The sequence below is a fragment of the Affinundibacterium danionis genome, assembly GCF_042432465.1.
Taxonomy (GTDB): Bacteria; Pseudomonadota; Gammaproteobacteria; order Burkholderiales; family Burkholderiaceae_D; genus Undibacterium; species Undibacterium danionis.
Genome location: NZ_JBHLXJ010000004.1, coordinates 57,672 through 173,014, shown reverse-complemented (window position 1 = coordinate 173,014; position 115,343 = coordinate 57,672). Strand labels below are relative to the sequence as shown.

Below are 115,343 nucleotides of genomic sequence, written 5' to 3'. Positions count from 1 at the left end.
AGCAGTGTGATGAAAGATTTGCCTGCCTCGGTGAGCGGTGGCATGGCGCCAGTGACGACTCCTTTGGGTGAAATCTTTATGTTCACCATAGAAGGGCCACTCAGTTTGATGGAAAAACGCACTTTATTGGATTGGACTATTCGTCCTCAATTGCGCAATATCACTGGCGTGGCTGATGTAAATACCTTGGGTGGTTTGGTAAAAAGTTTCGAGGTGATACCCGACCCCGTTGCTCTAGCTGCCCGCAAAGTGTCTTTGCAACAGTTGCAGGATGCCTTAGAAGCAAATAATCGGAATGATGGTGCTGGGCGTTTAAACAGTGGTGAAGAATCACTGTTAGTGCGCAGTGATGGCAGCATACGCAGCTTGGAAGATGTTAAGGCAACTGCGATACAGCATAGAGATGGGCAGGCAATTCGTATTGGCGACGTGGCCAATGTGCGGATTGGACAGATGACGCGTTATGGCATGGTGACTAAAGATGGCAATAACGAAGCGGTAGAAGGTCTGATCCTGAGTATGCGCGGTGCCAATGCACAAAAGGTGGTTGAACAAGTCAATGAACGTCTACAGCTGATAGAAAAATCTTTGCCCAAAGGGACTAGCATTAAGACTTTCTATGATCGCGGCAATTTGGTCGAACGTGCTGTGAGCACGGTGATTAAGGCCTTAGCCGAAGCCACGATTTTGGTGGTGATCTTGCTCTACTTATTTCTTGGTAATGTGCGCTCGGCTTTAGTTGTTGCTTGCATTTTGCCGCTGGCTTCGCTTGGTACTTTTGTGTTGATGAATAGCTTTGGTTTAACCGCCAACTTGATGTCTTTAGGCGGTTTGGCGATTGCGATTGGTATGCTGGTGGATGCGGCAGTGGTGGTGGTCGAAAACATCGAAGCGCATAGCGCTGATAAAGAAAGACCTAACTTCTCACAGCTGCACATTATTTATCGTGCAGTACGTGAGGTGGCGGTGCCTGTGACGGCGGGTATGTTAGTGATCATGATCGTGTTCTTGCCTCTACTTTCCTTGCAAGGATTGGAGGGAAAATTATTTGCCCCAGTCGCTTTAACTATTACGTTTGCGCTCGCCGCTTCTTTATTGCTGTCTTTGACGGTGATTCCCGTGTTGGCATCGTTCTTAATGCATGCGCATCATGGCGACACGCCTTGGTTAGTGCGCAAATTAGAAGCAACTTATAAGCGCGTTTTGACGCTCGCTTTGGCGAATGCAAAAAAAGTGATGATCGCTTCGGTCGCTACTTTACTGGTTACGATCATGATTTTTCCTTTCATAGGAAAATCATTTATGCCTAGTTTGGACGAGGGCGACATCATCATGCAAATTGAAAAACTGCCTTCCATTAATTTGCAAGAGTCGGCCAAATTAGATATGGCGGTACAGCGTCGTATTTTAGAAACGGTACCTGAGGTGCGCAGTGTCGTGGCTCGCGCTGGTTCAGATGAACTTGGACTCGATCCCATGGGTTTGAATGAGACTGATACGTTCTTGGTATTAAAACCGAAGGAGCAATGGCAGGCTGCAAGTAAAGAAGCCATTGTCGATAAACTACGTAAAGTAACTCACGAATTTCCTGGTATGAATTTTAGTTTTACTCAGCCCATAGAAATGCGTACTTCAGAAATGTTGTCTGGTGTGCGTGGCGATTTAGCGATCAAAGTGTTTGGTCCTAATAATCAAGTATTGAGCGAATTGGCAGAAAAAATCGTCAAGACGGTAGAAGGCATCTCAGGTAGCGAAGACGTATTGACGGTGAAAAATGCAGGCGTACAGTATCTGCAAGTCGATATTAATCAAGAAGCCGCCGGCCGTCTGGGATTAAGTGTGGATCAAATTCAAAACGATTTACGTACGATGGTGGAGGGACGCCAAACCGGTATCGTGATTCAAGATGGGCATCGTATTCCATTGCTATTGCGAGGTAGCGATTATCTGCAAATGTCGGCGGAACTATTTCAACAAATTCGTTTGCCTATCGCCGATGGCACTTCTATCGCCTTAAGTCAGGTTGCAGAGTTAAAAATGGTGGATGGCCCAGTCAAGGTGGAACGAGAAAATTCTTCGCGCTTGGTGGTGGTGCGTGCCAATGTGCGCGGTCGTGATTTGGTTGGTTTTGTTGACGAAGCCAAAGTGAAAGTGGCAGCACAAGTGCAACTGCCCGAGGGATATCGCTTAACTTGGGGCGGACAATTTGAGAATCAACAACGGGCTGCGGCGCGTTTGGGCGTGGTGGTGCCGATTTCATTGGCATTGATTTTCTTTCTCCTATTCGCCACTTTAGGTAGCGTGCGTCAGTCGGTTTTGGTCTTCGTCAATATTCCTTTTGCCATGGTTGGTGGGGTGATTGCACTGGCCGTGACCGGAGAATATTTATCTGTTCCCGCCTCAGTAGGATTTATTGCTTTGATGGGGATTGCGGTATTGAATGGCTTGGTGATGATTACTTATTTTAATCAGATGGTGGCGCGTGGTGTCGCCCTCGACGAAGTTGTATCGATCGGTGCATTACGACGTTTTCGGCCTGTCATGATGACGGCTAGTATTACTGCATTTGGCTTGATTCCTCTGCTACTGGCAACCGGGCCCGGATCGGAAATTCAACGTCCACTAGCAATCGTCGTGATCGGCGGACTCTTATCTGCTACCGCTTTAACTTTGATCTTGTTGCCGATTTTGTTTCAGCGTTTTGGTGTCGCTATGAATGAATCGACTCTTCAACTAAACAAAGAACTAAGCAAAGAACAAAATGAAAAACAAAATGAGGCACAGGCATGAGCGAATTACTTAATTACGACAGCATGTTGACTTTAGCCATGCCAGTCGCATTGGTTGATGAAGTTTCGGATTTTTTGTTACTCAATCCCCAGTGGGCAAGCGGCTTTTCCATGATCGATGCACAGGGCATGGGGCAGGGCGCTGCCTTAAGTTCTGCTATGGAAAAAGTACAAGGACGCTGCAAACGCAAGTTGATTTTGGTCGTTGGCGATCAACAAAATCTGCTTTTATTGTTGGAAGCATTAGGTGAAATTATTAGAAATAGTGGCGTCGCCTATTGGATCACGCCTGTCAGTCATTTTGGGAGATTTTGATGCTTAAGCCTACAGCAAAAAACGCGCGTAGTATCCTAACTAGTGTCGTGACTCGTATAGCGGCCAGCGCGGCTTTATTGTTTGCTCCTTATGCTGTGTTGGCGCAAGAAAGCGCATTTTCTGTTTTACCTAACGAAGCCGCGGTTAGAAAAGTTTTTGAAAATTTACCTCAATTACGTTCCGCAAAAATCGGTCTTGATTTGGCGGGCAATCAGCAAAAACGTTTGGATGCAGGGTACTATGAATGGACTGCCCGTATCGGCCTCAACCGTCGTAGCGATCAACTTGGCGAACGTTATCAAGAACAAGAGTTCAATTTGGAACGCCCCGTTCGTTGGTTCGGTAAGGCGGAAAAAGATAGAGCCTTGGGTGCCAAAGGTGTAGAAGTGGCTCAGTCTGGTTATGCGGATGTGTGGCACGAGACTAGCCGTAGCTTGATGAAAGAATGGTTTGATGCGGTCAAGGAGCGAGCGGCGGTGAACCTGCTACGCCAGCAAGTTGAATTGACTGAGCAACTGAATGCGATTGCCGAGAAGCGAGTAAAAGCAGGTGATGCAGCGCGTTACGAACAACTGTCTGCTCAGACTGAGTTACAGCGTGTTCGCTCTTTGCTTCAGCAGGCCGAACAGCGCGAAGAGCTAGCATTACAGATATTGAAGGCGAACTATCCGGGTTTGCCTTTGCCTGAAACAATAGTGTTACCTCAGCCTCAGTTAAATACGTGGAGTGGGGATGTTTGGATGCACAAGATCATGGATGATAATCATGAATTAGAACTAGCGCAGGCGGAAGCGGCCTACATGAGTTTGCAAGCCGCTCGCGTGGAAAGCGACAAAGTCCCAGACCCGACCCTTGGCATACGTTCAAGTCGTGAACGTAACGGTCAAGAGAAGATTTTTGGCTTTAGTATCTCCATACCTTTTCCTGGTGAAGCACGCAGCTTAGAACGTGGTTCGGCTCAATTACGCGCCAAAATGGCAAATGAAAAATTACAGCAAGTGCAGATGAAAGTCACTTTAGCAGCGCAAAAAGCGATTGCAGATAATCAGCGCCATTATGCTAATTGGCAAACTTTGCAAAGTTTGCGACAACAGAGTCAAGAGCAAGCACAGTTAATGCAAACTGCCTACAAATTAGGCGAGCTGGCAATCGGGGATGCTCTCAATGCCAGAAAGACCGCTTTAGACGCTGCGATGGCAGCCGATGCGGCGCAGATCGATGCTCTCGCGAGTTATGCCAGATTGCACTTAGACGCCCATTTGATATGGGCTTTGGATTAGTTTTGTGAAGATAGTAAAAGTGGTGTGTTGCACAGAGAGTCAACCATTACGCTATCATCCTCGTTGTTACAAATATCTCATTCAGAGGAGTATTACATCATGACTAATACAACAAAAAAATCACTACATCCTTTGATTGCAATCGCAGCTGGTTCCGTTATTTTAGTTAGTCTAGTCGGGGTTGCCGCTATGACTGGCATGCTGCCCAATTCAAATGGCGAGTCGAAAGCAGATAAACCCAATGCAAGCACAGCGCTAATTGAAAGCAGCAGTTCTACTAAAGCTAACAGTAAAGAGCTAGCAAAAAACGCTACGTCAAAAACTACCGAACATAGTAGTGCGCGGGATAGTTTCAAAGATAGTGGGAGAGACAGTGATAAAGAAAAATTAAATTCGGCACAGACTACAGAAAAGGCAGTCTGCCAATCATGTGGCGTGGTCACATCGGTTCGTAGTTACGAGCAAAAAGCAGAAAAAGGTAGTGGCGTCGGCGCAGTGGCTGGTGCAGTTTTAGGTGGCGTAATCGGTAATCAAGTGGGCGGTGGCAATGGTCGGAAAATCGCTACCGTAGCAGGCGCAGTTGGCGGTAGTTACGTAGGCAATGAAATTGAAAAAAGCCGCAATTCGCATACAGTCCATGAAGTGACAGTAAAAATGGAAAACGGTGAAACTCGAACTTTCAAACCAAGCAGCCGACCAGATTGGCGCTCAGGTGATCGCGTGCGATTGGTGGATGGTCGCTTAGTGAGCAATGAGTAAGTGATGAGTAAGTGATCAGTAAGCTTACTTTAGGGTAAAAACGCACCATAAAGTACAAAGCGGCGACTTGAATTTCAAGCCGCCGTTTTTATTTGCTCTCAGTCGGTGTCAATGTAAGCATGCTATGCGCCTCCAGATCCAAAGCAGGGCGCGCAATGCCTTGCTTATCGGTCCAAACCTTAGGGGTTAAAGCTCCCGATAGACTCAAACTGGCACCATCCTCTAAGTTCAATAAAGCCTCACGCACGACATCGTTAAAAGCGATCACATTACAAATAATGCCGTCACCATCATCAGTCATTGCTTTGACTTTACAAGTCACGTAGTTCGAGTTCCCGTGGCCAGTTCTTTGTTCCGCGATGCCATACAGGCGACCTGAAATTAATGCGTCGATCATAATTGCTTATTTTGTTGAGGAGAGTTGAGCCGAATTATAGTACCTAAGATGCTGATTATTATTAATCATGACAAGCAAGGTCGCGAAGTTGGCTGTGTGCGGTAACAGGATAAAAGTTGAGAAATAGCTAGTGCTTGAGATCAAAGGGTTGAAAATATAAGTCTTATGGATAGCTAATATTATTTAAAGGTGTAAATTTAGTAATTACATTGAATGATGCTGATTGATAGCAGATTCTAAGAAGATTATGGCTTCGGATAGTTGGTGTTTTTATTATTTGGTAATGTTTCCAGTAATAATAGATGTCGCTAGACACCTAAATAGTTGATTCGCCAATTCCACAAAACAACAAAAGTCAGCGTTTTTTCCTTTACTTTTCAAAGCGCTTTGAATTAAACTAAAAATTAATCCAAAGCGCTTTGAATTTGAGCCTTAAATGTTAAAAATTATTCGTTCAGCGCTTTTTAATTTTCCAAAATATGAGTAAGTCTATGAAACCAGCCTGTATTTTTGACTTAGATGGTGTGATCGTAGATACCGCGAAGTATCACTATCTGGCTTGGAAGCGTTTGGCGAATAGTTTGGATTTTGATTTTACGGAACACGATAATGAACAGCTCAAAGGTGTGAGTCGGATTGAATCTTTGAGATTGATTTTGCGTCTTGGTAATAAGCAGTTGGACGAAGTTGAGTTTGATGCAGCTTTAGTGCAAAAAAATGGCTGGTATTTGGAATACATACAGCAAATCGGACCAGAAGAAATCTTGCCAGGTGCAGCGGAATTTTTGCGTTCGGTACGTGCACAGGGTATCAAAGTGGCGCTGGGATCGGCGAGTAAAAATGCGGTTTTGATCTTGGAACGCATACAGTTGCTAGATCAGTTTGACGCGATTGTCGATGGTAATAAAGTGAGCAAGGCCAAACCCGATCCTGAAGTGTTTTTAAAAGCGGCGGAAGAATTAGCGGTTCCTGCCAGTAATTGCATTGTGTTTGAAGATGCAGTGGCAGGGGTGCAGGCGGCGCGGAATGCGGGAATGAAAGTAGTGGGTATCGGAAGCGCAGCGGTGTTGGATCAGGCGCATTTTGTGCTGCCGAATTTTGCCGGTTTTGGAATCGCAGATGTATTGGCGCGCTTTGCCTAATTCAAAAAATAGTAAACGAAATAAATCAAAGACGGACGAAACTGCAATGAGAGACTACATCAAAAAAGACCCGTGGAATATTATCGAAGAAAGCTTTGATCCTGCTTTGAATCGTATCTCCGAAAGCATCTTTTCTATCGGTAACGGCAAGATGGGACAGCGGGCGAATTTTGAAGAAAAATATAGCGGAAGTACGCTGCGGGGTAGCTATGTAGCGGGCGTTTATTATCCAGATAAAACGCGCGTCGGCTGGTGGAAAAATGGTTATCCCGAATATTTTGCTAAGGTACTCAATGCGACCAATTGGATAGGTATTCATGTCAATGTCGATGGCGAAGAACTCGATCTGGCAACTGCTAACGTCACGAATTTTAAGCGTGTGCTCAATATGCAAGAAGGTATCTTGCAACGTAGTTTCGTGGCTACGCTCTCATCGGGAAAACAAATCGAAGTGCAATCCACGCGCTTTATCAGCATAGTTGATACCGACAATGCAGTGATTCGTTATTCGGTCAAAGCTTTGAACTTTAGTGGCAAACTTAGGTTTACGCCTTTGCTTGATTTGAATGTAGTGAATCAAGATTCAAATTACGATGAGCAGTTTTGGACAGAAATTTCACGTAATGCTGCGCAGGGTACGGCAAGCATTACCGGCGAAACCAAGAAGACTGCGTTTCATGTCGCTTGTGCGTTTAAGTTAGGGATGGAATATGACGGTGATGATGCGCTCTATACTATCGCGCCATTTTCACAAGATAAGTTAGTCGGAAATACCGTCAACCTTACGATAGTAGAAAATCAGACAGTCAGCTTGATCAAATATGTTGCGGTGATTTCGTCCTTGTATGCAGATAAAGCCAACATCCAAGGGGTTGCAGAAGCAAGTGTGGCTGCCGCATACGCAAAAGGTTTTGCCGCGATGTTGACCGAGCAGCGCGCAGCGTGGGCGAAGAAATGGGCGGAATGCGATATCACCATAGAAGGTGATGTCGCTGCACAGCAAGCGATACGCTTCAATATTTTGCAAATGAATCAAACTTACACTGGCGAAGATGAGCGCTTAAATATCGGGCCGAAAGGCTTCACTGGTGAGAAATATGGCGGTGTGACTTATTGGGATACAGAAGCGTATTGCTTACCGTTTTATCTGAAAACGGCCGATCCCAAAGTAGCCCGTCAATTACTCGTGTACCGCTACAAGCATCTCGGTCGCGCCATTGAAAATGCAGCTAAGCTGGGTTTTAAACATGGCGCCGCTTTGTACCCTATGGTGACCATCAATGGCGAAGAATGTCATAACGAATGGGAAATTACGTTTGAAGAAATTCACCGCAATGGCGCGATGAGTTTTGCAATTTACAACTACATTAATCACACGGGTGATGTTGGCTACTTGGCGGAATACGGCTTAGAAGTCTTGATCGCAATTTCTCGTTTTTGGCGTCAACGTGTCCAATGGTCAGATCGTCGTAATGGCTACATCATGCTGGGCGTGACGGGACCGAATGAATACGAAAATAATGTCAATAACAATTGGTACACCAATTTATTGGCGCAGTGGACTTTGAATTACACGCGTGAATCTTTGGCGCAAGTTAAAGTAAATGATCCACAACGGTATGCTGAGATTGTCGCCAAAACACAGTTAGGTGCTCACGAAGATGAAGAGACAATCTGGGCTGATGTGGCAGCAAAAATTGTGTTGCCTATAGATGAAGCAACGGGTGTATTTATCCAACATGACGGTTTTATGGATAAGGAATTGCTACCCATGACAGCGATCCCTAAAGGCGAATATCCTATTCATAAACACTGGTCTTGGGACAGAATTTTGCGTTCTTGCTACATCAAGCAGGCTGATGTCTTACAGGGGATTTATAACTTTGAAGCGAACTACGATAAAGCGACATTGAAGAAGAATTTTGATTTCTACGAGCCGCTGACCGTGCATGAATCGTCGCTGTCGCCCTGCATACATTCTATCTTGGCGTCGTCGCTCGGTTATGAAGATTTGGCGTACAAATTCTATTTGCGTACCGCACGTTTGGATCTTGATGATTACAACCATGATACGGATGATGGTTTGCACATTACCTCGATGGCCGGAACTTGGATGTCGGTGGTAGAAGGCTTTGGTGGCGTGCGTGTGCAGCAGGGCGTATTGCATTTGAATCCGAGTTTACCTAAGCAATGGCAAGGCTATTCCTTCCGTATTACTTTCCGTGGCGCTTTATTAAAAGTAGCGGTGAAGGCCAATGCAATCATTATAGAAAATGAGTCCGATCAAAAGTTGTCTATGCAAGTTGCTGGCGTTGAGCAGCACTTAGCAGCAAGGCAGACTTTGAACTTGGCACGTTGAATTCAAGCTGAATTCGCGCTCAAACTAATGAATGCTCAGACCTAAAGTGAAGGCAAAGTGAAACAATTTGTGAATTAACTAATTTGGTAATTGATTTCTGAGGCATTGAGTGATAAGGTAAATATGGAAGCACGAGTTCGATTTAATCTACGCTTGTTATGAATAAATCCCGTGTTTTTCTCGCCGAAAGAGGGAAATAGGTAGCCCACCAAAAGCGATGAGTTGGAGTAATTGTTGATATCAGTGGTTGATACGTTTTGTATTGGATTTCTTGCTCACATCGGAGGGGTAATCAGCTCGGTGATGAGTTTCGGCTCCCTCCTTACGAGAGTAAGTGAGGGGCTTTTTTTGTCCTCCAATTTCTCTTCTCACTTTTTTCCAATATTGAACGAAGTCGCTTTCTACAGGTCTATACGGGTCTATCGTGTACCGAATCTAAGCGTGATAAAAGATGAAAAAAACAGTTCTGCATAATCCTGATTGGTGGCGTGAAGCTGTCATTTATCAAGTCTATCCACGTAGTTTTAAAGACAGTAATGGTGATGGTATTGGTGATCTTCCGGGTATCACGGAAAAACTAGAATACATCGCTAGTCTTGGTGTCGACATTGTATGGATTTCTCCTTTCTTTACCTCGCCCATGAAGGACTTTGGTTACGATGTCGCTGATTATTGCGATGTCGATCCTTTGTTCGGTACGCTTGCTGATTTTGATACTCTGATCGAACGTGCCCATGAGCTCGGTTTGAAGATCATCATAGATCAGGTTTTGTCGCATACCGCAGAGTCGCACCCTTGGTTTGTTGAAAGTCGCCGTAGTCGCGATAGCAGCACAAACCCAAAATCTGATTGGTATGTCTGGGCAGATCCTAATCCAGACGGAACTCCCCCGAATAACTGGTTATCGATTTTTGGCGGATCTGCTTGGCAATGGGATACGCGTCGATGCCAATACTATTTGCATAATTTTCTCACCAGCCAGCCGGATATGAATTTTCATCATCCTGAAGTGCAAAAAGCGCATCTGGAAAATATGCGATTTTGGTTAGAGCGTGGCGTAGATGGTTTCCGTATGGATGCCTGTATCTACCATTTTCATGATCAGCAATTGCGACATAATCCGGTTGCGGCGAAACAAAATACGGTGAATGTAGCCGCTTCAAATCCCTACGGCATGCAGGCGCATATTTATGATAATTCTCGACCTGAGAACTTAGCCTTTCTCGAAAAAGTAAGATGTTTGCTCGACGAGTATCAGGCTATTTCTATAGGTGAAATTGGTGCCGATGATGCCTTGGAAGTCATGGCGCAATACACAGAAGGTGGTAAGCGACTGCACATGGCATATAGTTTTAATTTGCTGACTACCGAGTATTCGGCTGCTCACATCCGTCGTCAAGTCGAGGCTTTTGAGGCTAGAGTGAAAGAGGGTGGTGCTTCTTGGTCGGTTGGCAATCATGATGTGGCACGAGTTATGACGCGTTGGGGCGGTCAAGCTGCTAGCGCAGAATTTGCCAAGATGATTTTAACTTTGCAACTCGCGCTAAAAGGCACGCCATGCTTGTATCAGGGAGATGAGTTAGGATTGACCGAAGCCGAAGTCGCCTATGAAGATTTGCGAGATCCGGTCGGAATTAATTTTTGGCCAGAATCAAAAGGACGTGATGGCTGTCGCACACCGCTACCATGGGATGGTGACGCCGCTTATGCCGGATTTTCTAACGAGAAGCCTTGGTTGCCTGTGCCCTCTGAGCATTTTGCCTTGGCTGTGAGTGAGCAGGAAAAGAATCCAGAATCGCCTTTGCATTTTGCCCGCCGAGTTTTACGTTGGAGAAAAAGCATCCCGCAATTATTGCGCGGGGATATTTCCTTTTACGATTTGCCTGAACCCGTGTTGGGGCTGAGCCGTGATTTACCTGGCGCACCAAGTATGTACGTGGCGTTTAATTTGAGTGGTGAGGCAATTACGGTGGAGTGGCCGCAAGTACAAGATGCGATTGCGCTTTCTGGTCATGGTTTGGCTGGACAGAAAGACGGCAGTCAATTGGTCTTGCCGGCGTATGGCGCTTGGTTTGGTGTTAAACGTCAAAGCTGAGTGGGATAGGTCTGCGTTAGCCCGACACTAAGCTCGCGCTCTGCAACCGTGCGCCTATGTTTGCCGTGCTGTTCACAATTTTGCTTTTCCGTTTATACTGCTTTTTCTAGCGCTACTTTTCAAGACTATTTTTACGGATAAAGAATATGCAAATTAGTAAAAGACGGTTTACCCAAATGCTCGCTGGCACTGGATTAGGCGTGTTGACGAATTCGGTATTTGCCAGTGTTGCTGCCCCCGAAGCTGGTGTGGAATATAAAGCCTTGCGTCAACCACAAGCGGTAGAGGCGAGTAAAAAAATTGAGGTCATCGAGTTTTTTGCTTATTACTGCCCACATTGTTATGCCTTAGAGCCGATTTTGGCTGAGTGGGTTAAAAAGCAGGGCGATAAAATTGCCTTTAAACGCATTCACGTTTTGAATCCAGGCGTAGAGGCACAGCAGAAATTATTTTTTGCCCTAGATGGGATGGGAAAAGCTGAAGAGTTTCATAATAAGATCTTTGAGGCTTATCACGTCAAACGTAATCGCTTAATGACGGATGAGCAGATTAGAGCTTTTATCGACACAACAACGATAGACAAGGCCGCTTTTTATAATGCCTATAAATCTTTTACCGTCACCACGAAACAAGGTCGCTCACCACGTGTGATGGCAGATTATGAAATTGAATCATGGCCTAGTGTAGTCGTCGATGGTCGTTTACAAACTTCACCGAGCATGGCGGTACGTGGCTTAGGGCGAGTCACTGAGCAACAACAAAATGAGGCTTTGTTACCAGTTCTAGATTTTCTGGTCAGTAAAGCGCAGAAAGAAAAGGCCGCTGCACCTAAGTAACTAACTAAGTAGCAAACTAAGCGAGCCAGTAATGAAGTAAGTATTGAAGGCTGTGAACATAAAAAATGCCAGGTCTTGTGAACCTGGCATTTTGGTATTTGCTTTTATGTTTTCTTGGTCGAACTTACTTCAGTGTTACTCTATTGCACAAATACTTTGTATTCCCAAGGCTTCAAGTCAAATTTAACTTTATCGCCCTGAGGTGCTTTCGCACCGCTGATAGCATCGCGTAATTTTCCTTTAGCCAAAGCCGTTTCAATTTCAGCAGTCTGTGCTTGATTGGATAGGTTGAATATAGCGACTACTTTGTTTCCTGATTTTTCTCGTGTGAAAGCAAATACCTGTTCATCGCTACCCGTGTGCAGACGTTGCATTTCGCCACCTTCCACGCCATTCCATAAAGCTTTATTGGTTTTCTTTAATTGGAATAATTTAGTGTACAAGGCTTTGAAAGGATGGGCTTTCCATGCTATAGGATCGCGGTCAAAGAAATTCAGTGCCTTGTTATTACCTGCTTCTTGCCCACTGTATATCAGAGGCATACCTTTCATGATATTTGAGAGTACCAAAAAGGCTTCTACACCGTCACCGAGGCGTTCAAACTCGGTACCTTCCCAGCTATTCAAATCATGATTTGTGATATGCAGCATGCGATAGGAATTTGGATGGTAGTGTTTTTCTTCACCATTCAAATACGCATCGAGGTCTTTGACGTTTTTCTTTTGTTTCGCAATATCATTGAATAAGTCTTTGTATTGCCAGCCATAGGTCATATCAAAGGCTTTTTCTTGCAGCTCAAATTCATGTGCTTCTGCCAGCATAAAAACTTTTTTTGTTTTATCTAATTCTTTACGCGCATCGTTCCAGAAATCGGTCGGCACCATCGCAGCGACATCGCAACGGAAACCATCGATGTTATATTCAGTCAGCCAAAAACGCATAGCGTCTATCATCTCTTTACGCACTTGCTGATTGTTGTAATCGAGTGAAATCACATCGGCCCAATCAGGTACAGGCGGTACGAATTTTCCATCTTTGTCCTTCTTGTAATAGTCAGGATGTTGCGTGGTCCAGGCATGATCCCAAGACGTATGATTAGCAACCCAGTCTATGATCACATACATACCTTGAGCATGTATCGCTTTTACCAAATTCTTGAAATCGACCGGCGTACCAAATTCTGGATTAACCGCTTTGTAATCACGTACGGCGTAATAGCTACCCAATTCACCTTTGCGATTTTTTTCGCCGATAGGATTGATGGGCATAATCCAGATGACTTTGACGCCCATTTTTTTTAACTCAGGAAGATACGCTTGAAATTTTTTAAAGCTGCCTTCTTTAGAATGCTGGCGAATATTCGCTTCGTAAATCGTTGCGTTTTTTGTCCAAGCAGGATGCACGACGTCCGACTGGGTTTGTGCCGATACGGGCATGCTGCTGAGGCAGATGCCAGCTCCGAGGAGGAGAGAGAAGAGTAAATGTTTCATGAAATAACCTTGTGTTTTCGGGGGGGGATTGTTTACAACTAATTTCAGCGTACTGACTATTTCACTTCCAAGATCAAGGCTGTTTTTGCGTCAATCTTGAGTTGGGCTGCAAGCGGCATAGTCTGTCCGCTCATCACATCACGCGCACTGTTAGCATTTTGCAGAAGCTCTTGGAAGCGCTGCATATCAAGCTCCGTGGCTAGCGCATTACGATTAATAATGACCATGATTTTGCGTGTCTCTTTTCCACTATCGAGCAGACGAAAATACACATAACAATTATTTTCTGGCAGGAAGTGAATTAACTTACCTTGATGAATGGCGATTTCTGTTTTGCGCCAATTAAAAAGTTTTCGTACAAAATCCTGCATATCTTTTTGTGCGGAACTGAGTTGCTCACCTGTGAATGCGTTGATCTTGTCGTCATTCCATCCACCCGGAAAATCGCCACGTACTTTGCCGTCATCACGTTGTGTCGGACTGGTCATTAGGATTTCCGAACCATAAAACATTTGTGGTATGCCACGCAGTGTCGCCAGCATCACCAACGCTAGTTTATTGAGTGCGATGTCTTGATTTAAGGCAGAAAAAATACGTGGCGTATCGTGATTACCTTCAAAAATCGTCAGATTTTCAGGGTGTGGATAGATGAAGTCATTGGCGATGGCGTCATACATACTCATCATGTCAGCGGGTTTGCCGTTGTCTCCGATTAAACTAGTGTGCAAAGCTTGATACACAGAAAAGTCCATCATGCTTGGCATGTAAGATCGATAGCCATCGTGGTTCAGTTTATCTCGCTGCCAATAGGCGACGATATTGGGATTCATGCTCCATTCTTCGCCGACGATATTTAAGTTAGGATATTCGTTAGTGATCCGCTGTGACCAACGTGCCAAAAATTCTTTGTCGGAATAAGAGTAAGTATCGACGCGCAAACCAGATAGATCGGCGTACTCTATCCACCATAAAGTATTTTGGATTAAGTAGTTCGCTAGGAAGGGATTGCCTTGATTCATATCAGGCATGGTTTTAACAAACCAGCCATCGGTGAATTTTTTCTTATCACTTTGCGCAGCATGGATGTCTTGCAAAGTGCTGCGTATATGATTGGTCTCGGTATATTTTTTGGGGAAATTTAACCAGTCATTACTGGGTAAATCCTTCATCCACCAATGATTTGAGCCTATATGATTTAAGACGATATCTTGAATCATGCCTACGCCTTTTTGTTTGGCAGAAGCTACTAATTCTTTATAGCTGGCATTAGTCCCAAAACGAGGATCGATCTTATAAAAATCGGTTGCTGCATAACCGTGATAAGAGTTGACCGCCATAGCGTTTTCCATCAACGGTGTTGGCCACAACATGGTAAAGCCCAAATTAGCGATGTAATCTATGTGTTGTTGTATACCTTGTATATCGCCACCATGGCGTCCACCTGCAACATCACGTGCGAGCTTATCGCTGTAATCGGGATGACTATCGTTACTGGAGTCACCGTTGGCGAAACGATCTGGTACGATTAAATAAATCGCATCACTAGGCGTAAAACTGGCTCTTGACGCTGAATGTGGACGGCGATTTTCTAAACTAAAATTGTGTGTCAGGATCGTCTTATCGCCGCTCTTAAAAACGATGTTGACTATGCCTGCTACCGTATTTTCTGCAATGTGCAGATCAATAAATAAGTAATTAGGATTGTCACTACGCTGCACCTTGCGAAGGCTGACGCCACGATAGTTGATGTGAGGTGTGAGTTCGCTGATGTTTTTACCATGCACCATCAGTTGCACTTCGGGATGTTTCATCCCTATCCACCATGAAGATGGTTCTAGATGCTGAATGCTCTGGGTACTCTTTTGTGTTGAGTTTTTTGTTGTAGCAGTTTCGATTTCGGATGCAGATGCTAGATTGGGTATTCCAGCTATTACTGCACTCATCATTACAGTTGCGCAAAAAAAAACAGCGCCGCCCGACAAACTACCTAGGGGATTCAGTAATTTGCGAAGTCTTGGGGAGAATAGACGGCGCTGCATAGGTTTAAGCTTCACTTTGTTCGATTGCAAAAGCGGCGCCGTTTAATGCGGCTAAGGTATCGGTAATAAGTGCAGTGGGAATTTGCTGCAAATACGGTTGCAGACGACCCTTAGCTTCAAATTTTTCACGGAAACGCGAGGCAAAAAAGTAGTCGCCAAAACGCGGGACGATACCGCCACCGATATAGACTCCACTACGAGCACCTACTGTTAGAGCGATAGAGCCGCAGAAGCTGCCAAGCAAGGCGCAAAACGTATCTAAAGTTTGACGACAGACCGCATCTTGATTTTGTAAGCCGCGTTCAACAATTAATTCGGTACTCAGTTCTTCGCTAGCCTGATTCATTGTATGTGCTACGGCACGGTAAAGTACCGGTAAGCCTATGCCAGACAATAGCCGTTCGGCCGAGACGTGAGTAAATTCTTGACGCACCCGGCTCAGTACCGCTGATTCGAAATCATCAGTCGCCGCCAAACTAGCATGACCACCTTCACCCGGAATCGCAATCCAGCCATGACGAGTTTCAATCACCGAGCCAACTCCTAAACCTGTACCGGGACCGACTACCGCCAAGGTACCGTGGTGCTTGGGCAAAGTGCCATGAGCGCGAATTTGTCCCGCCTGCAAGCGTGGCAATGACAAGGCCAATGCCTCAAAATCGTTAATCACCAGAAAGCGCTCAAGTTGCAGGGCGGCTTGCACATGGGCTTTGGAAAATCCCCAGTGACTATTGGTGAAGTTAATTTGATCCTGACCCGCCGCAGTGGCGACCGCAAAAGCGGCACAACGCGGCGCTTGATAGGCTGCACCAAGTTGTTCTTGCAAACGTGCCAAATAGTTTTCGCTAGCCGCAATCGGGGTGTCGAATTTGTTGACGGCTAATGTGTGTACGTGGCTAATAGCCTGATCTTTGTCAGCAACCCAGCCAAAGCGAGCATTGCTGCCGCCTATGTCTGCTACCAACCAAGGGTAGGGCGCGGTCGCTATCGAGCAAGAAGAAGTGGCGTCAGTCATCAGAGCTAAGTCCTGTAGTGCAAATCATACAAAATTAGGTAAGCAGTGCAATTTTTGCTGCAGCACTGTGTTCCTAGGCTTTATACAACTCGTGGTAATTAAGATTTTGTGTGACTATTTTTGAGTAAATGTAGCAAAACTACATAAATATCGCAACGCATTTGTTATTAAGTTTCATGATTTTTCTAGAACTGTGGTTTTCCAGAAAAATATTGATCAAAAGTTTATTGAAATACTCTTGTTCAGTTTTGTTTTATTTAGACAATGAGTAACGATACTTTTACGATACTTTTACGATACTTTTACGATACTTTTACGAGACTTTTACGAGACTTTTGACTAAAGACGGTAAACGCTGTGTGAACTTGATGTCTATTAATCAGTGGGTGATGAAAGTCAGCTTGACTACAGTTGATTTTGTAGTCTAGTTACAAATCTTGCTTTCTCAAGGGCATTAAGTTCATAATTCAGAAGTTGATTTTCGATAATTTGTAGTTAAACGCCTGATATATCCGAGGTGCATCTAGTCAGACTACAATGTTATTTTGCATTGTATGGTTTGCATCTTAAGGTATTGCATTTCGCCTTATCTAATTGCATTCAATAGAATTACATAGCATCAAATGGCATCAGATAAGCAAGCTCAAATCAGTACAATCAAATAAGCATTCTCAATTTGGAACCCTATGGAAAATCAGTCAATTTCACGTTCTGCCAATATAAATGCAGAATACGCCACACCGCACTTGCTGGCGGATATCGGTGGCACTTATGCTCGTTTTGCATTGGAATTGGGACGGGGTGATTTTCAGTATGTCACCTCTTTGCTATGCGCTGATTATGTTGATTTTTACGCCGCAATACGTGCTTATCTCAAGACTTTGCCCGCTGAACTTTTGATTGAACATGCTGCAGTTGCGATTGCGAATCCAGTTGATGGCGATAGGGTCAGCATGACCAATTATCACTGGCATTTTTCAATCGAAGAAATGCGCCAAAAATTGGGATTTGACACCTTATTAATCGTGAATGACTTTACCGCGTTGGCGATGGCCTTACCTCGGTTGGGGCCGAATGATGTACAACAAATTGGCGGCGGTAGTCCGCGTAAGCAGAGTGTGATTGGTTTATTGGGACCTGGGAGTGGTCTAGGGACATCGGGTTTGATTCCTGCGGGAGATGGATGGATTTCGCTAGGGTCGGAAGGTGGGCACACCAGCTTCGCTCCTAGGGATGAACGTGAGATTGTGGTTTTGCGTTACGTCTGGAAACATTTTGAACATGTCTCGTTTGAACGTCTGGTATCCGGGCCCGGTTTAGAATTAATTTATCGTGCGCTGGTTGAGCATGGTCACGGCATGATGCGTGAAGTAAATGCTCCCGAAATTACTCAAATGGCCTTGGATCGAAGCGATCCTTTCTGCGTTGAGGCGCTCGATGTATTTTGTTCTTTACTGGGCACAGCGGCGGCTAATCTGGCGGTGACTTTGGGGGCGATGGGGGGCATTTATATAGGCGGCGGTATCGTCCCGCGTCTAGGTGAATACTTTGAAAAATCGAGTTTCCGCGCGCGCTTTGAGCAAAAAGGGCGCTTTAGCCGCTATGTCGCGGCGATACCGACTTTTGTGATTACGGCTGAGCACGCGACTTTTATGGGTGCTTCAGCCATTTTAGAAGCGCAATTACGCACATTAAGTAGCGACCCCGGATCTGCAATCCTAGGACAGATTCGTCGTATTCGTAGTAATTTATCGCCCGCTGAATTACGCGTTGCCGAACATGTGTTAGCGCATGCTCGTGCTGTGGTGAATGACCCGATTGCCGAGATCGCTCGTGCTGCTGATGTCAGTCAGCCTACGGTGATTCGTTTTTGTCGCTCTCTCGGCTGTGAAGGCTTGTCTGATTTTAAATTGCGATTAGCCTCAGGTTTGACCGGCACTGTGCCAGTCACGCATATTCAAGTGACTGATGATGATTCTGCTTTGGAATTAGGGGCCAAAGTCTTGGGTAATACGGCATCCTCGATTTTGCAAGTACGTAGCCAATTAAATCGCGACATGATAGAGCGCGCGATTAGCTTAATTAATCGTGCCAGTCGGCTTGAATTTTATGCTATTGGTCATTACGGTGTCGTCGCGCAAGATGCGCAGTTCAAATTTTTGCGTTTAGGAATTCCCAGTATTGCGCACACCGATTCGCGTCTGCAGTTGTTGTCTGCCAGCGTCTTAAGTGAACAAGATGTCGTCGTGATCAGTAGTAGTAGTGGTCGTTTGCCTGAGTTATTAGAGGTCGCTGAAAAAGCTCGTGAACGCGGTGCCAAGGTGATCGCCATCGCTGCCAGTCATTCACCTTTGATTCGTAAAGCAGATGTGGCCTTGATTGTGGATCACGTAGAAGACGTCACGACGCACCTACCTATGGTGAGTCGTATTTTGCATTTGCTGGTGATCGACATGTTAGCGGTAGGGGTGGCAATGGGGCGTAATCAAGGTAGTGCGTCATTGATGCGCGGTGAGGCGGATGAACGCTTAGATGAAGCCACCATAGAAAACCCGGTGATGGTGAAAAAAGCTGGTGCACGTAATCAGGCGCCTGGTGTCAGCTTAGCCTCACCATTAGCAAAATTGACTTCGCATAGCCGCGAATAAGGCTAGCTTAACTTGCTCTTGCTCGTCGTATTCTATAAACCTTGAGTGTTTGTATAAGTAAGGAATTCGTAAAGAAAATCGTAAGATATTTATCAGACACTCAAACTATGGTTTTGTCTTAAATCCTCTTTAAAATCCCGCCTTAAATCCTAATGGTGTTCAGTTAAGCTCAATGAGATGAACTGTCGTTCCCGCGTAGGTGGGAACGACAAACTTTGAGCTTTTCCACTTGACTAAATGGCATTACACCTCAAGTTCGCTTGTGCTAGCTCGGTTCCTCTAGTCCGCTTCCTCAATTCGCACCGCCAATTCTTACTTGGTGCGCGCTTTTCGACATTTAAATCCTTACTTTTTGCAATTCGTCGCATAGCGGTGGTACTTGACTTTGGCTTTCGATAAAGTACACCCATCGACACACCAAACAAGAAGGAAGTCGATAAAAAACAAGTTCCATTTAATCGTAAATTAGTCATCCAATTAAGGAGAAATACCATGAAAACAATTACCGCTACCGCCATCGTTTCTGCAGCTTCTGCTTGCGTCACTTCATTGATTTTTGTTGGCATCGTCAACATCGCGACTAGCACTGATGTTGCAGCATCTGTAGCGCCGATTCAAACAGTTACTGTGAGTGCCAAACGCATGAGCGATGCTGAAAAACAAGCTTACGATATGCAATTAGCTCAATCTACGGTGACACAAGTGATAGAGATTCGCGCTAAACGTTTGACTGCTGCAGAAAAAGCGCAAATGGCTGATGAATAATAGTTGCTGAATAAGTGAGTGATAATTTTCTGATTGATTCAGGGCTGTAAATGCATCAAGTAGTTAAATAATGTCAAAATGGTTTAGCCCGATCGGCGGTTAAACCCAGTGCAGGTAATTACAGTTAAGCACTGATAAAGATTCAAAATTTCTTTTTGAGCCGATCTTCTCCCTTGCCTCGTATTTTCTGCATCATATCTTCTAGCAAGATCGTCCTAACAATATTTCCTAGTAAGATTGCCTACCTCATATTTTTGATTTCTTCTAAAAGAAATTAATTTTTCACTTGATTTTTCTCCGCATACATCTCAGGTGCGTTTGACGATCACCGTCTTGTTGACTTCAATTTTTAATGTAATTGATCACTAAAGAAAATTGCGAACTTTCGTAGGATGGTCTGTGCGCATCGTGTATGGATTTCTATCAAGGATGATCTTTGTCTGCGCATTGTTGTCCTATGTAAATCCTCAACATATCTTTTTTAGACAGAGCTTAATCATCACTTTTCGACGCTTGATTCCCGCCTTTCTGCATTTCGTCGCATACGCATAGCACTTGACTTTCGGCTTCGCTAAAGTACACACATCGAAACACAAATTGAAGCAAAAACTAAAGAGTGAAACCGTCAATTTAGTTATCCATTTAGTTACCTATTCAATAAAAATTTACCGAAAAACTTTAGGAGAAAATCATGAAAACAATTACCGCCACAGCCATCGTTTCTGCTGCATCTGCATGCGTAACATCTTTGATTTTTGTTGGTGTCGTTAATCTGGCTACGACATCCGAAGTCGGTGCAACAGCAGCGCCGATGCAAAAAATTACCGTCAGCGCTAACCGTATGACAGCAGAAGAAAAATTGGCCTATGATCTGGAATTATCACAATCGGCAAACCTCATGAATGCTACCAGCACACAAGTGGTCGTGATCCGCGCAAAACGTTTAAGCGCAGCAGAAAAAGCACAAATGGCAGATGAATAATTGGCAGATTATTGCGCTAAATGAGCATGCTGCCTTAGGGGGAAGTCATCAATGATATGAAGATGTACAGTGCGCAAGCACAAGCCTAAAGCACAAAAAAAGCACAACCCAGTACGATGCTTAGTGAAATAGAAGCTCAAAACATCTCAACAAAAATCTCGGCTTCTAGTCTCCAGCTCTCCCAATAAATGGGACAAATCGACTAAGCGCATCGCGATCAGGTGCCGCACATTTTGCTGACTCTGCCAGCGTCCATATACGCCAAGCAGCGATGCACCATAAATTTCTTTGCGAAATTGTTCAACTACATTTTGCCAGCAGATCACGTTGACATTGCCCGTCTCGTCTTCAATCGTTAGAAACAGCACGCCTTTTGCGGTCTGCGGTCGCTGTCTGACCGTGACAATGCCACATCCGCGTGCAAACATGCCGTCGGCACTGACTTGTAAAACACTGGAACGCAAAAAGCGCATTTTATTTAATCGTTCACGCAGCAATGCTAATGGATGTCGGCCCAGCGTTAAGCCAAGACTACGATAATCAGCAATGATGGCGTCTCCTTCGCTGGGAGCACTGAGTTCAATGTGTGCTTCATGTGCATTGGCATCGCGCAGCAATCCCTTATCAGGAATGCTGACGACAGATTGCCACATAGCTTGATGACGGTTACCCGCCAGAGATTCGAGCGCATTCGCGTTTGCCAGCGCTTGAATATCCTGTCTATCCAGCTTAGCTCTGCTTGATAGATCACTGATGCTAGTAAATTGCTGAATCGCCCTTGCTTCTTCTATGCGCCAAGCAGCGTCACGCTTGAGTCCATTGATATTATTCAGACCTAGCCTGACCGCAGGCTGTTGATTCGGTATCGGCTCCAGACAGGCATCCCAGTTACTGATACGGACATCGACAGGTCTTACGGTCAAACCATGACGTTGACTATCTTGGACTAAGGCTGATCTCGAATAAAAGCCCATAGGAAAACTGTTTAGCAAAGCACATAGAAATGCAGCTGGTTCATGACACTTCAACCAACTACTGGCATAGGCGAGTAAGGCGAAGCTGGCGGCATGACTTTCAGGAAAACCATATTCCGCAAAGCCACGTATTTGTCCAATAATAGCAATGGCAAATTCTGGCGCGTAGCCACGTTCTGCCATGCCTTCTTCGAGCTTTTTTTCGAACTGTTCTAAATTCCCTTTGCGCTTCCATGCGGCCATAGCGCGACGCAAGGCATCAGCTTCTCCTGCGCTAAAACCGGCTGCGACCATCGCAATTTGCATCACTTGTTCTTGAAAAATCGGTACGCCCAATGTTCTGGACAAAACTTTTTCCATATCTTTGCTGGGATAGCTGACCGGTTCTATGCCTTGCCTGCGTCTTAGGTAGGGCTGAATCATGCCTCCTTGAATTGGCCCTGGTCGAATAATCGCAACTTCAATGACCAGGTCGTAATAAGTCCGAGGTAGTAATCTCGGTAGCATAGACATTTGGGCCCTGCTCTCGATTTGAAAAACGCCTACGGTATCTGCTGCACAGATCATGTCGTAAGTTGCAGGGTCTTCAGCGGGGATATCAGACAATTCAAATCGTTCGCCTCTTTGCTCTGATACCAAATCAAGCGCACGTCGTATGCAACTCAGCATGCCTAGCGCTAGGATGTCAATTTTAAGCAGTCCAACTGCATCTAAATCATCCTTATCCCATTGAACAACACTGCGGTTTGCCATGGCGGCGTTTTCTATCGGTACGAGGCGAGATAGTTTTTCATGGGCGATGACGAAGCCGCCCGGATGCTGCGACATATGGCGTGGAAATTTCATCATTTTGTCGGCAATTTCTGACCATTTTTGTGCGATGGCAGAATCTGGATCTAAGCCACAGTCTTTCAGACGCTGCGCAAGATCAGCACTACCGCCCCAGCCATGGCGGGCTTTGGCCACTTTTTCTACGATGGATAAATCAATTCCGAGCGCCTTGCCGACATCTCGTAATACGCTCTTGGGGCGGTAAGAAATAATTACGCCTGTTAATGCGGCTCTCAAGCGTCCATATTTACGGTAAATGTACTGGATGACTTCTTCACGTCTTTGGTGTTCAAAGTCCACGTCGATGTCTGGTGGCTCATTGCGCTCTTTTGAGATAAAGCGCTCAAACAGCATGGTGCCGCGCGCCGGATCAACTTCTGTAATGCCTAAGCAGTAGCAAACCGTTGAATTGGCGGCACTGCCTCGTCCCTGACAAAGAATGTTCTGGCTGCGAGCAAAACGGACAATGTCATATACCGTCAAAAAATACGGCTCGTATTTAAGCTCTGCGATCAATGTCAACTCGTATTCAAGCTGCATTTGCACAGTCGCGGGAATGCCAGAAGGAAAACGCCAGTTCGCACCGATGTAGCTTTCTTTGCGTAAATAGCTCGTCACTGTTTCGCCTGCAGGGACGAATTCTTCTGGGTATTCGTATTGAAGTTCATCCAAGGAGAAGCGGCATAATTGGGCTATCCGCAAGGTTTCATCTAATGCTTCTCGGTTGTACAAATTAGCGATGCGTAGCCGAGAACGCAGATGTTGTTCTGCATTGGATGCCAGTTTATAGCCGCATTGTGAGATTGCTAGTCCATGCCTGATCGCGGTCATGGTGTCTTGCACTGGTTTGTAGGAGCGCACATGCATACATATGTCTCCGGTGGCAACCACAGGCAGGCCGTAATGCTCTGCAACGCTATAGATGACTTGCTTGTGCGATTCATCCTTGGAGCGGTTGTGCAGGCTTAGCGCAATGCGTGCTCGACCGGGACAGGTGTGCACCAGCCAGGCCGCTTGTAGTGCTAAGGTTTCTGGCGCAATGCCATAGGATGGCGCCAGTATTAACTGACAGTCTGGCATCCCTTTTAAATGTGAGAGATCGCCAGTCGGATGAGCTAGATCTTCTGGTCTGATCAGGTAGCTGCCTTTTTCTGCGCGGGTACGACCTACTGTGATGAGCTCACACAGATTGCCATAGCCATTTTTATTCATCGCAAGAATGATCAGATTAAAAGCGGGCGTATGATTTTCTGGAGTGATCAACATTTGACTACCGATGATCAGTTGTAAACCATATTTTTTTGCTTCCACATGCGCTTTGATAATGCCAGACACACTGCATTCATCGGTAATAGCGATGGCTTGGTAGTCTAGTTTGACGGCACGTTGAATTATGTCTTCTGGCGCAGACGCCCCGCGCAAAAAACTATAATGCGTGTAAGTTTGGAGTTCGGCATAAGCCGGCAGTAAAGAGTTCGTTAGCATGGCGATTAGGCAAATTAGGCAAACAAGCCATGTAAAAACCAGCGCGGGTCTGCAGAGCGCTCAAGATAAATCCAATAGCAGGTCGAGTCGCTTGCTTGAGCAATATAATAATCACGAGCAGCCATCGCATCATCAAACCAACCACTTTCTATACGTTCTGGCCCTTTTATTATTTTGAGTGTGGAGTTGTAAAAAGGACGATCATCTCGCATCATAAGTTGGATGGGATTTTCTAGAAGCCAGAATGGACGTTCCAAATCGGTGACGTCGATATTGTGCTTTGAAGCTTGTGAAGTTTTTGAAGCAGTAACTGACACCCAACAATTTGCAAGCTCAGGTCTATGATCTGGCACTGGTGCCAAGGTCAACACATTGTCTTTACCTAGTCTAGCGACAAGCAGCTCCAATAGACGATTGTGGTCTTCCGGCGAACCACCCGGTTCAGGAAATAAGGAGTCAGTGGGGGGCAACATTTCCAACAGTTGTAGCACTTCAAGACGTAGTGCAATGACTGGCGCGGTCAACTCAAGTCGTCCTAACCTTTCTCTGATAAGCCGAATGAGATGCTCTTCATGCCAAGCGGGTTCGGCTAAGGCAATTTCTAAACTGGTTGGCGCAACGGCGGTACGACCTCGTTCGTGTTCTAAATATAAAACAAAGCGGGAGGCCGCCTTTTGCAAAGAAACCAGCCAGCCGACCAATTGCAATAATAGACGTTTAACACCAAACAACAGTGCCTCAGCATGTTCGATGCGGTCATGCGTTTCCATGCGCGCTGAAAAACTTAATGGCGTCTTGATCCATTCAAATAATTCGGGTGCCATACCAAAGGCTTTATCCATAGCATCGAGCAAAGACTGATGGGTGCGACGTTGTAATCCGGCTCTAGGTAATTTGCGTAACTGACCAATGCTATCGCAGCCTATGCCCTGCAACCATTCAAAGTACGCTGGTGCATAAGGTAGCAATAAAACAGGCAAACGATTCAGCCGTCTTTCCATAGTCTTTGATTGGATAGTACGTCTAAGTTGGGAATACTTTTTACCGATTGGTGCTCTGGACAGTAAGTACGCGCCCATGGCCGTTGGCGCAGTTCCCATGGTCGCGGTAAATCCTAACATCCGCACACATTGCTTGATGTGTCGGCAGATGGAGAGAGGGCCGCGAAATAAATTCAAACTTGCAGTGACATCGAGCAGCACACAAAAATCATCGGCATACGTGACTTCTGGCGTGAAGCGTAATAGCGCCATTGTGATGGTATTGAACGCACTATCTTCCTTGTGTAGATCACGATCCAGCATGACGGCATCTGGCGCCACGGCGGCTACGCCACTGCGTCGCATCGCTAGTCGTACGCCAGCAGAGCGCGCCTCTTTAGTGGCAATCTGCACTCGGTCTTGCTCCATTAACACATAGCGGCCAGGTTCAGACCAGGATGGACGTAATGCTTCCAGTGGCAGATATCGCAGGTGCAGGCAGATCCACATGCGCATGATGGTGTTCCGATATGTTGAAGTGACTATTGAAGTGACGACTGGCAGGCATACCAGGCAAATGAACGAAATAAATATGCTCTGAATGTGGTCCTTGCCGCTTGATAATTTCTACGTTGATACCCGCGGGTGCCGGTCGTAAGGTTAAGCGTAGTGGGGCGGGGGAAGTATCTCTTTGTGCCGATATGGGACGCATAAGAAAAAAATACGTATCAGTCGTCTGTGCCGCCAAATTCAAGCGACGTAAAGCTTCTGCACGAACATTCGTTTGCCATAAAAGTACTGCACCACAACTGCCATTTTTGAGGATTTGCTCAGCGCCCCACAGCGCATCTGCAGCTTTCTTGGTTTTGAGCCAGATGAGTCGCTCTGCGGGCAGTTGCCAATTCTGACAAGTCAAGCCATTCGGTACATGGGGCGGTTGGATCAATGCGATCCGCTGTGATTTTGCGATAGCGGCCAAACTTGACTGCAAAAGTTGCATTTCACCAATCCCAGCTTGCTGCACTAATAATTCGATTAATGAAGAGCGAGGCCAACCACCATTGGGCAATTCAGCATCCAAATTCTGAAATCCACTCGCCAGCACCGATGTTTTATAAACAGCCATCTCACTAGCTCGCCAAATCGCGTGCGGCATACTACTAAGTACGCGCGACAGGTCGAGTAACACGGGAGAAGGGGAAGTCATAATGTGACGATCAGGCAATTTTTTAATCTAAAAATACTGTATTTATGTACAGTATAATCGCAAAAAAACGAAAAGTCATCTTCACTTTTAAAAGATGATTTATTTGAAATGGGACTGTGTGAGGGGCGGTTTTTGCAGCGCTTTATAGCTTTTGCTAATGTTGTATGTATATCTCTGAAAAATTTTTAAATTGATTATTGATTTGCTCAGTGGCTCCACCCATGACTCAACACCTCAGCCTGCTTCAAGCACAGCTCAATCGCTTCATCGGCTTTGTCTGGTGGGTACTTCCATTTTCTGAGGGCGCGGCGTACTAGGTTGCGTAGTTTGGCGCGGACGGCATCACGTACTTGCCAATCGACCGTGGTGGAGGCGCGTAGTTGTTCGGTGACGTATTTGGCGAGGTCGCGTAAGTTGTTGTCGCCTAGTTCGCGGACTGCGGCTTCGTTTTGAATTAGGGCGCGGTAGAAGGCGATTTCATCGGCATTCAAGCCAAGCCTAGCCGCTTGCTCTGCGTCTGCTGCCATATCCTTCGCCATCTGTATCATTTCTTCGATCACCTGTGCGGTTTCGATGGCGCGGTTGTGGTACTTGCGTAGAGTTTCTAGGATGCGATCTGAGTATTTTTTCTCGGAAACCACGTCTGTTTTCATACGTGCTTTGACTTCATCGCGCAATAGCTTTTCCAAGAGTTCGACGGCAAGGTTCTTTTGCGGTAGGTTGGCCACGTCATCTAAGAATTCGGGCGAAAGCAAACCGATGTTCGGTTTGTCTAAGCCCACCAATTTGAAAATATCATCCACGCCTTCCGCAATGATGGCGTTATCGATGATTTGTTTCATCGCGCTATTGCGTTCTTCATCGGTGCGGCGTTTGTCGATGGTGGTGAATTTGGTGATAGCGTGCTTCACTGCGCTTAAAAATGCCACTTCTTTTTTGACTGGGCCGACTTCATCCAAGGTGCTGCACAAGGTGTAGGCTTTACTCAAGGCTGCCATGACGTCTAGGAAGCGCTTCTTGCCATCAAGTTCGCCATTCGCGCCCTTGATGCTAAACAGATGGTTCATCGCACCAGGCAATAATTGCAAAGCTTTGGTTTCAAATTGGCTGTAGTCAAAACCATGAAACATGGCGTGAATGATCTCCAGCTTTTCTAGGAAGATGGCGTAGGCTTCGTGCGTGTCGAGCGTTGGTTTGCCTTTACCTTGCGAATTGGTGTACGTGTGCAAAGCTTTTTTCAGTTCACTGGCAATGCCAATATAGTCCACCACCAAACCGCCTGGTTTATCTTTAAAGACGCGGTTCACTCGTGCAATCGCTTGCATCAGGTTATGCCCCTTCATCGGCTTATCGATGTACATGGTGTGGCAATTCGGCGCATCAAAACCCGTAAGCCACATGTCACGCACAATCACCAAACGCAATGGGTCATTCACATCTTTAAAGCGTTTCTCAAACAGCTTCTTGGTTTCTTTGTTATAGATGTGCGCTTGCAGCTTTGTTTGATCAGAAGCCGAACCCGTCATCACAATTTTGATCGCGCCTTTATTCGGATCGGCATCGTGCCACTCTGGTCGCAATGCCGTGATGGCGTTGTACATATCCACGCAAATCTCGCGACTCATGCACACCAGCATGCCCTTGCCCGGCATACTCGCGGTTCTACTTTCAAAGTGGGCGACAAGGTCTGCCGCCACTTGTTGAATACGCGGGTCACTACCGACCAACTTCTCTAACGCAGCCCATTGCGATTTAGTGCTTTCGCGGGTAGCAACGTCTTCTTCATCTTCGATAATTTCTTCAATCTCTTCATTCAGGTCTTCGATACCCGCTTGATCGATATTCAATTTAGCGAGACGAGATTCGTAATAGATCGGCACCGTCGCGCCATCATCGACCGCATCTTGAATATCATAGATCGACACATAATCACCAAACACTGCTTTGGTATCTTTGTCGGCTGAATCAATCGGTGTTCCCGTAAAGCCAATGAAAGACGCTTGTGGCAATGCATCCCGCATATGCTTGGAATAGCCAAAGCTATACTGCCCCGTCTTAGTATTGAACTTGGCTTTGTCGCCATATTGGCTACGGTGCGCTTCGTCACTCACCACTACAATATTATGGCGCGTCGATAAGACTGGATGCGTCGTCTCCTCGCCCAACAAAGCAAACTTCTGCACCGTGGTAAAGATGATGCCGCCCGATTGGCGCGATGAGAGCAGTTCACGCAAGCTATCGCGGTCTTCCGCTTGCACTGGCGTTTGCTTTAATGACTCTTGCGCCATGCTGAAAGTGTTATACAACTGCCCGTCCAAATCATTGCGATCCGTGACGACCACAATGGTGGGGTTATTCATCTCCGGTTGCGCTAACAGCTTGGCCGCATAACACAACATCGAAATCGATTTACCGGAACCCTGCGTATGCCACACTACACCCGCCTTGCCTGAGCCCGGCACGACTTCATTCGCATAGTTAGCGCGTGGTTGCATGATGCTGCGTCCATCGGCACGCTGAGCGGCAATCACGGTGGCGCGAACCGCTTCGCGCACGGCATGAAACTGATGGTAGCCCGCAATTTTCTTAATCGTGGTATCGCCATCTTGCTCATACAAAATGAAGAAGCGAATGTAATCAAGAAAGAGCTCGGGCTTGAAGAAACCTTTGACCAGGGTCTCAAGCTGATATTCAAATTTGGGTTTATCGTTTTCATTCGCGACAGTGCGCCAAGGTAAAAAGCGCTCTTTGTTTGAAGTCAGCGAACCAACCCGCGCGACAATACCATCACTGACAACCACCGCTTCATTGAAAACAAATAACTCAGGGATTTCGTCTTTATAGGTTTGAATCTGTTGGAAGGCCTGCCAAATATCTGCATTCTGATCGGCAGGATTTTTCAGCTCCAAAATCGCCAAGGGCAAACCATTGATGAAGACCAAGACATCAGGGCGACGATCAATTTTCTTACCAACCAAACTGTATTGATTCACCACCAAAAACTGATTATTGCTAGGCACAGAAAAATCAATCAAACGCACGTAATCGATTTTGGAGTCGGCACCGCTAGTACCATCCTGCGTTTTAAACTCAACCTTCACACCCTCGAACACCAACTGATGAAAGGCTTTATTGCTCTTGATTAGTGTTAAGGATTCAGGCTTTGCCAAAGACAAAGCCACTTGCTCCAAGGTCGGCAACGGAATGTGCGGATTAATGCGTTGTAAAACAGTGATCAAACGCTGCGTCAAAATAATCTGACGATAGTCAACACGTTCAGGCCGCGAACCTTCGGGCGCGATGTCATAGCCACTGACATAGTCGTAACCGATCTCTTGAAACCAGGAAAGGCAGATTTGTTCTAGTTGGTCTTCGGTGATCATCGAAGAAAATCCTTTTCATATTTACAGCTATATTTGGCACAAGGCGCAGTGCGATTTCCCATGATTAGGCATACCGCGCCACACACTTTTACCGTTAAATGCCAAGCGCAACAAAATTATGATCTTTTATCAAGGAGCGATTTTTGTATCTCTCGATGTTGTTTATCCAAGTGCGTCTCAAATACCTATTGAATATTCTTTGACTTCTATCAGGTGAATATTGGCCGTCTAACGCCCATTACCTGTATTGCTTAGTCGCGGGGAAAATGATCAGAAAGCATCCTAGATGACATCGATGCGGTCAATCTTGACGGCTCTGGTACTCGCTGATCTATGGTCCGTGCCAGCTCATTAAACTGAGAAAACGCCTCATTCAAACTCTTAACTTCTGGAACATAAATACAAAGGCGAATTGCAGTACCAGAAAAGCCTACTTCTAACTTACGCTCGATTCCCTTAGAAAAAATCAGTCCTTCCTCGCCGCTGCATATCGTAAAGCTCCCGCCGTTTGAGCATATTTGGCTCGTCATATACAGGCCATACCCTGAATTAGCCCATTCATCTTTACGAAGTGTTGGGCCACCTTTAAAAGCCCGTCCTGAAACACCGGGTAACAGGGCTAAGCGCAAAGCGTCGGCATCATTACTTATGGCTAAATGGGGATTGCGAGATAATGTGGCTCTGATCCCTAACCCTTGATCGAGTATAGACAATTCAACCAAATTCTTACTCGGCCAGTATTGCGCAGCGTACCAAATGGAATCCGCATTACTATGCTCAGTAACATTTCGAAGGATTTCACGCAACGAATATGTCAAAGTTTCGTGAAGGGCACCATTCGCATTTCTTGCTAGAACTGTTGCAAGTTTAGCGCAACGCATCTCTATAATTTCTTGTACTTCCCTCTGGCTTTGTCCCGCCTCTAAGTGTAGTTCTCGTATCTTCAGTTCTGTTATCGGGATATATGCAGAACTACCTGGGGCCTCGCCGACCTCATTTCCAAATTCAAGTCCAAAGGTTCGGAAGAAGCCCATATATGCTGCATAGCCATGCTTTTCGTGCCCAACAGCCTGACAGGTGGCAGGCTTTCTCGAGTCGGCAAAATCCCGAAGTTGTCGTGCAAAATAAAGCATTCCAAATGGCTCAAACCAGGAGAGCTTGGAAAAATCGATCAAGTATGAAGAATGCTCAGGAAGCAACCGTAGTTCTTTCGCAGCCTTCAGAGCTCCGTCGAGATCTAGACATTCCACATAAAATTTTAGGGGTTCAACACTGGATTCTTGCATTTTGCACTTTCATTTTGCCTTACTCGTCAATAACCTTAGGAACTTATGCTAACCAGACATCTAAATAGGAAATTCATTACCCATAGGAATCAACGCTTAATGTCACCATTTCCTGTTTGTAGTTTGGTAGAAAGCAGCTTTCGTCAAAATAAAAATATACTCATACTGGTAAATCTAATTTCCCATCGGGAGCCAATTCACCTGAGAGTAGTTTTGGAAGTAACGAATTTCTAATTTGTTCTAGTGACTTGCTTTCTCTAACCAAATGTTCTTTGTGAAGATATAGCTTGGTTATTTTCTTGGAAAAGATGACACTTATATCGTTGGTCGGTACAACAATTTCCTTGATAATCAGCTCAGACCAATGTCGTCGATATTCTTGAAATTCTTGTCTCCCCTGAATAGCGTAGTAGACCCAAGCTGTTGGAAAATTCTTTCCAGATAATGGGATAACATTTTGGGAAACGTCAAACGGTTCACAGGATAAGTGTGTTACGCACGTATGATCTCCAAATATGAAAATTGGTGCTTCTGGTGACGCATCGAAACCAGCCACTTCATTATGATAGCCAAGCAATATACCCGTTCCTTGCTCGTAAACTGGAACCTTGCCATAAGGTAGAACCTCCGTGTTTCCGTAGCGAGTTGACGGTTTTAATCGAACTAAGATGTCTTCGATTTTCTTAACCTCCCACCCCTCCGGAATCTCCCCCAACCCCGAATCAACCAGTGCTTCTGGGAATAGGGCTGCGGTGGCTTTTAGTTGGGCTAGAGTTTCTGGTGGGCTTTGGTTTAGTTGGTCTGGGGTTTTGCCGCTGATGGCGCACATGGCGGCTTGTTCTATGGCTGCTTGATCGCCGCCCGCTTCTTTCGCTGCGATCTTGGCGCGTGTGGGTTCGAAGTCGACAAACCAAGTCTTGAACATGGCTTGCGCGATTTGTTCTAGGGTTTGGTTGATTTGTCGATTGAGCAGTATCTTTTCATCAAGAGATCTAAGAATTTCGACAATACGAGCACTGGTTTGAAAGTCAACCTTTGGACATGGCAATGACTCAATAATTTTCCCGCTAATATTCGCCTGATTAGCGCTTCCGGATGAGTTTGAAACCAAGAAGTCTTGACTCTTACTTGTGGAAAGCAAGTAGAAAAGAAAGTCCGGGTGAATTGAGGTGACATCTTTGAGTACCACACGTCCAACACGTTGATTGATCCACGCGCTTGGCTCATCCTTCCAAACTCTCGCCACCCGCCCGACAAGAGATTGTGGAGCATTGGGTCCTGACCCAGTCATTGAAATTAAAATGTCACCTTCTTTGGTTTTCCATTCTTTCGTCTCATCTGCGAGCTGTTGGTCGATATATGACGGCTCTGAGTAATCAACATGGCCAAAACGCACGTTCTTTATTTTCAGAACGATACATCCTTCGCCCTCAGCGAAGTCGCTACTTTTGTAAGCATAACCTCCTTGAACTTTGGCATACTCGCCGAGTGTTGTTTGTTTAAAACTCATAACCCAACCCCGCCAAGTTCTTCTTGATCTCGCCTTCCAAGCGCGCACTGTCTTCAAACTGCGTTTTCAATTGTGCGGTCAAGCGCGTCATTTTTTCTGCGAAGGCTTCGCCATCTTCTTCGACTACTTCAGCACCCACATAGCGGCCGGGAGTTAGCACGTAGTCGTGCTTTTGCATGTCTTCTAAACGTGCGCTGGCACAGAAACCTTTTTGATCTTCGTAGCCCATCCCGGTTTGCCATGCATGATAGACATCGCAAATCTTCTTCAAGTCTTCTGCAGTGAAATCGCGCAGTACGCGGTCTTTCATGTAACCCAAATTGCGTGCGTCGATGAACAAGACTTGTTGCTTGCGGTCGCGCAATGCACGGCCACTGGCGGCAGTGCGTGCGCCTTTATTTTTGGTAAGGAACCAAATACAGGCAGGGATTTGGGTGTTGGTGAACAGTTGCCCCGGTAGCGCCACCATACATTCGATCAAATCGTTTTCGATCAGCGCTTTGCGTATCTCGCCTTCACCGCTGGTGTTGGAACTCATAGAGCCATTCGCCAACAGCAGTCCCATGCTACCGTTGGGCGCTAAGTGATATAGCATGTGCTGCAACCACGCGAAGTTGGCATTGCCGGACGGTGGTTTGCCGTAGACCCAGCGTGGGTCATTATCGTCGACACCGGTATCCCACTCCTTCATATTGAATGGTGGATTCGCCATCACAAAATCGGCGCGCAGATCGGGATGTTGGTCGTTGGTGTAGGTGTTGGCGGGCTCTTTGCCGAAGTTAAATTCGATGCCACGGATCGCCATGTTCATGGCGGCGAGCTGCCATGTGGTGTGGTTGTACTCTTGCCCGTAAATCGAAATCTCACCGATACGGCCTTGATGCTCGCGTATGAATTGTTCCGACTGCACAAAGAAGCCGCCCGAACCCATGGCAGGGTCGTACACGCGACCTTTGTAGGGCTCCAACATTTGCACGATCAAACTCACGATGGCTTTGGGCGTGTAGAACTGCCCGCCTTTTTTACCTTCGGCCAAAGCAAATTGACCGAGGAAGTATTCATAGACGTGGCCGAGAATATCTTTGCTCGACAAAGAATCGTGCGTGAATGGGATGGTGGAAATCAGATCAATTAATTCGCCGAGCTTGGCTTGATCGATCTGCAATTGCGTATAGCGCTTGTTCAACACGCCTTTGAGTTTGGTGTTGTCTAACTCAATCGCTTCCAGCGCATTGTCGATCAAATGCCCGACCGAACTGACTTTAACTTTTTGCGCCTTGCCGTTGACGAGCACTTCAAGTTCAGCTCCACCAATGACGACTTTATTGTGATCACGCAAAAATTGCCAACGCGCGACGGGCGGTACCCAGAAGGTATTGGTCTCGAGGTAGAAGTCGCGCACTTCTAATTCATTCGCAATTTCAGCCTGATACTCGGCTTCGTCCATGCCGTCGGGATCGAGATAGTTTTCGTGCTGAGGATCAGCGATTTGTTTGGCGAGCTCTTCACGACGCAAATCAAATGCATCAGACACATATTTCAAAAAGATCAGACCAAGCATGACATGCTTGTACTGCGCCGCATCGAGTGCGGGCAAAAGCTTATTGGCGCTGGTCCAGAGTTTCTTTTCTAGACTGTTGAGGAATTCTTGTTCGTTTTGGTCGACCATTTTGTTCTTCGTAGTTTTGTGTTTTTATAGGATTATGGTTCGTTATGTGGGTATTGATGATCTATGCCGTGATTTCGAATTGTTCGCTTTCGATGCGCTGGCGGCGTTCGTCCAGCGTTTCACCTTCGTACATCCAAAAGACTGAGCCACTAACGCTGCTGACACTATAGCCTTGGGCATGTAGGATATTCAGTGCTGAACGAGACAAACTGGTAACGGTGCCTTGGTATTCAACCTGGGTTTCGTTGATAACAGTGCATTTGATATCAATATCACGAGAGAAAACTAATTCCGCACCGACTGGCACATTAATCGCACGCAGATTAATACGATCACGTCTTACCCTTGTTTCGGTGACGGCTCGTTGTTCCTCTGCGTCTTCAAATACGCCGATACGTGGGGTTACATCTTGATGCGCGGTTAAGCGTAATGCGGTGACGACCTTTTCTGGGGATAAACGAAAGAATTCACGATTAGGGCGAATACGCTGCTCTGCGAAGAGTGTATGCAAAATACGTTCAATTTCGATGGCGCTTTCGACGCGTGCTGCGTAGTGGCATTCAAACGGAAGTGGGAGAGAAGTGCTGTCTAGACTCCGGATGCGTAGCTCAATGTCGTTGGTGCGACCTATCTTGATAATGCCTGGCATTGCTTGATTGGTCATTACATAAACAATTTCACTCATTGTGCTAATCCTTAGTCACGGTTTGATTTGCTTGCAAGCATTGTAAGTGAGTTTGCAATGAATCTTAAAGCGGGAATGATATGTTTATTTCTTTCTGCAACAGAAACAAAAAAGCCCTGTTATTGCTAACAGGGCTTTGTGTTCTGGTGGTGATAGGTGGACTTGAACCACCGACCCCAGCATTATGAGTGCTGTGCTCTAACCAACTGAGCTATATCACCAAGAAGCCCAAGATTATGCCAGTGCTTGGGCTATGCGTCAAGATTTAATGTGAATTGCTTTTGGTTTGCGTTAAATGAGGCTTAATGTCGCTTAATTGTGCTTATCCTTACACTTACTTCTTTACTTGTTTTTCTTAAAGGCTGGCTTGTATTGTTATTCGGGCATGATTTAGGACTTGTTCGCTGACATTGTTTTGGATGCAGTCAACGATGATGCGGTCAGGGATGGAGCGGCACCACGTGAGTTGGCGTTTGGCCAGTTGACGGGTGGCGATGATGCCGCGTTCACGCATTTCTTGGTAGTTGATGCGGCCGTCTAAGTAGTCCCAAGCTTGGCGATAGCCTACGCAGCGTATTGACGGTAGGTCGGCGTTGAGTTCGGGTCTTTGTTTGAGTTGGCGCACTTCGTCGATAAACCCTTGTTCCAACATGAGGTCGAAACGTTGGGCGATGCGGTCATGCAAAAAACTACGGTCGCTGGGTTCTAGTGATATGGCGAATAATTCAAATGCTGCGGCAGCACGCGTTTGTTGTGCGATCAATGTGGACATCGCTTGTCCGGTGAGCTGGTAGATTTCTAATGCGCGTTGTATACGTTGGCTGTCATTGGCTTGCAAACGCGCCGCAGTGATCGGGTCAACTTCAGTCAAGCGGGCATGCAGGCCAGATGCGCCGATAATGGCCATGTCGGCATCGAGTTGCGCTCTGATCGTACTATCTGCGGGTGGTAAGTCGTCGATGCCATTTAATAAGGCTTTGTAATACATCATGGTGCCGCCAACTAATATCGGCAGCTTGCCACGTCCTTGGATTTCTTTAACTAAGCGTGCGCTGTCGTTCAAAAATTGCGCGACGGAGTAGGATTCGCTAGGATCAATAATGTCGATCAAATGATGCGGCGCGGCGGCTAATTCATCCGCGTTGGGTTTGGCGGTGCCGATGTTCATGTCGCGATAGACTAGGGCAGAATCGACAGAAATAATCTCAGCTGGAATCTCACGCGCAATCGCCAAGGCTGCGGCGGTTTTGCCGGAAGCGGTGGGACCCATGATGGCGATGATTTTTTGTTGTGGCATAGATTTGGAAAAGATACTAAGGATAAAGTGATGTCAGAAAACGTCTTAGTTGGGATGCAGCGCTAGGCGCACGATGGAGCAATACGTCGTCTGCGAGTAAGGGCAACAACGGGATGCGCCCGAATAAGGCGTTTGCTAGCATCACTGATCACTGCCCACGCATAAACATTCTATCCAAATCATTCAATCCCAATTGCACCCAAGTTGGACGTCCATGATTGCATTGGTCGGCTCGTTCGGTTTGCTCCATTTGGCGCAGTAGCGCGTTCATTTCGACTATGGTTAAACTGCGATTAGCGCGCACGGCGGTGTGACAGGCTAGGGTGCCGAGTAATTCGTTGCGCCTGTCGATCAATACGCGTGAGCCGCCGAATTCTCTGACTTCGCGTAGGACATCACGAGCTAAGGATTGAGCATCGGCGTTCTTAAGCAAAGCGGGCACAGCGCGCACCGCTAAGGTAGTGGGCGAGATGGCAGCGATGTCAAAGCCTAGCGATTTTAAGATGTCTTGATTTTCTTCTGCGGTGCCGACTTCGACGCCATCGGCGTGAAAGGTCATAGGAATTAGTAGAGACTGCACGGGCATGGCGTTTTCATCTAAGGCATTTTTGAGTTGCTCATATAAAATGCGTTCATGGGCGGCATGCATATCGACTAAGACTAAACCTTTGCTGTTTTGGGCAAGTACATAAATCCCGTGCAACTGTGCTAAGGCAAAGCCAAGTGGGTGATCATCATTGGGTAAATTGGATTCTGCCGCTGCTGCTGATTTGCTACCAAAAAATGCACCATAACTGTCTGTAGATTGCGCTACCCCAGCACCTTGCGCACGTTGTTGCATGAAGCTGTAATCGTAGCCTGCGCTGTTGTTAGTACCGTTGCCGCCACCATTGCTACCATAACCACTTTGATTCAGATCGCTGTCTTTGATAGTAAAAGCAGGGGAGGCAAATTGAGCCGAAAAACTGGTTTGTTCGCCACCTATCCATGGTAGTCGTCCGCTATTGTTTTGTACTTCGCCCAAGCCGGCAGTGGCCGGGGCCGGTACCGTGCCGAACGCCGTTGCCGAAGTTTGCGCTAATGCACGATTAACGGCATGAAACACAAACTGATGCACGGCGCGACTGTCGCGGAAACGTACTTCAATTTTAGACGGATGCACATTAACATCAACTAGCGCAGGATCAAGGTCGAGTGCAATCACATAAGACGGATAACGATCACCATGCAAAACATCTTGGTAGGCGGCACGCACTGCATGCGTCAATAATTTGTCGCGTACAAAGCGACCATTGACATAAAAATATTGAGCATCCGCACGGCCTTTTGATGCGGTTGGTAAGCCGATGAAACCATGCAAACGCAAAGGTCCTGCACATTCATCAATCGGTAACCGGGCATTGGCAAAACCATCACCCAAGATCGTTGCACTACGTTTGTCGATAGCACTCACATTCCAATGATCGACGGTCTTGCCGTTGTGCGATAAAGAAAACGAAACATCAGGCCGTGCTAAGGCGATGCGCCGCACCACTTCGGCGCAATGGCCAAATTCAGTTTGTTCTGATTTTAAGAATTTACGGCGAGCTGGTGTGTTGTAGTACAAATCTTGCACATCCACCGTGGTACCTTGTCCGCCAGAAGCTGGGGTGATTTTGCCATTTTCAATTTGCCATGCGTGTGGCGCATCAGCGGTACGAGTGGTCAAAGTCAGTATGGCGACTGAAGAAATCGACGCTAAAGCTTCACCGCGAAAACCTAAAGTAGCGACGTTTTCTAATTCTTCTAATGAGCTTATCTTGGATGTGGCATGGCGTTGTACTGCCAATGGTAATTGATCAGCCGGAATGCCGCGGCCATTGTCGATGATAGCAATGCGTTTGACGCCGCCTTCTTCTAGCCGCACCGTAATATTACTGGCACCAGCGTCTAATGCATTTTCTAGTAATTCTTTTACTACGGCAGAAGGGCGTTCAACCACTTCGCCTGCGGCAATTTGAGAGATTAGATGATCAGGCAGCGCCTGAATTGGGCGTGGGGATAAATTGGTCGTCGTCATCTGATCATTATAACTGGGTTCGCTTAGTGTATGATGTCGCCGCTAGCTGAGGACTGCTTACAATTAGTTACTTCTAGCGATTTTGAGTAGGCTTTTGGCGAGCTTGCAGTAGCCTTTTTAGTATAAACAAGTGATGAACCGGCGAACCATGTTTGCCCTCACAGAAAGTTGAGCATTATGGATTTTATGCAGTTTTTGGATATGGTATTGCATGTCGATAAGATGGGGCAATTGATCGAGCAATACGGTACTTTGATTTATGTCGTGTTATTTGCCATCATCTTTTGCGAAACTGCATTCGTGGTATTTCCTTTCTTGCCTGGGGACTCGCTGCTGTTCATCGCTGGTACTTTCTGTGCCGCAGGTGCGATGAATCCTTGGTTCCTGATTGCCTTGTTATTATTTGCCTCGATTTCTGGCAATACGATTAACTACTGGATAGGTAGTAGCATAGGTCATAAAGTCATGGCGAGTAATTCGCGTTGGATTGATAAAGCGGCTTTAGAAAAAACCCACGCTTTTTATGAAAAACATGGTGGTAAAACCATCGTTTTAGCGCGCTTCACGCCTATCGTGCGTACCTTCGCGCCTTTCGTTGCGGGTTTCTCTGAGATGACGCATAGAAATTTCCAGATCTACAATGTGCTCGGTGCCGTGTTGTGGATCGTTTCATTAATCTTGGCGGGATATTATTTTGGTCATATTCCTTTGATTAAAAATAATCTGTCTATTATTGTGATGATCGGTGTCGGTGCTGCGATTGTGCCGATTATTCTCGGTTTGGTTTGGAAGTTTGGACGTAAGCTTTTTGTTAAAAAAGCGTCTTAAATTTCCCTACTATTTTCCCTATTTTCCTTTTTTCACCCATCTTCTATGCAAGCCTCTGGCGATGATAATCAAGTTATTTGGTTACAGCCGGAGGCACCTGCTAAACCTCAACTTGGACAAGCTTGTAATGGCTGCGGCGTTTGTTGCGCTGCTGAACCTTGCCCCGTTGCGCGAGTTTTTTTATGGCAGTGGCGCGGCGCTTGTCGTGCTTTAGAATGGCATGCCGAACTTAAGCAATATCGTTGCGGCATGTTATTGCGGCCGGCACATTATGTCTTTTTACTTCCGCGTTTTCTTGAATTAAGTTTTCGGTCTTGGATAAGGCGCTGGATAGCCGCAGGTGTCGCCTGCGATTCGGATGCACATATAGAGTAGTTGATGAGGACAAGTTGGATTTGCTTGGTAGTTTATTACTAAATTCTTGTATGGCATAAGTAAAGCGTTTTAAAAGATTGGAAACGCAGTCCTGAGTTCTATAAAATGCTTTGATCTTTTGCCGAGGTTTATCAAAGTTTGGGCAATCAGCGAATAACATGTAAGGACACCCCTCAGTGATAGAAATCGCTCAGTTAGAAAAACATTACCAAGTACAAGGACGCCAAATCAGTGCGCTGCGTAATATCAATTTGGACATCGCCCAAGGCGAGGTATTTGGCATCATCGGTCGTTCCGGTGCGGGCAAAAGTACGCTGCTACGTGCTTTAAATTTATTAGAACGACCAACAAGCGGCAAAGTGGTGTTTGAAGGTGAAGATATCACCCAGTTTAATACCCAACAATTGCAGGAGTTACGTCAGCGCATAGGCATGGTATTTCAGCATTTCAATCTTTTGAGTGCAAAAACAGTTGCGCAAAATATTGAATTTCCGCTCAAATTGACGGGTAAATATACAGCACAACAGCGTGCCTCTCGGGTGGCTGAATTATTGGACTTGGTCGGTTTGCAAGAACATGCGGCAAAATATCCAGCGCAATTGTCGGGTGGACAGAAACAACGGGTAGGCATCGCACGCGCCTTGGCCAATTATCCTCATTTGCTCTTATGTGACGAAGCAACTTCAGCACTCGATCCTGAGACCACGCAGGCCATTTTGCGCTTGCTGCTCGACATCAATCAAAAACTAGGTTTGACGATAGTGTTGATTACTCATGAGATGCAAGTAATACGTAGCATCTGTGATCGTGTTGCAGTGATTGATGGCGGTGAAATCGTTGAAACTGGCAATGTGGTCGAAGTTTTTCTTCATCCACGTCATGCGGTAACACAAAGTTTGGTGGCAGAAAATCAGGCCTTGGATTTGAGTTTGTTACAGGAATTGTCGCAACGTGGGCAAGGCAGTTCGCTCAGTTATTTACTACGTCTGACTTATGTCGGTTCGGCGACGCATGAGCCAATCTTAAGTCGTATTGCATCACAAACCAAGGCGGAAATTACGATCTTACAAGGGGTGATTGCGCGAATTAAAAATACACCGTATGGACAATTGATTGTGGAACTCTTGGGTGAAGAAAACGAGATTGATGCTGTCTTAAAATTATTAGGGCAAGCAGATATTCGTGTCGATGTCTTGAATCACTTGCTCACCAATTCAGCAGCTCATTCGCAAACTCAGGCCCAGGAGAAATAAGATGGATTTTTCAGTAATCGATTGGGACGATATTTTACAAGCGACCTTAGATACATTGACCATGACTGGTGTCTCTTTGGTGTTCACAATACTGCTTGGTTTACCTTTGGGCGTGCTGTTATTTTTAACGGGTAAAAAACAATTACTACAACAAGGCGCGTTGTACGCTTTATTGTCGTTTGTGGTGAATATGCTGCGCTCGGTACCTTTTATTATTTTGCTGATTGTGTTGATTCCGTTGACCTTATTTTTGGTTGGGACGTCGTTAGGGGTAGCGGGTACGATACCGCCTTTGGTGATTGGCACTACGCCATTTTTTGCACGCTTGGTTGAGAACGTATTGCGGGAAGTCGATAAAGGCATCATCGAGGCTTGTCAGGCGATGGGGGCTAAAACCCATCAAATCATTTTGCATGCTTTGCTACCAGAAGCCTTGCCCGGACTATTGGCTGCGACTACGGTGACGACCATTGCGCTGGTCTCCTATTCGGCGATGTCGGGTGTGATAGGCGGTGGTGGTTTGGGCGATTTGGCTTTGCGTTTTGGTTATCAGCGGTTTCAAACGGAAGTCATGATAGTGACGGTCGCTATCTTAGTGATTCTGGTTCAACTGTTTCAGTGGTTAGGCGACGTTTTAGTGGCGCGATTTACTCGTAAATAATTTTAGAAAAATGATAGAGGTCTTATGTCCAAACTTATTCAAATTAATTTTAGTCAAAAAAAGCGTCAGCTTTTGTCTTTAGTAAGCCTAGGTCTTTTGCTATTGAGTGGCGCTAGCTATGCGCAAGAGACGATTACCATTGCGGCCAATCCTGTGCCCCATGCGGAGATCTTAGAATTTGTAAAACCCCAATTGGCAAAGCAAGGCGTAACTTTGAAAATCAAAGTATTCACTGACTATATACAGCCCGGCGTGCAAGTGAACGAGAAACATCTCGATGGCAATTACTATTTGACGCAGCCGTATTTGAACGAATTTAAGAAAAGTCACAAAAATGATTTGCAAGTGCCTTTGGTGAAAGTGCATGTCGAGCCATTCGCAGGCTATTCAACAAAATACAAAAAACTGAGTGACTTACCGAATGGCGCGACCATTGCCATTCCGAATGATCCTGCCAACTCTGGGCGTGCCTTGATTTTATTGGCAAAGCAGGGCTTATTGAAACTCAAAGACATCAATAATATTTCTGCCACCAAAAAAGATATTGTAGAAAATCCTAAGAATTTAAAATTTAAAGAATTAGAGGCAGCGACTTTGCCACGTATTTTGGGACAAGTTGATCTGGCTTTGATCAATACCAATTACGCGATAGAGGCGAAGTTGAATCCATTAAAAGATTCTTTGTTCATCGAAGATGCAAATTCGCCTTATGCCAATCTATTGGTCGCTAGGGAAGATAATAAAAATAGCCCCGCCTTTAAAAAACTGGCTGCGGCTTTGAATTCTCCTGAAGTGAAAAAATTCATACAAGAGCGATACAAAGGGGCGGTGGTGCCAGCGTTTTAAAGGTGATTAGTTGTAGGGCGGGTGCAACCCGCGCTGTAAATCACCTTAACGATTTATCGCCCAAATATTTTTTCAAGCACCCAATTATCATCGCGACATCTTGAAAATTCTGGCGGCGCGGGTTGCACCCGCCCTACGAAATTCTATGCAATCTTACCGCGCGCCATCGGTGGATTCTTGGCAAAGTATTTCTTAATTCCTTTGACAATCGCTTCGGACAATTCTTCTTGGTAACCATCATCCGTCAAGCGAGCTTCTTCTTCGGGATTAGAAATGAAGGCGGATTCAATCAAAATACTAGGAATATCCGGTGCTTTTAGTACCGCAAAGCCCGCCTGTTCGACCGAGGCTTTGTGGAGTCGATTGACGCCAGCAATTTCTTTCAACACGACTTTACCCAGTTTCATACTATCGTTGATTTGCGCCGTCGTTGATAGGTCTAATAAAACGCCCGCCAGATGACGATCTTGCGATTTAATATTGATGCCACCAATCAGATCCGCGTCGTTTTCTTTCTTGGCTAACCACCGTGCCGCAGTGGAGGTCGCGCCTTTTTCAGATAAGACAAATACGGATGAACCACGAGCGGTAGGCTCTACAAAAGCATCGGCATGAATCGAGACAAATAAATCAGCTTGAACGCCACGCGCTTTGCTGACGCGGGTTTGTAGCGGTACAAAGTAATCACCATCGCGAGTCAGCATGACGCGCATATTGGGGACTTGTTCCAACTTGGCTTTGAGGCGTTTGGCAATCGCCAAGACCACATCCTTTTCACGACTACCAGCACGACCCAATGCGCCAGGGTCTTCACCGCCATGACCCGGATCAAGGGCGATGGTGATCATGCGTATTTGCGAATTGGTGGGACTCGCTTCTTTCACATCCTTACTGTCTTTGATTTCTTTTGTGTCTTTGCGATCTTTCGCGTCTTTAGTGTCTTTAGCATCGGCGACCAAAGGCTTGTCTGCTTTTGGACTCGATGCATTGGGATTTGTTGCGTTAGCTGATGCTGCATTAGGTACCGCAGCGACTGGCGTATCTTCTTTGTGCCATTCGCCTTTTTCTATCAAAGCGGTAATCGGATCAACGGGGTTGGCCGGATACAAGTCAAAGACTAAACGATGTTGATAATCGCCAATCGGTTTGAGCGTAAATACCTGTGGATTGATCTCGGCCTTGAGATCAAACACCATACGCACGACATTGGGACGATTTTGTCCTACTCGCACTTGTTTGATGTAGGGATCATTGGTCTGTATTTTGGCAACCAACTCTTTGAGCGTGGCATTTAGGGTTAAACCTTCAATCTCCACGACTAGGCGATTCGGATCTTTGACTAAAAAATGTGTGGCTTTTAATTCGGCATCGTTTTCCAAAGTGACGCGGGTGTAGTCAGCGGCAGGCCAGACGCGTACGGCTAAAATTTGCATTGCGTGCGCAGAGAGAGGCGCAAATACGGACAGCAATAAAGTGCCGCCAGCCTTTAAAAAAGTACGACGTTTTTTGCCTAGTGCGGGCGTTGCAATGGCACTGCCTGTTGATTGCACAATTGATTGGGCAGTTGATTGCGTATTTGTTTGTTTCGTTAGCTTGGGCATCACAGATTGGGGGCAAAGTGCAACTGGGTCAGGCATGCATTTCCTTTTTCGGAGTTTGCTTGCAATTTTACCTCACGACCAACAGCAAGAATATCAATAAACACCTCGAGATCAGCACGTGGCAATAAACCTTCGGCTTTTTCTGGCCATTCTATGATGCAGATGGTTTCTGCATTAAATTCGTCACGAAAGCCCGCCTCAATAAATTCATCGGCGCTGATCATACGATATAAGTCAAAATGCATAAATTTGATTATGCGATCTTTTAATTGTATTTGGTAGGGTTCCGCTAAGGTATAAGTCGGGCTTTTAACATTGCCTTGATGCCCAGCAGCCTGCAAGATGGCGCGGGTTAGAGCGGTTTTGCCGGCACCCAAGTCACCGTTTAAATAAATGACCAAGCCGGGTTGTAAACACAGTGCCAGACTTTTACCCAAGGCTTGAGTGGCAGCTTCATCGTGCAGGCTTGTTTTATAATGTTGCATGGGTGATGACCTCGAACAATCTAGGTTGAGCCAGCTTTTTTTATTGTTATGACTGGTTTGATATTTAGCGCGAACCTTACCATAATCCATCGAAACATTGCAAAAAGCACTAAAACATTGTTTTTAGACTTATTTCGACTTTAATAAATAATTTGAGTAGGGTGCGCTGTGCGCACCATTGCTATTAGCATGATTAAGCGCTCGGAGACCACCCGACTGGTGCGCATGGCGCACCCTACTTAATCTGTATAAATATTTTGGAGTGGCTATTTTTTGAGCTTTTTCAGTTTTATTAGTAAAGAAATTTTATGACCATTCCCGTTCAGGATTACGCCCAGCTCGCCTTAGAGATCAAGCAGTTGGGGCAGCAAATTGGCTTTGCTGATATCAGAATTAGTGACGTGGATTTATCGCGCGTGGCACCTGCTTATCAAGAATGGATAGATGCTGGTTTTCATGGCGAGATGGCGTATATGGCCTCGCATGGTAGTAAACGCTATCAACCTGATGAATTAGTGCCGGGAACGGTCAGAGTGATTACGGCGCGCGTTGATTATTTGCCGCGTGATACACCAAAGAATTGGCGTGAGCGAGAAAAAGCGTTTGGCGCGGATGCTGCGGTGATTTCAATCTATGCGCGTGGACGCGATTATCACAAGGTATTACGTCAGCGCTTGCAACAACTGGCAGATCAAATTGCTGAACGGGTCGGTGAATTTGGTTATCGTGTATTCACCGATTCGGCGCCAGTGATGGAAGTCGCATTGGCGGAAAAGGCCGGCTTAGGCTGGCGTGGTAAACATACTTTGTTATTGACGCGCGAGGCGGGTTCTTTGTTCTTTTTGGGCGAAATCTTGGTAGATATTCCTCTGCCTGTCGATCCACCTACCAGTAATCATTGCGGTCAGTGTAGCTCTTGTATCGACGTTTGCCCAACTCAGGCGATTATTGCGCCGTATAAGCTTGACGCACGGCGCTGTATTTCATATCTAACGATAGAGCTGCACGGCAGTATTCCGCTTGAATTACGTTCTTTGATTGGTAATCGCGTGTATGGCTGTGACGATTGCCAACTCTATTGCCCGTGGAATAAATTTGCCCAAGTCGCACAAGTTGAGGACTTTGACGTGCGGCATGGTCTCGATTCGCGCAGCATGCTAGAGCTATTTGCTTGGAATGAAGCAGAATTTTTGCGCAGGATGGAAGGCAGTCCGATTCGTCGTATTGGCCACGAAAAATGGTTGCGTAATTTAGCGGTCGGATTAGGAAATGCTGCGACATCTATGAAAGGCGATGCGGCCATAGTGCAGGCTTTGCAAGCACGTTTGGATCATCCATCAGACTTAGTGCGTGAGCACGTTGAATGGGCGCTAGCGCAGCATGCGGCGTAAATTTATTTCAACAACCCCGCTAGTTCTACCGCAGATTTGATTTGCATTTTGTCGAAAATATTGGCGCGATGAACTTCCACGGTACGCATGCTGATGCCCAATTCATCGGCGATATTTTTGTTCATCTTACCAACTAAAATCAATTCTAATACCTCGCGTTCTCGCTGGGATAAGGTATTCAGTCGGGTTTGCACGATGAATGCTGCGCCTGCCTGCAAAGACATGTGTAAAGCCTCTTGGACTCTATCCATCAAGGCATTGTCGTTAAAGGGTTTTTCGAAAAAATCAAAAGCACCGCGCTTTAAACTATCCACTGCCATGGGCACGTCGCCATGTCCTGTTAAAAAAATGACGGGCAAACGTTGCGTTAATTGTCTCGCGCTGAGAATATCAAACAAGGCAGTGCCGCTGAGCTCGGCCATACGCACATCGAGCAATAAACAGTCGCCTTCTGGCGCAAAATGCCAGTCAGCTTCTAGATGCGCTAAAAAGGCTTCGCCACTAGCATAGGTTTTGGCGGCAATATTGCGTGACTTGGCTAACCACAGCAGGGCATCTCGCAAAACTTCTTCATCGTCGACGATGTGTAGCATAGTGTCTCCTGCTCTCGGTAAAGTTGGAAAGTTTATGTCTGCGGAATATGGCAGGGAATCGTAAATTCAAATACCGTCCCGCCGGCAGGATTTGCCCGATATTTTAAACTGCCGCCGTGAAACTCTATCGCGGTTCTACAAATATTCAAACCCATGCCCATGCCAGTCGCCTTGGTTGAGAAGAAGGGCGAAAATAATTTTCCAGCAACGTCGGTTGAGATGCCATGCCCATGATCGATCACTTGAATTAAGACTAGTTGAGGGTATTTGGGATTATTGCCTGCACTTAAGTGAGCGTGAATTTGTAATTGACGTTGCGGAAAGGCGACTTCTTGCATGGCTTCGATTGCATTACGAGTCAGATTCAAGAGCACTTGTTCGATTAAGACTTTATCTGCGAAGACATCGGGTAAGTTTTGATCAATTTGATAATGGACGTGGATGTGGGCACTTTGAGCTTGTAGCTCGATCAAAGGCATGACGCTTTGTAGTAGGGTATTGATGCTCAAAAGCGCACGGCTCGCTTCTCTTTTTTTGACAAACTCATGCACACTGCGTATCACTTGCGCGGCGCGTTGTGCTTGTTGTTTGGCTTTTTCTAAGGCTTCGCTTAAAGACTGTCTTAGGGATTTTGGAATAGTAGTTGGCGACGTTTGCGCGGTCGGTAAAGTCTCGTTTTCTTCTTGCTGCAAAATATTCAAAGCACCCGTGGTGTAACTTGAAATAGCGGCCAAAGGTTGGTTTAACTCATGCGCCAGCATCGAAGCCATTTCACCCATGGTCGCCAATCTGGCATTGGCGTGCAGTTTTTCTTCCTGTTGCCGGGTCAACTCTTGCGCACGTTTTAATTCAGATACATCGAGAATCGAACTCATCCAACCGGTTTGTTGTCCGTGTTCATCCACCAGTGGCGATTCGTAAATTAAGACAGGAAAACGTTCACCGTTAGCGCGTTGATAAATGATCTCAAAGCCTTCTGGTTGTACGGTGCCCGTTAATATTTGTGCAAAGCGCGTCTCGTATTCAGCTCTTTCCTCAGGTGCCCAGTAGGGCATAGGCGGTAATTTGCCGACTAATTCTTCGGCGGGAAAACCTATCATTTTGCAGAAAGAAGGATTGACATAGGTCAGGCGTCCTTCCATATCGCGAGCTCTTAAGCCTGTGATGAGTGAATTTTCCATCGCTGCGCGAAAGGCGGCTTCTTTGCGCAAGGCACCTTCTGCATGCATCCGGCGATGAATATCGCGCCATAAGGCGATCAAGCTCCAGACTAGGCCTAGTGAAAGTAAAACGACAGAAAGTACTAATAGATTGGCTAACAGCTTAGGCGCACTCTTGGTGCTATTGGTGTGCAAGGTTAGCGTGAGTTGTGGCAGCTCTAAGGCGCGGTTATGGGTATAAATGTTTTTCCCTGGGCCGCCAGCCGCGCGTTTTGCTAAGACTTTTTCTTCGTTGTCTAATAGTGTGATGGCATTTTCTTGTGCGAACCACCAAGGTACCGTTTCATCTAATAAGGTTTGTAGGCGGTAACTGACTGTGATACTCGCCAGATAAACTTGGTCGCGGAACAGTGGAAAGCGACATAGTACAATGCCTGTATTTTGCGTGTGCTTCATGCAGGAAGGCTTTTGAATTTTTTGAGTAAATAGTGCGCTGGCTAAAATCGCTTGCCGGACTAATTCACGATTGTCCGTCTGCGCTGAGCTATCTAGGACACTGTCGCTGTTGGCCGCGATTAGTTTGTTCTGGTTATCCCACAACATTAAATCTTGAATTTCGTGATTATTATTGGTGTACAGGCGCAGTCTATCGATCAGCGCCTGATGGTTGATTTTGTTTTGTACAAAATCTTCGCTCAATGCCACTAGGCTTTCTTCATTGCGTTTTAATTGAAACTGGATCGCCTGTTCTACCCACAAAGTATCGGCGATTAGTTGTTCTTGGCGCTCATTGGCTTCCATGCGCTGCGCTTGCCACGGCAGCCAGATTAAAACTGCCAAAAAAAGCAGTACTAGCAGGATAGGCAACATCCAAGGCAGAGCGACAGGAAAGGCGCGAGTAGGTGCAGGTTTTGTATACATGACAAAAGTGTAGCTGAAGTGCTTGCCAATTGAGTTGTAAGTGACTTCTAAGTCTCGCTTTTGTCTAATTCAGGCGACATTGTGGTTAACCACAGTTGTACATTTAGGTTTTAGCAGCTAATAATGTTTGTACAATTTTAAAACTAGGAGACAACAATGAAGTCACATCTTAAAACCTTTTCTAAACGCCGTAGTCTGTTGGCCGCTATGGCAGTCTTATCGACCGCTACTATAGGCTTGGGCATGAGCAGCAATGCGGTGGCGCAAAATCCTATCATCATTAAATTTAGCCACGTCGTTGCCAATGACACACCGAAAGGTAAAGCCGCAGAGCGTTTTAAAGAGTTAGCAGAGAAAGCCACCAAAGGGCGGGTCAAAGTTGAGATTTATCCGAATAGCACGCTATACAAAGACAAGGAAGAGCTAGAAGCTTTGCAGCTCGGTGCGGTGCAAATGTTAGCGCCATCTTTGGCTAAATTTGGCCCGTTAGGTGTGAAAGAATTTGAAGTCTTCGATTTGCCATATATTTTTCAAAATCGTGATGTGTTGCATCGTGTGACGGAAGGCCCGGTGGGAGCAAGCCTCTTGTCCAAATTAGAACCTAAAGGAATTACAGGATTAGCATTTTGGGATAATGGTTTTAAAGTGATGTCATCCAACGTTCCCATGCGTGTACCTGCTGATTTGAAAGGCAAAAAACTTCGTATTCAGTCATCTAAAGTATTGGATGCTCAGATGCGCGCAATGGGTGCTAATCCGCAAGTGATGGCGTTCTCCGAAGTGTATCAAGCCCTACAAACAGGCGTGGTTGATGGCACAGAAAACCCCCCATCGAATCTCTACACGCAAAAAATGCATGAAGTACAAAAACACGTCACCGTCACCAATCACGGTTACTTAGGTTATGCGGTGATCGTGAATAAGAAATTTTGGGACGGTCTGCCTGCCGATATCCGCGCTCAATTAAACACCGCGATGAAATCTGCAACGCAATACGCCAATGCGATTGCGCAGCTTGAAAATGATACCGCTTTAGAAGCGGTGAAAAAATCAGGCAAAACCACGGTCTATGCATTAACTGATAAAGAGCGTGCGGAGTGGATGAAAGCGCTAGTGCCAGTGCAGCGCGAGATGGAAGGCCGTATCGGTAAAGAGCTGATACAGAGCGTCAATAAAGAAGCGCAAGCTTTGGGTTTTAAATAAAGTCACACGCTTTTTAAAGTCTCACACTTCAACGATTAATCTGATTGCCGTGGTGTAGAACCACAGCTTCAGATTGATTCCGTTTCCCAAATCTATTCTCATTTTTCTGACAGGGAGCTAGCATGAAATTGCTTGATCACTTGGAAGAGTATTTGATCGCCTTCCTCATGGCTATGGCGACGATCATTACTTTTGTTGCGGTATTACATCGCTACTTATCGGGATTTGATATTCCCGTGGTGCAGGACGCCTTGATTAAACTGAACACCAGTTGGGCGCAAGAATTGACGATTTATTTATTCGTCTGGATGGCAAAATTTGGTGCCGCTTACGGCGTACGCTCCGGTATTCATGTGGGCGTGGACGTGCTGGTTAACCGCTTGAGTGATAAAAACAAGAAGCTATTTGTCTTAATCAGTTTGGGTGCTGGCGCTTTATTTACTGGCATTATCGGTACTTTAGGCGCGAATTTTGTGTATGGCATGGCGCAGACCGATCAGACCTCAGCTGATATGGAAATCCCTATGTGGTGGGTGTATCTGGCGATTCCATTGGGTTCGTATCTGATGTCTTTCCGCTTCTTACAAGTCGCTTGGACTTTTATTAAAACAGGTGAATTGCCGAAGCATGATCATGCTCACGTCGAAGGCTTGGAAGATGAGGTGAAAGCATGAATGCGCTGATTATTTTCACCTTACTGCTCCTGCTCATGATGACCGGGATGCCGATCTCAATCGCGCTCGGCCTAACGGTATTGACCTTCTTATTTACCATGACTTCAGTGCCGATTGAATCGGTGGCTCTAAAGTTATTCACTGGTATTGAGAAGTTTGAAATCATGGCGATTCCTTTCTTTATTCTTGCCGGAAATTTCCTAACCCATGGCGGGGTCGCGCGCCGCATGATTAATTTTGCGGCGTCTATGGTCGGACATTGGCATGGCGGCTTGGCCTTAGCGGGTGTATTGGCCTGTGCTTTGTTCGCGGCGGTATCTGGCTCTTCACCTGCAACGGTGGTGGCGATAGGCTCGATTATTTTGCCAGCGATGGTCAAACAGGGATATCCGAGAGGATTTGGCGCTGGTGTGGTTACCACTTCAGGTGCTTTGGGAATTTTAATACCGCCCTCTATCGTGATGGTGATGTATTCAGTTTCTACCAATACCTCGGTGGGTAAATTATTTATGGCGGGTGTGATTCCTGGTTTGTTACTTGCTTTTTTCTTAGGATTGACGACTTGGTTTTTGGCACGCAAGCATAATTATCCACGTATGAAGAAAGCCACTTGGACTGAACGTTTTGTGACTTTCAGAAAAAGCGCTTGGGGTTTGCTATTGATCGTGATTGTGATGGGCGGCATTTATTCTGGCATGTTCACACCGACCGAAGCGGCGGCAGTGGCAGCAGTGTATGCCTTCATCATTGCGGTGTTTGTGTATAAAGACATGAGCTTGAAAATGGTGCCTAAGGTTTTGATCGATTCAGCCGCGATGTCCGCGATGCTGTTGTACATCATTACCAATGCGGTGCTATTTTCATTTCTAATGACGAGTGAAAATATTCCTCAAGCGATGGCGAGTTGGATACTCGATAGTGGTTTTGGCATGATTAGTTTCTTGCTGGTGGTGAATATTCTTCTGCTGTTGGCAGGTAATGTGATGGAGCCATCGTCCATCGTATTAATCATGGCGCCGATTTTGTTTCCAGTGGCGATGAAGCTAGGGATCGATCCAGTTCACTTCGGCATCATTATGGTGGTGAATATGGAAGTAGGCATGTGTCATCCACCAGTTGGTTTAAATCTGTATGTCGCCTCCGGTATCACCAAGATGGGTATTACAGAATTAACTGTCGCCGTGCTGCCGTGGTTGTGTACGATGTTAGGGTTCTTATTGTTAGTGACTTATGTGCCCGTCATATCGACTTGGTTGCCGAATTTGATCTATAACTAAACCCACGCCAATATATTTAAATGTCCGTATAAATATAAGTGGTCCGAATTGCCGTAACTTAATTTTAGTTGCGGCATTTTTGTTTCTCATGCGTGGTATAGCACACAATTTCCCTACGGAATCACTATTATTTCTGTGCGGAAAATTAATGAAATTATTGGGCTAAATCATTTAGCTTAATCCGCTTAATTATCAAAATAATGCATTTTGGACTAACACATTTTTTTTGAACTTTGCGATCTTTCTCTGCTGCAGAAGCACAAATGCAACAAAGCTTTTTATATATTTATTTGTCGATATTCTTGTCATAAAAGGCGTGCTATATTTCGCACACCTTAGATTTTTGCTGATAAATTATGTCGCAAATTTCAACAAGTCCAAAATACGGAAGTGCAATAATAGCGCTCTTCAGAGTGCAGTCAAAAAGGGGGGGAGATTCGCGTTTCAAGATAAGCTGAGTCCTGTTCTAAGCGACTAAACAGCCCGAACGTGAAAAATTTTAGAAGGCGCATCCACTGGATGCGCCTTTTTTCTTGGACGGTTACAATCACATAAATCATTTTGAATGGACCCGTGATGGCAACCCCCGAATCCAAACTAGAGTCAGCAATTTTCGCCGCTATTGTGCCTGCGCCGTTTGGTTATATTGGTGTGCGCACGGAGCATAGTTCTGGAACAATGCAAATCAGCGAGCTGGTATATTTACCGCCGCGCTTTCAAGAAAAAGCACCGGCTGACGCTGCGGCAGAATTAGCTGCACAGCAAATTGAACGCTATTTCGCCGACCCTGATTTTCCGTTTAGTTTGCCTTTAAAAAATTTAGGATCGCCATTTCAACAAAAAGTCTGGCATGCGATTTCTAATATTCCGCGCGGTGAAGTTAGAACTTACGGGCAAATTGCCAAGCACATACAATCAGCGCCACGTGCAGTAGGACAAGCCTGTGGCGCGAATTGGTATCCTCTAGTCATTCCATGTCATCGCGTGACAGCATCGGGTGGTCTGGGCGGCTTTGCGCATCATGATGACGAGACGGGCTTTCATTTGGGCGTTAAGCGTTATTTATTACGTCTGGAGCGCGTGCCAGAATATAGTAAGTTGAAATCTACCCAAGTGCAGGAGTCGATGTGGTAAAAGCAGTAACAAAGCGGCTAGCAAAGGATGTTGGCGCATCAAGCGTGATGACAGTAAAAAAAATCAAAGCTCCGACAACACCGTTGATAGAACTCCCCGCACAAGTCCAAGCACAGATAGATCAGTTTTGCGATAGCTTGTGGTTAGAAGATGGCTTAGCTAAAAATTCGCTCGACGCTTATCGACGTGATTTGCGCTTGTTTGCCGAGTGGTTGCACAGTACGACACAGAAGCATTTGCTAGAGGTGACGGAAGTCGATATTTTTTCCTATGTAGCCGCTAAACATGGCAGTTCCAAGGCGACCTCGGCCAATCGCCGTATGACGGTGTTGAAGCGCTATTATCAGCAAGCATTTCGTCAAAACCAGATCGCGCTGAATCCCTGTACCAAACTCAAATCAGCCAAGCAGGCGGATCGACTCCCTAAAACGTTGAGCGAAAAACAAGTCGAATCCTTGCTGCAAGCGCCTGACGATCAGACGCCATTAGGCTTGCGTGACCGGACCATGTTAGAGCTGTTGTATGCCTGCGGTTTGCGCGTGACAGAATTAGTTTCACTCAAATCTTTTGAAGTCAGCTTGAATGATGGCGTCTTGCGGGTAACGGGTAAGGGTAGTAAAACCCGTTTAGTTCCCTTTGGCGAAGTTGCCCGTATGTGGCTGCAACGCTATTTAAGTGAAGGCAGACCTGCGATTTTGAACGGACAGATAGACGATGCCTTATTCGTTACAGCACGCGGCGGTGCCATGACACGGCAAATGTTTTGGGTCGTTATCAAAAAATGTGCGGTAACCGCTGGCATTACTTCACCGCTATCACCGCATACCCTGCGTCACGCCTTTGCCACCCATCTGTTGAATCATGGCGCCGATTTGCGCGTCGTACAATTGTTATTAGGGCATGCGGATATTTCCACGACACAAATCTATACCCACGTCGCGCGTGAACGTTTGAAACAACTGCATGCGCAGCATCATCCGCGCGGGTAGGCTAGGTTGATTGCATGGAGCAAAACAAAAACCAAAAAGCAAAACCACTCAACGCAGAGGCACAGAGTTATTGAGAACAACATGAGAACCCCGTAAAAACTGGGTCATTAATGTACTTCTCTTGTTTTTCCTCTACCTCTCGGTGTCTCTGTGTTGAGAGGTTTTAGCCTTATTCCCTCACGCGATTGCCCTAGTGGATAAGCAACGCTGACCTATTTTAACCTCTCACCTAAGCTACAATTGCCTTCTTTACGGCAATTAAGTCATACAGCGAGAACTATCTTGGCAAAAAAAGAACACGTATCAGAAACGCCCGCAACTCAATTACTACGCAAGAAGGGTGCGGCATTTACCGAACATCCTTATGCTTATGAAGAGCATGGTGGCACCGCTGTGTCGGCGCGAGAGTTGGGCGTGGAAGAGCACTCGGTTGTAAAAACCTTGATCATGCAAGATGAACACGCCAAACCTTTGGTGGTGTTAATGCATGGTGATAAAACGGTCTCAACCAAAAATCTGGCGCGGCAGATAGGCTGTAAGGCGGTCGAGCCTTGCAAGCCTGAAGTCGCGCAACGGCATTCGGGTTATATGATAGGTGGAACGTCTCCATTTGGAACCAGGAAAGCCATGCCTGTCTATGTGGAAGCAAGTGTGTTGGAACTGGAAAAAATTTATTTGAACGGTGGTCGGCGCGGGTATCTGATTGGTATTGCGCCTGCATTGCTGTTGGATATTTTAATGGCGAAGACTGTGCATTGTGCTTTATAGTAGCGGGCTTTGGCTCCTGTTAATTGGACGTTTTACAGGCGCTGTATTGTTGATCAATAATAAAAAATAACTTCGAAATAAGTTCGAAATAAGTTCATAAGGACGGATGAGGATGGATGCTTTGATTGCTGTGGGCGCAGTATTGGCTGCTTATTTAATGGGTTCGGTGTCGTTTGCGGTGGTGGTGAGTCGCTTGTTTGGTTTGTCTGATCCGCGGACCTATGGCTCCAAAAATCCCGGTGCGACCAATGTTTTGCGCAGTGGGAATAAAGCTGCTGCGGCTTTGACTTTATTGGGCGATGGATTTAAAGGTTGGCTCGCAGTTTGGCTGGCTTTGTTTTTCCAAGATAAATACCAACTCGGAAGTGGCACGATAGCCGCTATTATTTTGGCGGTATTTCTCGGTCATCTTTGGCCGGTGTTTTTTAAATTTGTGGGCGGCAAAGGTGTAGCGACAGCCTTAGGTATTTTGTTGGCGGTGAATCCATGGTTAGGCTTGGGCACACTGGCAACCTGGTTGGCAGTTGCTTATGCTTTTCGTTATTCCTCATTGGCAGCCTTAATAGGTTCTTTGTTCGCGCCTTTCTATTACGCTTTATTGTTCGGTGCTGATTTGAATCTGTTAGCGATCGCGATTATGAGTGGCCTATTAATTTATCGTCATGGGCAAAATATTGCTAACTTGATGAGCGGTAAAGAAAGCCGCATTGGTAGTAAGAAGAAGTAACAAGAAAAAGTAATCCCGCTCGAATGCTTGTAATAAGAAAAAGCCTCGTATCAAACAAATGATACGAGGCTTTTTCAATTTGCAGTGACGTATTTCTATAGACGATTACGCCGCCACTAATTCATTCAAAGGCCAACGCGGGCGCACATTGAAACTATAATTCTTTGTTGCTAATTCAGGATTGTTTTTTAGACGCATCGCACCTGCGAAAGCTATCATTGCGCCATTGTCAGTGCAAAATTCTAATTCAGGGTAATACACTTGAAATCGTTTCTTAGGATTGGATGCGTTGGCGGCAGCATTGAGTGCTGCTCGTAATTGTTGATTGGCACCGACACCGCCGGCGATGACCAAGCGTTTAAGTCCTGTTTGCTTCATCGCGGTCAGGCATTTTGCAAGCAACACATCAATGATGGCGTCAACAAAACCTCGGGCGACATTGGCTTTATCTTCCTCAGTTAATGTTTGGGGATACTTTTTGACAGCGGTTAACACGGCTGTTTTTAAACCAGAAAAGCTGAAATTTAAATCTTTAGAATGCAGCATAGGGCGCGGAAATTGGTGTATCGCCGGATCACCGTTCATGGCGAGACGCGAAATCGCGGGGCCACCTGGATAATCAAGTCCTAATAATTTGGCTGATTTATCAAATGCTTCGCCCGCCGCATCGTCTAGTGTTTCACCCAATAATTCATAACGGCCTACGCCATCGACTCGCATTAATTGTGTATGCCCGCCGGAGACCAGCAAAGCGATGAAGGGGAATTCTGGTGGCTGGCTGGCTAACAGGGGCGAGAGTAAATGGCCTTCTAGATGATGGATACCTATGATGGGTTTATCCAACGCCAATCCTAGACCGCAGGCCACTGAAGCACCGACTAGGAGCGCACCAGCCAAACCCGGGCCTTGGGTGTAGGCAATCGCATCAATCGCGGTTTTATCGATCTGCGCTATATTTAGTGCTTCACTCAATAATGGCAAAGCACGTCGCACGTGATCACGTGAGGCTAACTCAGGTACCACGCCGCCGTACTCTTGATGCATGGCGATTTGTGAATGCAGTGCGTGTGACAACAGACCACGATCCGTATCATAGAGCGCGATACCAGTTTCATCACAGGAGGATTCAATGCCGAGAACGATCATGCTAGAGCTTTTTATTTAATTTATGATAATGGAGTGAACTGACTTAAAGACGAGTCATTTAAGAGGGCGTCATTATAAGCGATTACGAAAGCGGCAAAAATTAAACCCGCTTGGACGTCACTAGCCAGTTTTCTAATGCCGCACCATACAGCGGTTTGCTAGCGAAATAGCCTTGCATGGCATCGCAACCCAGCTCAATCAAAGTATCACGCTCGGCCTGCGTTTCTATCCCTTCCGCGATCACATGTAAATTCAAGCCATGTCCCATTTCAATAATGGTTTTGACCAAGCGTTGGGTGGACGATAATTGATCAATATTGATCACGAAACTGCGGTCAATTTTTAATTCTGTGACGGGCAATTGTTGTAAGTAGGCGAGCGATGAATGGCCAGTCCCAAAATCATCTATCGACAGACCTATGCCTGTATCGCGTAGCGTGTGCAGCAAGGGAATGGCGCTGCTAGGATCTTCCATAATGCCGCTTTCTGTGAGCTCTAATTTGAGACGCTCTGGATTGACTTTGTGCTGCTGTAATAGTTGGCTAACTCTGTCTGGGAAATGTTGATCGCGCAAATCATTGGTACTGACATTGACCGCGATACTCAGTGTTGGATAAGTCTCCTGCCAATTCGCTAGCGTTTGTACGGCTTGTTTCAGCATCCATTCTGTGACATGGCTGATATAGCCAGTGCGCTCTGCAAATGGCACGAATTCTATCGGCGAAATAAAACCACGTACTGGATGCTGCCAGCGCACTAGCGCCTCAAAACCATAGCAGTGCATATCACTTAAACGGACTTTGGGTTGTAGCCACATTTGTAATTCATGTTTGACCAAAGCCGAACGTAAATCGGATAACAAACTCAGATGACTTAAACGCGAAGCCTCTTGCGCATCGGAATACCAAGCGCTAATTTGGGTGTTGGCTTTTGCCGCATACAAGGCCACTTCAGCATTGCGTATTAAACTATTGAGATTAGGCGTTTCTGTATTCGCGAGGGCAATGCCGTACACCATGCTGACGTCAACGCTATGGTTGATGCAGACGATGGGTGTGCTTAAGTGATGATTAAGATGACTGATCATTTGTATGACTAATTCGGTCACCGTTTGCGTACCTGTGGCTGAGCAGAGCAGGGCAAACTGTCCCCCAGCAAATTTTGCTAGGTAATGACTGCCGTCAGGATAGTCGCGTAAGGCATGTTGTAGTCGCTTGCTGGTTTCTACGATGACGTTATCGCCGATGCCAAAGCCTAGGGTTTCGTTGACGATTTTCAGTCGTGCTACGTCCATCAATATCATGGCTTTGTTGGAGAGATTCGTTTGCGTGAATGTTTTGAGGAGTAGCGTGCGGTTCGGTAAGTGGCTTAGTTGATCGTAATACGCAAGTTGTTCGATTTCCGCTTCACGGGTGGCGATCGCATCGGACATGGTGTTGAGGGCTATACCGGCTTGGGCAATCTCGGTCGCACGTGTCAGCGGTACTTTACTGTCGTAATTACCAGTGGCGATTTGTAAGGCGCTTTGTTCTAGATCGTTGAGTGGGCGTACCACGCTGCTTTGTGTGATGAATGCCAGCCCTAAGCCGCACAATACCGCAATGACAGAAATTGCGATGACTTCTAATTTAAGTTGCTCAAGATCTCTTTTTTCTTCTTCTTGACGTTGTTTGATATTGCGTTTTTCTAAATCTAATAGCGCAGCGCTTTCGGTTAAGAAGGACTGACGGGCGGGAGCGACTTGTTCTTCAAACACCTTTTTCGCGCCATCGGGATTATCGAGTTCGATTTCATCAAACAAATTCAGGTAGGACTGGCGAAATTCTTGATGGGTACTCGCAACGCGTTCTAAACATGCCAGCTCTATTTCGTCTTTGCTTGAATTGGTGAGGGCAAGGATTAATTCGTCTATGTGTTTTTTCTTAGCATCGACTGCATCGTAAGCCGGTTTTCTCTTATCTTGCGTACTACTGAAAATGAGTACCAATGCGCTGGTCGAGCCTTCGATGTCCAAAGCTAAATTCTGTACTTGTAAAAGTTTTTGTAAATCTTCTCTAGCGAATTGTTGACTGCGTTGAGTTACGTGCTGTACTTGTGCCACGGTTTTTACAACGACTAAAATGAAGAGGCAGAGAATCAAGAGATAGCTGAGCGCTAATCGATAGCTGATTCTGCGAGGTAATACCCGCTCGATAGCAATGTGAAACGCGTCGTTCATAAATCCTCAGAATGTGGTACCAGCGGCTAAGTAAGAAATAGTGATCAAACATTGAGTAGCATCATGCAATATCTTAGTCTCAATTTAACTTAAGACGCAGTTCACAGAAACCGAAACCTTATTTCTTTATATGGAACGTTGTATCGACCACTATTTCGAGGGAAAAGAGTGCCATTAGACAGCAAATTTGTCAGGGTTTGAACTAAGTTTCTGGGAAGTTTGACTATATTCATCAGCTATCAGCTAAAATGAAATTCTTCAATTGCCTACTTTCGGGAGTCTGTCTATGTTTTTAGATCACGCCAAAATCTCTGCCACCCATAGCGAAACTGAACCAGATCGTATCGAACGATTAAATCGTGTGTATGGTTATGCTATCGCTTTGGCAGATGCCGACGGTAATACTGAATGCATTACTAAACTGGCAAAAATTCATGATCACAAAGGCACCCTCATGGTGATCTGGCACGCTGCTCCCACTGAATTTGAGCGCATCTATTTTGTGAAAGCGTGGAAGAGCAAGATTGGTGATGAATCGACATCTGTCGAGCATGCCTTGATGCTGTTAGATACAAACGCAGACGCTGAGGAAGAATGAAAATACCCTAGGCGTTTGATTTAATGTAAATAAAAAATGGCTGCATCCTTTTAATGGGATGCAGCCATTTTTTTGTGCTAGCTTGAGTGGGTTTGAAGATACAGTGGAATTTAAGCTAATTTCAAATCTTCCAGTAATTCAGCAACGCCTGTCCAACCAATTTCTATACCTATACACAAAAGAATAAAGGCCGATAAACGCATTAACACCGTTGCGCCTACTTCACCCAAGAAACTCTCTAAATTACGCGCAAAGCGGTAGGATAAATAAATGGCAAAAGTAGTCAGCAAAACACCTATCGTTGCCGCCAAACCAGTGATTAACCAATCGACTGGTTTCGCAGGCAACTGCGCACCCAAAGTAATTGAGGTAGCGATGGCACCTGGACCGACCGTGAGTGGAAAACTAAACGGGAAAAAACTATGTTTGCGTAATTCTTCCTTAGTCCATTTATCGGCCGATGCGGCGACTGAGGTTCGCAATTTGTCCTGTCCCTGATCGTTCAATAATTTCCAACCCGCCATGCCGACCACAATGCCGCCGGCTACCCGGACTATAGGTAAAGAAATTCCGAAAAAATCAAGTACATATGAACCGACAAAGACGGCACCCATCAGTAAGAAGAAACAATTGAAGGCGATACGTTTTGCCAGCCGATTGGCCATGACCTGATCCATGGGACCTGTCATTGATAAGAAGATAGGTGCAACCGCAATCGGATTCAGTATCGGTAATAAAGTCACTGGCACCACGACGAGGGCTTTGATGAACACGGATAGTGCAATACTCATTTTGCCTCCTGTAATAATTGAATCTTGTGATTATGCAATATTTGTGCGGCTACGTCACATACAAAATGGCTAGGTTTTAGATTTGCTACGATTTGCTCATGCTTTGCCAGCGCTCTACCTTAGTTGTTAGCACCTCACGACTCTGTGACATAGCTTGACGATGTCATAAAACAGACATGCAGTTGTCACAATCTTGAAGTATTCCCTCTTTATTCTGCTTACTCGGTGCACATAAATGAATAAAGGAGAACCCGCATGAGAGTGTTGACCCTGCCTAGCGATGCCAATCCTAGTTTTTCTAAATTAAGTCTCAGTCTTGCGAGTAGCAAAAAAGAAGTGAAAGAAGTGCAGCGTTTGCGTTACAAAGTATTTATTGAGGCGATGGGCTTATCGGCCTTAGCGAATCCTGATTGTTTAGATAAAGATGAGTTCGATGAGTATTGCGATCACCTGATTGTACGTGACACGAAAACTTTAAAAGTCGTTGGAACCTATCGTATTCTTGGCCCAAATGCTGCGCGTCAAATGGGACGTTATTATTCAGAGGGTGAATTTGATTTGTCACGCTTGCAAAATATTCGTGGCAGCATAGCGGAAGCAGGTCGTGCCTGTATTCATCCAGATTATCGCAGTGGTGCCGTGATCATGTTATTGTGGGCGGGTTTAGCCGCCTACATGCGTCGTGAGCGTTGCGAGTATTTGATTGGCTGCGCTAGTATCAGCCTCGCCGATGGCGGACATAATGCGGCTGCTATTTATCGCAGTTTTACGGAGAATGATTTTGCGCCACTCGATTATCGAGTGACTCCGCATTTGCCTTTCCCGCTAGAAAATATGGATGAAGGACACGAGGCGCGGATTCCGCCTTTATTGCGCGGCTATTTGCGTGCCGGTGCTTGGATTTGCGGTGAGCCGGCTTGGGACCCTGATTTTCATAGCGCCGATCTGTTCGTCATGTTACCGCTGGCGAATCTAGATAATCGCTATGCCAAACATTACGGTACCGACGGAGCGTCTTAATGAAACCAGCAGATCAGTTTCTGGAACATCCAATGCCCACTCGACCCAAGGCACCAAAAAAAGAGGTGCGACGTTTTCGGACTATCTGGATTTCTGATCTGCATCTTGGTACTTCGGGGTGTCAGGCAAAACGCTTGCTGGAATTTTTGAAAGCGACTGAGTCTGAAACCCTGTATCTGGTCGGTGACATTATCGACGGCTGGCAACTCAAGCGGCGTTGGTATTGGGATCAAACCCATAATAATGTGGTACAGACCGTTTTGAAGAAAGCCAAGAAGGGAACCAATGTCATCTTCGTTCCCGGTAATCACGATGAAGCCGCTCGTCAATTCATCGAGCTAGACTTCGGTGGCATCAAAGTTCGCGACGAATTGATCCATACCACCGCCGACGGCAAGCGCATGTTGGTGTTGCACGGTGATCGTTTTGACGGTGTCATCGCTTGCGCCAAATGGTTGGCGTATTTGGGCGACAGTATGTACACCGTGATTTTGAAATTTAATCAGATATTTAATCAATGGCGAGCCCGCGCCGGTCTGCCTTATTGGTCACTATCGCAATATCTCAAATCTAAGGTAAAGAATGCGGTCAGTTACATCACCAAGTTTGAAGATGCTTTAGCGGATGAAGCGCGTAAGCGCGGCTTGGATGGCGTGATTTGCGGTCACATACACAAGCCAGAAATTCGTGAAATTGATGGTATCAAATATTGTAATGACGGCGATTGGGTTGAGAGCTTATCCGCACTGGTCGAAGAGGCTGATGGTGAGTTGATGCTTATTACTTGGCATGATGTGGTGTCTCAGCACGGTCGTCACGAATTGACTGAGTCGCTTGCTTTGTCTGTCTAAGTGATAAATAAATTTAAGGCTGATTTTTAGGACTGAATTTTAAGCCTGATTTTTAAGCCTTAACCACCAAATCAGGCGACATGATCGCTTTCAAATAAGTACGCAGACCTTCACCATCACGTTCTTTTTGTGTGATCCACCAGACATTCCCCTTGCGTACTGCGCATTCGCTTTGTACGGGTGTGATGAGTTTTGCCGCGACCTCGCCCAAGCTTGGCTGATGTCCAACTAATAGTACCGATTCACGCGAATGTGGCCAGTTGGCGGCATTGAGTAAATCGTCGGCGCTGGCGGCGGTATCGATTTCTGGTGCGATTTTGAATTTACGATTCAGTTTGGCTAAAGCCGCCATGGTTTCCCGAGTTCGGATCGCCGGGCTGACTAAGATTCTGCAATTATCTGGTAAGACACTATCTAACCATGAGGCCATTTTCTGTGCTTGCTTCTGGCCTTTAGGCGTCAAGCGACGCAAGGCATCGGCCAGTTCGTCGCTACCGGGTTCCGCTTCTGCATGACGCCATAAAATAAGATCCATTCAGTCTTTCACCTAGTCGTCCGCTTGCGGTGATCCCAAAGTTTGCATGAGAAATTGTTGTGCGCTAAATGGGTGTTGTTTGCCTCGCGCTTTTTTGCGTTCGTAATTGCCGTCTGAATCTAAAGTCCACGCATTCATATTGTCCTTTAAGTAGGGATCAAGCCCTTCGCTGATGATGCGTTTCTTTAAATGTTTTTCCAAAACGGGGAAGGCTACTTCAATGCGGCGGAACAAATTACGGCTCATCCAATCCGCACTGGCGAGATACACGTCATGCTCTAAATCATTACGGAAATAATAGATACGTGAATGCTCCAAGAAGCGACCTATGATAGAACGTACTTTAATATTTTCAGATAGACCAGGTACGCCAGGACGCAAAGTACATGCGCCGCGCACGATCAAATCAATTTTAACCCCATCAGCAGATGCCGCATACAAGGCGCGTATCACCGATTCATCGACTAAGGCATTCATCTTGGCGATGATGCGACCTGGTCGCCCCTCACGCGCGATACGCGCTTCATTGCGAATCGCTTTGATGATTTTAGGTTGTAAGAAAAAGGGCGCTAGCCACAGATGTTCTAATTTTTTCGGTTTGGTTAAGCCGGTCAAATGAATGAAGACTTCATTGACTTCCGCCGCTTTTTTAGGATGTGCGGTTAGCAGACCAAAGTCGGTGTAAAAACGTGTCGTCGAGGGATGATAATTGCCTGTGCCTAAGTGTGCGTAGTGACGTAAGCGACCACCTTCTTCGCGGCGTATCACGAGTGCTAACTTGGCATGAGTCTTCAGACCGACCACGCCATACACCACCTGAGCGCCTGCTCTTTGTAAACGATCGGCCCAATTGATATTGGCTTCTTCATCAAAGCGTGCCATCAATTCGACCACGACCGTGACTTCTTTTCCCATGCGCGCTGCGGTGATTAAGGATTCCATTAAATCGGAATTCATCCCCGTGCGATAAATGGTTTGCTTAATCGCTAATACATTAGGGTCGAGCGATGCCGTGCGAATAAAATCGATGACGGTTTGGAATGGCTGAAATGGATGGTGCAGTAAGACGTCTTGCTTATTCAATACATCAAAAATATTTTTTTGCGCCAGCTTAGGATCAGCTTTTGCCGTAAAAACGGGGAAGCGCAAGTTGGGCTGATTCACGTGATCGATCAATTCAGACAAACGCACCATATTCACTGGACCATCTACCGCATAAAGACGATCTTTGGTCAGTGAAAATTGTTCGAGTAAAAACTGAGATAAAGATTCAGGGCAGTTTTGGGCGACTTCTAAGCGTACCGCCATACCAAATTGACGACCTTGCAATTCACCTTGTAAAGCGTGGCGTAGGTTTTTGACTTCGTCTTCATCGACCCACAAATCACTATCGCGTGTGACGCGGAATTGGGAATAGGCTAAAACTTCTCTGTCGTTAAATAAATCACCGATATGGGCATGAATAACTGAGGACAATAGACAATAAGCCTGTCCTTTTTCAGTCAATTCATCAGGAATCTTGATGACACGCGGTAATACGCGTGGTGCTTTAACAATGGCAATCGCCGTGCCACGGCCAAAGGCATCTTTGCCAGCGAGTGACACAATAAAATTGAGACTCTTATTAACAACTTGCGGAAATGGGTGCGCCGGGTCTAGTCCGATAGGCGTGAGAAGAGGTCTAACCTCACGATCAAAATACGATTTAACCCAAGCTCTTTGCGCTTCCGTTCTATCGTTGTGCCTTAATAGATGTATCCCTTTGCGCGACAAAGCTGGCAGGATGTCTTGATTTAATACTTGGTATTGACGGGTTTCGAGTTCATGACATTCTTTATCGATGCGATCCATCATGCCCGCGAAGGTAGCATGTTGGGCTAATTGTCCATCTACCGTGTTTTGTGCAAGCAGGCTAGCGACACGGACTTCAAAGAATTCATCCAGATTGCTACCGACAATGCATAAATACTTGAGGCGCTCTAACAGGGGAATGCTTTTATCTTCCGCTTGTGCTAATACGCGCCAGTTAAACGCGATTTGTGACATCTCACGGTCTAAATAAATGGCGGAACGTGGCAAGCTCCAAGCTGCCATTAACGCAGATTCACTGTCACTGCTCGGTTTGTTATGCATAGTCGTCGGAGTGGGAACAGGTGCGGCAGCGTTGTTGGCGCTAGTCTCCGCATTGTCGGTGCTAACGATTTTATCATTTGTGACATCGCGATTCATCATTGGTTCGGTATCTCTTTAGTGTTTCTATAAGTCATAAAGGCGGATAGTCATAATTGGCTCTGCTTAGCTAGCTACAGAGCTGCCTTTGTCACAGGGGCTTGTAAAGATTGTAGTTAGCTATTGTGACAAGTTTATGACAGAAAAATCGCACAATTTGAAATATTTCATGAGTGCGAGATTCTCGTCATAATCCTGTCATATTTGCCTTGTAAAGTTCGCTCCATGTTGTTTCAGGCCAGTGATTGGTTCAGTTGAAGTTAGCTGGGTTGAATAGATCAGCGTGCTGGCAGCGACATGAAGTTAAGAACAGGATTGTTTCCCAATTAATTGAGGTAATCGAGGTAAATATGCAATTTAATCGTATTGTTAAATCTTTAGTGATGGCAGCGAGTGCTGCGATGGCCTTTTCAACTGTGCATGCCGCAGAAGTGACTGGCGCTGGCGCGACTTTCCCTTATCCTATTTATGCTAAGTGGGCTGATGCTTACAAAAAAGCAACGGGAAATACTATTAACTACCAATCCATCGGTTCCGGTGGCGGTATCAAACAAATCAAAGCAAAGACCGTCGATTTTGGCGCGTCTGATATGCCTTTAAAAGCAGAAGAATTGGAAGCCGATGGCTTGATGCAATTCCCTGCAGTGATAGGCGGCGTGGTTCCAGTGGTTAACTTGGACGGCGTGGCACCTGGTCAATTGAAAATGACAGGCGAAGTTCTGGCAAAAATCTACATGGGTACTATCACTAAATGGAATGCAGCTGACATTGCAGCATTGAATCCAGGCGTGAAATTGCCAGCAGAAGATATCACGGTAGTACATCGTTCTGATGGTTCTGGTACTACATTTATTTGGACTGACTATTTGTCTAAAGTAAGTGCTGATTTCAAAACGACAGTAAGCTCCGGTACAGCTGTGAAATGGCCAGTGGGCTTAGGCGGCAAGGGTAATGAAGGCGTTGCTGCCAACGTACAACGTATCAAAGGTTCTATCGGTTACGTTGAATACGCTTACGTTAAACGTAACAAAATGACGCATACCCAAATCAAAAACCGTGATGGTCAATTTGTACAACCAGACGACGTTAATTTCAAAGCTGCTGCTTCTGGTGCTGACTGGGCAAAAACACCAGGTATGGGCGTGGTCTTGACTAACCAAGCTGGTAAAGACACATGGCCTATCAGTGGCGCCACTTTTATCTTGTTGCATAAAGTACCTGCTAATCCAGCCAACACTCAAGAAGTTGTGAAATTCTTTGACTGGGCATTTGCCAATGGTTCTGCAATGGCAACTGAATTGGAATATGTACCTTTGCCAAACGACGTGACTAAGTTGATTCACGCTAGCTGGAAAGCAAGCTTGAAAGATGCGTCTGGTAAAGCTTTGTACTAATAATTCTGATCGCTTTGTTTAGTGTCCTGCTGATGTATTGAGGCGATGCAAACACAAAGTAAAAAGCAAAATGAACATCTCGACTACCCGGTTGAGATGTTCGACCATAAAACGAATAAAAAATGTCTACTCCAGCGATGAACTCTTCATTACCTTTGACTAGGGATGAACCTAAGGAAGTCAGTCACGTGATGGCACATATCCCTACAACTCAAACGACGCAGCATAGTTCGACTATGCGCAAACAAAAGTTACAAGACTTTTTGTTTCATAAGCTGACCTTCAGTTTTGCACTGATGGTATTGCTGGTATTAGTTGGTATCGTTATCTCCTTATTCTATGGCGCGATGCCCGCTATGAAGGAATTTGGTTTCGCCTTTATTACCACCATAGAGTGGGATCCGATTAACGATAAATATGGCGGCATGATCGCCATCGTCGGCACTTTGGTGACGTCGGCAATCGCCTTATTAATTGCGTTTCCGATTAGTTTTGGGATCGCCTTATTTTTGACAGAAATTTGCCCTAATTGGCTCAAACGCCCGTTGGGTACCGCAGTGGAATTGCTCGCAGGTGTTCCTAGTATTATTTACGGTATGTGGGGACTGTTTGTGTTTGCCCCTATCTTTAGTAGTTACGGCCAGCCATTTCTTGCCAACACCTTAGGTAAATTGCCGGTGATTGGTGTTTTGTTTTCTGGCTCCATGATCGGTATCGGTGTGCTGACGGCCGGTATTATTCTCGGCATCATGATTATCCCTTTCATCGCTTCGGTGATGCGCGATGTATTTGAAATTGTTCCTCCTGTTTTAAAAGAATCCGCTTACGGCTTGGGTTGTACTCGTTGGGAAGTGGTGCGAAAAATCGTCTTACCTTATACCAAAGCCGGTGTGATTGGCGGCGTTATGCTTGGTTTGGGACGCGCCTTGGGCGAAACCATGGCAATTACCTTTGTGATTGGTAATGCCCATAAATTAAATTGGTCCTTGTTCGCTGGCGGTAACAGTATTGCCTCTAGTCTCGCGAACGAGTTTGCCGAAGCAGAATCAGAATTACATGTGGCCTCACTGTTCTTGTTGGGTTTGATTTTGTTTGTAATTACTTTCGTAGTGTTAGCGTCGGCTAAATTGCTTTTGCTCGGTATGAAAAGAAAAGAAGGTGTGAAATGAGCCAACAAATGACGCAACAAACTTCACAACAAACAACACCGGAAATAAGCTCAGTAGCGACGAGTTCCGTTTATAAATCGCGTTTGCGTAAACATAAAATTGGGATTTTCTTTTCCACAGCTGCGATGGCTTTGGGCGTATTTTTCTTAATGTGGATCTTGTTTACTTTGGTGATTAAAGGATTTGGTTCATTCAGTTTGGCGGCGATTGTAGAGGCGACACCCGCGCCAGGTGAAGAAGGTGGCGGTTTGGCCAATGCCCTATTAGGTAGTTTGATGATGGTAGGTTTTGCGACTTTGATCAGCACACCTATCGGCATCTTGGCTGGCATTTATCTTGCTGAATACGGTGAGAAAAATTGGTTTAGTGATCTTACTCGCTTTGTGACAGACATTATGTTGTCGGCACCATCGGTTGTGATTGGTTTGTTTGTTTATGCGATTTACGTAGCACACATTAAACATTTTTCAGGTTGGGCTGGGACCTTGGCGATTTCTTTGATCGCTATTCCTGTGGTGGTACGTACCACCGACAATATGCTGGCGTTGGTACCAACTAGTCTACGTGAAGCTGCATTTGCACTGGGAGCGCCGCGTTGGAAAGTGGCATTGTTTATTCGTGTTAAAGCCGTGAAAGCAGGTATTTTGACCGGTGTACTTTTGGCCGTGGCACGCATTTCTGGTGAAACAGCACCTTTACTTTTTACCGCTTTAAACAATCAATTTATTAACACTGATATGAATAAACCGATGGCGAATTTGCCGGTGGTTATTTACCAGTTCGCCATGAGCCCTTACGACAATTGGCGTGGTCTGGCATGGACTGGCGCTTTGTTGGTTACATTCAGTGTATTGGCCTTAAACATTTTGTCGCGCACTGTATTCGCGCAAAAAATTCATAAATAATTTTAGAGCAGATGAACATGATTCCTACGACGAAACAAGAAGCAGTAGAAGCAAAAGCCTGTATCGAAACCAAAGATCTGAATTTTTTCTACGGCTCTAATCGCAGCCTGCAAAATGTCAATCTGAAGGTTTACGATAAAAAAGTAACGGCCTTTATCGGCCCATCTGGTTGCGGTAAATCGACTTTATTGCGTACTTTCAATCGTATGTATGATTTGTACCCAGGCCAAAGAGCCGAAGGTCAAATTATCTACAACGGTCAGAATATTTTATTGCCGGGTCAAGACATTAATTTGTTGCGCGCCAAGGTCGGTATGGTATTTCAAAAACCCACACCGTTCCCTATGTCGGTGTATGACAACATTGCATTCGGCGTACGTCTGTATGAAAACCTGTCGAAAGGCGAGATGGACGAACGTGTTGAATGGTCTTTGAAAAAAGCCGCGTTGTGGAATGAAGTAAAAGATAAATTGAATAGCAGTGGTTTAAGTTTGTCCGGTGGTCAGCAACAGCGCTTATGTATCGCGCGTGGTGTGTCGGTTAAACCTGAAGTTCTGTTATTGGATGAACCGACTTCTGCACTTGATCCTATTTCTACTGTCAAGATCGAAGAGCTGATCAATGAACTGAAAGAGGATTACACCATCGCTATCGTGACTCACAATATGCAACAGGCAGCGCGTTGTTCCGATTACACCGCTTATATGTATTTGGGTGAGTTGGTAGAGTTTGGCGAGACCGATAATATTTTTATGAATCCAGTGCGTAAAGAAACGCAGGATTATATTACCGGTCGATTTGGTTAATAGAGTTGGTTAAGCGATTTGGCTAATTGTTCCGGATCTTAAATGACGGTCTCACATGATTGTGTACAGCCTTGTACGATGATGTCAGATCAATTTGATACAGATTATCTATACGAATTCAGGAGTAAGTAATGACAGGCGAACATTCATCATCGCAATACAACCACGATTTAGAGGCGATCCGTTCTCAGGTATTGACCATGGGCGGTTTGGTGGAAACTCATTTTCAAGATGCGATGGCTTGCTATCGTAGCGGTAACGAAACACAATCCGCAGCAGTCGTAAAGTCGGACGAAGAAGTTAATCGTCTGGAAGTCATGTTAGATGATATGTGTAGTCATTTGATCGTGAAGCGCCAACCAGCGGCAAATGATCTACGCACGGTCATGGCAACGGGTAAAGTGATTACCGATTTGGAACGCATCGGCGATGAATCGACCAAGATTGCACGTATCGCACAAAGTATGTTGAGCAAAAATCGCAATAATCCTATGTTCAGTGGCTATGAAACTGTGCGAGTGCTAGCGAATAATGTGGAGCAAATGCTGCACCAGTCTTTAGATGCGTTTGCTCGTCTCGATGATGCAAAAGCGGTACAATTAATTGCTTTTGACGAGACGATTGATAATGATTTTCGCTCTATTATGCGTAATCTCATTACCTTCATGATGGAAGATCCCAGCACGATTTCTAACGCGTTGGATGCCTTGTGGGTGGCAAAAGCGATAGAGCGTATCGGCGATCATGCTAAAAATATTGCTGAGCATACGATTTATATCGTCGAAGGACGCGATATCCGCCATTCTGACTATGTGTTAAATGAGCTAAAAAATATTAATCAAGATTAGGCACATTAGCATTCGCTAATAGTCGCTAATAATCATAAAGAAATAAAAAATAATGTCAGCAGATAAAACAACAATATTGATAGTAGAAGATGAGCCTGCCATTAGTGAATTAGTCAGTTTTACTTTGCGGGCGGCAGGATGGAATACGGTTGCCGTGGGTAACACAGCGCAAGCGTGGGAGTTTTTGCAGCATCGTACGCCGCAATTGATTTTATTGGATTGGATGTTGCCTGATCAAAGTGGCTTGAGATTGCTGTCGAGAATTCGCTCTGATAGAAACTTTAATGAAATGCCAGTGATTATGTTGACCGCCAAAAGTATGGAGGAAGACAAAATCTCTGGTTTGGATCACGGTGCCGACGATTACATTACCAAGCCATTTTCGCCTCGTGAATTGACGGCACGTATCAAGGCGATGTTGCGCCGTAAGAGTCCAGAACACGCACAAACCAGCTTAGCGATCGGTAAAGTGCATTTGGATCCAGTGAGTTGTACGGTACGTATCGACGATAAAAAAATCGACATAGGCCACGCCGAATATAAGTTACTCAAATTCTTTATGGCGCACCCAGAACGCGTTTTTTCGCGTAGCCAGTTACTCGATAAAGTGTGGGGTGATCATGTCGTGATCGAAGAGCGTACCGTGGACGTGCATGTATTGCGTTTGCGTAAAGTATTAAAAGAAGCGGAGGGTTTAATCAAAACCATACGCAGTGTTGGCTACATGCTGTCAGAGAAATAGTTATATATTCAGGTTTTTAGCCCAGATATAGACTTGGCCTAATGAATTCATGAAATGCTGAATTCACGATATAGACCATGAGATCGACCTGCGTTTTCTCTAACGTCGTATCGATCTCATGATTTATGTTCTATAGTATCCTCGTCGTCTGTATCTTCATGATTCTTCACTTCTCATTTTATTCACACTCAAGTTAATAATGCACCCACATCTGGTTTTTTGGATTTCTGCCGCATTGCGCATTGCGATCGTACTTGGCGCTGCGGCGACTTGCGGCTATTTTTTCGGCACGTTAACAGGCTTGGTTTTGGCCTTGCTTGGCATGCTCACCCTCATCGTGGTGCAGCTCCAGTATCTGTTGAATTTGTCCGACTGGCTGGATAATCCGAATAGCGCGCGATTGCCTGATGGTTGGGGCGCTTGGACTGAGATATTTTCTCGACTGTATAAACTGCGCCGTGGCGATGAAAAAAATCAAACCGAGTTGGCGGAGTGGTTAGCCAGATTTCGTCAGGCGATGACCTTATTACCTGATGGCGTAGTGATCATGGACGACGTGATGTTTTTGGAGTGGTGTAATCCGATTGCAGAGCGTGATTTAGGTCTAGATTTAAAGCGTGATAAAGGAATGCGTGTGACGAATCTGGTGCGGGCACCTGAGTTTATCGACTATATTATTTTGGGGCGTTACGACACACCATTAGTGCTCTCGGTACGCGATAGAAAATTGATTGTTCATGTGATTCCATTTGAAAATCGCCGTCAAATTTTGGTTACTCATGACATTACTGAATCTGAACGCATTGATATGATGCGTCGCGATTTTATCGCTAACGCATCACATGAATTGCGTACACCTCTAACGGTGATCAATGGTTTTTTGGAGATCGCTTCTATGCAGCCAGATTTAGAAGTGTCGATACGCTCTTCTCACGTTAAATTGATGGTGGAGCAGGGCGAGCGCATGCAGCGTTTGGTGGAAGATATGCTGACGCTGAGTCGTTTGGAGTCCACTGAATTTCAAGTGCGTTCAGAGCGTATCGATATGGAGATGATGCTGCGCCATATTTTGCAAGAAGCACAGGCTTTGTCGGCGGGCAAACACCAGATCAGTTTAGAATTTGATGGTCCCGACATCTCAGGAAGTAGCGATGAAATTCGCAGTGCGATCAGTAATTTGGTGACGAATGCGGTGCGCTACACGCCGGAGCATGGGGCGATCAAGATGATCTGGAAAAACAGTCCTCAGGGACCCAAACTGATCGTGCAAGACAATGGCATCGGGATTAATCAAGAACATATCTCACGCTTAACTGAACGTTTTTATCGGGTAGATAAAAGTCGCTCACGCGAGACCCAAGGTACAGGTCTGGGACTGGCGATTGTTAAACATGTTTTGATACGTCACGATGCACAACTACTGATCGAATCACATTTGGGTGAGGGTAGTAAATTCAGCGTACAGTTCCCTCGAAACGCGGTGGCGACGATCGAATAGCAGACTATCAATCCATTGCTAGGTGTAGTGCAAATGTCACTTGAATGTCTACAAATTGCTTACTTTATCTCTTAACTTCTATCTAATTTCATAAAAATTGCACAGTTCTCTATTTTCCTAAAAATTACTGGTTGAATCGGTTGATGTCGCTACTTCGCCCTTATACAATCATGGGCAAGGAGAATGATTATGTATCGAGTAATGTTGGTGGAAGATGATGAACGCTTGGCCGCGTTGGTAACGGAATATTTGCAAGCGTATGAATTTTCTGTTGATCTGGTCACGCGTGGCGATCTAGCTTTGGCTCATTTCAAATCGAGCTCACCTGATATGGTGGTGTTGGATTTAATGTTGCCCGGTATGGATGGCATGGTGGTGTCACGCCAGATTCGTGAAATTAGTAAAGTGCCTATTCTTATTTTGACCGCGCGCGAAGATTCTTATGACGAGGTGTCGGCATTAGAACAAGGCGCGGATGATTTTGTCAGTAAGCCAGTACAACCCCGTATTCTCTTGGCGCGGTTGCGTGCTTTGGTCAGACGTATTCCAGATCGCAACGCCACCAACGCAGCCTTTGACCAAGATGCTTTGCAATTTGGTGCTTTGCACATCTCACGCAGTGATCGCGTTGTGCAGTGGAAGCAGCAAGTGCTTGATCTCTCGAATACTGAATTCAAACTGCTAATGGTTTTGGTCGAGTCGCCAGGTAAGGTCTTATCGCGTGATGACATTCTGAAAAAAATGCGCGGTATAGAATTTGATGGTTTAGACCGTAGTATCGATAATCTGATCTCGCGCCTCCGTCGTCGCTTTGACGATCAGAATTCAGAGAAGATTAAGACTGTTTGGGGGGAAGGCTATTTGTTTTCACCATCGGCTTGGGAAGCATAAACCAATTCTGATAATGGCCGACGTTACACAATAGTGGGTGTCGGCTTACTCAATTAATGCAATCATGCCGAGTGGGCTAGTTCTGGTGAAGAGCTGACTTTTTTCTGGATATTGAGCGAACAAGAGATTGACCGCTTTGACGTTATTAATGCCGTCCGCCCACAAAGAACTATTGTCTGTCAGCGTTAGTGTTTGAGTGTTTGTATTTGGCATTCTTGTTTCAACATGCGCTGCATAATCTTTTTTTGCAAAACCCAAGCGGACTCCCACGCATTTTTTGCTCTTGCTTAGTGCCGGATCGATATATGCTTGATAACTCAATGCTTGCTCACAGGCCGCGCGTAATTCACTCATCTCGTAGATGCCATCCGCTCTTAATATAAGGCTGGTACGAAATTGAAAACTGGCTTGTCCAGATTTTTGGTTTAAAACTAATTCGGCGTTTTCATCGTAGGCCGATTTTAATAACGGCAAGGCGGCACGCCCCAACGTATCTAAAGGTAAATTCAGATGTATCGTTTTTCCCAGAATATGCAAGCCATAGTTTTCTATGTTGCTGTTTTTGTCTTTAGGAACGATTTGCAGATGGACTTGAATTAAATTTTTCGGTTTGCCAAATTTTTCAAACCAGAGCATGGACTTATAAGCGTCACGGTAGCTCGTCCATTCTGCATCGCTAGCCCTTGGCTTAACATCCCCTAATTTTGCTGGTGATACTGATGACGCCGATTGAGCTTGCGCGGGCGTTGCCTGCAACATAGTGCAAGCTATCAGGCAGCTGAGTAGCGTGCGCGCTAAAGTTCGGCTGAACGAGCGATTTACTGCGCTAGCTAAGCTTGGATCAGAGACAGCAAGTAATGAGATCTGGCGATTCACGATTCGGGTACTTCGGTTAAATGCAAAAAATTAATAATGTGCAGTAAGTAGCTACAGTAAATAGGGCCGACAAAATAAGGTGAACTAAATAAGGTGAACTAAAGCAGTGAATAATAAAAAGTTTGTAAAGTTTAAAAACGATAAGCCAAGGCACTCGATACAGTGACACTGGTGCGACGTTCTACTAAAGGACTATCACTGGTGCTGCCCACTAAATGACCTAATTGCATACGCGAAGTGAGTAGCCAAGATGAACTCAAACTCCAGTTCCAATTGGCTTCAAGATGTATATCTTTTATCCCAGCCTTAGGGCGAAAACTTCGGTTTTGACTGCGATTGGCCTCGACCTCAGTGACACCGAAATAGCTTTGCGCGTAGGCTTGGTTTACCGCATTGAATCCCACACCAAGGGTAAGGCGATGATGAGTTGGTAGCTCGGGGACGCTATAACGTAAGTCGCTACTGAGTCGCAGGCCATTTTTATCGTTACCAATCCCAAATAAAATTACATTAGTTTGACGTAAATTCTGGCTCAATGAAAAATGATAAAAACCGCCATACAGCAATCTGGCTTGGATATTATCAAGTCCAATTAATTTGTTATTGGTTTTTGACGCTGCATATTCAGGCCCCATCGCATTACTTTGCAAACTGCGCGGCGGGTCTATGCTATTTGATAAACCGGAAGGTGAGCGGCTAGGCTCTAAGGCAATGAGCGGACCGAAATCTTGTTGTGGTTGTTCCGATAAATGCCAGCCGGCACTCATTCCCGATAGAAACGCACCATTGCTCCATTGCACCTGCATCACTGGCAATGCGGCCTTTTTATATTTTGTCGCACCTTCATAGCTTGGGCGCAGCACCATCCCCATGCCGAGATACATATCATAGCTACCATCGGGCATAAGATTTTGTGCCGGCGTTTGCGCCACACTGGTGGCACTGTATGTCAGGCTGACAAAGAATAGGGTAAAAAGTTTTTTCATTTCATGATTCTCTCGATTGCTTGAATGTCGGTAGCAGGTATATCTTTGCATGGTTCGCCATTTTACAATCGAGGAATAGTTAAGAGTTCGCTGAACTAAAAAAACTACAAATAAATCGGAATACTGTGAAACTCTGCCACTTCCTCGCTGCGAGGAATCTCAATAATGATGTACGGTGTGGTGATATTCGCGGTGCATAAAGTCGCAGGGCCAGGATTGCGAACATGATAGCTGAGTTGAATTTTCCCCGTCGCACGCCATGCCGTGACATCTTCAATCGCGTAGCAGCCTGACGAACGTTCGCCTAAAAATAAAGCAGCGACCATATTTTTGCTGAAGTCCACATTGGGGATGCTAGCGCTACTTTTATTATGTGACATCCATAGGTTAGTCCAAGCGGCTTGATCCTTAATAATCAGATTGCGCGTATCAGTGATGCCTGAATTGACTCCCTGATCCAAGGTTTTGTAGCTTATCCGCGCGTTACTGACATTATTAAATTCCACAGGCAAATCAATCTTGGCCAGCTCCACCATATTCATAGGTGTACTGGCTGTTTTGCTGTCAGGATCGCAACTGGCTATGGCGATTCTCTCTTCTTCAAAATAATCGGCGACCAATTTTTGACCGTTCGCGCTGACTTTCAAAATTTGCGTGATGCTGCAGTTGTTCGCTGTTTTAAAGAAAGTGCCCAATGTCATGCGCGATTGAAAGTCGTTACCGGAATAGCTTGTTGGCGCCTTGACGCCGGATACTTCCCAAAATTTATTCCATGCTGGCAGATCTTTAATAACGATATTGTTAGGTGCGACGCCACGATAAAACGGCGCGATTAAGGCACTTAGTGGAATCGCGACGCTGGCTCCGCCGGGGACGACAATTTGTTGTATTTGATGTTGGTTACCTAAACCAAGATCAGCTTTGTCGAGATTTTGCAGCATGGTTTTGAATAAGCTTTCACTGCTAGCATCGCTACAACTCAGACGCGGTCCAGCGATGCTGTCTGAATTACTACATAGCTGAGTTTGTGGTGTCATGCCATACAAGGTTTGGCTATAGGCAGCGTCTGCACAGCTACCGGCCTTATCCCACAATACTTGTTTTTGATCGATGACAAATAGGCGATTTTTAATATTTGCGCAGTTGGCATCTTTGACTAAATTAACAAAATCACTCGTGACGATAGGAGCCGGTGTTTTTGTGACTTCTTTTTCGAGTTTATTATCGCCACCACCGCACGCGGTCAGCATCGTAGTCGCCGCCAATAAACTAGCAGTCAAGGTCTGCGTGAAAGTGATGGATGATGGGGCAAGTGTGCTTGGTCTCATATTATTGTTCCTTCGCCTGTGGCAATGGTCGTTATTTTTTTGAATAGATGTGAAATAAGTTCAATGTTTAATATTGGCCTGCTTAGCAATTAGCAGATACTGAATCTTAGAGAAACTAGGCTTCAGATTCCTCCTGAAAGTGCCGCGAATTTGTCGTCAATTTGTATCGAAGCTGAGATTACTCTGCAAATGTTTATGCGCGACTACTTTTTGACTCCATGATTTTTTGGCCTGATCGTCTACTATCTTATAAAATAGGCAGCAAGGAGAACTTAATGCCGTTGCACTATTTATTTGTCATACGAATCTCGTGGATATTGCCTTTAGCGTGGGCAAGTCGGCGACACGCCCATAATTCGCTATGAATCGTCTCTTTCTACGGTTTCTTGGTCCCGTCCTGCTATCAATTGCGGTGGCCAGCATCTTGGTATATGCGGTGGTGACCTGGATATTTGGTGACCCTATAGAACAAAGTGCTTTACGTCAGGCCGCGCCGCAGATTTTTCTGATCGAACAATACATCGATAAAGCCGCCAGTGATGAATGGCTTTCGCGCTTGAATAAGGTGCGTGAAGTGTCACAGGTCAAATTTGAATTGATCCCTTTAAATCAAGCATCTGCTAACTTGAACCAAGCTCAGCGTGGGCAATTGAAGGCCGGCAAGATTGTGATAGATGCGGCTAATCGAACGCTTTATCGACGCGTTGATTTGGATGGTGAACGCTATATCGGTAGTGAAGACGACGTATTGCAGGCACAAGATTTACCTATCGACTATTGGTTTAACATTAAGTTGGAAATAGTTCGCTACATTATTGTCGCGTTTGTTCTGTTGATACCTATTGGTTTTTGGTCACGCTCACATTGGCGCGATATTCAAGCGTTGGCAAAAGTGACGCAAGATTTTGGTGCTGGTCAATTAGACGCACGTGCTAGCACGCCCACAAGTGCGAGCATTTATCCACTGGCTCAGCAGATTAATCAAATGGCGAATCGGATTGAAACGCTGCTGAGCTCGCAACAGCAATTATTGCATTCGGTTTCCCATGAATTGCGCACACCGATCGCGCGTTTAGAATTCGCGCTGGAGATACTGCAAGATAGTTTAGTGGCACAAGATGCTGATGCTAATGCGGATGCAAAGCAAGTGCAAAGAATCATTGCGATGCAGGGTGATTTAAGTGAACTAAATAATTTGGTTTCTGAGTTGTTAAATATGGCCAAACTAGATGCGCAAGGGCAACTACAAAAAGCATCGATAGACATGGACGAATTTGTTCAAAATTGCCTGCAACACCTGCCTCCTAAACCGCCAGGTTTGCAGCTGCAAGTCGATATTTTGGCACCAGGCAAATCATTGTATGCCGACCATCGTCTGCTATCGCGTGCGATACAAAATCTCTTAAAGAATGCGTATAAGTATGCCGATCAAAAAATTATTTGGCGTATTGCATTACAAGGCGAATTTTGGCTCATCAGCGTGGAAGATGATGGTGCTGGGATTCCTGAAACAGAGCGTGAAAAAATCTTTGAAGCTTTTTATCGCTTAGATCGTAGTCGTGATCGCGCCACCGGAGGTTTTGGATTAGGCTTATCTATAGTGCGGCAAATCCTAGTTTTACACGGTGGTCGTATCAGTATTAGTGAGTCTGAATTAGGTGGTGCTAAGTTTGAAATCAGTTTGCCGACGGTAAGCTAAAACTCTTGTTCGACATAGATAAATACGCATCTAAGTACCAAATGAGTACCAAATGAGTACCCAATAAATACCAAGTGACCCAGATGCGTATTAGCTAATTTATTTCTGTACAGGTTTTGTGTGATGCTGCAACCAGCTCAATGCCTCACCTTGTACGCGAGGTGATAAACGTTGTAAGACCATTTGATGATAGTCATTCAGCCAAGCCAACTCATCATCACGCATGATTTCCAAGTCGAGACAGCGGGTATCAATCGGGCATAGGGTTAAGGTTTCAAATTTCAAATAGTCGCCAAATTCGGTGCTTTCTGCTGGTACGCATAACAGTAAATTTTCGATGCGAACACCCCATTTACCGGGACGATAAATCCCAGGTTCATTTGAGGTGATCATGCCGACTTCCATCACCATGTTGCTATTGGGAATCGCGCCAGAAATGGATTGCGGTCCTTCATGAACATTCAAAAAATAACCGACGCCATGTCCAGTGCCATGACCGTAGTTGATGCCTTCCGCCCAAATTGGCGCGCGGGCTATCGCGTCTAATACGGTGGAGTAGGTACTATAGGGGAACTTTATTCGCGACAAGGCAATCATGCCTTTTAAGACTAGCGTGAAATCGCGTTTTTGTTCAGCCGACGCCGTCCCCACAGGTACGACGCGTGTGATATCCGTGGTGCCGTTTAAGTATTGTCCACCTGAGTCGATCAATAATAATCCGTTGCCTTGAATGCTGGCATGAGACTCGGGAGTGGCGCGATAGTGTGGCATGGCGCCGTTGCCGTTAAAGCCCGCGATGGTGCCGAAACTAGGTGAAATAAAATGCGGCTGACTGGCGCGGGCTGCACAGATTTTTTCATCTATCGTTAATTCTGTAATCGCTTCTTTATTTTGTACTCGCTCGTACCAAGCAAAGAATTCACATAAAGCAGCGCCATCTTGCTCCATCGCTTCACGCACAAATTGGGCTTCTTCTGAGGTTTTGCGTGATTTCGCATAGACCGAAGGATTGAGTGCCTCAATGACTTTGACGGAGGAGGGAATCGCCTGTTGAAAACCAAAGGTAATACGACGCGGGTCGATTAAAAGCGAATCGGTAGCGCCTAATGCTTGTAATCCTTGTTTCGCGTTTTCATATGCTTGCAGTGCCACGCCATCTTGCGCCAAGCGAGCGACCAATTCTTGCGGTACTTTGCTCAGTGGTACAAACAAAGTTGCACTCTCCAAACCGATCAAAGCATGCGATACGAAAACCGGATTGTAATTGACATCGGCACCACGTAAGTTGAAGACCCAAGCGATGTCATCCACCGTAGATATAAAATGCCAGTTCGTCCCTTTGGCACGCATCTGTTCACGGATTGCGGCTAATTTTTGAGCGCGGCTCACTGTAGCAAACGGAAGCGTGTGTTCGTACACTGCAGCGCTTGGTAAGTCTGGCCTATCGGTCCAGACTACATCGAGTAAATCAAAGTCAGTTTTTAATCTAATGTCTTTAGTAGAGAGCGCGGACTGCAATGCCCGGGCGCTGGCTAGGCTCAGAATATTGCCATCAACACCCAACACGCCCTGTGGCGTTAAATGTTGTGCCAGCCAGTCTATATGCGCAGAGGCGGCTGCTGACTGAATTTTCATCACGCTAATGCCACTACCCGCCAATTCGATCTCAGCTTGTGACCAATAACGACTATCGACCCATAATCCAGCAAAGTCTTGTGTGACGATCAAAGTCGCGACCGAACCAGTAAAACCAGAAAACACTTCGCGACCTTGCCATCTTGCTGGCAAGTATTCGGATAAGTGTGGATCGGCGGAGGGAATTAGATAAGCGGTATAGCCGTGCGTAGCCATCGCGCTACGCAACTGAGTCAAGCGCTTTGGAATTGATGTAGTCATTTTTTGAGTCTCTTAAATGGATTAAAGAGTGAATTTATTGCTCAGTAAGCTCATGAAAATGAGCATTGGTAGATTGTAGTTAGGTATCAGTAATGAAAGAGTTCAAAACCATTCAACACAGAGACGTAGAGGTACAGAGAAAACCAAGAGAACAACAAAAAACGTAATTTCCTATCTTTGTTTTTTTCTCTTTGTCTCTGTGCCTCGGTGTCTCTGTGTTGAGAGGTTTGTTTTTGTTTTCCATTGTGTCCGAATAGTCACAAAAGTTCAGCGTAAAAAACGGCGCATTACATGTGGCGCTGGTTCATTTGGATTAGCATGTACGTATTCCAACTCTGGTGCCAGTTCAAATTCATAGGCTGCGTAGAGATCGACCAGCCGTGGTTGATCGGTGCGTACACCTAAGCGCAATTCTTCTACGCCCGAGGTTTGCGCATGATGAATCACGGCTTCGAGTAAATGTTGCGATAGGCCTTCGCCGCGAAATGCGGGCAAGATTCCCATGCGGCGCATTTCCCAAGTGCTGCCCTCGCCATCTAAGGGCAGCCATCTTACTGAGCCGGCCGGCTCGTCGTTGACTAGTAAGACAAAACCACCGCCTTGCAGCAATTCTTGCTCTACTTTTTCACTCGATTCGTGATGCCCAGAAGATGTCGTCGCTACTTTTCCAGCCCAGCAGTTACGCGTTAGATGCGCCAGTAAAGGCGCATCTTCTACATTAGCTTCTCGAATGACGACGTCCATAGTTGTGATGATAGATACGATGGTTAGGCTGTTGTATGAAGCGCTCGTTTAGCGCACACGCATACCCGGTTCTGCACCCGGCCATGCTTCTAAAATATACAGGCCTGGATTAGATTTTTCATCCGCAGCAGATGCCGCTAAAACCATACCTTCAGACATGCCAAATTTCATCTTGCGTGGCGCTAAATTGGCGACCATCACGGTAAATTTACCGATCAGTTGTTCTGGTTGGTAAGCGGATTTGATGCCAGAGAATACATTGCGCGTTTTGCCTTCACCGACATCTAAAGTTAAGCGCAATAATTTATCTGAGCCTTCAACGTGTTCGCAATTGACAATCTTGGCGATACGTAAATCAATCTTTGCGAAGTCATCAATCTTAATCTCAGGCGCCAAATCTTCAATAGCGCTACCAGCCGCTTCTGCACCTTCAAGGGAAGGGGTAGGGAGGGAGGTTTCAGTCGGAGATTTTGTAACTTCAGTCAAAGGAGTAGTCGGCGCATCAAATAATTGATCAAAGATCTTAGGATCGACACGTTGCATCAAATGCACATAAGGATTGATCGTGTGCTGATTTGGAATTGGTGTTGCAACGCTCGCCCAATTTAAGGGAGCGATATTTAATTGCGCTTCTACTTGACTTGCTAAGTGCGGCAAAACAGGTTTTAAGAATATCGTCAAAATACGGAAAGCTTCTAATAAACGACTACAAACTTCTTGTAACTTAGCGTCATTCTCTGGCTGTTTTGCCAGTTCCCATGGTTTGTTCGCATCGACATAGGCGTTAATGATGTCGGCTTGTTCCATGATGGCACGTAAGGCTTTGCCGAATTCACGTGTTTCATACAAGGCTTGAATGTCAGCTGACACTTTGCGTAAATTTTGTATGAAGGAGTCGTCCTCAGTTGCCCACGCGGTGTTGACCACGCCATTGAAACGTTTAGTAATAAAGCCAGCAGCACGACTCGCGATATTGATGTATTTGCCGATCAAATCAGAATTTACGCGTGCCACGAAATCATCTGGATTCATATCCAGATCTTCAACTTTAGCATTGAGTTTGGCCGCGAAGTAGTAACGCAGCCATTCTGGATTCATACCGATTTCTAAATAGCGCAATGGCGAGATACCGGTACCGCGCGATTTCGACATTTTTTCGCCGGAAACAGTGACGAAACCGTGTGCGTAGACATTGTCCGGTGTTTTGTAGCCAGCAAATTTCAACATGGCTGGCCAGAATAAGGTATGAAAATAGGTAATATCTTTGCCGATGAAATGAATTTGTTCGGTGCTAGGATCGGCCATGAAGGCATCAAAATCACGTCCGATTTTGCCGAAGTAATTTTTCAAAGACGCCAAATAACCGACTGGCGCATCCAACCAAACGTAGAAATATTTACCCGGCTGATCAGGAATCTCAATGCCAAAATAAGGTGCATCACGGCTAATATCCCAATCACCTAAACCGCCATCACCTTCTAACCATTCTTTACACTTGTTGGCGACTTCCGATTGCAGACGATTATCTTGCAAAGCCCAGCCGCGCAAAAATTCTACGCATTGTGGATCAGACAGTTTGAAGAAAAAATGTTCTGAGGATTTCATAACTGGCGTGGCGCCAGTCAGCACGGAGTAGGGATTCTTAACTTCAGTTGGCGCGTAAACGGCAGAACAAACTTCGCAAGAGTCGCCATATTGATCTTTAGCGCCGCACTTAGGACATTCGCCTTTGATGTAGCGATCAGGCAAAAACATATTTTTGACTGGATCGTAAAATTGCTCGATGGTCTTGCTGGTGATAAAACCTGCGGCTTTTAATTTGCGATAAATGTCTTGGGACAATTCGTGATTTTCTGGCCCATCGGTAGAATGCCAATTATCGAATTCAATGTGGAAACCATCCAAATATTGCTTACGCCCAGCAGCGATTTGTCCTACAAATTCTTGCGGCGTTAATCCGGCTTTTTCAGCTGCAATCATAATCGGCGCGCCATGCGCGTCGTCGGCACCCACGAAATGGACATCACTGCCAGACATTCGCTGATGACGAACCCAGATATCGGCTTGGATATATTCCATGATGTGACCGAGGTGGAAAGGCGCATTAGCGTAAGGGAGGGCGGTGGTGACAAACAACTGGCGGGTCATAATAAATGATTGCTTTAATTAAGTACGACGGTTAATAGACAAAACCGATATTTTAACAGCGAACTGAGTCTAAAGCTTGGAAATCAGCGCCACGTTTCACTCACATTGTTGAATTAATGAAATGGTTTTTATACTAATAAATGAGGGTTTAAAATTGATGCGATAGGCTAACTGGGGGCTAGTAAAAATCCAGTAAAAAGCAAGGCTATCTTCAGTTAGCATTAGAAATTACGTTAGACTGATAGAAATTGAATGGAGAATCACATGTCAGCAGGCCAAATTAATCATCAGCAAATTGAAAAAACTATTGGAGAAATTAAAGCTATCTTAGCCACAGTTATTGATCCCAATACGCAAAAAGATTTTGTTTCTACTAAGTCAGTTAAGAATATTCAAATCAATGACTCCGTTGTCAGTCTAGATATTGAGCTGGCCTATCCAGCGAAAAGTCAAATGAGCGTGATTGCCGATTTGGTGAAGCATGCTCTGCAAGGCTTGACTGGTTTGGAACAAAAGACGTTTCAAATCAATGTCACAACGAAGATCGTGGCGCATGCCGTGCAGCGCGGCATCAAAATTATGCCGAATGTGAAAAACATTATTGCAGTTGCCTCCGGCAAAGGCGGTGTGGGGAAATCCACAACGGCGGTGAATTTAGCTTTGGCTTTAGCGGCCGAAGGCGCGTCGGTTGGTCTATTGGATGCCGATATTTATGGTCCTTCGCAGCCTATGATGATGGGCATTTCGGCACGTCCCGAATCCCTGGATGGCAAAACCATGGAGCCTTTGCAAAATTATGGCGTGCAAGTGTCATCCATAGGCTTTATGATCGATCCAGATTCGCCTATGGTCTGGCGCGGCCCTATGGTGACGCAGGCTTTGCAGCAGTTGCTGGAGCAAACCAATTGGCGTGATTTGGATTACCTAATCGTTGATATGCCACCTGGTACGGGCGATATCCAGCTAACTTTGTCACAGAAAGTGCCAGTAACCGGTGCCGTAATTGTCACCACGCCGCAAGATATCGCCTTGCTTGATGCGCGTAAGGGTTTGAAAATGTTTGAGAAAGTCGGCATCCCTATCTTGGGTATCGTTGAAAATATGAGTACACATATTTGCTCCAATTGCGGCCATGCAGAAGCGATTTTTGGTGCGGGTGGCGGCGAGAAAATGTGTTCTGAATATGGTGTTGATTTCTTAGGTGGACTGCCATTGACGATGGCAATTCGTGAGCAAGCCGATTCGGGCAAACCGACTGTGGTGGCTGATCCGGATGGGCAAATCGCACAAATTTATAAACAGATTGCACGCAAAGTGGCGATTAAAGTTGCGGATAAAGCGAAAGATATGAGCAGTAAATTCCCGACTATTACCGTGCAAAACACCTAGGTCAATCGCGCCCATTTTGCCAATTTTTATGACGCAAAGTAAAGATCTCTACTACATGCAAATGGCGCTAGAACTCGCTTCTCGCGCCACTATTTTGACATCACCAAATCCCAAGGTGGGATGTGTGATTGTGAAAGATGACGTCATTTTGGGACAGGGCTGGACGCAAGAGGTGGGGCAGGCACATGCAGAAGTAATGGCTTTACGTGATGCGGCCAGTTCAGGTAATGATGTGCGCGGCGCAACCGCTTACGTGACGCTTGAACCATGCAGTCATTATGGACGGACGCCACCTTGTGCGAATGCTTTGATTGTGGCAGGTTTAGCGCGTGTGGTCGCGGCAGTTGGGGATGCGAATCCTCAAGTGGCAGGGCGTGGATTTGCGATGTTGGAAGCTGCGGGTATCGCGGTAGCTCATGGCTTGCTAGCCACAGAAGCGCGCGCTATGAATCGAGGTTTCTTTAAGCGCATGGAAACTGGGAAGCCTTGGGTGCGCCTCAAGATGGCAGCTAGTTTGGATGGCTATACCGCTTTGCCGAATGGACAGAGTCAGTGGATTACTGGTGCCGAGGCGAGATTGGATGGACATCATTGGCGCGCCAAGTCAGATGCGATTTTGACGGGCATCGGTACGGTGCTGGCAGATGATCCACAGATGAATGTGCGTTTGCCTGAGCAAGACGTCTTACGTCAACCACGTAAATTTGTGCTTGATTCTCAATTGAGAACACCTGTGTCCGCTAAATTGCTTCGAGGTGCATCCGTGAATATTGCGCATGCGAAAAGAAATCCAGATGCGGAAGAAAGTTTGCGACAAGCGGGCGCAAATTTATTGTACTTGCCTGATCAGCATGGTGCGGAGTCGCAAGTCGATCTACCTGCATTGATGTTAGTAATGGGCGCGCAGCAAATCAACGAGTTGCATGTGGAGGCGGGTGCTACGCTCAGTGGCGCACTGATTGCGGCGGCTTGTGTGGATGAATTGCTGTTGTATTTAGCGCCTAAACTATTGGGTTCTGGCGCTGGTATGTTTGCTTTACCGGAATTGCAGCAACTCAATCAAGCGCGAGAATTGACTGTACACGACGCTAAACAATTAAGCGATAACACAATTAGAGTGCTTGCGTGTTTTACTTAGTGTGCCAGTCTCGCCTATGTGTTAGGCTGCAAGATAGCACAATGGTGTAATCAGGGCTGGGTACAGATACAAAAAAACCTCATTGATTGCTCAATGAGGTTTTCTATTTTGGTCGGAGTACAAGGATTCGAACCTTGGACCCCCTGGTCCCAAACCAGGTGCGCTACCGGGCTGCGCTACACTCCGAAAACTGCCAGCATAATTTCACGTGTTTAAAAATTATGCGAATATTTTGTGAAACTAAAAAGGATCGTCGAGACTTTTGGGTTTCGACGATCCTTGAATTTGGTCGGAGTACAAGGATTCGAACCTTGGACCCCCTGGTCCCAAACCAGGTGCGCTACCGGGCTGCGCTACACTCCGAGAAGCGAGATAATACGACCTGCGGCCAAACTTGTCAACCGCCTCGGTTTGGCTTTGATTTACATCAATATCGACTTACAGATTTTGCTCGCTATGAAATACTCGTTTTTCACCGGTGATTGGATCGGTAAATGCGATAGATTTTGCGAGTAATTGTAGGGGATGATTAAAATCGTCGGAACCGCTGGGCAAGCTTGTGGGATAAAAGTTGTCGTTAATGATCGGGATGCCGAGGCTGGCCATATGTACACGTAACTGGTGTTTTTTTCCTGTGCTTGGGCGTAGTTCATAGAGTGTAAGCTCATCGCGTCTTTCTAGAATATCGATGTCCGTTTCTGAATTGATGATGCCTGGTACTTCTTGCATTAGGAAAAAACGTTCGCTTTCCACCATACGGCTGGCTTTGTGCAAGGGAAATATAATCTTAGGTAAATGCGGTGCGACGGCATGATAAATTTTATCGATGTGGCGCTGTTGAAATAATTGCTGATAGGCGCCGCGACTTTTGCATTGTTTTGAAAATAAAATTACGCCTGCGGTTTCGCGATCTAATCGGTGTAGCGGGCTGAGCTCTTCATTTCCAGTTTTCTGTTTGAGTCGTACTAATAAGGTCTCACGCAAATAGTCGCCGCCGGGCGTGACAGCTAAAAAATGCGGTTTGTCGGCGACCAGTAAATGTTCATCCTGGAATAAAATTTTTTCTTGAAAGGGGATCGTTTTTTCATCCTCAATCTCGCGATAATAATAGATACACATACCTCGTTTTACCGCGCTATTGGGGTGCAAGATGTCGCCATTGCTAGCGCGTATCTCCTGTTTCTCAAAACGTTGTAGCCAGCGAGTTTTATGAATATCTGGAAATTGCTGACAGAGAAAAGTCAATGCGTCATCCCAAGCGCCTTCTGGTAACCAAATATAGCTAGGGCTGATACCGTGACGAGTTGGTAGCGGAGATTTTGGTCGTTCTTGCACGATGATTATAATGAATGCTAAAAGGCTGCCATACTAGCATTACGTCTATGCTTTATCTGGGATTGATTTGAGATTGATGCTGTCGACTGCCTAGAGTGCCAAATTTTGAGTGTTAGATTCGTCGATTAATGTTGATTAATGTCTGGTGATGCTTCATTCAAATTGAGCCAAGTATCATCAAACACACTTAGGCGGTAAAATAGCATTTTTGACTTTTGCGTTCATTTCCTTTGTTGATTTTAAATATAAGGAAATTCGCCAGCATTGATGACAGCTTTTCATTTACCTACTTCTGCCACCACGGTGCGCACCCGTTTTGCCCCTAGTCCAACTGGTTATTTACACGTTGGTGGCGCACGTACTGCCTTGTTTAGTTGGGCGTTTGCCCGTCATTTTGGTGGCACTTTTGTATTGCGTATTGAAGATACTGATCTTGAGCGTTCTACGCCAGAAGCGGTGCAGGCGATCTTGGATGGTATGAGTTGGTTAGGACTGCAGCACGATGAAGGCCCGTTTTACCAAATGAAACGTATGGATAGATATCGCGAAGTATTGGCAAAAATGTTGGCTGAAGGTAGTGCCTATCATTGCTATTGCTCAACGGATGAAGTCGAAGCCATGCGCGAACGCCAACGTGCGGCAGGTGAAAAACCTCGTTATGACGGCACTTGGCGCCCAGAGCCGGGTAAGACTTTGCCTGCGATTCCATTGGATCGTAAACCGGTAATACGTTTTAAGAATCCATTAGATGGTGTGGTAAGTTGGAATGACGTGGTCAAAGGTGAGATCACAATTGCTAATCGTGAGTTAGACGATTTGGTGATTGCGCGTCCCGATGGCACGCCGACCTATAATTTCTGCGTGGCTGTCGATGATAGTGATATGCAAATCACGCACGTAATTCGTGGCGATGATCACGTTAATAATACGCCGCGCCAAATCAATATTTTGAATGCACTCGGCGCACCATTACCATTCTACGGTCATGTTCCTATGATCTTGGGTACAGATGGCCAAAAGTTATCGAAGCGCCGTGACGCGGTAAGTGTGATGGACTATTTAGATAAAGGCTTTTTGCCCGAAGCCTTACTAAATTATCTGGCGCGTCTGGGTTGGAGTCATGGTGATGATGAAGTATTTAGTATGGAGCAAATGATTAGTTGGTTTGATCTCACTCATTTATCCAGCTCAGCGGCGCAATTTAATCCAGAAAAATTGGCTTGGTTGAATAACCACTATATTAAAGCTGCAGATAATCAGCGTTTAGCCGAATTGATTCGTGGTGATATGGAAAAATTAGGCGCTCAATTTGAAGGTGCACCCGCGTTGGCGACAGTGATTGCGCTTTTGAAAGAGCGTACCAACACGACTGTAGAGTTGGCACAGGCAGCCATGCTGTTTTATCGCCAGCCGCAACCGGATGCCGCATTAGTCGCGCAGCATATAACGGAAGCGATTCAACCTGCTTTGCAAGAGTTCACCAAATTATGCGCAGAAGTTGAATGGAGCAAAGCAGCAATTTCCTCTATGATGAAAGAGACTTTAGTGAAACATGGTTTGAAGATGCCGCAATTAGCAATGCCTTTGCGCTTATTGTTAACCGGTCAATTGCAAACGCCTTCGATCGATGCCGTGATTGAATTATTTGGTCGTGACGTCGTGTTAGCTCGCCTGACAAAAAATTGATTATCTCGGTTCAGGGTCTATGCTGAACAGGGGTTTCCCCGAGTATTAAGCTTTACAAGCAAACGCGAAACTTGTTATACTCCCGTTTCTGTTTTGTGCGGGGGTATAGCTCAGTTGGTAGAGCGCTTGCATGGCATGCAAGAGGTCAGCGGTTCGATTCCGCTTACCTCCACCACGATCAGTTTATAGATTCAAATCGCAGCAAATATTTTTCAAAGTTTTAGAAAATTACTTGCCAGAATGAAGAAGTTGAGTATATAATCTTGGTCTTACTTGATCGCAAACGTAAATAACGAAGCGAAACAAAAAAGTAAAAAGCAGTAAATTAGGTCAGTAATAAGGACAAATTTTATGTCCCCATCGTCTAGAGGCCTAGGACATCACCCTTTCACGGTGAGTACAGGGGTTCGAATCCCCTTGGGGACGCCAGATTAAGCCGCTAAGTTAAAAAACTTAGCGGCTTTTTTGTTTTTCTATGCATTCGTGAAGAAGTTGGTGCATGAGGTGGCGCCACCCCATATTGCCATATCGATACCGGAGCGTTCTTGCGCATAAATCTTCGTTCAAAGTAAAATTGATTTATGCCTTTACTGATTTGAACTATGCTCTTTGAGTGATTCGTGACGATTCCAATTGCTGGTAAAGTGCGAGGGCATCGTTTAAAAATGCGTGTCGAGTTTTGATTGCTGCGTCGCCTTGAAAAAACTGGTGTGGATGCTTTGAGTGAAACTGTGACCGAGTTTTCATTTGCTGTTTTTCGTGTTCACTGCATTCAATGTTTAGCCGTTCCAAAATATCTTCCCAAATAGCCGCAGGTAGTTCTTGGTAATTAATCAGGTGTAAAAGTCTGTCATCGAGATGCGTAATTGCAGCAGAATAAAACTGTGCTAAAAGTTTTAGGCAATATCCATCTAAATCTCCGGGTGATAAATTTTCTTGGGATATTTGTAAATCTCCCAAGTCCACAAGTCCTGGAACCATTTGTGGCCCACGTTGGCGTCGATGAGAGTCTAATACTTGTTGTGGGTCGCGATACAGAAAAAGCATGGGTGTTTTTGGGTAGGCTTGGCGAATAAAATCTAGTCGCCCTAGATGCCAGCTATCTAATTTGATAATTAAATGCTTTTCGTTAGTGAAACGTTGTTGCCCTAACGCAGCTATTAGTTGCTGAAATCTGCGTAGGTTAGTTTCATCCGTTACCTTATGCGCTCGAAGAAACGCATCAATAACCGGCGGTTCTGACAGTACAACACAGCTCTCCAAGGTGCTAAGTGCCTGAGTCAATAAAGTTGATCCACAGCGCGAGACATGAAAAACAAACGCGGTCGGCTCCAGCGATTGTTCAAATTGCGTTAAGGCTGAAAATGAGGTCTTACAAACTCGTCGTTGATCGTGAGCTTGCTCATTTAAAGTATTTTGAAAAAAAGAACTGTAAAACCGTTGCTGACCCATATCCCGCCAATAAATCTCCAATTCTTGTGGGCAAATACTAACCGGATACCAATTCTTCAGCGAGAGAAGTGTGCTTGCTTCTATCCATTTACCTTGGATGAAACTGCGTTCTTCGGCGGTTAATTTGGCGGGAGATGGCATACTGACTTTTTAAAATGTAAAGGGTTGGTGATTCTTGTTTAATGATTTGAGTTTAATTTGTCGATTCGTTGCTGCTTGAATGTTTTATTATTTTAGGCGTGAATATCTTTGAAAAAATTTTCATTTTTACGTAAAAAACGAAGTGATAATTTTGCCAAATGAGGGAAATTTCTTTAAAGCACAATTGAAATCTAGATAATATGGCATGCGTGCTGTTATTATGCTTCAAGTTAAATGATTTTTGCGAAATGCTATATCTTAAAATTAATCATAAATATAATGGAAAGATTGTAAAAATGTACATTGATAGTATTAGTTATGATAATAAATTGGCTCGAAATGTTCTGTTTGGAGTTATTGCATTCCTGATGTTGACGGCAAGTTTTGGTCTTAATTTATGGCCATTTAAGGTCTTTTTTTCACCGCTAATTGCAAATGATGCTCAAACTATATACGAATTTTTGACTGGTTATGTTTTGAGTTTTGCCGTTATGTTTTGGGCTGCTAATTTTAGCGTCAGATCGCAAGTTATATTATTATTGCTATGCCCTGTGGTGGCAGTCATAACTCTGATTTTGTTGCCAGAGACTTGGGTGTTTAGTTTTAGTCAGCCGAATCCGACTGCTATCACGTTTTTCATATTTTGTATGGGCGTGCCTGCATTTGTTATGCTGTTGATCCGTATTTGTGGCGGTCAACTACGTGGTAATGATCCGATATTTGAATCTCGGTTGAGAGCTATGGTCGTTCTCTTTTTGTTGATCGCTATGGTCCCAGATGCTGCATTACAACTAAGCTCTACGCTACATCCAGGTACTTTCGATTTATATGCCATGCAATGGGATGCAATTGCGCATTGGGGTATTGCACCTCGATTAACCCAATTTATCGACTCAATTTTTATGGCTCGGGGATTTGTTGAACTTTCATATAATTTGACTCCTACAGCGTTTCTTGCGATTGCACTGCTTCATCTTCGAAAGAGGCCTGAACATGTTGCATCTGCGACCTTGGTTTGGGTTGTTCTTACTTCTTGTGCTTTCCTCGCTTTTAATTTTTTTCCGATAACAGGTCCAAAGTACGTATTTGGCAGTGCTGGTTATTTATTCGCACTGCAACAACCATTTGAATACATACTTGATTTGGTTCTTGTGAATCCAGCTCCGAGAAATGGGATGCCATCTATGCATTTTGGTTGGATGCTGGCATCGTCGATTATTTGGTGGCGAAGTGGAACGCACTGGTGGTCGCGCGCAATTATCATAATAATGACAATGCTTACTGCCTGTGGAACACTTTTGTTAGGAGAGCACTATGTAGTCGACTTGATTGTTGCGGTGCCATTTGTGCTGGCAGCGATAGCGCTTTGTACTACTTCAGTGCCATGGTCCACTTATGAACGAAAATACATTGTATTAGTTGGTTTTGGTACTTGGTTAGTTTGGATTATAGTTTTGCGTAATTTGGTGCCGTGGGCTAAAGAAAACGCGTGGTTTCCTTGGTTAATGTTGAGTCTAACAATTGCAGTTGTCGTTGCCCAAAGTCGATGGATGGCACGTTTTTACTTATTGACTAAACCAAGGGATGTTGTAACTAATGTTCAGAGTGAGAATTCACTTCAGCATAGTTTTCTTGAGCGCCGAATAGGTTGGCTATTTTTTGCATCAGGCTCGGCAGCGTTGATTTATCAGGTCTTGTTTGCAAAAAAACTCGCTTTAGTCTTTGGTAGTACATCGACTGCTACATTGACCGTCTTAGCTACTTTCTTAGGGGGGATGGCTATTGGCTCATTAATAGGAGGGCGATACGCGCAAAGAGTAAAATTGCCGTTGAAGACATACGCCTTGATTGAAGGCGGAATTGCAATATATTGCGTTTTGACTCCTTTCCTTTTTGATGCAGTACAAACTTTATACATTGCTATTGGAACTGGGTTAGCGCCAGAATCTCCTGTATTGCTTACGCTCCGAGTTTTGCTCGGGGCTGGTGTGCTCTTAGTGCCTACTATCTTAATGGGAATAACATTACCTTTCCTCGCAGAAGTAATTAATGCCCCAGGGCAAAAACTAGGTTCTAAGGTTGCTTTGCTTTATTTTGCGAATACTGCTGGTGCGACTTTAGGTGCATTATTAACTAGTTATGCAATTATTCCTATGCTTGGCGTCAACTCAACAACGCGTATTGCAGCTTTAGTTAATTTGTTAGTTGCTTTGGTTGCAATTGATCTAGCTAAGAAATTCCCTTGGCATGAGCGACAAGTTACTCAGTTCCAGGTAAATAATTCATCTAGCCTAAGTAAGTCTGCGGTTATTTGTGCAATCTTAGCTTTGGGTATCGGCGGTGTAGTATCACTAGGCTTAGAAGTCGTTTACGTTCATATGTTGTCTATTGTTGCAGGCAATAGTGTCTATGCATTTGGTTTGATGTTGGCCACATTTTTGCTCGGATTAGCTATAGGCGGCGAAGTAGCTAGGCGTATTTTGAAAAATGAACAAATTAATAGATTGCAGACGCTATTCTTGTCCTTGCTCGGATTGGCAACGAGTTTAGGTTTGGGAATGTGGATTTGGAACGAGATTCCTAATTATTTTGCTAGTTTCGCCGAACAGGATGCTACTAAGAGTTTTGTAGCAAGGGAGGCAATTAGAGCTATGGTGTGCGGTGTTGCGATGTTTCCACCGACAGTGTTTATTGGTGCCTCTTATGTATTCGCAATGGATGTGGTTACACAAAATAGCGGACATAGTGGAATTAAGATGCTTGGGATAGGTGCTGCATTCAACACCTTAGGAAATATTGTAGGCGTTTTATTGTTTGGTTTCTTTTTGCTTCCTATGTTAGGTGGACTCGGTGCCGCACAAATATTGACCGCGGCTACTTTATTACTGGCATTGATGGTAGTAGTGATTGGTGGATATCGTTTAGCAAAAATGGATTTTGTGGTTTTTGGTATAGCAGGATTGTGCGCAGCATTGTCTCTGCAAATTAAATTGGATTACAACACCTTAAGTTCTGGAGCAAATGTCTATTTTATTGCTCAACAATGGGGTAATTCAGTTGATCATGCAGAAAGTATAGACGGTGGCCTGACAACTGTTGCTGTAGTGCCAAAATCTGAAGCGCAAAAGCGTAGTAGCGCGCAAAAGGGGGAGTTTAAAACACTTCTTACAAACGGGAAATTTCAAGGTAATAACGTATGGGAAGGGGAAATGCAGGCACAGTTTGGATTCGCATTTGCTCCATTAATGCATCAAGAACGTCGCGAACGGGCATTGGTAATAGGTTACGGTACTGGAGTTACTAGCAAAGTGTTTCATGATGCGGGATTTAAGCATCTCGACATCGCAGAATTGAGTAGTGATGTAGTTAATATGGCAAATAAACATTTTGCAGATGTTAATGGTTTAGTTAGCCGGCAAGATGGTGTGCAGATGCATGTTACCGATGGTAGAAATTTATTGTTACTTGCGCCTCCTACTCATTTGTATGATGTAGTTAGTATTGAGACCTCGTCAATATGGTTTGCTGGTGCAGCTTCTTTGTATAACAAAGAGTTTTACAGCCTAGTTAAGTCAAAGTTAGCCAAAGATGGTATTTTGCAGCAATGGGTTCAATTGCATCACATGCATACGGTGGACTTACTGACTGTCATCGCAACCTTACGTTCTGAATTTAAATTTGTCTCTATGTATATTATTGGTGGGCAAGGCATATTAATCGCCACGAATAGTGATGCACGTAAAGCGCCAGTCGCTGAGGCTATTACTTTTCTTAAAACGATACCAAGTTTGGAGCCAATACGTCTAAGATTTATGACAAAGATAGAAGAGTTGGAAAACTTACGAGTGTTAACTAATGAAAATATTAGCAAAATGTTACAACAATTTGGAGCAGGGGCCGGTACGCTGATTTCCACAGACGATAATTTGAAACTTGAATACAATACGCCCAAAGGTAATGTTTTGGACACGTCAGCATCTACTAAAGCTATTTATAAATTAGTTTCTCGCTATAGCGAAAGTCCACTTTTCAAGCAAGAAACTCAGCCTGAAAAGAAGTAGTTATCAATTTGTTCTAGTCAAATTATCGGGATCAAAGTATTCAATAAAAGCTGATTTTCTGAAATTTAGAAAATCAGCTTTTTTCAATTTCTGCTCGATGCAATATGTTCAATGCATCAGGTTAGGCATGAATTGTGGTGAGAGATTAAAAAATAATTTTAAAATGGGCTTGCATAAACTACTGATTTTTTATACAGTGTCGACATGCAGTGATTTGTGCATTCCCTTCTTCATAATGCCAATCTCTAAATAACATTTAGGTTTTATTTTATATTTATTAAGCCCACCCCCAATATTACTAAGTATTTATTAAGCACTTATTAAGCACTCACCAGGAAGAAATCATGGACGACAGAAAAACTGATAATAGCGCCGACAAAAGCAAAGCTTTAGCTGCTGCCTTAGCGCAAATTGAGAAACAATTTGGCAAAGGTTCTATCATGCGTTTGGCTGATGGTGCTCCGGTTGAAGAAATACAGGTGGTTTCTACAGGTTCGCTTGGTCTAGATATTGCGTTAGGTGTTGGGGGGTTACCGCGTGGTCGTGTTGTTGAGATATATGGCCCAGAGTCCTCCGGTAAAACCACATTGACTCTGCAAGCCATTGCAGAAATGCAAAAGTTAGGCGGCACTTGCGCATTTATTGATGCGGAGCATGCCTTGGATGTGGGTTACGCCCAAAAGCTCGGTGTTAATTTGAATGATTTACTCATTTCTCAGCCAGATACAGGTGAGCAAGCCTTGGAAATTACCGATGCATTGGTGCGTTCAGGTAGCGTGGACTTGGTTGTGGTTGATTCGGTTGCTGCATTGACGCCAAAAGCTGAGATTGAAGGCGATATGGGTGATTCTCTGCCAGGTTTGCAAGCTCGTTTAATGTCACAGGCTTTGCGTAAATTGACGGGTAGTATTAACCGTACCAACACGCTTGTGATTTTTATTAATCAGATACGCATGAAAATTGGCGTGATGTTTGGTAGCCCTGAAACGACAACAGGCGGTAATGCTTTGAAGTTCTATGCTTCTGTGCGTTTAGATATTCGCCGTACTGGTTCTATTAAGGCTGGTGATGAAGTAGTGGGCAATGAAACCAAAGTGAAAGTTGTAAAAAATAAGGTGGCGCCTCCATTTAAAGAAGCACATTTCGATATTTTGTATGGCGCAGGTACTTCACGTGAAGGCGAAATTTTGGATTTAGGCGCTGAGTGCAAAATTGTTGAAAAATCTGGCTCATGGTATAGCTATAACGGTGAAAAAATCGGGCAAGGTAAAGATAATGCACGTAACTTCCTTATAGAGCGTCCGGCTTTAGCGCATGAAATTGAAAACAAAGTGCGTGAGCAATTGGGCGTGCCTTTATTGCCTGCACTTGCCGAAGAATAAGTTAAAGTTTAGGCTCGTAGCGTGTTGAGCCGAGTTCATAGGATAGATCACGTTAGTCTTAAGTCGACCTACTTGGAAACAGGTGGTCGACTTTTTTTATTTCTTTATTCATGATCACGCTTTTTCATTATTGCTAGCAATGCTTAAACCTAAACTCAGTTTAAAAGGGCGCGCTTTGCGCTATCTGTCTATGCGTGAACATAGTCGACTTGAGCTCGCACGTAAGTTATCCCCATATGCAGATAATGATGAGGAGCTAAATCTCTTATTAGATTGGCTTGAAGCGTCAAAATTTCTTTCGGATCAACGCTTTTCGGAAGCATTGGTGCATAAACGTCAAGCGCGTTTTGGCAATCAAAAAATATTGGCAGAATTGCAGAGTCATCAATTAAGCAAAGATGATTTGTGTGAAATTAAAGCGGAATTGCAAGAAACAGAGCTGCAAAGAGCTGTCGATGTTTTATGGAGAAAATTTGACGCGCCGCCAGCCGATCACCGAGAGAAAGCAAAGCAAATGCAATTCTTAGCGCAACGTGGCTTTTCAAGCCGAGCAATAGGCTACGCTTTACGCCAAAATCGTGAGCTGGAAGATAGTTGACAATGGCTTTTTTTTACGGAAGTCTGTTTTTCGTTTAAAACAAGATGAATGTGAATCCTTGAGAAACCACAAAATATTGATAAAACGCCTCAATATTTGTATTTTTAAGTGCTCGCTTCTCGAAATTGGTCTAACCAAAAAATAGAATTCGTTCTTTAGCTGTGCTAAAATTCACAGGTTTTTTGCAACGCCGCAAGAGCGGCTGTTATGGTAGAAGCTACGATAACGCACGCAATTGTGGCTTTTTTTGTATTTGAATTGCCGCCCACAGGCATGATGCCCTCAACAAATTTGATTACTTCTTTGACTTCATTAATCGAGTCAAATCTAGGCTTACGTGTTTCCACCGAAAATTCAGGTGTGATTCCGTACAGCCATGACCGCAGTATCTATCATTGGTTGGTGTTGATCATGCCAAATCTGGCCGCGCTAATCACAAAGAGTTATAGCTATCCGCAGTATTTTTCACATCCCCTTATTAAATTCCGAAACGTGATGCTTTAATGGCAGTCGCGTTTTTTTGTTTGGAATGACGCTTTTTAGAGCGATGTGACTTTGAATGTGATGAGTTTGTTGGGATTCTTTGAACAGCATGGCCTCGGTTTTGTTTTTTAGTAATTGGGTGAGCTGCACAGTTTCGTTTCGTTTTTGTTTTGTTTTTTAACTAATACCTCAGTGTCTGAAGGGAAGTCGTATGAAAATCCATGAGTATCAGGGTAAAGAAATCCTCCGTAAATTCGGAGTGACCGTACCGCGCGGTATCCCATGCATGTCCGTTGAAGAAGCAGTCAAAGCTGCTGAAACTTTAGGCGGTCCAGTATGGGTAGTCAAAGCACAAATTCACGCCGGTGGCCGTGGTAAAGGTGGTGGCGTTAAAGTTGCTAAATCCATGGAGCAAGTACGCGAATACGCAGATGCGATCATGGGCATGCAATTGGTGACACACCAAACAGGCCCAGAAGGCCAAAAAGTGCGTCGTTTGTTGATCGAAGAAGGCGCAGACATCAAGAAGGAGCTGTACGTAAGTATGGTGACTGACCGTATTAGCCAACGCGTGGTATTGATGGCATCCTCCGAAGGCGGTATGGACATCGAAGAAGTCGCGGAAAAACATCCAGAATTGATCCACTCTATCGCGATTGACCCAACTGCTGGTTTGCAAGATGCTGAAGCGGACGACATTTCTCGCAAAATCGGTGTGCCAGAAGGTTCTATCGAAGACGCACGTGTTCAATTGAAAGGCTTGTATAAAGCTTTCATGGAAACAGATTGCTCCTTGGCTGAAATCAACCCATTGATCTTGACTGGTTCTGGCAAAGTGATCGCTCTCGATGCGAAATTCAACTTCGACGCGAACTCTTTGTTCCGTCAACCAGAAATCGTTGCTTACCGCGATTTGGACGAAGAAGATCCAGCGGAAATCGAAGCATCGAAATTCGACTTGGCGTACATCTCCCTCGACGGCAACATCGGTTGCTTGGTCAATGGCGCAGGTTTGGCGATGGCGACTATGGATACCATCAAATTGTTCGGTGGCGAGCCAGCAAACTTCCTCGACGTAGGTGGTGGCGCGACTGCAGAAAAAGTGACCGAAGCATTCAAGATCATGTTGAAAAACCCAGGCTTGAAAGCGATCTTGGTCAACATCTTCGGCGGTATTATGCGTTGCGACGTGATTGCTGAAGGCGTGATCACGGCGTCTAAAGCAGTGTCATTGCAAGTGCCTTTGGTGGTACGTATGAAAGGTACTAACGAAGATATCGGTAAGAAAATGTTAGCTGACTCTGGTTTGCCTATCATTTCTGCAGACACGATGGAAGAAGCCGCGCAGAAGGTAGTTGCCGCTGCTGCTAGTCATAAATAATATAAATGCGTCATTCCCGCGAAAGCGGGAATCCATTTACAGATGTTGAGTTATACCTACATACTTTCTGATAAGCCCCGAGGAACACTTTATATCGGTGTGACTTCAGATTTGATTAAACGAATTTGGCAATATAAAGAATCGTTTGTTGATGGGTTTAGTGCAAAGTATGGTTTGAAAAAATTGGTATGGTTTGAAGTTCATGAAGATATAAGCGAAGCCATAAAGCGCGAAAAACAGCTTAAAAAATGGAATCGTGTTTGGAAGATCGAGTTAGTCGAGAAAACCAATTCTGAGTGGCGAGACCTGTATCTAGAGCTACTAAATTAACATGGATTCCCGCTTTCGCGGGAATGACGAGATAGAGGAATATATGAGTATCCTGATTAATAAAGACACTAAAGTCATCACCCAAGGTATCACTGGTAAAACTGGCCAGTTCCATACACGTATGTGCCGCGACTACGCAAACGGTAAAAACTGTTTCGTGGCTGGCGTTAATCCAAAGAAAGCTGGCGAAGATTTCGAAGGTATTCCAATTTACGCGAATGTTTCTGAAGCTAAAGCAGCAACTGGCGCAACAGTTTCAGTTATCTACGTTCCACCAGCAGGTGCAGCGGCTGCGATCTGGGAAGCAGTTGAAGCGGATCTCGATTTGGCGATCTGTATCACAGAAGGTATTCCTGTTCGTGACATGATGATGTTGAAAGACCGCATGGCAAAAGCGGGTAGCAAAACAAAATTGCTCGGCCCTAACTGCCCAGGTTTGATCACACCAGACGAAATCAAGATCGGTATTATGCCAGGTCATATCCATCGTAAAGGTCGTATCGGCGTGGTTTCCCGCTCTGGTACATTGACTTACGAAGCGGTTGGTCAATTGACTGCACTCGGATTGGGGCAATCTTCTGCAGTTGGTATCGGTGGCGATCCAATCAATGGTTTGAAACACATTGACGTGATGAAGATGTTCAACGATGATCCAGATACAGACGCTGTGATCATGATCGGCGAAATCGGTGGTCCAGACGAAGCGAATGCATCTTACTGGGTACGCGACAACATGAAGAAACCAGTGGTTGGTTTCATCGCTGGTGTGACTGCGCCTCCAGGCAAACGTATGGGTCACGCGGGTGCATTGATTTCTGGTGGTGCTGATACTGCGCAAGCAAAATTAGATATCATGGAAGAATGCGGTATCAAAGCAACTAAGAATCCATCTGAAATGGCACGCTTGTTGAAGGCGATGTTGTAATTTTTGGATGATTTAGGTAGTTAAAAAAGGAGCCTCGGCTCCTTTTTTATTTTCTGATGTTTTAGGTTTGCTCGCTATAAGAAGCTAGGTGCAAACTCTTAACTGCTTGCTGTACCAATGTTGCCGTTGCGCTATTGAAACATAAATTTCTTATTGGAACGTCAAAATTTCCAGCAATAATGTTAAGCTAAAGTAGTTTGTGAGATTTGGCCTCTAGCATATTTGTGTTTCAGCAAAATGTCAGGGTGTCATTTTTCTGCTAATTGATTTTTCGCTTTTTTATTCCATATAATCGACACCACAAAAATTTCTTCGTCCATGTTTGTACAAACAGTTTTGGAATTTGCCAGTCATACTGATATAGGATTGGTGCGCAGTCATAATGAAGATGCAATCGAGATCAATGCTGAGATCGGTTTGGCCATCTTGGCTGATGGTATGGGCGGATATAACGCGGGAGAAGTGGCCAGCAAAATGAGTGTAGATCTGGTGCGCGAACAGATACAGCAGAAACAAGCCGCTAGTTGGATGTTAAGATTACCTTGGCAATCCTCAGCGCCCGCCAAGTGGATTAGTGATGCGATCACCCACGCTAATCAGGAAGTGATAGAGCAGGCGAATAAGAATCCAGATAATTTCGGCATGGGTACCACCATTGTTGTTGCTCTTAGCTATTTTGATCGCTTGTTCATAGGTCATGTAGGAGATTCACGTGCCTATCGTTTTCGCGATAACTATATAGAACAGATTACTAAGGATCATTCGGTATTGCAGGCGCAAATTGATGCTGGTTTGATTTCACTGGCTGATGCGCATCTTTCCCCAATTAAAAACTTAATCACGCGAGCGGTTGGCTCTCACGAAGAAATTGATGTGGAAGTACATGAGCACCAGATGAAGGTCGGTGATATTTATCTGCTCTGCTCCGATGGCTTGTCGGATATGTTAGATCAAATTCATATTCAAAGCGTATTGCGCGAACAATCGAATGACTTAGACACTTGTAGTAAAACCTTAGTTTATTTAGCGAATCGTCAAGGCGGTCCGGATAATATTTCTGTTGTTTTAATACGCGTTAAAGAATTGCAGGAAAGACGCTTTATGGAGTATATTTTTGCTAGCTAAAAGACAATAAGAATAAAGGCCTAATAAAACTGCACTTGTTTGTTAATTCAATATCGTTACGCTATCGGATAGTGTTGAAGATATTAGTAGTTAGTATTAATAACTAAGTATATTTTTTGAAGCCTAAGTAGCAACTCCCCCCTAAATGTAGTGGTAATGGCTGAAGTGTTTAAAATTTGATCGTATTTCTTCAATATTTCAACAAGTTCAGCTTTCCTTGAAAATAATTTGAGTTCGGTGGATTTATATGGCTAAAGTCGTCGTCGTTTTTAATGGGCAAGTTCAAAAAGAGCAGAGCATAGATCGCGCAAGATTAAATATCGGGCGTCGTCCTGGTAATGAGCTAATTCTTGATCATCTGGCTGTGAGTGGCCGTCATGCAGCAATAGATACCACATCGGAAGGTTCCTTCATTCTAGATCTTGGCAGTACCAATGGAACATCGGTCAATGGTCAGCCCATTAAAAAACATCTATTGCAAAATGGTGATGTGATAGAGATGGGTAAATACCAGCTAAAGTTTGTGCTGGAAGATGATAATTATGTTGCGGCGCCAGATGAAACCTTGAAGGTCGCTAGAATCAAAGTGTTAACCGGCACCAATGCTGGAAAAGAAATGATACTTTTCAAGCCAATTACTAGCCTAGGAAGTCCCGGTATTCTGGTGGTGTCGATCACTCGTGAAGGTAATCGTTTTAAGATAGTTTTTGTAGAAGGAAAAATGTTTCCCAAGATTAACGATCAAAGTATTGATGCAAGGCCGAGTATTTTGCAACATGGCGATGTGATTGATTTGTCGGGAACTAAGATGGAGTTTCAGTTGAGTTGAGGCTCTTAATGTACTTGGGTCAAAAAAGCAGTGCCATATTGAGCACTGCTTTTTTGTTTCAAGGGTATCTTGATATTTTACATTCGATGTAGCTGACAATTTATGTCAACTGGCCGTTTTTTGATTCAAAGTGACGAAATTTGTCATAGTATATCTTTGAAATTGCCTTTTACGTCTGTATATTTGCTTTGAGTTTAACTAATTTGCAATGAATGGCGTTGGCACAGGGTTTGCTTATTAGTTCGTGTAGTACGGGATTTGGCTGGACTATCTTTTCTTAATCTAAGGAGTATTTAAATGAAATACACAAAAATGACTAAACGCGTACAGCAAGGTTTTACGCTGATTGAATTGATGATCGTTGTTGCGATTATCGGTATTTTGGCTGCTGTTGCGATTCCAGCTTATCAAGATTATGTTGCTAAATCTAAGTTTGCAGCGGCCTTGGCTGAAATTGCTCCAGGTAAAACTGGTTTTGACGTTGCGTTGAATGATGGTTTAACTGCAACCACTGGTGCAAGTGATTCAACTAAATGGTTTATTGGCGTGCAACCTATAAATAACAACACATCGGTTAATGTTGTAAGTGGTATTAGTGGTACTATCACAGGAACAATTATTAAAGGACCAGCGACAGTTTCTGGCGGTGTAATTACTTTGCAACGTGATGCTGCGACTGGCGCTTGGACTTGCTCAACTGGCGTTTCTCAAAAATTCGTTGGACCGACGACTGTCTGTACAGGTACTTAATTGCTTAACTTGGAATCTAGCGGTAGAGATTTATTTGTTCTGCTAGGTTTTTATGTTTGCAATTTATATAAAAACACCCCAAGCATGGGGTGTTTTTATATCTAAAGATTCTAAATCTTTTTTTACCCTGATTTAGTAAGAACGTTTGGAAAAGTTGTCTTATTTTCTTTGTAGTATCGAGTCTTATTGAAGTTGCATTTGTTTTGGGAAGGGGGGGTTAAATGAAACGAAACTTAATCTTGTCTTCGCGCTTGCAGGGTTTTACCCTGATTGAATTAATGATTGTGGTGGCTATTATTGGTATGTTAGCTGCAGTTGCAATCCCAGCCTACCAAGACTATGTAGCAAAATCTAAGTTTACGGCGGCTTTTACAGAAGCTGCTGCTGGTAAAACAGGCTTTGATGCTGCATTGAATGATGGCTTGACCCCAACATTGGTGAATCCTAGTACCACGTCAACTTGGTTTATCGGTGTGCAGTCGGTAAATCCGAATAGCCAAATTTCAATTCCTAATGTGACGAATTCTGGGACGATATTGGCGACAATAGTTGGTGGGCCTGATTCTGTTAGGGGTTTGACTATTAGTTTTAATCGCAGTGCCTCAACTGGTGCTTGGACCTGTTCATCTTCAGTGAAACAACGCATTATCGGTGGTGATAACTACTGTGTCGGTAGCTAATAGATTTCTATTCAGATATGTGCTATTAGTGCTTAGTTGTTCAAAATACGATGCCTAAATTGACATTGAACTTTAGAGCAAAGATTTTTAGCTCATAGTAAGCGGCTTTCAATCATTATTATTTTGTTGAAATCCGCTTAATTTTCTACACAATATCCTCCATTTTCGAAAAACTTGATGTTCTCCCAAAGGGTTCTGCATTACCAGCTTGTGACTTTTGGTGCTTTTTACCTTTTCGCCAATCTACTATCTGTTCACGTCCACCCCTTCCGCACCTATTACCACGAAACCTTAGTTGTAGTAGCCGCGCTCGCTTGTTGTCTTGGCTTTGTGTCATCCTCTAAGATTGAAATCCGCCTTTCTGCGGCGCTGTTCATTCCTATTTTCTGTATCTTTGCGTTGTTCATGCAGTCTGTGATTGGTTTGAGCAGATTTCAATATTCAGTTTATCCCTTGTTTTATTTTGTCTTGACAGTATTCGCGATGATATTGGGAGCAAATTGGGCTAAGCAATTACAAGGTGCTGAAAAGATTTGCTTAATGTTTGCTTGGGTACAGTTGCTAGCCTCGGTGCTGTCCGTATTAATGCAATGCATACAAATAGCAGGACTCGACTGGAGTCCTATAGTAATGTACATGGCGCACAGCCCTGACACGCCTATGCGTCCTTTTGCTAATGTGGCGCAGCCGAATCAATTGGCCTTGTTACTCTGTTTTGGCCTTGCCTCAATATGGTGGCTAGCGCAAACAAAACGTCTTAACGGGTATTTGGCGCTGGCATTTTCAGTGTTTTTATTGTGGGGACTAGCACTCACGCAATCTCGTATCGCTTGGATTATTCTGCCTGTTTTCGCTTTGTTGGCTTGGTGTAGAGCGATAGGCGAGTATCCAATGCGTCGAACGGCAATACTATTACTTTTATTGGTGTATGTTGGATTCGTGTGGTTTTTGCCCTCAATTGCGGATATGTTGGGTTTTTCTAGTGCCACTATCGCTGAGCGAGTCGGTGGACGATCTGAGCGCAGTGGCTTGTTGCAGCAGGCTTGGTTCATGATCAAACAGCATCCGTGGTTCGGTGTCGGTTGGTTTGGTTTTGGTGCTGAGCAAGTTAAGATTGCGGCTGATTTTCCATCTACTATTTATGCCGAGCACTCGCATAATCTCGTATTGAATTTGATGGCGGAATTGGGTGTGCCGGCGGCTTTGTTGATTTTCGCGGCTTTGCTCTTTTGGTTTTATCAGACTTGTGTTGCACGTTCAGCCGCGAAAAATAATCAGGTCGCTTTTGTCATGTTAAGTCTCATCGCGGTAGGCGTGCATAGCATGGTTGAATTCCCGCTTTGGTATGCCTATGTGTTGTTGCCGATCGCGGTATTAATGGGAATGCTGCATCAGATACGCTGGCCAGATCAAGCTTGGGTGATTACTGTGCCACGGGTTGTACCTGCTGCCATTTCAGTGACGGGCATGGTGGTGTTGGTATTAGTTACTCTGGACTATCAACGTGTGGTTGATGGCTTTAAAGCGTTTCGCCAGGCTGAGACGATCGCCGCAGTCCCAGAAGCGGCGATAGCGCGCCCGGGATTGACTTTATTGCCCGATTATTTTGACTATTTTCAGTTGATGAAAGTCACGCCAAAAGAAAACATGTCTGCGCAAGAGATCGCTTTTATTGAGCGTATGAGTTTGCGTTTTGGCTATGTACATGTTTTGAACAAATTGGCGGAAGTTTATGTACTTAATGGACAGCCAGCCAAGGCGCAACGTAGTCTTCAGACTTTGCAGCGCTTACATCCAATTGTCTACCCCAACTACTTTGATTATTGGCAAAGTCTGGCGCAAAACGATGAGCGGTTTGCGGTAGTTTTTCTTCAAATGCCTAAGCGTGATGCGCCGTAGGTAAGCAAGGGGATACAAGCTTAATCTATCATCGACACCCAATCGCCCGATTTGCCACCGTGTTTTTCTAGCACTCTGATATCGCTCATTACCATGCCTCGGTCAATCGCTTTGCACATATCGTAAATGGTGAGTAAGCCGATTTGTACAGAGGTTAATGCTTCCATTTCCACGCCTGTTTTACCTACGGTTTCGACCTGTGCTGTGCAATTGATGCTGTGGGTTTCTTCCTGTAATTCAAAATCGACCGCGACCCGGGTAATGGCCAGTGGATGACAGAGTGGAATTAAATCGCTGGTGCGTTTGCTTGCCATGATCGCTGCAATTTTTGCGATACCTAGTACATCGCCTTTTTTTGCATTACCTTCTTGAATCAGCTTGAAGGTCGCCGCTTGCATACTTATCTTACCTTTTGCAACCGCAATTCTATGAGTATCCGTTTTTGCAGAAACGTCCACCATGTGTGCCTGTCCACTTTGGTCAAAATGAGTGAGTCCGCCGTTGGCCGGATCATAGTTGGTGTCGGTAGAAGTAGTACTTGTCATAAAATGAACGCGATAATAAATTGTGAGTTAAACTAGTTTTGTTTAAAAACCGAGTAGTGATGATATCACCGTGAAAAAAGATTTCCCGCAATTTTGCAAAAACTTGATGCGTCTCATGTTGGTCACGACTTTGAGCACTAGTCTGGCGGTGCCGCCAACAGTGATGGCACAAGCGACGAAAAATAATCAAACCTTACCAACTTTAGGTGATACCGCACGCGGTGATTTATCGCCTGTGATGGAACGCAAAATTGGTGAGCAGATCATGAGTAGTGTTAGGCTCGATCCCGATTATTTGGAAGATGGACCGGTGATTGAATATTTGACTAAATTAGGAAATAGTTTGTTGGATAAACGTCCCGATGCGCGCGGTGAATCGTTGTATGAATTTGAATTTTTTGCGGTGCGCGATCCGGTTTTAAATGCGTTTGCTTTTCCCGGCGGTTTTATTGGTTTTCATTCGGGTTTGATTTTGGCGGCGCAATCCGAATCTGAATTGGCGTCGGTGATGGGACATGAAATAGGGCATGTGTCGCAACGCCATATTGCACGTATGTTAGGTAATCAAAAACAGGATTCTTTAATTCCAATTGCAGCACTGATTTTGGCGGTATTGGCTGCGCGTTCTAGTCCCGATGCCGCGATGGCGATGGTGATGGGCGGGCAAGGTTTAGCGATACAGAGGCAGCTGAGTTTTAATCGCGATGCTGAACGTGAGGCAGATCGGGTTGGTTTTCAAATTCTGCGTGATGGTGGCTACGATACTTCAGGCATGTTGGCGTTTTTTGGTCGCATGCAAAATGCCTCGCGTAATTATAGCGATAATGGTTTGTCCTATTTGCGTAGCCATCCTTTAACTAGCGAGCGTATGGCCGATATTCAGGGACGATTGTTTGGTGAACGATATCGTCAACGTGCCGATGGCTTAGATTTTTATCTGACTCAGGCACGCGTCAGAGTGCTACAAGATAGCAAGGCGCAAGGATTGATCGATGCGTCCACTTTTTTCGATAATCAGGCGAAGAATGGCAATGAAGAAGCACGTTTGAGCGCTCAGTATGGATTAGCTTTTGTGGCTTTGAAACGCAGTGATTTTGCCACGGCAGAAAAACTGCTGAACCAGGTCATTACACAAATCCAGCAACTTCCTTCTCAGAAAAAATGGTTGAAAGAGACGAGTGCGTTCGCCAGTCTTGCCATCGACATAGAAATGGGAAAGAAACGCCCAGATGTGGCGATGGCGAAAGCCAAAGCAGCCATTCGTGACTTGCCTTTAGCACGTGGTTTGGTGCATCAATATGCCGAGGTGTTAATTGAAGCAAAAAATTACGCGGATGCCGAGCAATTTTTACGTGATCAGATTGTTCTGTATCGCCGTGAAGCAAAGTTACAGCATTTACTAGCAAAGACTTATGCCGCTTCCGGCAAATCGGCACTACAGCATATTGCTTTGGCCGAAGCGTATGCCATAGAAGGTGCGTTGCCAGCCGCCTTAGCGCAATTGGAAATCGCGCGACTTGATCCCGATGTAAAGTACTACGATTTATCTGTGATTGATGCGCGTGAGCGCGAATGGAAAGAGCGCCATCGTCAAGAATTGCAAGATGAAAAGAAGGGCAATAAATAATCCCTGATTGTAGTTTATGCCTTTGGGCGAGGGCGCGCGCAATAGTTTTCCTCACGCATGAGTGCTTCCAGACTGCTTTTTTCTAAGATGAGTGGCACACCTTGGATGTTGACTTCGATCTTGCTAGTTAGATTGTCGAGAGCCGACGTGTTCAAAAATTCTAGTAAGCGTGTTTCTGAGAGTGCTTGTTGATTTTCTCGGCAATCGTCAATCAGTAAGTTCAAATCTCTATCGTCTAATTGACATAAATGCTGGGCTGTTTTGCAAACGATATTCCCATCATCTAACATCCATACGCGTTCGGCTGGTGGCATTATTTCACCGGTATGCAGACGCCAAGATTGGTCGGGTAAAAGTTGTGCGATGTAAGGTGTCGCTAGCAAATCGACGTAGACTTTTTGTGGGCCATTTTGAAAATACCAATTGCCACTTGAGTCGCATAAATAATTGCGATTAATAAAGCTCACTAGCGTCGAATTGCGAATGGGGTCTCCCGGCAAATTAAGTGCCTGCGCCCGCTCATCGCGCATACGCCAGATGCCGCGTGCGTCGAGAGAAAGCCAACCATAGCAATGTGGTACATTGGGCCATTTGGCCATCGCTGCTTGAACTATGTCATCCATGCGCCATCTCAGATTGGGTTAAATAGCAGATGATTTTATTAGGCAACCAGTCTAGTGTGCCGGGAAAACTTCCCGTAGCAAAACCGACGTGCCCGCCTTCTTGAGGATAGTCTAGTGTGACATAGGATGAGGCGGTTTTTGGTAAAAAACGTGCCGGCATAAATGGGTCATTTTGCGCATTCAGTACTAAGCTGGGGACGCGTATATCGTTCAACACCCAACAAGCACTGGCGCGATGCCAGTAATCATCAACGTCGCGATAACCATGTAAGGGCGCAGTGACAATATTGTCAAATTCATAGAGATTTTTTGACGCTAACATGCGTTCTTGATCGAACAGCTTGGGAAACTGTTTGAGCTTATGTAGGCATTTTGGTTTAAGCGTCTGCAAAAAATTTCGAGTGTAAACGCGGTTAAAGCCACGTGATAAAGTAGCGCCGCTATTAGTCAAATCGAGTGGCGCAGACACTGCACAAGCGGCATCAATGATGTTTGCTCCATGTTGAGATTCGCCCAACCAACGAAGCAAAGCATTACCGCCTAAAGAAACACCGCTGGCATAAAATTTGGCGTTGGGATATTTGGTTTTGAATTCACGATGTAAGCGACGAATAATCCAATCAATCTCTTGCGAATCGCCAGAGTGATAAAAACGCGGTGCTTGATTGGGTTCGCCCGAACAACCTCGAAAATGCGGTATCGCACCAGACCAGCCGAGTTGCTGTAACTTGGCCATGAGCGCTCGTGCATAGTGACTGTTGCTAGAGCCTTCCAATCCATGAAATAAGACCAGACAAGGACGGCCAGCTTCGCCATCAAGAAAGTCGACATCAATAAAATCTTGGTCGGGTGTGATCCAACGCTCGCGTCTTAGCACTAGCTCAGGTTTACGCATAAGGGTCGCGGGATAAATCGTTTGGCTATGACCGCCAGCCAACCACCAGGGTGAAGAGAATTGCATCAGTGTAGAACGCTAGCTTTAGATAAATCCAGCGGTGCTGGTCCGGCAGCCACGGAGGCATGATGCATCGCAATACGCCAACCGCGTGGTGTTTTGACGTAAACATTAGTGGCGATGATGTGTACGTCTTGGGCGATCGAGTCTTTCGCTTGAAACTCTTCGATCACGCTGTGAACTGCGGTGAGTAGGTTGCGTATGACATGTAGCTGTCGAGTATGCAGTTGCATGTTACCGTTTTCAAAGATGAATTCCCAAGAAGCACGTATGTCGGCATGGCCTATTAATCTGCCAGCGTTGGGATGTATGCAGACGATTTCTTCATCTTCTGCCCACAATGCCATTAGCCCATCAAGGTCACCGCGTGAAATAGCATCGTAAAATGCTATTTTCACCTCATCGGCACTGCCGTTGTGCTGTTTTTTCGCAGGCATAGAGCTATCTTTAGGAATGAAGTGCTGATGATTGTAGCGACTCAATAAGCTTAAGTTGGAGCTTAAGTATTGAGCACTATCTTAATCGTGATTTTAGTGTGCTTTCAACACCGTGCCTGGTGCCAGTGTGTAAACCGTTCCGCAATAAGAGCAAGTCGCTGAACCGCCGTGTGACAAATCCAAGTAAACGCGTGGATGTGAAGACCATAATGGCATCGCCGGATTGGGGCAGTGAGCAGGCAGATCGCTTGCTTGCAACTCAACTGGGGGAATAGATGGCTTGACTGACATGATGCGCTCCTGAAAGGGTGATTTTTCACAGACCGTGATTTTAACGGATTCCATCCTGTTTGCGTATGCCCTATGTGTGATGGTCTCAATGGTTTTTCTAATTGATAGCCATTCTGATTACTTTCAGTGATCGCTCAGCGAGTATTTGCGATGGGCAGTACAATATCGCTTTTTACTCAGCGCGGTCGGTCAGCGTCTGATCGTAAAACGAATCTCTCTCTTCCTCTGATGTTCACCGTGTTTTCACTATGTTAAAAGACTGGAATTCAAGCCTATTCCGCGAAGGCTTTAAAGCTTCTGCGCCTTCTTTATTTGGGATGGCCGCTTGGGGTATGGTGGTCGGTGTTGCCATGATCAAGGCTGGCTTAAGTTTGCCGCAAGCATTAGGGATGACTCTGTTGGTATTTGCGGGCTCTGCGCAATTAGCGGCTTTGCCCTTAATCGTAGCGAATGCCCCTATTTGGGTCATTTTTGCGACCGCCCTGATCGTTAATTTGCGATTTTTGATTATGTCAGCCCTGATCGCACCGCGTTTTGCCCACTTATCTTGGATGCGTCGTACCTTGTATGGTTTTTTAACGGGTGATATTTCTGTTCCATTGTTTATGCAACGCTTTCCGCAAATGTGGAAAAACGAGGCCAAAGAACGTGATCAAGTTTTGTACCTGAAAGGTTTGATTTTGCCGAATTGGTTTGTTTGGCAAGCGGGATCAATCTTAGGCATCTTGGCCGGAAGTCAGGTGCCCATGCATTGGGGATTGGGTTTTGCAGGAACCTTAGCTATTTTGTGTATTTTGTTGCCATTAATGCGTAATCGCCCGGGTTTTATCGGTGTGCTGGTGGCGGGCGTGGTAGCCGTTGCCGCGCATGCTATGCCGTATAAGTTGGGTTTATTGCTTGCGGTATTGATTGGTATGGCAGTCGCTATGTGGGTGGAGGAACATTTTGAACCCGCGACTGGCGCAGAATCTACTGCGCAGGGGGGGAACCATGAGTGATATTGAAATTTGGATAGTGATTATTCTACTGACTGCCGCCACGGTGATTGATCGCAGTGCGTTCTGGGTAATTGGTCACCATATTAATTTGCCAAAAAGGGTACAAGAAGCTTTGCGTTACGCTCCAAGCTGCGCCTTGGCTGCGATTGTGGTGCCTGATTTTTTCATTAGCGATAATCAGATTATTACTAGCTTACATAACCCCAAATTAATTGCAGGTATTGCAGCAGGGGTCTTTTATCTATGGAAGAAAGACATGCTGCTTACGATCGTTTTTGGTATGGGAATCTTTACCTTAGTTCGTCTGTATTTTTGAGTAGATATTTTGAGCTGGTAATAAACTGTTAGGCTTAATTTAATAAATGAGCTGGCACCAGCATTTCTTCTGGCTTAGGCAAACTTAAATTTAAATCCCAGCCTGATATTTTTTCTGCATCAATCAACAATTTACAAAATCCATGGAGCAAGGAGGTTTCTAGACGCAAGTCTACAGTCCCCCCTTGTGTAGGAAAAAACTGTATCCACAGCGCTGCATTGACTTTCAAATGAAATTTGATCGATTCAATCAAAAAAGGGCGCTCGCCATTCACTGGCGTGCGGTTTTCGTCTGAATACGCCTGATCAAAGTTACCGCTTTGTTTGATCTTGTCGACTGCATTTTGATGCTCCATATTGACTAATTCATCACTGGCAAAGGCCGTCTCGGGTCGATTTAGACGCATGTGTGCGCCAATCGCTTCCATTAAGGTCGGCCACATTTTTTGCAGCAAACGACGTGTGAAAAAAATCTGGAGTTCTTGTTTGCTTGGCTCTGCTTCTTCGGTAGAAAAGCCTATTCTCAATAAGATGCGGTCTTCGTCAGTGAGGTAAGTAAGATTGAGTTGTTCTAAATGCATAAGTGATTGATGTAACGCAAAACGAATAAAGTTTTTCCTATTGACTACGCTTGAAAAGTGATTTTGTCGCCTAATCTATAGTGCATTAGAAAATTAACGCTCAAGGAGCTTGATATGCGCTTAGATAAATTAACGACAAAATTGCAAGAGGCACTCGCTGACGCACAGAGTCAGGCGGTTGGTAATGATAACCAATATATAGAGCCTGTGCACGTCTTACTCGCTTTGATCAATCAGGATGATGGTGGTGCCCGTTCGCTTTTGCAACGTGCTGGCGTCAATGTGAACGCCTTATTGAACAGTTTGAAAGCAGCTTTAGAACGGATCGCCAAAGTCAGCGGAACGGATGGTCAGGTACAAATTGGCCGAGAGTTGATGGGCTTGTTGAATCTTGCCGACAAAGAATCTCAAAAACGTGGCGACCAATTTCTGGCCAGTGAAATGGTCTTGCTGGCTCTTGTCGACGATAAATCAGAAGCCGGTAAATTAGCACGTGAAAATGGCTTGACGCGCAGCGCTTTAGAAGCGGCGATCAAGGGCGTGCGTGGCGGTGCTAATGTCGATTCGCCAGAAGCTGAAGGCCAACGCGAAGCACTCAAAAAATATACCTTAGATTTAACGGAGCGTGCTCGTCTGGGCAAGCTCGATCCAGTGATCGGTCGCGATGATGAAATTCGTCGTGCGATTCAAGTTTTACAACGTCGCAGTAAAAACAATCCGGTATTAATCGGTGAACCCGGCGTGGGTAAAACCGCGATCGTTGAAGGCTTGGCGCAGCGTATCGTGAATGGCGAAGTGCCTGATAGCTTGAAATCAAAACGGGTACTTTCACTCGATATGGCGGCCTTGTTGGCGGGCGCAAAATTCCGCGGTGAATTTGAAGAACGTCTGAAAGCCGTGCTCAAGGAAATTGCGATAGACGAAGGCCAAACCATCGTCTTTATCGACGAGTTGCACACTATGGTAGGCGCTGGTAAGGCGGAAGGTGCGATGGACGCCGGCAATATGCTGAAACCTGCATTAGCGCGCGGTGAATTGCATTGCGTAGGCGCGACCACTCTGGACGAATATCGTAAATACATAGAAAAAGACGCGGCTCTTGAACGCCGCTTCCAAAAAATTATCGTTGACGAACCTAGCGTCGAAGCAACCATTGCTATCCTGCGTGGCTTACAGGAAAAATACGAAGTTCACCACGGTGTCGATATCACTGACCCAGCGATAGTCGCAGCCGCGGAGTTGTCGCATCGTTATATTACGGATCGGTTTTTACCAGATAAAGCCATTGATTTAATCGACGAAGCGGCAGCAAAAATCAAGATAGAAATTGATTCTAAGCCCGAAGTGATGGATAAATTAGATCGCCGTTTGATTCAATTAAAAATTGAAAAAGAGGCGGTTAAACGTGAAAAAGACGAAGGCTCAAGAAAACGTCTGTCACTGATTGAAGAGGAAATCAAATCCTTGTCGCGCGAATATGCCGATTTAGAAGAAGTCTGGAAGGCAGAAAAAGCCACAGTACAAGGCAGCACGCATATCAAGGAAGAGATAGAAAAAATCCGTTTGCAAATGGACGATGCTAAACGCAAAGGTGATTGGCAAACGATGTCGCAATTGCAGTATGGTCGCCTCCCAGAATTAGAAGCGCAACTGAAAGCAGCGGAGTTACAAGCGGCCAAAAATGAAGCTACTGACGGTAAAACGAAACTCTTACGTACACAGGTCGGCGCAGAAGAGATCGCCGAAATTGTATCGCGTGCGACCGGTATTCCTGTGTCCCGTATGATGCAAGGCGAGCGTGAAAAGCTCTTGCAAATGGAAGACGCTTTGCATGCGCGGGTGGTCGGTCAACACGAAGCAATTACGGCAGTTTCTGATGCGATCCGTCGCTCACGTGCAGGTCTCGGTGATCCGAATCGTCCTTACGGTTCTTTCCTATTTTTGGGACCAACGGGTGTCGGTAAAACCGAGTTGTGTAAAGCGCTGGCGAACTTCATGTTTGATACGGAAGAATCTTTAATTCGTATCGATATGAGCGAATTTATGGAGAAGCATTCCGTCGCCCGTTTAATCGGTGCGCCACCTGGTTATGTTGGCTATGAAGAGGGCGGTTATTTGACCGAAGCGGTGCGACGTAAACCTTATAGCGTGATCTTGTTAGATGAAGTTGAGAAAGCCCATCACGATGTGTTTAACGTCTTGTTGCAAGTCTTGGATGATGGTCGTATGACCGACGGTCAAGGTCGCACTGTCGATTTCAAAAACACCGTGATCGTCATGACCTCGAATCTGGGTTCACATCAAATTCAAGCGATGGAAGGCAGCGAGCCAAGCGTGATTAAAATGGCGGTGATGGGCGAAGTGAAATCGCATTTCCGCCCTGAGTTTATTAATCGTATTGATGAAATTGTGGTGTTCCACGCTTTAGATGCAAAAAATATCGGTGCCATCGCTAAGATACAGTTAGCAACATTGAATAAACGCTTGGCGCAAATGGAGATGGGCTTACAAGTCACTGATGCCGCTTTACTGAAAATCGCTGAAGCAGGTTTCGATCCTGTGTATGGCGCACGACCACTAAAACGCGCGATACAACAAGAGATAGAAAATCCTTTGTCTAAGATGATTTTACAAGGCAAATTTGGACCGAAAGACGTGATTGTTGTCGATGCTGCAGGTGGTGAATTAGTGTTTAACGTTGCGGCTTAAATTTTTCAGTTAAGTTTTTCGTAGGGCGGGAGAAACCCGCGCCGCTTAGGTGCTCGATGGCCTGGCGGCGCGGGATGCACCCGCCCTACCAATTTTGTATCCTTGACTTCACACCGAGACGATTTTATTTTTCGCCGATAATGTGTATCATCAAATCTCAATAAGCAATTTCCAAGAGGTTTGCATGTCGCCATCAACACCGCCAGAGGTTCAAGTCCGTCCGAGTACGATGGATGAAGTTGCGGAACTCAATCAATTAATTCAGCACTCAGCACGCGAGTTGAGTCGTGGTTTTTATACCGAACAAGAAGCCGAATCGGCGATTAAATATGTGTTTGGTGTTGATACAGCTTTAGTAAAAGACGGTAGTTATTTCACCGCCACACTTGATGGCGAATTAGCTGGCTGTGGCGGTTGGAGCCGTCGTCGCACTTTATATGGTGGTGATCAAAGACCGATGGGCGCGGATGAGTTCCTCGATCCCGCCCACGATCCCGCCAGAATCCGCGCCTTTTTCATCTCACCCAAGTCAGCGCGTCGTGGTGTCGGCAGAGCGGTATTCGAAGCCTGCAAACAAGCGGCGTTAGCGCAAGGCTTTTCGAGTCTGGAATTAATGGCGACCTTGCCTGGTGTACCGTTTTATAAAGTCTTGGGCTTTGAAAAAATGGAAGATGTTTCTGATACTTTGCCTGATGGTGTGACGATACGTTTTGAACGTATGCGTTTGGATATAGACTGATCAAACAGATAAAAAGCAAAAAGCCTGAACTGCAACTACAGTTCAGGCTTTTCAATCTTATAGCTAAGGTATTTAATCCAACTTCGCCGCATGCTCACGTGTAGCATGGAACACCACGTCCGGCCAACGTTCTTGCGTCAAGCGTAAATTCACCCCCGAACTAGCGAGGTAGGCCATATTGCCCGCTGCGTCATACGCCACGTTGGCACCCGCGCTGGAGCGTTCAAAATCGGCTAGCATTTTTTTATCTTCGCAGGTAATCCAACGAGCGCTGCTGATGCTGGTGCCTTCGAATACCGCATCAACGCCGTACTCATTTTTTAAGCGACTGGCGACCACTTCAAACTGTAAAACGCCAACTGCACCTAAGATCAAATCGCCGCTGACGATGGGTTTGAAGACCTGTACTGCGCCTTCTTCACCTAGCTGCTGCAAACCTTTTTGTAATTGCTTGGTTTTGAGTGGATTCAAGATACGCGCGATGCGGAAGAAATCTGGTGCAAAGTACGGGATGCCTGTGAATTGCAATAACTCACCTTCAGAAAAACTATCGCCAATTTGCATGTTGCCGTGGTTTGGTAAACCGATGATATCGCCTGCGTAGGCTTCTTCTACTTGTTCACGGGATGAGGCCATGAAGGTCACCACGGATGAGACTTTAATATCGCGATTGATACGTAAATGTTTGAGTTTCATGCCACGTTCAAAACGACCTGAGCAAACGCGTAAGAAGGCGATGCGGTCGCGATGCGCTGGGTCCATGTTGGCTTGGATTTTGAATACGAAACCTGAGAATGGTTCTTCAGTTGGTGCTACGGTACGCACCGTTGCATCGCGTTCACGTGGTGCTGGCGCCCAGTCGAGTAGGGCATTCAAAATCTCACGGACACCGAAGTTATTAATCGCTGAGCCGAAGAATACCGGCGTTTGCGTGCCTGCCAAAACTGCTGCCAAATCGAAAGGATGTGAAGCGCCATGTACCAATTCCACTTCCATTTTTAACTGTTCGATTTCTAGCGGGAACAGTTCTGCTAGACGGGGATTATCGATGCCTTTGACGACTTCAAATTCTTGATCAGCGCGTTCACTACCTGGTGTGAACAGCATGATTTCATCTTTCAGGATGTGATACACACCACGGAAAGTTTTACCCATGCCGATAGGCCAAGTGACGGGAGAACATTGAATCTTTAAGACTGATTCTAATTCGTCCAATAATTCCAAAGGATCGCGGGTTTCACGGTCCATCTTATTAACGAAACTGATAATCGGCGTATTGCGCATACGGCAAACGTTCAACAACTTGATGGTTTGTTCTTCCACGCCCTTAGCGGCATCAATCACCATCAAGGCGGAATCGACGGCAGTTAATACGCGATAGGTATCTTCAGAGAAGTCTTGGTGACCCGGTGTGTCGAGTAAATTGACGACGTGATCGCGGTATTCAAACTGCATCAC

94 protein-coding genes and 5 tRNA genes (2 of these 99 cut by a window edge) are annotated in these 115,343 nt (G+C 45.3%); 58 read left to right on the top strand and 41 right to left on the bottom strand.

Annotation, left to right across the window (positions count from 1 at the left end; translation table 11 throughout):
• The 4 genes from ACFFJH_RS04840 to ACFFJH_RS04825 form a co-directional block, all read left to right on the top strand.
• On the top strand, nt 1-2,790 hold the 3' portion of the coding sequence (locus ACFFJH_RS04840; protein ID WP_390210479.1) for an efflux RND transporter permease subunit. 342 nt of this gene lie to the left of the window's left edge; the window shows 2,790 of its 3,132 coding nt (coding positions 343-3,132); its start codon lies off the left edge, out of view; its stop codon occupies nt 2,788-2,790.
• A complete protein-coding gene (locus tag ACFFJH_RS04835; RefSeq protein WP_390210477.1) occupies nt 2,787-3,104 on the top strand; it encodes a DUF3240 family protein in 318 nt (105 codons plus the stop codon). The genes ACFFJH_RS04840 and ACFFJH_RS04835 overlap by 4 nt, the downstream gene beginning before the upstream one ends.
• Complete coding sequence (locus ACFFJH_RS04830; RefSeq protein ID WP_390210476.1) at nt 3,104-4,384, top strand: TolC family protein; 1,281 nt, start codon at nt 3,104-3,106, stop codon at nt 4,382-4,384. Before ACFFJH_RS04835 ends, ACFFJH_RS04830 begins: the two co-directional genes overlap by 1 nt.
• 99 nt (nt 4,385-4,483) lie before the next feature.
• A complete protein-coding gene (locus tag ACFFJH_RS04825; RefSeq protein ID WP_390210475.1) occupies nt 4,484-5,143 on the top strand; it encodes an outer membrane lipoprotein in 660 nt (219 codons plus the stop codon).
• Between the two features lie 88 nt (nt 5,144-5,231).
• Here the strand turns inward: ACFFJH_RS04825 and ACFFJH_RS04820 are convergent, their stop codons facing one another.
• A complete protein-coding gene (locus ACFFJH_RS04820) occupies nt 5,232-5,540 on the bottom strand; it encodes a single-stranded DNA-binding protein (protein WP_390210474.1) in 309 nt (102 codons plus the stop codon).
• 491 nt (nt 5,541-6,031) lie between these two features.
• On the opposite strand from ACFFJH_RS04820, the gene pgmB reads away from it, so the two are divergent.
• The 4 genes from pgmB (at nt 6,032) to ACFFJH_RS04800 (ending at nt 11,972) form a co-directional block, all read left to right on the top strand.
• The gene (pgmB, locus tag ACFFJH_RS04815; RefSeq protein WP_390210472.1) at nt 6,032-6,682 is read left to right on the top strand and encodes a beta-phosphoglucomutase; all 651 of its coding nucleotides are present in this window, start codon (nt 6,032-6,034) and stop codon (nt 6,680-6,682) included.
• A 46-nt stretch (nt 6,683-6,728) separates the two neighbouring features.
• Nucleotides 6,729-9,041 (top strand): family 65 glycosyl hydrolase domain-containing protein, encoded by a 2,313-nt coding sequence (locus ACFFJH_RS04810; RefSeq protein ID WP_390210471.1) that lies wholly within the window; start codon nt 6,729-6,731, stop codon nt 9,039-9,041.
• 451 nt (nt 9,042-9,492) lie between these two features.
• Nucleotides 9,493-11,136, top strand: a complete 1,644-nt coding sequence (locus ACFFJH_RS04805) for an alpha-amylase family glycosyl hydrolase (RefSeq protein WP_390210470.1) — start codon at nt 9,493-9,495, stop codon at nt 11,134-11,136.
• A 146-nt stretch (nt 11,137-11,282) separates the two neighbouring features.
• Nucleotides 11,283-11,972: a thiol:disulfide interchange protein DsbA/DsbL gene (locus ACFFJH_RS04800; RefSeq protein ID WP_390210468.1), complete on the top strand. Its 690-nt coding sequence runs from the start codon at nt 11,283-11,285 to the stop codon at nt 11,970-11,972.
• A 140-nt stretch (nt 11,973-12,112) separates the two neighbouring features.
• Here the strand turns inward: ACFFJH_RS04800 and ACFFJH_RS04795 are convergent, their stop codons facing one another.
• The 3 genes from ACFFJH_RS04795 to glk all read right to left on the bottom strand — a co-directional run bounded on the left by ACFFJH_RS04795 (nt 12,113) and on the right by glk (nt 16,516).
• Nucleotides 12,113-13,462: an alpha-amylase family glycosyl hydrolase gene (locus ACFFJH_RS04795; RefSeq protein ID WP_390210467.1), complete on the bottom strand. Its 1,350-nt coding sequence runs from the start codon at nt 13,460-13,462 to the stop codon at nt 12,113-12,115.
• Nucleotides 13,463-13,518: 56 nt separating this feature from the next.
• On the bottom strand, nt 13,519-15,405 hold the full coding sequence (locus ACFFJH_RS04790; RefSeq protein WP_390210602.1) for a glycoside hydrolase family 13 protein: 1,887 nt from the start codon (nt 15,403-15,405) through the stop codon (nt 13,519-13,521).
• A 100-nt stretch (nt 15,406-15,505) separates the two neighbouring features.
• Complete coding sequence (gene glk, locus ACFFJH_RS04785; RefSeq protein WP_390210465.1) at nt 15,506-16,516, bottom strand: glucokinase; 1,011 nt, start codon at nt 16,514-16,516, stop codon at nt 15,506-15,508.
• Between the two features lie 686 nt (nt 16,517-17,202).
• On the opposite strand from glk, the gene ACFFJH_RS04780 reads away from it, so the two are divergent.
• From ACFFJH_RS04780 to ACFFJH_RS04770, 3 genes are all read left to right on the top strand, one after another.
• Nucleotides 17,203-19,164 (top strand): glucokinase, encoded by a 1,962-nt coding sequence (locus tag ACFFJH_RS04780; RefSeq protein ID WP_390210463.1) that lies wholly within the window; start codon nt 17,203-17,205, stop codon nt 19,162-19,164.
• Between the two features lie 492 nt (nt 19,165-19,656).
• Nucleotides 19,657-19,929, top strand: a complete 273-nt coding sequence (locus ACFFJH_RS04775) for a hypothetical protein (RefSeq protein ID WP_390210462.1) — start codon at nt 19,657-19,659, stop codon at nt 19,927-19,929.
• A 691-nt stretch (nt 19,930-20,620) separates the two neighbouring features.
• A complete protein-coding gene (locus ACFFJH_RS04770; protein WP_390210460.1) occupies nt 20,621-20,911 on the top strand; it encodes a hypothetical protein in 291 nt (96 codons plus the stop codon).
• Nucleotides 20,912-21,057: 146 nt separating this feature from the next.
• On the opposite strand, the gene ACFFJH_RS04765 is transcribed toward ACFFJH_RS04770, so the two are convergent.
• The 11 genes from ACFFJH_RS04765 to mutL form a co-directional block, all read right to left on the bottom strand.
• The gene (locus ACFFJH_RS04765) at nt 21,058-24,201 is read right to left on the bottom strand and encodes an error-prone DNA polymerase (protein WP_390210459.1); all 3,144 of its coding nucleotides are present in this window, start codon (nt 24,199-24,201) and stop codon (nt 21,058-21,060) included.
• Nucleotides 24,202-24,215: 14 nt separating this feature from the next.
• Nucleotides 24,216-25,697 (bottom strand): Y-family DNA polymerase, encoded by a 1,482-nt coding sequence (locus ACFFJH_RS04760; protein ID WP_390210456.1) that lies wholly within the window; start codon nt 25,695-25,697, stop codon nt 24,216-24,218.
• Entirely contained in the window at nt 25,630-26,388 is a 759-nt protein-coding gene (gene imuA / locus ACFFJH_RS04755) for a translesion DNA synthesis-associated protein ImuA (RefSeq protein WP_390210455.1), read from the bottom strand. The genes ACFFJH_RS04760 and imuA overlap by 68 nt, the downstream gene beginning before the upstream one ends.
• Before the next feature lie 206 nt (nt 26,389-26,594).
• Nucleotides 26,595-29,771, bottom strand: a complete 3,177-nt coding sequence (locus ACFFJH_RS04750) for a type I restriction endonuclease subunit R (RefSeq protein WP_446697460.1) — start codon at nt 29,769-29,771, stop codon at nt 26,595-26,597.
• A 251-nt stretch (nt 29,772-30,022) separates the two neighbouring features.
• Entirely contained in the window at nt 30,023-31,057 is a 1,035-nt protein-coding gene (locus tag ACFFJH_RS04745) for a hypothetical protein (RefSeq protein WP_390210454.1), read from the bottom strand.
• A 160-nt stretch (nt 31,058-31,217) separates the two neighbouring features.
• Nucleotides 31,218-32,567 (bottom strand): restriction endonuclease subunit S, encoded by a 1,350-nt coding sequence (locus tag ACFFJH_RS04740; protein WP_390210453.1) that lies wholly within the window; start codon nt 32,565-32,567, stop codon nt 31,218-31,220.
• Nucleotides 32,557-34,236: a class I SAM-dependent DNA methyltransferase gene (locus ACFFJH_RS04735; protein ID WP_390210451.1), complete on the bottom strand. Its 1,680-nt coding sequence runs from the start codon at nt 34,234-34,236 to the stop codon at nt 32,557-32,559. The genes ACFFJH_RS04740 and ACFFJH_RS04735 overlap by 11 nt, the downstream gene beginning before the upstream one ends.
• A gap of 61 nt (nt 34,237-34,297) precedes the next feature.
• Complete coding sequence (locus ACFFJH_RS04730) at nt 34,298-34,921, bottom strand: GIY-YIG nuclease family protein (protein ID WP_390210450.1); 624 nt, start codon at nt 34,919-34,921, stop codon at nt 34,298-34,300.
• 144 nt (nt 34,922-35,065) lie between these two features.
• Nucleotides 35,066-35,142 (bottom strand) — tRNA-Met (locus tag ACFFJH_RS04725).
• A gap of 134 nt (nt 35,143-35,276) precedes the next feature.
• Nucleotides 35,277-36,218, bottom strand: a complete 942-nt coding sequence (miaA, locus tag ACFFJH_RS04720) for a tRNA (adenosine(37)-N6)-dimethylallyltransferase MiaA (protein WP_390210449.1) — start codon at nt 36,216-36,218, stop codon at nt 35,277-35,279.
• A gap of 148 nt (nt 36,219-36,366) precedes the next feature.
• On the bottom strand, nt 36,367-38,277 hold the full coding sequence (mutL, locus tag ACFFJH_RS04715) for a DNA mismatch repair endonuclease MutL (RefSeq protein ID WP_390210448.1): 1,911 nt from the start codon (nt 38,275-38,277) through the stop codon (nt 36,367-36,369).
• A 177-nt stretch (nt 38,278-38,454) separates the two neighbouring features.
• Between mutL and ACFFJH_RS04710 the strand changes: the two genes are divergently transcribed.
• The 5 genes from ACFFJH_RS04710 to ACFFJH_RS04690 all read left to right on the top strand — a co-directional run bounded on the left by ACFFJH_RS04710 (nt 38,455) and on the right by ACFFJH_RS04690 (nt 42,240).
• Nucleotides 38,455-39,105 carry a VTT domain-containing protein gene (locus tag ACFFJH_RS04710; RefSeq protein ID WP_390210447.1) on the top strand — a complete coding sequence of 217 codons (651 nt, stop codon included), beginning with the start codon at nt 38,455-38,457 and terminating at the stop codon, nt 39,103-39,105.
• 45 nt (nt 39,106-39,150) lie between these two features.
• The gene (locus ACFFJH_RS04705) at nt 39,151-39,480 is read left to right on the top strand and encodes a hypothetical protein (protein ID WP_390210445.1); all 330 of its coding nucleotides are present in this window, start codon (nt 39,151-39,153) and stop codon (nt 39,478-39,480) included.
• Between the two features lie 176 nt (nt 39,481-39,656).
• Complete coding sequence (locus tag ACFFJH_RS04700) at nt 39,657-40,733, top strand: methionine ABC transporter ATP-binding protein (RefSeq protein WP_390210444.1); 1,077 nt, start codon at nt 39,657-39,659, stop codon at nt 40,731-40,733.
• 1 nt (nt 40,734) lies between these two features.
• Nucleotides 40,735-41,394, top strand: a complete 660-nt coding sequence (locus tag ACFFJH_RS04695) for a methionine ABC transporter permease (protein ID WP_390210441.1) — start codon at nt 40,735-40,737, stop codon at nt 41,392-41,394.
• A 24-nt stretch (nt 41,395-41,418) separates the two neighbouring features.
• Nucleotides 41,419-42,240, top strand: coding sequence for a MetQ/NlpA family ABC transporter substrate-binding protein (locus tag ACFFJH_RS04690; protein ID WP_390210440.1), 822 nt, complete (start codon nt 41,419-41,421; stop codon nt 42,238-42,240).
• A gap of 143 nt (nt 42,241-42,383) precedes the next feature.
• Here ACFFJH_RS04690 and ACFFJH_RS04685 read toward each other — a convergent pair whose 3' ends face one another.
• Both ACFFJH_RS04685 and tsaE read right to left on the bottom strand, forming a co-directional pair.
• Nucleotides 42,384-43,877 (bottom strand): N-acetylmuramoyl-L-alanine amidase, encoded by a 1,494-nt coding sequence (locus tag ACFFJH_RS04685; RefSeq protein ID WP_390210437.1) that lies wholly within the window; start codon nt 43,875-43,877, stop codon nt 42,384-42,386.
• Nucleotides 43,841-44,326: a tRNA (adenosine(37)-N6)-threonylcarbamoyltransferase complex ATPase subunit type 1 TsaE gene (tsaE, locus tag ACFFJH_RS04680; protein WP_390210435.1), complete on the bottom strand. Its 486-nt coding sequence runs from the start codon at nt 44,324-44,326 to the stop codon at nt 43,841-43,843. The genes ACFFJH_RS04685 and tsaE overlap by 37 nt, the downstream gene beginning before the upstream one ends.
• Nucleotides 44,327-44,634: 308 nt before the next feature.
• Between tsaE and queG the strand changes: the two genes are divergently transcribed.
• On the top strand, nt 44,635-45,717 hold the full coding sequence (gene queG, locus ACFFJH_RS04675; protein ID WP_390210433.1) for a tRNA epoxyqueuosine(34) reductase QueG: 1,083 nt from the start codon (nt 44,635-44,637) through the stop codon (nt 45,715-45,717).
• 2 nt (nt 45,718-45,719) lie between these two features.
• Here the strand turns inward: queG and ACFFJH_RS04670 are convergent, their stop codons facing one another.
• Together ACFFJH_RS04670 and ACFFJH_RS04665 are read right to left on the bottom strand one after the other, a co-directional pair.
• Nucleotides 45,720-46,310 carry a response regulator transcription factor gene (locus ACFFJH_RS04670; RefSeq protein ID WP_390210431.1) on the bottom strand — a complete coding sequence of 197 codons (591 nt, stop codon included), beginning with the start codon at nt 46,308-46,310 and terminating at the stop codon, nt 45,720-45,722.
• Between the two features lie 32 nt (nt 46,311-46,342).
• The gene (locus tag ACFFJH_RS04665; RefSeq protein WP_390210428.1) at nt 46,343-48,391 is read right to left on the bottom strand and encodes a two-component system sensor histidine kinase NtrB; all 2,049 of its coding nucleotides are present in this window, start codon (nt 48,389-48,391) and stop codon (nt 46,343-46,345) included.
• Nucleotides 48,392-48,598: 207 nt separating this feature from the next.
• Here ACFFJH_RS04665 and ACFFJH_RS04660 point away from each other — a divergent pair, with 207 nt between their 5' ends.
• The 7 genes from ACFFJH_RS04660 (at nt 48,599) to plsY (ending at nt 55,163) form a co-directional block, all read left to right on the top strand.
• Nucleotides 48,599-49,594 (top strand): TRAP transporter substrate-binding protein, encoded by a 996-nt coding sequence (locus ACFFJH_RS04660; RefSeq protein ID WP_390210600.1) that lies wholly within the window; start codon nt 48,599-48,601, stop codon nt 49,592-49,594.
• Between the two features lie 122 nt (nt 49,595-49,716).
• Nucleotides 49,717-50,268: a TRAP transporter small permease gene (locus ACFFJH_RS04655; protein WP_390210426.1), complete on the top strand. Its 552-nt coding sequence runs from the start codon at nt 49,717-49,719 to the stop codon at nt 50,266-50,268.
• A complete protein-coding gene (locus tag ACFFJH_RS04650; RefSeq protein ID WP_390210425.1) occupies nt 50,265-51,545 on the top strand; it encodes a TRAP transporter large permease in 1,281 nt (426 codons plus the stop codon). Before ACFFJH_RS04655 ends, ACFFJH_RS04650 begins: the two co-directional genes overlap by 4 nt.
• Nucleotides 51,546-52,121: 576 nt before the next feature.
• Complete coding sequence (locus tag ACFFJH_RS04645; protein ID WP_390210422.1) at nt 52,122-52,679, top strand: methylated-DNA--[protein]-cysteine S-methyltransferase; 558 nt, start codon at nt 52,122-52,124, stop codon at nt 52,677-52,679.
• Between the two features lie 47 nt (nt 52,680-52,726).
• The gene (gene xerD, locus ACFFJH_RS04640) at nt 52,727-53,668 is read left to right on the top strand and encodes a site-specific tyrosine recombinase XerD (RefSeq protein WP_390210598.1); all 942 of its coding nucleotides are present in this window, start codon (nt 52,727-52,729) and stop codon (nt 53,666-53,668) included.
• Nucleotides 53,669-53,947: 279 nt separating this feature from the next.
• Complete coding sequence (gene ybaK / locus ACFFJH_RS04635; RefSeq protein ID WP_390210597.1) at nt 53,948-54,436, top strand: Cys-tRNA(Pro) deacylase; 489 nt, start codon at nt 53,948-53,950, stop codon at nt 54,434-54,436.
• Between the two features lie 112 nt (nt 54,437-54,548).
• Complete coding sequence (gene plsY / locus ACFFJH_RS04630; RefSeq protein WP_390210420.1) at nt 54,549-55,163, top strand: glycerol-3-phosphate 1-O-acyltransferase PlsY; 615 nt, start codon at nt 54,549-54,551, stop codon at nt 55,161-55,163.
• A gap of 105 nt (nt 55,164-55,268) precedes the next feature.
• Here plsY and tsaD read toward each other — a convergent pair whose 3' ends face one another.
• Together tsaD and ACFFJH_RS04620 are read right to left on the bottom strand one after the other, a co-directional pair.
• Nucleotides 55,269-56,309 carry a tRNA (adenosine(37)-N6)-threonylcarbamoyltransferase complex transferase subunit TsaD gene (gene tsaD, locus ACFFJH_RS04625; protein WP_390210418.1) on the bottom strand — a complete coding sequence of 347 codons (1,041 nt, stop codon included), beginning with the start codon at nt 56,307-56,309 and terminating at the stop codon, nt 55,269-55,271.
• A 100-nt stretch (nt 56,310-56,409) separates the two neighbouring features.
• Nucleotides 56,410-58,527: a bifunctional diguanylate cyclase/phosphodiesterase gene (locus ACFFJH_RS04620; RefSeq protein ID WP_390210416.1), complete on the bottom strand. Its 2,118-nt coding sequence runs from the start codon at nt 58,525-58,527 to the stop codon at nt 56,410-56,412.
• Between the two features lie 286 nt (nt 58,528-58,813).
• Here ACFFJH_RS04620 and ACFFJH_RS04615 point away from each other — a divergent pair, with 286 nt between their 5' ends.
• Nucleotides 58,814-59,125, top strand: a complete 312-nt coding sequence (locus ACFFJH_RS04615; protein WP_390210415.1) for a hypothetical protein — start codon at nt 58,814-58,816, stop codon at nt 59,123-59,125.
• Nucleotides 59,126-59,235: 110 nt separating this feature from the next.
• Here the strand turns inward: ACFFJH_RS04615 and ACFFJH_RS04610 are convergent, their stop codons facing one another.
• The gene (locus ACFFJH_RS04610) at nt 59,236-59,916 is read right to left on the bottom strand and encodes a MarC family protein (protein ID WP_390210414.1); all 681 of its coding nucleotides are present in this window, start codon (nt 59,914-59,916) and stop codon (nt 59,236-59,238) included.
• A gap of 255 nt (nt 59,917-60,171) precedes the next feature.
• Between ACFFJH_RS04610 and ACFFJH_RS04605 the strand changes: the two genes are divergently transcribed.
• On the top strand, nt 60,172-60,936 hold the full coding sequence (locus ACFFJH_RS04605) for a GNAT family N-acetyltransferase (protein WP_390210412.1): 765 nt from the start codon (nt 60,172-60,174) through the stop codon (nt 60,934-60,936).
• The gene (locus tag ACFFJH_RS04600; protein ID WP_390210411.1) at nt 60,936-61,787 is read left to right on the top strand and encodes a UDP-2,3-diacylglucosamine diphosphatase; all 852 of its coding nucleotides are present in this window, start codon (nt 60,936-60,938) and stop codon (nt 61,785-61,787) included. The genes ACFFJH_RS04605 and ACFFJH_RS04600 overlap by 1 nt, the downstream gene beginning before the upstream one ends.
• Nucleotides 61,788-61,839: 52 nt before the next feature.
• Here ACFFJH_RS04600 and sixA read toward each other — a convergent pair whose 3' ends face one another.
• Nucleotides 61,840-62,322 (bottom strand): phosphohistidine phosphatase SixA, encoded by a 483-nt coding sequence (sixA, locus tag ACFFJH_RS04595; protein ID WP_390210409.1) that lies wholly within the window; start codon nt 62,320-62,322, stop codon nt 61,840-61,842.
• A gap of 12 nt (nt 62,323-62,334) precedes the next feature.
• The gene (ppk1, locus tag ACFFJH_RS04590; RefSeq protein WP_390210596.1) at nt 62,335-64,416 is read right to left on the bottom strand and encodes a polyphosphate kinase 1; all 2,082 of its coding nucleotides are present in this window, start codon (nt 64,414-64,416) and stop codon (nt 62,335-62,337) included.
• Between the two features lie 485 nt (nt 64,417-64,901).
• Between ppk1 and pstS the strand changes: the two genes are divergently transcribed.
• From pstS to ACFFJH_RS04550, 8 genes are all read left to right on the top strand, one after another.
• Nucleotides 64,902-65,945: a phosphate ABC transporter substrate-binding protein PstS gene (gene pstS, locus ACFFJH_RS04585; RefSeq protein WP_390210408.1), complete on the top strand. Its 1,044-nt coding sequence runs from the start codon at nt 64,902-64,904 to the stop codon at nt 65,943-65,945.
• A 191-nt stretch (nt 65,946-66,136) separates the two neighbouring features.
• Entirely contained in the window at nt 66,137-67,114 is a 978-nt protein-coding gene (gene pstC, locus ACFFJH_RS04580; protein WP_390210595.1) for a phosphate ABC transporter permease subunit PstC, read from the top strand.
• Nucleotides 67,115-67,122: 8 nt separating this feature from the next.
• Nucleotides 67,123-68,019, top strand: coding sequence for a phosphate ABC transporter permease PstA (gene pstA / locus ACFFJH_RS04575; protein ID WP_390210594.1), 897 nt, complete (start codon nt 67,123-67,125; stop codon nt 68,017-68,019).
• 11 nt (nt 68,020-68,030) lie between these two features.
• The gene (gene pstB, locus ACFFJH_RS04570; RefSeq protein ID WP_390210407.1) at nt 68,031-68,825 is read left to right on the top strand and encodes a phosphate ABC transporter ATP-binding protein PstB; all 795 of its coding nucleotides are present in this window, start codon (nt 68,031-68,033) and stop codon (nt 68,823-68,825) included.
• 131 nt (nt 68,826-68,956) lie between these two features.
• Entirely contained in the window at nt 68,957-69,673 is a 717-nt protein-coding gene (phoU, locus tag ACFFJH_RS04565) for a phosphate signaling complex protein PhoU (RefSeq protein ID WP_390210406.1), read from the top strand.
• Between the two features lie 52 nt (nt 69,674-69,725).
• Nucleotides 69,726-70,415, top strand: coding sequence for a phosphate regulon transcriptional regulator PhoB (gene phoB, locus ACFFJH_RS04560; RefSeq protein WP_390210404.1), 690 nt, complete (start codon nt 69,726-69,728; stop codon nt 70,413-70,415).
• Nucleotides 70,416-70,614: 199 nt separating this feature from the next.
• On the top strand, nt 70,615-71,913 hold the full coding sequence (phoR, locus tag ACFFJH_RS04555) for a phosphate regulon sensor histidine kinase PhoR (RefSeq protein ID WP_390210402.1): 1,299 nt from the start codon (nt 70,615-70,617) through the stop codon (nt 71,911-71,913).
• Nucleotides 71,914-72,096: 183 nt separating this feature from the next.
• Nucleotides 72,097-72,804: a response regulator gene (locus ACFFJH_RS04550; protein WP_390210401.1), complete on the top strand. Its 708-nt coding sequence runs from the start codon at nt 72,097-72,099 to the stop codon at nt 72,802-72,804.
• A 45-nt stretch (nt 72,805-72,849) separates the two neighbouring features.
• On the opposite strand, the gene ACFFJH_RS04545 is transcribed toward ACFFJH_RS04550, so the two are convergent.
• From ACFFJH_RS04545 to ACFFJH_RS04535, 3 genes are all read right to left on the bottom strand, one after another.
• A complete protein-coding gene (locus ACFFJH_RS04545; RefSeq protein ID WP_390210399.1) occupies nt 72,850-73,680 on the bottom strand; it encodes a hypothetical protein in 831 nt (276 codons plus the stop codon).
• 131 nt (nt 73,681-73,811) lie between these two features.
• Entirely contained in the window at nt 73,812-74,666 is an 855-nt protein-coding gene (locus ACFFJH_RS04540; protein ID WP_390210398.1) for a MipA/OmpV family protein, read from the bottom strand.
• 104 nt (nt 74,667-74,770) lie between these two features.
• Nucleotides 74,771-75,994, bottom strand: a complete 1,224-nt coding sequence (locus tag ACFFJH_RS04535) for a protease complex subunit PrcB family protein (protein WP_390210396.1) — start codon at nt 75,992-75,994, stop codon at nt 74,771-74,773.
• Between the two features lie 361 nt (nt 75,995-76,355).
• Between ACFFJH_RS04535 and ACFFJH_RS04530 the strand changes: the two genes are divergently transcribed.
• Entirely contained in the window at nt 76,356-77,693 is a 1,338-nt protein-coding gene (locus tag ACFFJH_RS04530) for an ATP-binding protein (RefSeq protein WP_390210395.1), read from the top strand.
• A gap of 99 nt (nt 77,694-77,792) precedes the next feature.
• Here ACFFJH_RS04530 and ACFFJH_RS04525 read toward each other — a convergent pair whose 3' ends face one another.
• The 3 genes from ACFFJH_RS04525 to metG all read right to left on the bottom strand — a co-directional run bounded on the left by ACFFJH_RS04525 (nt 77,793) and on the right by metG (nt 82,481).
• Entirely contained in the window at nt 77,793-79,589 is a 1,797-nt protein-coding gene (locus ACFFJH_RS04525; RefSeq protein ID WP_390210393.1) for an aminopeptidase P family protein, read from the bottom strand.
• 267 nt (nt 79,590-79,856) lie between these two features.
• Nucleotides 79,857-80,333, bottom strand: coding sequence for a GNAT family N-acetyltransferase (locus ACFFJH_RS04520; RefSeq protein WP_390210391.1), 477 nt, complete (start codon nt 80,331-80,333; stop codon nt 79,857-79,859).
• A gap of 48 nt (nt 80,334-80,381) precedes the next feature.
• Entirely contained in the window at nt 80,382-82,481 is a 2,100-nt protein-coding gene (gene metG, locus ACFFJH_RS04515; RefSeq protein ID WP_390210390.1) for a methionine--tRNA ligase, read from the bottom strand.
• Nucleotides 82,482-82,745: 264 nt separating this feature from the next.
• On the opposite strand from metG, the gene apbC reads away from it, so the two are divergent.
• Nucleotides 82,746-83,870: an iron-sulfur cluster carrier protein ApbC gene (gene apbC, locus ACFFJH_RS04510; protein ID WP_390210388.1), complete on the top strand. Its 1,125-nt coding sequence runs from the start codon at nt 82,746-82,748 to the stop codon at nt 83,868-83,870.
• Between the two features lie 28 nt (nt 83,871-83,898).
• Nucleotides 83,899-85,008 carry a bifunctional diaminohydroxyphosphoribosylaminopyrimidine deaminase/5-amino-6-(5-phosphoribosylamino)uracil reductase RibD gene (gene ribD, locus ACFFJH_RS04505; RefSeq protein ID WP_390210387.1) on the top strand — a complete coding sequence of 370 codons (1,110 nt, stop codon included), beginning with the start codon at nt 83,899-83,901 and terminating at the stop codon, nt 85,006-85,008.
• 109 nt (nt 85,009-85,117) lie between these two features.
• Here the strand turns inward: ribD and ACFFJH_RS04500 are convergent.
• From ACFFJH_RS04500 to ACFFJH_RS04490, 3 genes are all read right to left on the bottom strand, one after another.
• Nucleotides 85,118-85,194: transfer RNA gene (locus ACFFJH_RS04500), tRNA-Pro, on the bottom strand.
• Nucleotides 85,195-85,294: 100 nt separating this feature from the next.
• Nucleotides 85,295-85,371, bottom strand: a tRNA-Pro gene (locus ACFFJH_RS04495).
• 75 nt (nt 85,372-85,446) lie between these two features.
• Nucleotides 85,447-86,343, bottom strand: coding sequence for a pseudouridine synthase (locus ACFFJH_RS04490; RefSeq protein ID WP_390210386.1), 897 nt, complete (start codon nt 86,341-86,343; stop codon nt 85,447-85,449).
• Nucleotides 86,344-86,610: 267 nt separating this feature from the next.
• Here ACFFJH_RS04490 and gltX point away from each other — a divergent pair, with 267 nt between their 5' ends.
• From gltX to ACFFJH_RS04475, 3 genes are all read left to right on the top strand, one after another.
• On the top strand, nt 86,611-88,029 hold the full coding sequence (gltX, locus tag ACFFJH_RS04485; protein ID WP_390210385.1) for a glutamate--tRNA ligase: 1,419 nt from the start codon (nt 86,611-86,613) through the stop codon (nt 88,027-88,029).
• A gap of 99 nt (nt 88,030-88,128) precedes the next feature.
• Nucleotides 88,129-88,204, top strand: a tRNA-Ala gene (locus ACFFJH_RS04480).
• 178 nt (nt 88,205-88,382) lie between these two features.
• Nucleotides 88,383-88,458: transfer RNA gene (locus ACFFJH_RS04475), tRNA-Glu, on the top strand.
• Nucleotides 88,459-88,629: 171 nt separating this feature from the next.
• Here ACFFJH_RS04475 and ACFFJH_RS04470 read toward each other — a convergent pair.
• Entirely contained in the window at nt 88,630-89,622 is a 993-nt protein-coding gene (locus ACFFJH_RS04470; RefSeq protein WP_390210382.1) for a hypothetical protein, read from the bottom strand.
• A 200-nt stretch (nt 89,623-89,822) separates the two neighbouring features.
• Between ACFFJH_RS04470 and ACFFJH_RS04465 the strand changes: the two genes are divergently transcribed.
• The 12 genes from ACFFJH_RS04465 to ACFFJH_RS04410 all read left to right on the top strand — a co-directional run bounded on the left by ACFFJH_RS04465 (nt 89,823) and on the right by ACFFJH_RS04410 (nt 104,065).
• Nucleotides 89,823-93,683 (top strand): fused MFS/spermidine synthase, encoded by a 3,861-nt coding sequence (locus ACFFJH_RS04465; RefSeq protein WP_390210381.1) that lies wholly within the window; start codon nt 89,823-89,825, stop codon nt 93,681-93,683.
• A 344-nt stretch (nt 93,684-94,027) separates the two neighbouring features.
• Nucleotides 94,028-95,065: a recombinase RecA gene (gene recA / locus ACFFJH_RS04460; protein ID WP_390210379.1), complete on the top strand. Its 1,038-nt coding sequence runs from the start codon at nt 94,028-94,030 to the stop codon at nt 95,063-95,065.
• Between the two features lie 139 nt (nt 95,066-95,204).
• Nucleotides 95,205-95,663, top strand: coding sequence for a recombination regulator RecX (gene recX / locus ACFFJH_RS04455; RefSeq protein ID WP_390210376.1), 459 nt, complete (start codon nt 95,205-95,207; stop codon nt 95,661-95,663).
• A gap of 207 nt (nt 95,664-95,870) precedes the next feature.
• Nucleotides 95,871-96,167 carry a hypothetical protein gene (locus tag ACFFJH_RS04450; protein WP_390210374.1) on the top strand — a complete coding sequence of 99 codons (297 nt, stop codon included), beginning with the start codon at nt 95,871-95,873 and terminating at the stop codon, nt 96,165-96,167.
• Between the two features lie 175 nt (nt 96,168-96,342).
• Entirely contained in the window at nt 96,343-97,527 is a 1,185-nt protein-coding gene (gene sucC / locus ACFFJH_RS04445) for an ADP-forming succinate--CoA ligase subunit beta (RefSeq protein ID WP_390210592.1), read from the top strand.
• A 42-nt stretch (nt 97,528-97,569) separates the two neighbouring features.
• Nucleotides 97,570-97,857 (top strand): GIY-YIG nuclease family protein, encoded by a 288-nt coding sequence (locus ACFFJH_RS04440; protein WP_390210372.1) that lies wholly within the window; start codon nt 97,570-97,572, stop codon nt 97,855-97,857.
• A 43-nt stretch (nt 97,858-97,900) separates the two neighbouring features.
• Entirely contained in the window at nt 97,901-98,782 is an 882-nt protein-coding gene (gene sucD, locus ACFFJH_RS04435; RefSeq protein ID WP_186914681.1) for a succinate--CoA ligase subunit alpha, read from the top strand.
• 318 nt (nt 98,783-99,100) lie between these two features.
• Nucleotides 99,101-99,907, top strand: coding sequence for a Stp1/IreP family PP2C-type Ser/Thr phosphatase (locus ACFFJH_RS04430; RefSeq protein WP_390210370.1), 807 nt, complete (start codon nt 99,101-99,103; stop codon nt 99,905-99,907).
• Nucleotides 99,908-100,154: 247 nt separating this feature from the next.
• Nucleotides 100,155-100,736 (top strand): FHA domain-containing protein, encoded by a 582-nt coding sequence (locus tag ACFFJH_RS04425; protein WP_390210369.1) that lies wholly within the window; start codon nt 100,155-100,157, stop codon nt 100,734-100,736.
• A gap of 297 nt (nt 100,737-101,033) precedes the next feature.
• Complete coding sequence (locus ACFFJH_RS04420) at nt 101,034-101,486, top strand: pilin (RefSeq protein WP_390210367.1); 453 nt, start codon at nt 101,034-101,036, stop codon at nt 101,484-101,486.
• Between the two features lie 221 nt (nt 101,487-101,707).
• Complete coding sequence (locus ACFFJH_RS04415) at nt 101,708-102,166, top strand: pilin (RefSeq protein ID WP_390210365.1); 459 nt, start codon at nt 101,708-101,710, stop codon at nt 102,164-102,166.
• A 405-nt stretch (nt 102,167-102,571) separates the two neighbouring features.
• A complete protein-coding gene (locus tag ACFFJH_RS04410) occupies nt 102,572-104,065 on the top strand; it encodes a PglL family O-oligosaccharyltransferase (RefSeq protein ID WP_390210364.1) in 1,494 nt (497 codons plus the stop codon).
• A gap of 20 nt (nt 104,066-104,085) precedes the next feature.
• Here the strand turns inward: ACFFJH_RS04410 and moaC are convergent, their stop codons facing one another.
• Nucleotides 104,086-104,610, bottom strand: coding sequence for a cyclic pyranopterin monophosphate synthase MoaC (gene moaC, locus ACFFJH_RS04405; protein WP_390210363.1), 525 nt, complete (start codon nt 104,608-104,610; stop codon nt 104,086-104,088).
• A 70-nt stretch (nt 104,611-104,680) separates the two neighbouring features.
• Here moaC and ACFFJH_RS04400 point away from each other — a divergent pair, with 70 nt between their 5' ends.
• Nucleotides 104,681-106,237 carry a M48 family metalloprotease gene (locus tag ACFFJH_RS04400; RefSeq protein WP_390210361.1) on the top strand — a complete coding sequence of 519 codons (1,557 nt, stop codon included), beginning with the start codon at nt 104,681-104,683 and terminating at the stop codon, nt 106,235-106,237.
• A 14-nt stretch (nt 106,238-106,251) separates the two neighbouring features.
• Here the strand turns inward: ACFFJH_RS04400 and ACFFJH_RS04395 are convergent, their stop codons facing one another.
• The 4 genes from ACFFJH_RS04395 to ACFFJH_RS04380 all read right to left on the bottom strand — a co-directional run bounded on the left by ACFFJH_RS04395 (nt 106,252) and on the right by ACFFJH_RS04380 (nt 108,543).
• On the bottom strand, nt 106,252-106,860 hold the full coding sequence (locus ACFFJH_RS04395; RefSeq protein ID WP_390210359.1) for a DUF2946 family protein: 609 nt from the start codon (nt 106,858-106,860) through the stop codon (nt 106,252-106,254).
• Nucleotides 106,853-107,821: a YheT family hydrolase gene (locus ACFFJH_RS04390; protein WP_390210358.1), complete on the bottom strand. Its 969-nt coding sequence runs from the start codon at nt 107,819-107,821 to the stop codon at nt 106,853-106,855. Before ACFFJH_RS04390 ends, ACFFJH_RS04395 begins: the two co-directional genes overlap by 8 nt.
• Nucleotides 107,821-108,252: a YybH family protein gene (locus tag ACFFJH_RS04385; RefSeq protein WP_390210357.1), complete on the bottom strand. Its 432-nt coding sequence runs from the start codon at nt 108,250-108,252 to the stop codon at nt 107,821-107,823. The genes ACFFJH_RS04390 and ACFFJH_RS04385 overlap by 1 nt, the downstream gene beginning before the upstream one ends.
• Before the next feature lie 93 nt (nt 108,253-108,345).
• Entirely contained in the window at nt 108,346-108,543 is a 198-nt protein-coding gene (locus tag ACFFJH_RS04380) for a zinc-finger domain-containing protein (protein ID WP_390210356.1), read from the bottom strand.
• Between the two features lie 248 nt (nt 108,544-108,791).
• Between ACFFJH_RS04380 and ACFFJH_RS04375 the strand changes: the two genes are divergently transcribed.
• Together ACFFJH_RS04375 and ACFFJH_RS04370 are read left to right on the top strand one after the other, a co-directional pair.
• Nucleotides 108,792-109,541: an AzlC family ABC transporter permease gene (locus ACFFJH_RS04375; RefSeq protein WP_390210355.1), complete on the top strand. Its 750-nt coding sequence runs from the start codon at nt 108,792-108,794 to the stop codon at nt 109,539-109,541.
• Nucleotides 109,534-109,857, top strand: a complete 324-nt coding sequence (locus ACFFJH_RS04370) for an AzlD domain-containing protein (protein ID WP_390210353.1) — start codon at nt 109,534-109,536, stop codon at nt 109,855-109,857. Before ACFFJH_RS04375 ends, ACFFJH_RS04370 begins: the two co-directional genes overlap by 8 nt.
• Nucleotides 109,858-109,891: 34 nt before the next feature.
• On the opposite strand, the gene ACFFJH_RS04365 is transcribed toward ACFFJH_RS04370, so the two are convergent.
• Entirely contained in the window at nt 109,892-110,437 is a 546-nt protein-coding gene (locus ACFFJH_RS04365; RefSeq protein ID WP_390210351.1) for a hypothetical protein, read from the bottom strand.
• 114 nt (nt 110,438-110,551) lie between these two features.
• On the opposite strand from ACFFJH_RS04365, the gene clpB reads away from it, so the two are divergent.
• Nucleotides 110,552-113,146 carry an ATP-dependent chaperone ClpB gene (gene clpB / locus ACFFJH_RS04360; protein ID WP_390210350.1) on the top strand — a complete coding sequence of 865 codons (2,595 nt, stop codon included), beginning with the start codon at nt 110,552-110,554 and terminating at the stop codon, nt 113,144-113,146.
• A gap of 184 nt (nt 113,147-113,330) precedes the next feature.
• Nucleotides 113,331-113,885, top strand: coding sequence for a GNAT family N-acetyltransferase (locus tag ACFFJH_RS04355; protein WP_390210348.1), 555 nt, complete (start codon nt 113,331-113,333; stop codon nt 113,883-113,885).
• A gap of 72 nt (nt 113,886-113,957) precedes the next feature.
• Here ACFFJH_RS04355 and ACFFJH_RS04350 read toward each other — a convergent pair whose 3' ends face one another.
• Nucleotides 113,958-115,343 carry the 3' portion of a peptide chain release factor 3 gene (locus ACFFJH_RS04350; RefSeq protein ID WP_390210347.1) on the bottom strand. It continues 282 nt past the right edge of the window, so only the last 1,386 of its 1,668 coding nucleotides appear in the window; its start codon lies off the right edge, out of view; its stop codon occupies nt 113,958-113,960.

Bases quoted from the DNA above. Each gene is read 5' to 3' on its own strand.
- ACFFJH_RS04835 (WP_390210477.1), top strand. From the start codon at position 2,787: ATGAGCGAATTACTTAATTACGACAGCATGTTGACTTTAGCCATGCCA.
- ACFFJH_RS04830 (WP_390210476.1), top strand. From the start codon at position 3,104: ATGCTTAAGCCTACAGCAAAAAACGCGCGTAGTATCCTAACTAGTGTC.
- ACFFJH_RS04825 (WP_390210475.1), top strand. From the start codon at position 4,484: ATGACTAATACAACAAAAAAATCACTACATCCTTTGATTGCAATCGCA.
- ACFFJH_RS04820 (WP_390210474.1), bottom strand. From the start codon at position 5,540: ATGATCGACGCATTAATTTCAGGTCGCCTGTATGGCATCGCGGAACAA.
- pgmB (WP_390210472.1), top strand. From the start codon at position 6,032: ATGAAACCAGCCTGTATTTTTGACTTAGATGGTGTGATCGTAGATACC.
- ACFFJH_RS04810 (WP_390210471.1), top strand. From the start codon at position 6,729: ATGAGAGACTACATCAAAAAAGACCCGTGGAATATTATCGAAGAAAGC.
- ACFFJH_RS04805 (WP_390210470.1), top strand. From the start codon at position 9,493: ATGAAAAAAACAGTTCTGCATAATCCTGATTGGTGGCGTGAAGCTGTC.
- ACFFJH_RS04800 (WP_390210468.1), top strand. From the start codon at position 11,283: ATGCAAATTAGTAAAAGACGGTTTACCCAAATGCTCGCTGGCACTGGA.
- ACFFJH_RS04795 (WP_390210467.1), bottom strand. From the start codon at position 13,462: ATGAAACATTTACTCTTCTCTCTCCTCCTCGGAGCTGGCATCTGCCTC.
- ACFFJH_RS04790 (WP_390210602.1), bottom strand. From the start codon at position 15,405: ATGAGTGCAGTAATAGCTGGAATACCCAATCTAGCATCTGCATCCGAA.
- glk (WP_390210465.1), bottom strand. From the start codon at position 16,516: ATGACTGACGCCACTTCTTCTTGCTCGATAGCGACCGCGCCCTACCCT.
- ACFFJH_RS04780 (WP_390210463.1), top strand. From the start codon at position 17,203: ATGGAAAATCAGTCAATTTCACGTTCTGCCAATATAAATGCAGAATAC.
- ACFFJH_RS04775 (WP_390210462.1), top strand. From the start codon at position 19,657: ATGAAAACAATTACCGCTACCGCCATCGTTTCTGCAGCTTCTGCTTGC.
- ACFFJH_RS04770 (WP_390210460.1), top strand. From the start codon at position 20,621: ATGAAAACAATTACCGCCACAGCCATCGTTTCTGCTGCATCTGCATGC.
- ACFFJH_RS04765 (WP_390210459.1), bottom strand. From the start codon at position 24,201: ATGCTAACGAACTCTTTACTGCCGGCTTATGCCGAACTCCAAACTTAC.
- ACFFJH_RS04760 (WP_390210456.1), bottom strand. From the start codon at position 25,697: ATGCGCATGTGGATCTGCCTGCACCTGCGATATCTGCCACTGGAAGCA.
- imuA (WP_390210455.1), bottom strand. From the start codon at position 26,388: ATGACTTCCCCTTCTCCCGTGTTACTCGACCTGTCGCGCGTACTTAGT.
- ACFFJH_RS04750 (WP_446697460.1), bottom strand. From the start codon at position 29,771: ATGATCACCGAAGACCAACTAGAACAAATCTGCCTTTCCTGGTTTCAA.
- ACFFJH_RS04745 (WP_390210454.1), bottom strand. From the start codon at position 31,057: ATGCAAGAATCCAGTGTTGAACCCCTAAAATTTTATGTGGAATGTCTA.
- ACFFJH_RS04740 (WP_390210453.1), bottom strand. From the start codon at position 32,567: ATGAGTTTTAAACAAACAACACTCGGCGAGTATGCCAAAGTTCAAGGA.
- ACFFJH_RS04735 (WP_390210451.1), bottom strand. From the start codon at position 34,236: ATGGTCGACCAAAACGAACAAGAATTCCTCAACAGTCTAGAAAAGAAA.
- ACFFJH_RS04730 (WP_390210450.1), bottom strand. From the start codon at position 34,921: ATGAGTGAAATTGTTTATGTAATGACCAATCAAGCAATGCCAGGCATT.
- miaA (WP_390210449.1), bottom strand. From the start codon at position 36,218: ATGCCACAACAAAAAATCATCGCCATCATGGGTCCCACCGCTTCCGGC.
- mutL (WP_390210448.1), bottom strand. From the start codon at position 38,277: ATGACGACGACCAATTTATCCCCACGCCCAATTCAGGCGCTGCCTGAT.
- ACFFJH_RS04710 (WP_390210447.1), top strand. From the start codon at position 38,455: ATGGATTTTATGCAGTTTTTGGATATGGTATTGCATGTCGATAAGATG.
- ACFFJH_RS04705 (WP_390210445.1), top strand. From the start codon at position 39,151: ATGCAAGCCTCTGGCGATGATAATCAAGTTATTTGGTTACAGCCGGAG.
- ACFFJH_RS04695 (WP_390210441.1), top strand. From the start codon at position 40,735: ATGGATTTTTCAGTAATCGATTGGGACGATATTTTACAAGCGACCTTA.
- ACFFJH_RS04690 (WP_390210440.1), top strand. From the start codon at position 41,419: ATGTCCAAACTTATTCAAATTAATTTTAGTCAAAAAAAGCGTCAGCTT.
- ACFFJH_RS04685 (WP_390210437.1), bottom strand. From the start codon at position 43,877: ATGCCTGACCCAGTTGCACTTTGCCCCCAATCTGTGATGCCCAAGCTA.
- tsaE (WP_390210435.1), bottom strand. From the start codon at position 44,326: ATGCAACATTATAAAACAAGCCTGCACGATGAAGCTGCCACTCAAGCC.
- queG (WP_390210433.1), top strand. From the start codon at position 44,635: ATGACCATTCCCGTTCAGGATTACGCCCAGCTCGCCTTAGAGATCAAG.
- ACFFJH_RS04670 (WP_390210431.1), bottom strand. From the start codon at position 46,310: ATGCTACACATCGTCGACGATGAAGAAGTTTTGCGAGATGCCCTGCTG.
- ACFFJH_RS04665 (WP_390210428.1), bottom strand. From the start codon at position 48,391: ATGTATACAAAACCTGCACCTACTCGCGCCTTTCCTGTCGCTCTGCCT.
- ACFFJH_RS04660 (WP_390210600.1), top strand. From the start codon at position 48,599: ATGGCAGTCTTATCGACCGCTACTATAGGCTTGGGCATGAGCAGCAAT.
- ACFFJH_RS04655 (WP_390210426.1), top strand. From the start codon at position 49,717: ATGAAATTGCTTGATCACTTGGAAGAGTATTTGATCGCCTTCCTCATG.
- ACFFJH_RS04650 (WP_390210425.1), top strand. From the start codon at position 50,265: ATGAATGCGCTGATTATTTTCACCTTACTGCTCCTGCTCATGATGACC.
- ACFFJH_RS04645 (WP_390210422.1), top strand. From the start codon at position 52,122: ATGGCAACCCCCGAATCCAAACTAGAGTCAGCAATTTTCGCCGCTATT.
- xerD (WP_390210598.1), top strand. From the start codon at position 52,727: ATGACAGTAAAAAAAATCAAAGCTCCGACAACACCGTTGATAGAACTC.
- plsY (WP_390210420.1), top strand. From the start codon at position 54,549: ATGGATGCTTTGATTGCTGTGGGCGCAGTATTGGCTGCTTATTTAATG.
- tsaD (WP_390210418.1), bottom strand. From the start codon at position 56,309: ATGATCGTTCTCGGCATTGAATCCTCCTGTGATGAAACTGGTATCGCG.
- ACFFJH_RS04620 (WP_390210416.1), bottom strand. From the start codon at position 58,527: ATGAACGACGCGTTTCACATTGCTATCGAGCGGGTATTACCTCGCAGA.
- ACFFJH_RS04615 (WP_390210415.1), top strand. From the start codon at position 58,814: ATGTTTTTAGATCACGCCAAAATCTCTGCCACCCATAGCGAAACTGAA.
- ACFFJH_RS04610 (WP_390210414.1), bottom strand. From the start codon at position 59,916: ATGAGTATTGCACTATCCGTGTTCATCAAAGCCCTCGTCGTGGTGCCA.
- ACFFJH_RS04605 (WP_390210412.1), top strand. From the start codon at position 60,172: ATGAGAGTGTTGACCCTGCCTAGCGATGCCAATCCTAGTTTTTCTAAA.
- ACFFJH_RS04600 (WP_390210411.1), top strand. From the start codon at position 60,936: ATGAAACCAGCAGATCAGTTTCTGGAACATCCAATGCCCACTCGACCC.
- sixA (WP_390210409.1), bottom strand. From the start codon at position 62,322: ATGGATCTTATTTTATGGCGTCATGCAGAAGCGGAACCCGGTAGCGAC.
- ppk1 (WP_390210596.1), bottom strand. From the start codon at position 64,416: ATGGCAGCTTGGAGCTTGCCACGTTCCGCCATTTATTTAGACCGTGAG.
- pstS (WP_390210408.1), top strand. From the start codon at position 64,902: ATGCAATTTAATCGTATTGTTAAATCTTTAGTGATGGCAGCGAGTGCT.
- pstC (WP_390210595.1), top strand. From the start codon at position 66,137: ATGGCACATATCCCTACAACTCAAACGACGCAGCATAGTTCGACTATG.
- pstA (WP_390210594.1), top strand. From the start codon at position 67,123: ATGACGCAACAAACTTCACAACAAACAACACCGGAAATAAGCTCAGTA.
- pstB (WP_390210407.1), top strand. From the start codon at position 68,031: ATGAACATGATTCCTACGACGAAACAAGAAGCAGTAGAAGCAAAAGCC.
- phoU (WP_390210406.1), top strand. From the start codon at position 68,957: ATGACAGGCGAACATTCATCATCGCAATACAACCACGATTTAGAGGCG.
- phoB (WP_390210404.1), top strand. From the start codon at position 69,726: ATGTCAGCAGATAAAACAACAATATTGATAGTAGAAGATGAGCCTGCC.
- phoR (WP_390210402.1), top strand. From the start codon at position 70,615: ATGCACCCACATCTGGTTTTTTGGATTTCTGCCGCATTGCGCATTGCG.
- ACFFJH_RS04550 (WP_390210401.1), top strand. From the start codon at position 72,097: ATGATTATGTATCGAGTAATGTTGGTGGAAGATGATGAACGCTTGGCC.
- ACFFJH_RS04540 (WP_390210398.1), bottom strand. From the start codon at position 74,666: ATGAAAAAACTTTTTACCCTATTCTTTGTCAGCCTGACATACAGTGCC.
- ACFFJH_RS04535 (WP_390210396.1), bottom strand. From the start codon at position 75,994: ATGAGACCAAGCACACTTGCCCCATCATCCATCACTTTCACGCAGACC.
- ACFFJH_RS04530 (WP_390210395.1), top strand. From the start codon at position 76,356: ATGAATCGTCTCTTTCTACGGTTTCTTGGTCCCGTCCTGCTATCAATT.
- ACFFJH_RS04525 (WP_390210393.1), bottom strand. From the start codon at position 79,589: ATGACTACATCAATTCCAAAGCGCTTGACTCAGTTGCGTAGCGCGATG.
- ACFFJH_RS04520 (WP_390210391.1), bottom strand. From the start codon at position 80,333: ATGGACGTCGTCATTCGAGAAGCTAATGTAGAAGATGCGCCTTTACTG.
- metG (WP_390210390.1), bottom strand. From the start codon at position 82,481: ATGACCCGCCAGTTGTTTGTCACCACCGCCCTCCCTTACGCTAATGCG.
- apbC (WP_390210388.1), top strand. From the start codon at position 82,746: ATGTCAGCAGGCCAAATTAATCATCAGCAAATTGAAAAAACTATTGGA.
- ribD (WP_390210387.1), top strand. From the start codon at position 83,899: ATGACGCAAAGTAAAGATCTCTACTACATGCAAATGGCGCTAGAACTC.
- gltX (WP_390210385.1), top strand. From the start codon at position 86,611: ATGACAGCTTTTCATTTACCTACTTCTGCCACCACGGTGCGCACCCGT.
- ACFFJH_RS04470 (WP_390210382.1), bottom strand. From the start codon at position 89,622: ATGCCATCTCCCGCCAAATTAACCGCCGAAGAACGCAGTTTCATCCAA.
- ACFFJH_RS04465 (WP_390210381.1), top strand. From the start codon at position 89,823: ATGGCATGCGTGCTGTTATTATGCTTCAAGTTAAATGATTTTTGCGAA.
- recA (WP_390210379.1), top strand. From the start codon at position 94,028: ATGGACGACAGAAAAACTGATAATAGCGCCGACAAAAGCAAAGCTTTA.
- recX (WP_390210376.1), top strand. From the start codon at position 95,205: ATGCTTAAACCTAAACTCAGTTTAAAAGGGCGCGCTTTGCGCTATCTG.
- ACFFJH_RS04450 (WP_390210374.1), top strand. From the start codon at position 95,871: ATGGTAGAAGCTACGATAACGCACGCAATTGTGGCTTTTTTTGTATTT.
- ACFFJH_RS04440 (WP_390210372.1), top strand. From the start codon at position 97,570: ATGTTGAGTTATACCTACATACTTTCTGATAAGCCCCGAGGAACACTT.
- sucD (WP_186914681.1), top strand. From the start codon at position 97,901: ATGAGTATCCTGATTAATAAAGACACTAAAGTCATCACCCAAGGTATC.
- ACFFJH_RS04430 (WP_390210370.1), top strand. From the start codon at position 99,101: ATGTTTGTACAAACAGTTTTGGAATTTGCCAGTCATACTGATATAGGA.
- ACFFJH_RS04425 (WP_390210369.1), top strand. From the start codon at position 100,155: ATGGCTAAAGTCGTCGTCGTTTTTAATGGGCAAGTTCAAAAAGAGCAG.
- ACFFJH_RS04420 (WP_390210367.1), top strand. From the start codon at position 101,034: ATGAAATACACAAAAATGACTAAACGCGTACAGCAAGGTTTTACGCTG.
- ACFFJH_RS04415 (WP_390210365.1), top strand. From the start codon at position 101,708: ATGAAACGAAACTTAATCTTGTCTTCGCGCTTGCAGGGTTTTACCCTG.
- ACFFJH_RS04410 (WP_390210364.1), top strand. From the start codon at position 102,572: ATGCAGTCTGTGATTGGTTTGAGCAGATTTCAATATTCAGTTTATCCC.
- moaC (WP_390210363.1), bottom strand. From the start codon at position 104,610: ATGACAAGTACTACTTCTACCGACACCAACTATGATCCGGCCAACGGC.
- ACFFJH_RS04395 (WP_390210359.1), bottom strand. From the start codon at position 106,860: ATGGATGACATAGTTCAAGCAGCGATGGCCAAATGGCCCAATGTACCA.
- ACFFJH_RS04390 (WP_390210358.1), bottom strand. From the start codon at position 107,821: ATGCAATTCTCTTCACCCTGGTGGTTGGCTGGCGGTCATAGCCAAACG.
- ACFFJH_RS04385 (WP_390210357.1), bottom strand. From the start codon at position 108,252: ATGCCTGCGAAAAAACAGCACAACGGCAGTGCCGATGAGGTGAAAATA.
- ACFFJH_RS04380 (WP_390210356.1), bottom strand. From the start codon at position 108,543: ATGTCAGTCAAGCCATCTATTCCCCCAGTTGAGTTGCAAGCAAGCGAT.
- ACFFJH_RS04375 (WP_390210355.1), top strand. From the start codon at position 108,792: ATGTTAAAAGACTGGAATTCAAGCCTATTCCGCGAAGGCTTTAAAGCT.
- ACFFJH_RS04370 (WP_390210353.1), top strand. From the start codon at position 109,534: ATGAGTGATATTGAAATTTGGATAGTGATTATTCTACTGACTGCCGCC.
- ACFFJH_RS04365 (WP_390210351.1), bottom strand. From the start codon at position 110,437: ATGCATTTAGAACAACTCAATCTTACTTACCTCACTGACGAAGACCGC.
- clpB (WP_390210350.1), top strand. From the start codon at position 110,552: ATGCGCTTAGATAAATTAACGACAAAATTGCAAGAGGCACTCGCTGAC.
- ACFFJH_RS04355 (WP_390210348.1), top strand. From the start codon at position 113,331: ATGTCGCCATCAACACCGCCAGAGGTTCAAGTCCGTCCGAGTACGATG.